Here is a 105,592-nt window from a genome sequence, read left to right on the forward strand (position 1 = left end):
GATGTATCATATGTTCCAAACTCTCCCGGTTTGATGACAAGAGCTAAAATGATGGCAATGGTAATCGCCACTGCAGTTGTGACGAGAAAATAAGAAATCGCCTTTACACCGATTCTGCCAAGCTTCTTAGGATCGCCCAGTCCAGCTACTCCCAGTGTCAGTGAGAAAAAGACAATCGGAACGACAAGCATTTTGATAAGGTTTAAAAAGATCGTACCAAGCGGACCGAATACAAACTTATTCAAATTTTCAAATAATTCAGGTGATGTCAGGTTAAGAATAATTCCCGTCACCGCACCCAGCACCAATGCAATGATTATCTTTGTAGCCAGCTTCATCTGCATTCCTCCCTTTTTTGAAAAAAAGCCCGCGAGAGACTCCCGTGGGCTTTGGCTATAACATCAAACCACTGGATTCTCTCTTCACGCTGATGAGGTTAGCTGACGGGTTCGGACGAAGAGATGTCCGTTTTTCTGACGAAAAATTAACCCCAAAAGATCGGGTCCCCCACTCCTTAGTTAAAAGGATTAAGCGTGTGGCTTACTATTGTATGATAGTTTATTTATACAGAAAAGAACCAATTTTGTAAACTATTTTTTGTTACTTTTTTCTTGGAATCTTTTGGGTCCATCTTCCTTATTGGTCACATCAAGGATATCAAGGAGAAACACAAAGATCGGAATCCCGATAATTAAACCCCAAATGCCTAAAAAGTGCTCAGAGAAAATGAGTACTATGAAAGTGAAAAAGATCGGCAGTTCTGTTTTCGCAGACATCAGCTTCGGATTTAAGAAATAGGTTTCGATCGCATGTATGGCGAATATGACAAGCACAATGTAGAGCACATACATTCCGCCGCCTGTGCTGTATGCGATAATACTGAGCGGAATCAAAGAAATGACAACGCCTGCTACAGGAATTAATCCAAGGAAAAACACCATAATAGAAAGCCCAAACAGCTGCGGGAAATGCATAATCCAAAGCGCGATAAACGTCAGAACACAGTTGACGAGCGCAATGATAAATTGAGCCTCAAGCACTTTTCCGAACGTTCTTGCAAATTTTCTTCCGAAGAAAGCAATTTCCTCATAAAAGACCGCCAGTTTGCTCGTTTTAAATTTCCCCATAAATTCTGAAAGCCGTTTTTTCTCAAATAAGAAAAACATGCTGAGAACGAGCGCCATTACGACCTGCAAGCCAAATGTGCTGATATCGGCCAGATACGTATACACCACATTGAAACCCTCTTTGACATATGAACTGATATTAATATCTCCGAAAACACTGGTGATCTCATCAAAGAAAGGGATGGTGTCCGGGTGATACGCAATATGTTTAATCTGCTTAGCCAGCTGCTGAATCTGCGCCGCGACGATCGGATAAAAAACAAATCCCCCAACTGTAAGCAAAACAGCCAGCAACACGTAAAGAAACGTAATGACAACCCGCTGGCTCACGCGGAAGAATCGACTTGCGAACTGCCGTACGACAAACTCCAAACGATCCATTAGAAAGGTGAAAATGAAAGTAAGCAAGATTAAGTTGATCATGCTCTTAAATAGATATAACACACCAGTTAACACGACAAAGACGGAAAAACGCCTTACTCCCGGGTGCTGAAAAAATTTAACTAAAGCGGCCATTTATACACCCCTGTTAGGACAAACGTCCTTAATTCAATATAGTATCCATCTGTAAATTATATAACAAAAAAATGCTGAGGTCTCTGTCATTACCTTAATAATTCTTAAACAATTAAAAAAACGGCCCCATGGATGAGCCGCTCATTTCTTAAACTGCTGTTTTCATTTTTTTCATGTCTTCAACAGCCTCTATGCTTTTTGCTTCATCGAATTCATTTTCGCTTTTTGCAACAATGATCGTGGCGATTCCGTTTCCGATCAGGTTCACAATCGCTCTTCCTTCACTCATGAAACGGTCAACCCCAAGCAGGAGTGCAAGACCCTCCAGCGGAATGACCTGAAGCGCTGACAGTGTTGAGGCAAGGACGATAAATCCGCTTCCCGTCACACCGGCCGCTCCCTTCGATGTCAGCATCAGAACGAGGATAATTGTAATTTGCTGGCCAATGCTGAGGTCCACTCCAAACACCTGTGCCAGAAAAACCGTCGCCATTGATAAATAAATCGATGTGCCGTCAAGGTTAAATGAATAGCCCGTCGGAATGACAAGCCCGACAACGGATTTTGAACAGCCGTAACGCTCCATTTTATCCATCATACGCGGAAGCACCGATTCTGAAGAGCTTGTGCCAAGCACGATCAGAAGCTCATCTTTAATAAAGCGCAGGTAATTCCACAGACTGAATCCGTAAAGCTTGCAGATGATATTTAAAGCTACAAATACGAACAGGAACATCGTAATATAAACAGACATCATTAAACTTGCCAGCGGCTTGATGGAATCGAGACCGAAGTGCCCGATCGTATACGCCATCGCCCCGAATGCCCCGATTGGCGCCGCGCGCATGATATAGCCGATGATTTTGAAAAAGACGTGAGAAATCTTGTCGAAGAAATCAATGACGCTTTTCCCTTTTTCACCTAATGCCGCAAGACCGACTCCGAAAAGAATCGAAAAGAATAAGACCTGCAAAATGTCCCCTTTTGCGAAGGCATCAACCATGTTGGACGGAACAATGTGTGTGACAAATTCAATCCAGTCGATTCCCTGACCGCCATTTTGCGTGTATTGTGATACATCACCCTTTTCAAGCTTGCTGTAATCAAGCCCCGATCCCGGCTTTATAATATTAACGACGAACAAACCGATAATGAGTGCGAGAGTTGTGACAACCTCGAAATAAATAAACGCTTTTCCCCCTACTTTTCCAACCTTCTTCATATCGCCCATTTTTGCAATCCCGAGAACGATAGTGAAAAAAATGATTGGGGCGATCACCATTTTAACAGCGTTGATAAATGTATCGCCAAGCGGTTTCATTTCTTTTCCGATATCAGGCCAGACCAGCCCGACAATGACCCCGATGATGACCGCAGTTATGACCTGAACTGTTAAATTTTTAAACAGTTTCATATTCTGCATCCCCCTGTCCTATTCGCCTTTGTGTCTTTCTTACTAGAATGATAGCGTTTTCATATAAGGTGGGGAAGTTTATGATCATAACGGACATTTTGGTCTTTTTGGTCTCAGGTTTATCCTTTAAACACGTAGCGGTTGACAGGACGGCCGATTCCGCCGTATTGAACGTCCAGCTTAATGGTTCCGTTTTTTTCTAGATAATCAAGGTATCGCCTCGCTGTCACTCTGGCGATACCGAGCGCCTTGGCGACCTCTTCTGCAGAAAGAGATGCGGTTTGCCGCTTCAAAATAGCAGTGACTTCATTCATCGTAAAATGATTCAATCCTTTTGGCAGATCCTGTACGGCCTGCTGCGGAATATTCAGGATCGCATCGAGCTGTTCCTGGGACAGCGTATCGTTCGCTTCTATTTTTTGTTTATATTGCTTGTACTTTTCAAGTGCCTGTCTCATTCGCTCAAGCTTAAATGGTTTTAAGATATAGTCAGCCGCTCCATTTTGCAGCATAAGGGAGATCGTTTCTTTGTCTTTTGCAGCGGAAACGACAATGATATCCACTTCAAGCTTTTGCTTTCTGATCTCCTGCAACGTTTTGATCCCGTCTTTTTTCGGCATGTACACATCGAGAATGACGAGGTCGGGCTGTTTTTCTTTAATTAGCTTGATGCCTTCTTCTCCGTTTCCCGCTGTTGCACAGACAATAAAGCCGCTGACAGTTGTGATGAAATCCTTGTTTACCTCTTGAACCATCGGATCATCTTCAATGAGCAGAACCTTCCATTCTTTAAGAGCCATGCTGTGCTTCCTCCCCCTTCATTGGAAAAACGATAGAAAAAGCTGATCCTTGCCCTGCGTGTGAATCCACTTCTACCGTGCCCGATCCTTTGTCTGTTATTTGTTTGACTAGATACAGGCCATAGCCTGTGCCGCCTGTTTTATTGACTGTAAATCCTTTGTCGTAAAGGTGCGGCATATATGCCGATTCAATCCCGCAGCCGTTATCTTCTATTAAAATTGCCAGGATATCATCCGTTTGTTCGATGCTGATGTCAATCCGTTTGTCATTAGATTGAACCGTTTCAAATGAACCGAAGGCATTTTCAATCAGGTTGCCAAGAAGCACAACGATATCATGCTGATCAACATGCTCGGGAAATTGCTGAAGGCTGCTGTTTTCATCAATATGAACAGCAATGCCCAGCTCCCTTCCTCTTCTGATTTTACTTAATAGAAGGCCAGCCGCAGCGTCATTTTGAATCGAGCGATGAAGAAATTCAGTCACATTTTCCTGCTCAGTTGACGCCCGGAATGCAAGCTGCAAGGCTTTTTCAGATTTCCCCAGCTGGATGAGGCCGGCGATCGTATGCAGCTTATTCATATGCTCATGGTTTTGGACGCGGAGCGCCTCTACAAAGTTTTTGACGCCGGTCAACTCCTCCGCCATCTTAGCCGCTTCCGTTCTGTCCTGAAAAATCGCGACGGCGCCGATGACTTTTTTCTTCATGACGATCGGAATTCTGCTGCTCATAATCACTTTTCCGCTGACGCGAATTTCTTCATTATAAACCGCTTTGTTCCGCTCCACGATTTCGGGCAGGCGCGAATCCTTAAGAACCTCCCAGATCACCTTTCCGACCAGATCCCCCTTCACCTCAAAGATCTGTTTCGCTTTTTCATTAAAAATCGTAATGATAAGCCGGTTGTCGATGGCAATCACGCCTTCGTTCATGGAGTGAAACGTCGCAGTCCGTTCTTCATACATTCGGACAATCTCATGAGGCTCAAGCTGAAACATTTGTTTTTTGATATGGCGGGCCAGCAGAAAGGAACCTGCAAGGCCGAAGCCGAGTGTCAGTACAACGATGAATGTGATATCGTGTTTTAACTGAAGCAATATGTCGGTAATCCCCGGCAGTGTTTTCCCGACAAGCACCACGCCGATCTGGTTCAGCTCGTGATCCTTCACCGGATAAAAAGCGCGGACCGCCGTGCCGATCTCTCCCTTTGCTTCTGAGAAATAAATATGCTCCGCAAACGCCGCCTCTTCGTCTGCACCCTTGGATTTCTTGCCGATACTTGTACTGACAGGATGCGTGTAGCGGATGTGATTCATATCCATGATGACAATATAGTCTGCTTCATTAATCATCCTGATCTCTTCAACCGCATGGCGAACAGCTTCTGTTTGTTTTTTTCGCGCCAAGGCCTCTTTTACTTCTGTCATCTCCGACACCGTCCGGGCCGTATTCATCAAACGTTTTTTCAGCTCCCGCTCCTCTGTATGCTGGATATTGCCGATGAGCACAATGCCGCCGATCAAAAAGGAGAAAATGACGAGTATATAGGATAAGATCGTGATTTTCCAACGGATTGAGAGCTTCTTTTTGTTCATCATCTTCTCCTTTCAGGTCTTTACGAATGGCATGGGCCCCATTATCCTTAAAACATAGGGGAGGGCTTTTCATGAAGAGTTTGCTTGCATGTCTCGCACTGATGATCGCCGGAATTGCAACCGCTTTATTTATCGGATTCCATGATCGTTCCAGCAGTGAAGAAATCGTTTATGATGACGACCAGGAAGGCTTACAGGATCAAATCGTGTTTACATTCAGCCATGTGGTTGCCGAAAACACACCGAAAGGGCTGGCCGCCAATAAATTCGCCGAGCTGGTAAACGAGAAATCAGGCGGAAAAATAAAAATTGAAGTGTTTCCGAATGGAAGCCTCTATTCGGACATTGAAGAAATTGAAGCATTGCAAAACGGCGATGTTCAGTTTATCGCCCCCTCCACATCGAAGCTCGGCATGCTCTCGCCTGAATGGGGCGTGCTGGATCTGCCGTATGCATTTACAGATTACAATGCCGTCAAAAAAGGGCTGCACGGCAGCATCGGCACACAGCTGTTTGATTCCCTAAAGAAAAACCAATTAAAAGGCCTCGCCTATTGGACAAACGGCTTTAAACAAATCACGACAAATGAAGGGCCGGTCAAAACCCCGGATGATTTAAAAGGTCAAGATCTCCGCATTATGCAAAGCGATGTGATAGAGGATCAGTTCAAGCTGCTTGGTGCAACGCCTCATCAGGAATCCTTCAATTCTACCTTTCAGCTGTTAGAAAACAATACAGTCGATGGCGAAGAAAATACCATCTCAAACATCTATTCTAAAAAATTTTATAATGTTCAGGACCATTTGACAATAAGCAGCCACGGTTATCTCGGCTACGCTGTCATGACGGATGAGCACTTCTGGAACGCGCAAACACCGGAAACACGGCGCGTTTTAACGGAAGCGATGAAGGAAACGACAGAGTGGAATGAAATGCATGCCGAGCAAATGAACAAGGAGCAGCTGGAAGTCATCAAAATGAGTTCTTCTATTCACATCTACGAGCTGTCAGATAAAGAGAAAAAAGAATGGATGAAGCGCCTCGATCCTGTTTACCGGCAGTACGAGCCTATCTTCGGCCGGAAGCTGATTCAGGAGCTTTTGGAGCTGCGAGGTGATTCGTAGTCCCCAACTCGATACGCTGTTTTTCGTTTATCTTTCAATTGATCGGAAATATAAAAAGGGATAAACGAAAAAGGAGATGGGAACATGTTTAAGCACACGAAAATGCTGCAGCATCCTGCTAAACCAGATCGTCCAGATCCATTATTCGCGAAAAAAATGCAAGAAATTTTAGGCGGGCAATTTGGAGAAATTTCTGTTGCCATGCAGTACTTATTTCAAGGCTGGAATACAAGAGGAAATGAAAAATACAAGGATTTGCTGATGGATACGGCAACTGAGGAACTCGGGCATGTTGAAATGATCGCCACGATGATCGCCAGACTTCTTGAGGATGCCCCGCTCGATCAGCAGGAAAAAGCCGCTGAAGATCCGGTCATCGGCTCCATTCTGGGCGGCATGAACCCTCACCACGCGATTGTATCAGGACTTGGCGCCATGCCGGAAAACAGTACAGGCGTCCCTTGGAGCGGCGGCTATATCGTTGCAAGCGGAAACCTGCTGGCAGACTTCCGCGCCAATCTGAATGCGGAATCACAAGGCCGTCTGCAGGTCGCACGCCTGTTTGAAATGACAGATGACAAAGGCGTTAAAGATATGCTCAGCTTCCTGCTGGCGCGTGACACGATGCACCAAAATCAATGGCTCGCCGCCATTAAAGAATTAGAAGCACAAGAAGGCCCGATTGTGCCGGGAACATTTCCGAAAGCACTCGAAAAGCAAGAGTTCTCGCATCAGCTTATTAATTTCTCTGAAGGCGAAGAAAGCGCCGAGCAAACTTGGCTGAACGAAAAAGCGCCGGATGGAGAAGCCTTTGAATACGTGAAAGAAGCGAAAGCGTTTGGAGAAAAACCGGAGTTAAAACCAGCACCGCCTTTTGTTCATGATACACTTCCGGGACGCGAGTAAGATACAAGCCCAAAACATAATGTTTTGGGCTATGATTATGCCCTCAGAACCCTCCATTCTGGTTCGTACCGAATGGCAGGACTATGTAACAGATCGTGAATGAACGATTCATCCTCTTCGTACAGCGTCACTTCTATCGAATGAATCACAGCCTTCTGTTCGTTTTCTTCGAATATGCTATCGTGTTCGTTCTCCATAAAAGCCTCATAAACTTCTCTGTCCTCCCAAACGCTGATGATCTCTGCGGTAAGCGGCCTGTCTGCTGATGTTCGCCAGCCGCCGGCCTGTTTGACAAAGCCGGCCACATGTGACAATGCCCCCCACTGTGACTGCGCTTTTGAAAATGCTTCGGCGTTTGCAGCATCTACTTCACATACAATCTTTTTGATTAGCATGGCAATTCCTCTATGATGACTGTTTTCGCCTGTGTATGCTCGACACAGAGATTCACCGTTCTGACGTAAGAGCGCGTGCGGTGAACCGTTCCTTTCGTGATGAGCAGGCTGTCATTCGCTTTGAGTACCGCAGTTTCTTTGTCCTTAAAATCAATCAGCAGCTCACCTTCAAGAACAATGAACAATTCATCTGAGTCAGGATGATGATGCCAGTCATATTCTCCTGTAAACACAGCGAGCCGTATACAATGGTCGTTGACCTCTGAAATGGAGAAATTAGCGTGTTTTTCTTTGACTTCATTAGCGATGGCGAGCAGGTTTTGCACCTTGGACATTAGCGAAAACTCCTTTTTCACTTATTGTATCGCAGCACCGGCTTAGATCAAGTTATTTCCAAAATAAAAAAGCGATCCAGCTGTTTCGCTGGATCGCTTTTTATCTTCTACAGGTTGTCTGCCTTCATGCTTTTGATTAGTCGTTGTTGCGGGCGTTTCCGCCTTTTGAACCAATTTCTTGGTAGAATTCTTTATCATGATTTTTGCTTGTTGCCTCTCCGCCTTTACGGCCGATTTCTTGATAGAATTCTTTGTCATGATTTTCACTAGTGGCTTCTCCGCCTTTTTCGCCGATTTCTTGATAGAATTCTTTGTCATGGTTTTGGCTAGTGGCTTCTCCGCCTTTTTCACCGATTTCTTGGTAGAATTCTTTGTCATGGTTTTCGCTAGTGGCTTCTCCGCCTTTTTGACCAATCTCTTGATAGAATTCTTTATCATGGTTTTTGCTTGTTGTTTCTCCGCCTTTTCTACCTGCTTCTTCTCTGCTCATTTTGTTATCGTCTGCCATTTTGAATTCCTCCTTTAATTGGTGTTGGTTGTTGTATTCCCGCTATCCATCCTTTTAAACAAACAAAACACATTGGGTGTGTTTCCACTAAAAAAAGCAGGCGGAGCGCGGTGTCCGTCTGCTTTGTTTGTTATTCCATCTCTCGTTCTGTTTCTTGCAGCCGCTCAAGAATGCGGCGCTTTTTATACAACATCATGCCCGTTTCGGTAATGTCGTTTAATGTCGAGCGATTGGCTGACGCGCCAAAGACCATTCCCGCGACCGGCACCAGTTGAAAAAGCTTTTTCCAGCCAAACGTGTCGCGATAGCCTAAAACAACTTCACGCCAGCCTTGGATTTGAGAAGCGACATTCTTATATGTACGATCTTGATCGTAGTCTTTTAATTCATTCAAAATCGATTTTTTGCCGACAACATCAGCTGAAGTCAGCTGCATACATTTTACGATGAAGACCCGCTCCTTTTTCTCCTTTGGGTCAAAGCCGTAAGCAACCGCGATATCCTGCAACGTTTTTAACGACAGGCCAAGCACGGCCGGAATGTCTGCCGCCAGCGTAAACACGCCGCCCACACCCGTTGTCGCGCCTTGAACAGTTGCGGCGTTAATTCTGTTTTTGCCCATTCCTTCCGCAATTTCATCCATGATAGGAAGAGGGACTTGTTGTACGTCTTCGAGTGATTCGAAGGTCTCCTCCGGCAGTTTCTTTTGAAACATCTTGATAATCTGTTTTTCAGATGTCAGATACTGCCCTCCTGTTTGGACAAAGCTGCCGAGCTCATCCAAGAGCTTGCCGATCTTTTTCTGGATGAATTCCGGTGTCAGCTTGTCCAGCAGCTGAAACGGGAGACGGCTGAGTTTTTCCCAAAACCAGACTTTTTGCTGATCTTTTTCCCATTTCTCTATTTCTTTTAATTGCTGATGCAAGTCTTCTTTTCGTTCTGTTGTCACCCAACCCGCACTTCCCTTCTGTTTTTTCTACTGTATAGTATACCTTCATTTTCCGGAAACGTTTTTATTTTTCACCTGCGGGTACCATTTTTATAAAAGGAAAAGGAGTGATGGACATGCCTTGGTCGATGAAGGATTATCCCGCTTCATTGAAAAATCTTGAGAACCCGGTGAAGAAAAAAGCGATTGACATTGCAAATGCGATGATCGATGAGGGCTACGAGGACAGCCGCGCCATTCCGATTGCGACAAGCAAGGCAAAGGAATGGGCGGAAAACGCCTCGAAAAAAGAAATTGATGATTTCCTCAAGAATGGTGATGAGACAGAACACGATGAAGATCCAAGCAGCGGCAAAGGTTCTGAGCTCATGGATAAAGCAGAACATGTCATCAAGCATAAAAACGGCTGGGCGGTCAAAGCCGAGGATGCTAAACGTGTATCTGAGATCAAAGGTACAAAGAAAGAAGCAATTGAACGGGCAAAGGAGATCGCAGCGCATAAAGGCACTGAAGTGATTGTTCATTTAGCTGATGGCAGCGTGCAGAGAAAGATCAAAACAGGATCATAAAGCGATATGCTATTCGGTGTTTCGGGTTTGGCATGAGCGGTTATTGATTGATAAATCATTTATGAGGGGTGAACATGATGCTTAGCTTTTTGGTTTCATTAGTTGTAGCTATCCTAATCGGCTTAATCGGAAGCGCCATTGTGGGGAACCGGATGCCGGGAGGAATTTTCGGCTCTATGATTGCCGGGCTGGCCGGCGCCTGGATCGGACACGGACTCTTTGGCACTTGGGGACCTAGCCTCGGCGGCTTTGCCATTATCCCGGCAATTATCGGGGCTGCCATCCTCGTGTTCTTGCTGAGCCTCGTATTCCGCGGGCTGCGGAAGGAAGCCTAGACTCATTTTGATACAGGAGGCATCGTTTCGAACTGAAACGATGTCTTTTTATGTGGGACCTTATTTGAATCTTTACATATCATGTGACATAACAGGGGAAAATTTGAAAGTGGATGAACATTTTCGGTTGACAAGAAACCGGGATGGTCATATGATGTAGATAAAATAATTTGCGTTAAGGAAACTCTTTGTTGCGTGGCAAAAAACAATCAGAATTCAGGTGAGACATGATGAACAAGGACATCACAGCACAATCTCCCCGTTCCAAAGCAGTCCAAGAGGCGCTTGACGGGAAAATCAAAGGGTTCAGAGGGCTGCTCCCTTTTCTGGGCCCTGCATTTATAGCAGCCATCGCCTATATTGATCCCGGCAACTTCGCCACGAATATATCAGCGGGTTCTAAATACGGATATATGCTGCTATGGGTGATTTTATTTTCTAATATTATGGCGCTTTTAATCCAATCACTCTCCGCTAAACTCGGCATCGCGACAGGCAAAAACCTGCCAGAGATTGCCCGAGAAGAATTCCCTAAGCCTGTTTCCATCGGTTTATGGATTCAGGGCGAGCTGGTCATTATCGCAACTGATCTGGCGGAATTTATCGGAGCGGCACTGGGACTGTATTTGCTGTTCGGCATCCCGATGCTTGAAGCGTCTATTATAGCGGCGATCGGCTCTTTCGCGATATTAGAGCTTCAGCGCCGCGGATATCGCTCACTTGAAGCCGGCATTACCGGCATGCTGTTTGTGGTGGTGATCGCCTTTGCGCTGCAGACCTTTTTCGCCAAGCCTGATGCCGTGTCAGTGATGAAGGGCCTTTTTGTTCCGGCATTTCAAGGCACTGATAGTGTGCTTCTCGCAGCTGGTATTCTCGGCGCAACCGTTATGCCGCACGCCATTTATTTACACTCAGCCCTTACACAACGGCGGGTGGTTGGCAAAACTGATGCTGAGCGAAAAAAAATCTTCAGATTTGAATTTATTGATATTTTAATAGCGATGCTAATCGCAGGTGCGATTAATGCGAGTATGCTCATCGTGGCAGCCGCATTATTCTTTAAAAACGGGCTGTTTGTCGAGGATCTTGATGTCGCCTTTCAGCAATTCGGACATCTTGTCAGCCCAATGTCAGCCGTTTTATTCGGGATCGGACTGCTCGTTGCCGGACTGTCCAGTTCGTCAGTCGGCACGCTTTCAGGCGACGTGATTATGCAGGGATTTATCAACTACCGCATTCCGCTGTATGTGCGGCGTTTTATCACAATCATTCCGCCGATCTTGATTATCGCATCAGGCGTCAACCCGACAACAGCTCTCGTCATGAGCCAGGTCGTGCTGTCCTTCGGGATCGCCTTCGCCTTAATCCCGCTTATTATGTTTACAAGCAATAAACGGATTATGGGCGCCCTGATCAACGCCAAATGGGTCACAGTGGTTTCTTGGCTGATCGCTGTGTTGATCGTCGCTTTGAACGTGTTTTTAATTGTTGATACGTTTCGTTAGAAAAAACCGGCTGCTAAGCCGGTTTTCATATTGCGCAAAAGCTCATTGATACCCTTTTTGCCAGAAATTTGTTATGATAGAAGAAAAAATCGGAGTTTTGATGATGTCATTATTTATTCTGTTTTATTTATGGATTGTTCCTATTGTAATCGGCATTTTATGTTCTGCTGTTGCCTATAAATCCAAGGGGAAAATGAGAGTCGCGCCCGGCATCGCCATGATCGTGCTCAGTATCATTTCCTTGGTCACCGCGTTTACGGCCGGACACACCAATTTCCACGTGTTTATCGGCGGAATGTTTTTATTCGGAACGTTATTGGTTGGTTCTGCTTTTCCTTTCTTTTTTGGGCTTAAGAAGAAAGAGAAATAAACTCATAGAGACATGAACGCTGTAAGATTTGATAAAAATAAACATATGAAACATACAAGGACAAATGCGCTGATCTTTTTGTTTTGAAAGAAGATGCATTTGTCCTTTTGTCCGTTTTGAGCATGGCGAATATCGTGACAGGCTGCATAGATCATTCCTAGAGATCCCAATAAGTACACCGCTAATTTTATGGATTCAAACATGCTTTCCTCCTATCATTCAATATAATGCTATGATAACTTACAATCCATTTGTTTCCAACACCTAAAAAACAGGGGTCTCACGAGGCCCCTGTTTTTTTAGAATAACCGTTTTAAACTTTTCTTCAGTGACGGCATTTCGATTTTTTGGTTTTCGAAGAAATTTTTCAGCATGTATTTGCTGAAGCCTTTTGCCTGCCCATAGGTGATTTTGCCAGGCAGCGGCGGTTCGTTTCCGATCATGACGTCCACTACGACCGGCTGGTCAGCGTGTAACGCTTCATGGAAAGCGGGCGCAAGCTCTTCCGCTTTAGCCACCTTGATGCCCTTTGCTCCGCAGCTTTCTGCAAATGCGGCATAGTCGACATTTTGAAGTTTTGTGACATAGTCGATGTTGCCCTTCACCTGCTGCTCGTACTCGATCATGCCGAGATTTTCGTTGTTTAAAATGACAACGGTGAGCGGGAGTTTGTATTTGACGGCGGTCGGGAGATCCTGCATGACCATGGAAAAGCCCCCGTCCCCGCAAACGGCGATCGCCTGCCGCTCCGGTTCTGACAAACTTGACGCGATTGCTCCCGGCAGGCCGCAGCCCATTGTCGCAAGCCAGCTGGAAACGATGAAATCCTGATTTGCTTTCATTTTGAAATGACGCGCCATCCAGACTGTCACAGTGCCGACATCTACAGATAGCACCGCATCATCGGCTGCCGCTTCCTCAAGACGCGCCACGACCTGCTGGGGTTTGAGCGGTGTTGCCGCCTCTGTCTCATCTTTTTCGATTTCGTTCCACCAATGCTGCATATGTTCAGTGCAGGCTTCCAGAAACCTTCTGTCTTCCTTCCGTTCAATAAACTCTGTCAATTCGCGCAGGCCGTGAGCCGAATCACAAACAAGACCCGCTGTCACCGGATAGCGTTTTCCGATTTTCGCCGGATCTGAATCAAGCTGGATCGCCGGCGTGTCATCAGGCAAATAATCGCGATATGGGAATGAGGTCCCGAGCATGATTAATAAATCACATTCCTCCATTGCCTCGTAAGCCGGCTTTGTGCCGATCTGCCCGAGATTGCCGAGAAAATGCGGGTGCTTATCAGGAACAACGCCTTTTGCCGGGAGCGTGACAACAATCGGAGCCGCGGCTTTGTCCGCGAATTCCAGCAGCTCACGTTTCGCCTTTTTCATTCCCTGCCCCGCCAAAATAATCGGCTTCTTGGCGTTATTTATATATTGCGCGCAAGTGATGAGCTGTTCTTTTTTCGGTTCAAGGTTCCCTTCAATATACACTGGTGACGTGTATACGGGCTCGCGTTTGATTTTCTCCGCGAACAAATCATCTGACACGCTCAATACCGCAACGCCTTTTTTGCTGCAGGCGGTGCGGATCGCCTGATTCAAGAGATCCGGCAGTGATTCCGCGCTATGTACCTCTCTGTTGAATACTGCCACGTCTTCAAACATTTGCTCAAGCTTGATCTCCTGAAAATAATCCCGTCCGACTTCGCCTGATGAAACCTGTCCTGCAATCGCCAGCACAGGGGCGCCGTCCGCTTTGGCATCATATAAACCATTTAATAAGTGCACCGCCCCCGGCCCTGCGATCGACAGGCAGACGCCGATTTTGCCGGTGAGTTTTGCTTCAGCCGCGGCAGCCAGCGCAGCCACCTCTTCATGGCGGGTTTGAATGAATTTCAATTGATTTCTTTCGTGCCTTAATTCTTCAATAAACTCATTGATACTGTCTCCGGGGATGCCGTATACATGATCAACTCCCCATTTTTCAAGCAGTTCTGTCATTGCTTGTCCTGCAGTTTTGTGTGCCATGCCGTATCCTCCTTTTTCCTATTTTCAATACCACAGGAGAGCTTCTTTAAAACCCGGAGACCTTTATCACTTGCCCAGTCTTCTTTTCAACAGGCCAATCGCCGCAAGCATGCCGCTGTCCTTGAGAGTGACAGCTACGTCCAGAGAGCCTCTCATAAAATCTTTGATTTGCCTTTTTCGGTTCGGCACTATAAATAGCGGCAAACGCTGCGGAGAAAACCACTTCAAATCCGCTGTCTCCATGCCGCTCGTTATCGCTTGTCCGCCTGTTATGTGTCCGGCAAACACGTGCTGTTCATCTTGAAACTTCGGCCTTTGGTAGACACCTATTTTCGCAGAAAGCGCTGCGTTGTATCCGGTTTCTTCCAACACCTCCCGGACTGCCGCTGCCTCAGCCGTTTCCCCGGGATCGACCCTGCCGCCCGGCAGATCCCATAAAGGGACGTCCTTTCGTTTCACCAGCAGAATCTGATGTTTTTCATTCGATACAATGACAAACGAACCTTGCGTATACATTACCAATTCTCCTTTTCACGCAAAAAAGACCAAGGTCGTTTTCCCCTTGGTCATAGTTGCTTTCCTTTTTAAAATGATACGGCAGTGCGGCAATCATTATGTCCTTTTTTCACAACAGCGGACTCTGAGAAAGAAGGCCGATTGGCTGTAAAGGATGGTATGCCAGCCCGTTTTTCCAATCATCACGTTAGCAATAACCAGCTGCCAAGACATGGTTGGCAGCCAATGATGTTTCGTTAATGTTCCAGCAATGATGCGCCGTCGGCCGGCATTGTGCCGTGAACGTACGGAGGCGCCGGCTTGAGCACTGGTTTTTGGCCCATAGCCTCAGGCTCCCCAACATATTCGAAATTCCCTTTTCCATCCATACTAGTCCCTGACGCCCAGCGCCCGCTTTGGCTTTCAGTTCCTTTAGAGCAGTCCATGAATGAATAGGAAACTTCTTGTTTTTCGTATTCACGATTAAATGTACTTGGGACAACTACGCCTTCACGTTCCTCTAATTCTTGAATGGCCGCCAGCCATTGATTTTGATGCATCGTGTCCCTCGCTATCAAGAAGGACAGCATATCCCTCACACCTTTATCATCTGTCATTTCATATAGACGGACAGCTTGCAGCCTGCCTTGCGATTCAGCATTAAGGTTTGCACGGAAATCGGCGAGCAGATTTCCGCTTGCAATCGTATATCGGGCTGTCCAAGGGTATCCCACACTATCATCTGGTTTAGCCCCCAGACCTCCTACGATGGCATGCTGAGGATTCATCCCTCCCATTACAGCTCCAATGACAGGATCTTTAGCCATTTGCTCTTGTTCTTCAATTGGCGCTTTATCAAGCAGCTGAGCTATCATCGTTGCCAGCATTTCCACATGGGCAATTTCTTCTGTGCCGATATCAAGAAGCATGTCACGATATTTTTGATCAGCTCTGCAGTTCCAGCCTTGAAATAAATACTGCATCATGACAGAAATTTCACCGAACTGTCCGCCTAATATTTCTTGCAATTTTTTCGCGTAAACGGGGTCTGACCGGTCAGGTTTGGCATTATATTGTAACTCTTTCACATGGAAAAACATCTATATCCCTCCAATTCATCTATACGCTTTAGGATGGCTTTGTTTTCTGTTTTCATGTATAAGCTCTAAAAAAATACAACACTCTGTATGAGTGTTGTACCAAATCAATGGAGAACGATAGATACATCATTCTCAAGTGCTATCCCCTGTCTGCCTTTCTTTTTCTGCGTCTTACGGCAATCCAAATGAACACTGCCGCAATCACCATAATGAGTACCAGCACACCAATATACAGCCATTTCTGGCCATTATCTTGTGATGGCTGCTCTTCACTGGAACTGTTTGCTTCTGATTTGAGCTGCTGGTGGTTTGTAAACACCTGCTGGCTGTTTGTTTCATTAACGACGGTTGCCGAGTCATCGGTGCTGTTGAGATAGTTGATGATTTCTTTCGTGACGGCCGCGCCTTTTCCTTTTGACGGTGCAAAGACAGCCATTGTGTAGCTTGTATCCCAAAGAGATGCTTGGGTAAACGCCACTTGTTTTGTTGTCTCATTCAGCATCTCAAAACCTGATACATCAAACGAGCCGTTCTTCGCTTGCGGCACAAGCAGTTCTGATGATTGCTCCTTCAAAAGAGAAAATTGATTGATGCCCCCTAAGAAAATGAGGTCTCGTCCTTTGGCATCATTTGCTGTTACATCAGATGATTTCTTCACCGTATATGAATGCTGCGCTTCGCTGCCAAAGGACTCCGTAACAAGAGAAAGCTCCTCAAGCTTCGATTGGTTTACGGTGTCAGGAATCACGATCAGCGTTGCCTGTTCCTGATTTCCGGCGTAAGGAAGCGGCCACTCTTGAAAATCCGCTGACGGAGACATGCCTTTGACGGTGTAAGACAATGTACTGTTTTTATCGATAAAGACCCACTTTTCTTCGTCAGCGGTGTTGCAAGGATTGTTTTCCTTTAGCCCAGTTGTGACGAATTGAATATCAATGTAGCGGTTTTTCTGCAGCAGCTTAGGATCCACTTTTACCATGGCATGATAGAATCCGTTTTTATCTTCTTTTCCTAAATCATCAAGCCGGACCGAATGCGGCTGGCCGTTGATCATGACCTTCAGTTCTGCAGCCTGAGCAGCCGATTCGTTTTCGGCCGTTGAAGCTTGAATCGTTTCGGACTTTTTCAGCTTAAGCGACAGCTTCGCTGATTGGTTTTCATCTAAAACCGCCGATGCAGGATAAAAGTAATGTGCTGAAGATGTTTTGTCAGCTCCAATTGTGATATCATCCGCTCCAAAATTCTTGAGGGTCAGCCTATTGCTTTCTTTTTTTTCAGCCTGCTTAAGCTTGCTGATTGAGAGTGTATCGCCGCTGAGCTGGCCTGTATAAGTCTGATCCGTAATGACACTGATTTTTTCAGTGAGCACGTCATCGGATGCGGCTTGCGCAAACAGAACCGGCTGCTGCTTGCTCTCTGCTTTCAGCACCCGCTCCGCAAGCAGGAGTTTTTCTCCTTTTGCCTGTAAGCCGGCTTGTTTCATCAGCTTTTTCACCTTTCCGTTCCAATGCTTGTCCACTCCGATGAAAATCGTCGGCTTGTCGATTTTCTTCAGTTCAGATTCCGTGACATACGAAATGGTGACACTGCTGTCGGCCGTTTTCAAATAGCCTTCTGTTTTCACTGCTGCTTCAATTTCCGCCGAACTTGGGTCGTCCGGAATGACGATGGCGGTTTCCTCGGCTGTATTTCCCGATTGGGCGAAAGGATATGGATAATGGTCCAGCGTCGTTCCCTTCGCTTCACTGCTGTCCGCCAGCGTCAGGCGGCTGTCCGGGTAAATTTTGATCCAGTTTCCGGACGTATCCTGTCTGACGCAGACGCCCTCTTTCATTACACCGTAAAATTTCAGCGATACGTTGTGATAGCCTTGGGCAGACTGGCTTTTAGTCAGGTTCAGCTTCAATGTTTTCCGTTTTGAATCACCATTAAGCTTTACCGTTTTGACTGGTTCGTCGTCAATGACAGCCGTTAACGATGATGGAGAAATTAAAAGATTTGAAGCCTCGTATTCAATCACCAATTGCTGATTGCCGGAAGAGGCGCCTGCCGGAATCTGATACGTCAGCTCCGCGCTGTCTTTTGATCCGTACAGTGTCATCAGGTCGCTTGTCAGCACCTGCTGTTTGGCTTGTTCTTGGCTGCTTTTTCCGAGAAGCGAACCGCTGACCTGCACCTCTTTGGCTAAAGCCGCTTGTCCGGTCATCGCCAGAAGCATGAAGCTTGTGAGAAAAATCATTATTTGTTTCAAAAAGGTCACCCGCTTTTATGTTGATTGTATCGTTCTGTTTTGTACCATTTGACCTCCTGCTTGAATAAACGGTGCTTGATTTCTACGAATAAAGAATAGATAACGAGCACAATCCATGCCTGCGAGTATGTAAAGTACATGAGAAATACGATAAAAAAGTTTTGCCTGTTCATTTCTGTTTTTTCAATGCTCAACGTAATCATGACCTCTGTCATAAATAAGAAGAACGCCAAGATCCAGAGGACCATTGCCAAAAACCCGACCGATAAATGCAAATCATAAAACAAATTGACGACAAATATCGTATTTGACATGATCACGCCAAAGAAAAACAGGAAGTACGTAAAGAAAAAATAAAACAAATCAAAGATAATCCGTTTTCGTTTCAGTTTGAAAAACTGCGCCAAAAATTTCAGTACGACATATTGATTGCCGCGTGCCCATCTGGTGCGCTGGCGCCACCACACCTTCCACGTTTCCGGCTCCTGCTCCCAAGTGATGGCGGCAGGGAAAAAGCGGATGTGATAGCCGAGATTATACACCCGGATGGTCAGCTCGGTATCCTCAGCAAGCGCTTTGTCATCCCAGCCCCCGAGCTTTTCGATAATGCTTCTGCGGATCGCGAAGTTGGTGCCCGGGATCGTGGCGATTTTGAACCACTTCCATCTGCCTCCTTGGGCCATCCACTGAAAACAGATCGTTTCGATATTAATAAACTTCGTCAGCAGCGTTTTTGCCGCGTTAATGACGCGGAATTTCCCAACCACGGCGCCTGCCTTTTCGTCATTCATCAGGCCGAGAACGAGGTAATACACGGCCATTTTCTCAGGCGTGTTGTCGGCGTCATATACACAGATCACATCGCCGTTCGATTCGGCAAAACCAGAGTTAAGCGCGGAGGATTTGCCTTTTCCTGCGTTTGGCGGCTTCGTGATCACCATTTTAATGAAATCGTATGTCTCGGAAAATTCATTGACGATATCACCCGTCCGGTCTGATGAATTGTCATTAACGACGATGATCTCCAGCCGGTCTTTCGGATAATAAAGGTTGACCATCGCCTTCAACGTCTGCCGAATCACAACCTCTTCGTTATGCGCCGGGATAAGGACACTGACCTTTGGCAGCTCCTTCATGTTTTCTCTCCACTTCGGGATATTCCGTTCGAAGTTCATATAGTGGCGGAACCCGCCCTGCATGAGAAACATGTGGTAGAGAAGCATGACCCAAATTAAACTTAGTGAGATAAAGAACAGCGTATTACCCAAGGCTTCTTCTCTCCTTAAAAATTCGTTTTTTCAATGTGGCTCTCAAGTAAAACGTATAACTGAAAAACATGACGACAAATAAGAGCACGATCGCGGAGAGAATCCATAACGCCTTTTCCAGAGGAGTTTGCCGATGATGATCGAAAAACTCGTCAATGGCGCTTACGCCGTTTTTCACCTGAATCGTTCCGTCACCGCTTGTATGAATTTCAACTTTGCCTGTTTTGACGGTTTGTTTCGTTTTCTTTAAATCCAGCCATTCACTGTCTGGAATGCGTTCCATCTGATCAACCAGCTCCGGCAGATATTTCATTCCAAGATACGGGTGATAAAACCCGCCGGCTACTCCGCCTTCAAAATCAATCATCTGGGCGATGTGCTCCTCCATATCGCCGAGCGGGTTTTGTTTTGATGTATCGACAAAGCCGATCGTTTCCGGATACAGCGTCATTCCATCCAGCATTGAAGGAGTTGTCACATATGGAGACGCACCGGATGTTTTCCACGTTGTGCCGCTGAGCTGGACCTGCCCGAAAATGCTTGTAAAATACTGCGAGGCGATTTGATAGCCATATTCGGACATCGTGTAATGCGGCGCTTCAAACGCCAGCGGGTAGAGACCCGATGATGTCAAATCCTCAATCGCACGCGTCAGTTTTTGCTTTGTATACGTTTCTTCCTTTTCACGAAATGGTTTTAAATAGCTGTTATAAGCTTGTTCGTTCGGAAAGTCCCGTTCTTTTTCCAGAATGGATGGGGTGGCTTCGGCATTTCCAGATGTAATCGGCTGATCCGCCTTTGCATCCCAGAATTCAAAGCCCTCTCCCGTTTCACTGTAGCGGTAGGCGTGTGTATAGCCGTGGACAATGATACTGCCGCCCATGCTTTGCAGCTTTTTCAGCACCTTGACCATCTCCGGTTTATCAGACAAATACACTTTGTCGCCAGTTTCCGGATTCAAGTAAACCGGAATCACTGCCAGGATAAAAGGAACATGCCTCTTATGCAGATATGTACCGGCTTGAAGCAGCAATTTTTCATCAGACATCGGGCTGATATCCTCGAGGCGCAAATACAATAACGTTGTCCCCGCCTCCTCTCCGAAAGCTTCTCTGAGCTGTTTCGCCACGATCAAATTGTCATTTAACAAATTCGTTAATCCAATGTACACATTCGCTTTTTTTGTTTTCCATATAAAAGAATGCGTTTTGCCGTCATCGGCTTTAAAGGTATAAAGCGACTTTCCTTTCAGGCCTGATACGCTCAGCACGTTAAGCCCGCTCTCCAGAGACACATCGGCCTTTTCCGACCTGTTGTGAACCTGATATACATGTTCTTTGCTGATTAATGAAAGCCCGGAAAATTGGCTGATTTGGCCTGCGTTATAGCCGATGGCGACAACAGGTGTTTTAACGCTGCTGATCAGAGACACCAGTTTTTTGCTGAGCTTTCTTTTCGTTTGGCCGTAATACATCACATGGTCTTTGCCTTTGAAATCGGACGCTTCCACATCCGAATCTTTTTTGACTGTCACATGGGATGTAAAGTGGCCCGCAAGCAAATCAAGCATTTTGACTTGAGATGACTCTTTGCCGTCCAAGGTTGAATAGATGATGAGAATGCCGGCATCCCGCTCCTTCGCTTGTGCGGAAACTGGAAAGGACGCAATAGCTGTAAGCAGAAGCATTGTGATGCAGAGCAGCGTGATTCCTTTATAGTTCATTCATCATCATCTCGTTTTCCAGTTCTTCTAAAAAGTGATCGGCTGTTTTGATATCTTTGCGGTAAGGCAAATGACAGACATGGAACGTGAGCGACACATACTTCCCATTTTCCAGCTGATACGTGTCCAATTGTTTTTTCAGCTTTATCAGGACGGCCGGCATATGTTCAGCGGGCGTGTGCGTCAGCACAATCCCTATACGCTCGTCAGAGGGGCGGAACTTCTTATCCGTTTCCCGGACGCTTGCCCTAATTTGCTGACTGACATATTGGAAAAGACGGTCCGTTTCTTTTTCACCGTACAAAGACTTAAACTCTTTGAAGTAATGCATATGAAGCAGCAAAAACACGAAAGAATTTCCGTAGCGTTCCGCCCGCTTGATTTCTTCTGAAAGTTCCAGCTTCATCCTCTGCTTGTTATCAAATCCGGTCACTCTGTCAACAGCGACAAAGCTTTTGATTTCGGATTGCAGCCGTGCAACTGAATGCCTTAGCTCTGCAGCAATATCATGAATTCTTCCCGCTATAAAAGAAAACAACAAAAGCGCGATTCCCCACACGACAAGTATTCGCAGCCCTTCCTCAGCCGGAAACAGCGCAGCCTGTCCAGTCTGGAAAAACATCATTAAGGTGCCGAGAACAAAGAGTACGATTAAAGTCACCGCCAGCGCGTAAATCGGGCCGAACCATACGCCTGCGGCGATGACGACAAACGTGATGCAAAGGATCAGAGCGCCTTCCGATTGCTGGGCTGACACATAATAAATAAACAGAGACAGGGCTGCGATGAGCCCTGAAAAATAAGCAAATAATTTTTGTGATTCATTGAATGATATTTTCATTAAAAAGCTTCCTTTCGGCTAACAGCGGCAGCAGATTGTCAAAAGAATGCGTCTGAGCGCCGCTCATATAGCCTCCATAATACGATTTCACCGGATCAAGAATTTCAAAGTCATTCATTCTGTCATATATGGCTTTGGTGACTGAACTGTCTTCATATTGTTTTGTTAAAAACAATACGGCTAATGCGTATACGGATGGCGACTCATATTTGACGGCAGGCTCCTTCGTATCTGCCGAATATCGTCCGTACAGCTTTCCGTGTGTCTGAAATTCCTGCTTGATCCAGTCCGCTAAAACAGCGGCTTTTTCATCCCCTTCCGGCAAGTGCCAAGCAGCGTACAGCTGATCTATCAGATTGATCTCACTATCATATGTGTATCCCTTTGTCTCCGAGCTGTATACCTTTGGCAGAAAGCCATTTTTTAAAGGAGCCGAATAGAGAACATTGGCATTCCGTTGTTCTGTTTCCTCGTCTATAATTCCATTCTTCTTTAAGACAGCTAACGCATCGGGCATGACGTATGAAAGCGTCACATCCTTTGAAGCGGCCTGTGAGTCGTAAAAGTCTGTAAATAACCCGTTGTTCATATTGTATGCCTTCAAAGCCGTGCCGATATCCCGGGCCGTTTGCGCGTAGTCGCTGCGGCCCCATTTGGCGGCGGCTTGGTCAAGGGACAGCATAATTCTCATATCATCTATCAGTGCATTCGTTCCGCTCGCTTGGCCGTTTTGAATCTTCCACGTCACCAAGTGATTGCTCATCAGAAATGAATCAGTCAGATGCTGATATTGCTCCTGAAAATGCGGGGCGTCATTTTTGCTGACCAGAAACTCCATCCATAGGCCAAGAGATTCTGATAAATACGAAGGCTGGTCAGACATATCAGTTTTGATTAACCCTTGGCCATTCATTAGATTGTGATAAATGAAATACTCCGCCGGCTGAAGCGGGCTGGCGTTCACTTCTGACACCGACTGATTTTGGACCTTATTTCCAGCTTCAACACACCCTGCGGAAAGTCCGATAGATAAAAAGAATAAGATGACAGCTATTAACAAATGCCTCACAGGCAAATCCCCCTTTGTCGCCTGAAGCGAATCAGACGCTCACAAATATATATAGACGAAAGTATGACTGCCATGTTACAAATTACATTTACTATAAAAGAAAAAAATGCAGATTGCTAGCTTTTTTTTCCCTTTTTGAACATTGAAAAAACGGGTCCTAAGTCCAATAAAAAACCTGTGCGGTATGCACAGGTTTTTCGGTTATTTATCCAAACCGAGTTTCTTCAGCTGTTCTGCCAGCGCGTTGTTAATCGGCTCATCTTTATTATTTTGTTTTTTCATATAAGAGGAAACGTCCCGTTTGGAAGCGCGCCCTTTATCTTTGTTTTTTCGTTTTTCGAATACGGACAGTTTCTCACGGTGACCGCAGACACACGCGAAGGTCTGACCCTCGCCTTGGCCGCGAAGCTCCATTTTTTTATGGCAGTTCGGGCAACGCGCGTTTGTTTTTCGGGCAACCGTTTTTCTGCTTCCGCATTCACGGTCTTGGCACACAAGCATCGTGCCGCGTTTGCCGTTTACTTTCAGCATCATTTTGCCGCATTCCGGACATGCGGTTCCCGTGATGTTGTCGTGTCTGAAAGTCTGGCTGCTGTTTTTGATATCTTTTACCGTTTGGTTAGCGTAAGCTTTCATGTCTTTAATAAAGACAGCCGATTTCAATTTACCGGCGGCGATCACTGACAGCTTTTGCTCCCATTCCCCCGTTAAGGCAGGTGATTTCAAATCCTCCGGAACAAGCTGCAGGAGCTGTTTTCCTTTAGAAGTAATAAAAATATCTTTGTCTTTTTTCTCTATTAAAAAGCTGTTGAACAGTTTTTCAATAATATCGGCCCGTGTTGCCACCGTACCGAGGCCGCCTGTTTCACCAAGCGTTTTGACGAGGCCTTTTTCTTCTCCCTGCATAAAGGCGCTTGGGTTTTCCATCGCTGACAGCAGGGTCCCTTCGTTAAAGCGGGCGGGCGGCTTCGTTTGGCCGCTTGTTTCAGTTAAGGCGCGCACGGCAAGAGAATCGCCTTTTTGAAGTGCAGGGAGTGTCTGATCTCTGTCATCGTCCTGCTCGTCATCTTCATCCGCCATATCATAAACGGCTTTCCACCCTTGCGACTGTATGGTTTTGCCTTTCGCCGTAAAGGTTTCTCCGCCGATTTCTGCGATGACCTTTGTTTCCTCATATTCGAATGCCGGCATTAACACAGCAAGGAAACGTTTCGCAATCAGGTCATATAGCTTTCGTTCTTTATCGCTTAGACTGCTGAGAACGAGCGGCTCTTCGGTCGGGATAATCGCGTGATGGTCTGACACCTTCGCGTCATTGACGTAGCCTTTGTGGGATTTGATGCCGCGTTTTTTAATTTGATTGACATATTGGGCATACGGTTTTACTTCCATACCTTCCAGACGGTCTTTTAATGTCGGGACGATATCACTGGATAAAAATCTTGAGTCTGTCCGCGGATATGTGACGAGCTTATGCTGCTCATACAGCTTTTGCAGCACAGAAAGCGTTTCTTTGGCGGAAAATCCGAAGCGTTTGTGTGCGTCGCGCTGCAGCTCCGTTAAATCATAGAGCGCAGGCGCGAAGCTTTTTTTCGCTGTTTTTTTCAGCTCGGCGATGACCGCTTGCTTTCCGTCGAGGTCTTTTAGCAACCGGCTTGTTACGTCTTGATTGAACGTTCTCGTCTGCTTTGTTTTTTGATCCTGCCAGGTCAGCGTCATGCCATCAACCGCCGCGCGGATGCCATAATACGGAACCGGCGTAAACGCTTGAATGTCGGCTTCACGCTTTGCAATCATGGCAAGCGTCGGTGTCTGCACACGGCCGCAGGAGAGCTGGGCATTGAATTTTGTGGTGAGCGCACGGGTCGCGTTAATTCCCACAATCCAATCCGCTTCCGCTCTGGCGACGGCAGAATGATACAGATTTTCATATTCTTTGCCGTTGCGCAGCTTTTGAAAGCCTTCCTTGATCGCTTTATCTGTCACAGATGAAATCCACAGCCGCTTGATCGGCTTTTTGACATTCGCTTTTTCAATGATCCAGCGCGCAACAAGCTCCCCTTCCCGGCCTGCATCAGTCGCGATGACAATCTGATTGACGTCTTTACGGATAAGCTGGGATTTGACCGCATTGAACTGTTTTCCGGTTTTTTTGATCACCACAAGCTTTAAGGGCTCAGGGATAATCGGCAGATCCTCCAGACGCCATGATTGAAATTCTTTTCCATAGCCTTCCGGATCAGCAAGTGTCACCAAATGGCCTAAAGCCCATGTAACAATATATTGATCACCTTCAAGATAACCATTTCCTTTTTTATGGCACTTCAGCACCCGGGCCAAATCCCGGCCGACTGAAGGTTTTTCAGCTAATACAACTGTTTTTGACATGCTTGATCACTTCTCTTTCTTTCACGCTCATCCTTTTATTATAACAGACTTGAACAAGCACTCTCTAACCGCGCCCGTTTTTCGTGTCAATTTCCGAGAAAATCACGTGAGTGACGGTTTGCGCGTATGGCGAAGTTTTGTTAATGAAATCTTCTACCGCTTCAAGGCTTTCTGCGTTGATTTTCAGCATATAACAAGCCGCGCCGGCAATCCGGTAACAAAATTCGATATGCGGCAATGTTTGAATATAGCTTTTGAACCGCTCGTAATCCGCGTTTTTGACGGTTGCTTCCACAATGCAGGAAACAGGCAGCCCCAGTTTTTTCTGATCGACCTCCAGTGTGTATTGCTTAATGACGCCGAACGATTCAAGCTGCCTCACCCGTTCTGTCACGGATGGCGGCGATAGCTTAATTTTTCTGCCTAATTCCCTCATCGACAAACGGCTGTCCTTTTTCAGCTCCTCAATGATTTTCAGATCAACCTGATCAAGTTTCATGTCAACATCCTTCTTTTATGATTTTGTTCACATTATCTCGGGTATTTTTGTAAATGACAAGACCAGTTCCCAAGAAAAAGCATATAAAAATGAAAGTTTTCCGAACATTTTCTGAAAGCTGTCATACGGCTCTCCGGATTGTTTATCATATAGTATGAAAACGTGTCCACAAGGAGGGCGATTTATGCTGCAAACACCGATCGGAAGACTTCGCACGATGGGTTTTATTGAAGGAATGTCACTCTTAATCCTGCTGTTCATCGCCATGCCGCTGAAATATTGGGCAGGCCTTCCGCTTGCGGTGACCATTGTCGGTTCGGTTCACGGCGGATTGTTCATTTTGTATTTGCTTGTCTTGGCGTATGCGGCCTTCTCTGTCAAATGGCCGCTGAAATGGTCAGCCGCCGGCTTTATCGCCGCTTTTGTCCCATTCGGAAACTTTTTGTACGACCGCGGGTTAAGGAAATATAAATAATTTAAGGCTGGATCTTTATGATCCAGCCTTTCTTATTACAACCACTTTGTCAGCCACGCGATATAGTAGGCGCCCGGAATAAACATCAGCTGGGCGAGGAGTGTCCCCGCCACTCTTGATGTGACCATCGTGACAGAGGTCCATTTTAAATACGTATAGCTTCGTTTTCCTTTTGCCACATCATCGGCAAGAACGGATACCTTTGGGTCAACAAAAATCGCCAGCAACATCGTCGCAATTCCGTTGATTAAACCCGATGCCATGACGGCTGTCGTGCTGCGTTCCGGAGCCAGAAGGCCTGCGTACAAAGCCGAAAGCACACCGATCGTATAAATGGATGTGATCAGCATGTTGATGACAAACAAACGCTTCGGTATCAAGCGGATATGAAATCCTTTTACATACGAAAGAGACGGCAGACGCAAATAGGAAAGGGCATTTTTGAAACCTTGCTTCGAGAATCCCTTTTGGAACACTTGTAAAACAGAGCCGCCGCCGCTCGCCAAGTGAATAATCGCCCGTGAAAATAAAGCGACAAAAGACGGGAGCAGGATAATGCCCAGAAGGGTGCCGACTGTCGATCCGAATATCAAGAAGCGGAACTGCCCGGCGACAATCGCCAGTGCGTTTTTTCCCGCATCATCAATTAAATGTCCGGTAAAGGGCTGCTGCACCATGTTCGACATTCTGGACACGATGACCATGACATTAAAAAGGGAAAGCGCGGACGCAATAAATCCAACGCGGGCTCCGGAAAGCCTGGTGGCGTAGGCTAAGGTTTCTATCGAGTGAATCAGTAATAAAAAACAGAAAATAAAAAGCACTTGTGTTGTCATGACATGCACGTTATTCTTCCTCCAATTTCATCCTAGAGATAAGACTGGAAAGAAGACAAGCAGGTTTCAATGCGATGTGCTTTTTACAATAAAAAAACCGCCGGCATACGCCGAGCGGTTTGTCTTATTCTTTTCTATAGGCAAATAAAGATTATATGATCCGCCAAATCGGGCGGTTAGATTCATGAAGCATTGTTCCGTAGAATCATTCTGGAAAGTAAACACCATGGAATTTTCTTGAACACAAGACAACGAAAGCCCTACCTCTCAATCGTCACTGCGGCTCCGAAGCCGCGCCGGTGTGAATTGTAAAACAAAAAAGTCTTTTTTCCATCTCATCGTTAGGGGCGATTTGTTATGAAGGAAAAGAATAAGGGCAGCTGGTTTGCTGCTTGCGAAGCGGTAAAGCTTCTCTCTCAAACAGAAAAAAGAAGTTTACTTTCTTTTTTATTTGCTTATTATTCTTGCTTAGCAATTCATGATAACATATCGCCCCTGCAATTACAACCTTTTTATAATTCGAGTGAAACTGGCGTCTTCTCTCCGGCATTCATTAATCTAATAGCCTCTGGTTCAATTTCAAGAATCACCAGGTTCGGGTCATCCTTGCCGTCAAACCAGCGCTCTAATTTAGGATTCCAAATTTTATCCTTCAGTTCTGCTGAATTGTTGATCTTGGCTTTCCCGGAAACCTCGACATACGCGTCGCCAAAGCCTTCACAATCATAGCCTAATAAAATATGGACATTGGGGTTGTTCTCAATTTCTTCCGCTTTATGTGTTTCCTTGCTTGTGGGTGTGTAAATCTTCAGCCCATCATGAAAAAAAGTCATGTAGCGGGAATGCGGCTTGCCCTTTTGAACCGTTGCGAGCGAGCCTACTTTGTGATGATCTAGAACATCAAGCACCTTTTGTTTAATGTCTTGCTGATTCATCGTGAATCACTCCTTTTTAACGTCTCCGCTGTTACTTTTCCACATCCGGGGAAGATTTAAACAAGAAAATGCGCCTTTATTTTAATCCTTTCCATTCACGCTTCAGCAAGCTGTAATAGACAAGGTCATGATACCTGCCTTCAATGAATAAGCCATCCCGTGCCGTTCCTTCCTCTTGAAAGCCGAGCCGCTTAGGGACCGCTCTGCTTTTTTGGTTTCCGACAGCCGCACAGAGAGCAACGCGATTCAGCTCAAGCTCATCAAAAGCGTACGTGATGAGTGTTCGGCAAGCAGCGGTAACAATGCCTTTGCCTTCATATTCTTTGGCAATCCAGTATCCGATTTCCGCTTTTCGATTTACTTGATCAAGGTTATGCAGGCCGATCATGCCGCATAGGCTGCCGTCGTATAGAAGCCCCGCTTCGAGGCTGTTCAGGTCAGCATATTCCCGCCGCCAATCTGGAATGATCGTTTCTTTGTACGTTTCAACGCTGCTTGGGTTTTCCGCCCAAAATAGCCACTGGCCGAGCCGCTGTTGATTTTCGATAACGAGTTCGGCAAGCCGCTCCGCATCCTTTGGCTCCAATAATCGGATGGTGATGCGCTCATTTACCTTGCAGGTGAACATTCCCTCGCCCTCTTTCCTTTTTTACCCATTATAACGATGATTCCGTTTTTTTCAATACAAAAAAGGATGGGCTGTTAAGCCTCATCCTTATATTCTTGGATCGGTAAAGATATCATGTTTATCTGTGCTCGTCGAAGACATTTCCGTCACCACGGCACCTTCTTCCCCGGCTTGGAACCAATGCTTTGTGTTCGGCGGAATCGTGTATTGCCCGCCCGGTTCAAGTTCAATTTCGTGCCAGACCGTATAGTGTTCACTGTCCTCATGCGGCGGAAGAACCTTTGGAAGCTGCGTTTTTTCTCCTTCTACGTAAAGATACACTTTTCCGTAGCGGCAGCGGAATGTCTCCTGCTTGCCTTCTTGGCCGTCGACCGGCGGATGGCGGTGTTCCGGGCAAGTCTGTTCAGGAAACAGCACCAGTTCCTTTGAGCAATAACGGTCTGTATTGACGTAGACGAAGAGCTGGAGTCCGACTTTTCTTTCTTTTCCTAAGCCGTAGTCCATTAGCTGGATTTGGTCTACTTCCTCATCCGTTAATACAATACCGGCTTTTTGATAATAGCTGTTTACTTCCTCTTTCGTGATGCTCATGTGTCTCACTCCCTCTTACGTCGTCACAAAATCTCCGCCGTTGACATGCAGCGTCTGGCCTGTCATGTAAGATGACTCATCTGAAGCCAGCAGCACATAACAGCCGACATGCTCAACAGGCTGACCCGGACGGCCCATCGGCGTATTTTGCCCAAATTGAGCGACTTTATCTTCAGAGAACGTAGACGGGATTAACGGTGTCCAGATTGGACCCGGTGCGACTGCGTTGACGCGGATGCCGTCTTTGACAAGCGCCTGCGCCATTGTTCTTGTAAAGGCATTGATCGCCCCTTTTGTCGCTGTGTAATCAATCAGCGACGGGTTCCCCCGATATGGGTTGATGGATGTCGTGTTGATGATAGCGCTGCCTGGTTTCAGGTAATCAATTGCTTTTTTAGTCAAATAAAATTGAGAATAAAAGTTTGTTTTGAATGTGCGGTGAAGCTGTTCGCTCGTAATATCTTTGATGCTTTCCTTCGGATGCTGTTCACCGGCATTGTTTACAAGGATGTCAAAGCCGCCAAGTTCTTTGACCGTTTTTTCAACCGCTTCATTGCAGAAATCCTCTTCGCCTACATCACCAGCGATCAGCAGGCATTTTACGCCTTCTTGCTCTACACGCTTCTTCGTCTCTTCGGCATCCCCATGCTCATCCTTATACACAATGGCGATATTAGCGCCTTCCTTTGCGTATGCGACGGATACCGCGCGTCCGATCCCGCTGTCGCCGCCTGTAATGAGCGCTGTTTTTCCTTTTAATTTATCCGCTCCTTTATAATTCTCGTACTCATACATCGGACTTGGATTCATTTCGCTTTCGATTCCCGGCTGGCGATTTTGGGTTTGGGCCGGCAGTTCTTTTGGATAATTGGCCATGATGATTCTCCTCCTTTGTTTTCATGTGTCTATTTGTTGTGTACCTCACACGTACTCTGGATAAACATGGATTAGCACCTTCACATTGCTTTATCAGAAAAATGTTTCACATGAAACGCAAGGAGGAAATAACTTGCAAAGGAGGTTACTGAATGATGAACATGCTTTCTAAAACATTCAGCAGGCCAAAGGGCGTAATCGGTATGATTGCCGGGTACATCATGGCTGCTGAAAATCAGACACTGAATCAGTGGACAATAGATCAGCTGGGAATCACACGGGGGGACAGTATTTTAGAAGTCGGATTCGGACCGGGATACTGCTTGCAACAGATGCTGAAACGCGAAAAGGACGTTCAGCTCCATGGGATTGATGTGTCAGAGGCGATGCTGAAGCTGGCCGCCCGCAGAGTAAAATCGAAAGGTGTGCGCTTAATGCAGGGAAGCATCGAGACATTTCCTCTCACCGCCTCGTTCTATGATAAAGTGATTTCTGTTAACAACTACACCATTTGGAATGACCAGACAAAAGGCGTGAAACAGATTTATCGGGCGCTAAAGCCCGGGGGCAGAGCAGCGATTACGATGCAGCCGCGGGAAGCGGACGCCAGCCCTGAGAGAACCAAATCATTTGCAAAACAGATGATTGCTGACTTCAAAGCAGCCGGCTTCGAAGACATTGAGTTGCAATTTAAACACATTAAGCCTGAGCTTTCTGTCTGTGCAACAGCAAAGAAGCCCGCCACATAAGTGACGGGCATTTTTTTACGAATGCACAGCCTGCTTGCGCAAGACGTCTTTTTTCACCTTGCCGAGGTTATTTTTCGGCAGTTCGTTAACGAACTCAACTTCGGGTATTTTGTAAGCGGACAGGCGTTCTTTACAATATGCGATGACTTCCTCTTCCGTTAGACGCTGGCCGCCGTTTGTCACAATAAACGCTTTTGGTTTTTCCCCGTACAGCGGGTCTGGTATACCGACCACCGCTGTTTCAAGGATTCCCGGGACCTGCTGGATGACTTCTTCAACCTGATCCGGATAGACGTTGTCTCCTCCGAAAATAATGACATCCTTGTAGCGTCCAGTAATGAAAATAAAACCATCTTCATCTACATAGCCTGAATCTCCGGTTTTGAACCAGCCGTTTTGCAGCACTTTCGCCGTCGCTTCAGGATTGTCTTCATAGCCTTTAAATAAAAATGGCGTGTGAACAACGATTTCGCCGATTTCCCCTTGAGGGAGTTCTTCTCCCGTCTGAGGATCTTCCACTTTGACTTTAACACCTTCCACAGGTTTCCCCGCAGATGCGGCTTTATCCATTCCCATTTCAGGCATCCATGTGCTGATTCCCCAAGCCTCAGTGCTTCCATAGCCGTGGGCGAGCGGGATGCCGATATCAAGATAGCGGCGAATCAGGCTGCTCGGCACTTTTGTTCCGCCAGTCATTAAAATAACAAGCGAAGATAGGTCGGTTTGGTGTGTTTCCCATGCTTCAAGCAAATACGTGTAAAACACGGGAAGAGCCATCACGGTTTGAACCTTTTCTTCTTCAATGATTTTCAGCATATCAACAGGATCTTGATCCTTTGTAAAAATAAAGGTTGTTTCTGCAAAAGTTCCCAGCATGATGCAAATGAGCGCACTCGTATGATAAATCGGATGGCACGCAAGAAAACGCAGGCCCTTCATACGTGTTGTTGAACTTTTGGACCCTGTTACGTATCTATATATGCCGCCATGTGTGATCATGCATCTTTTCGGGTTTCCGGTTGTGCCGGACGTAAACATCAGAAGCGCTGTATCATCAGGGGAAACCATTTCAGTTTCAGGCAAATGATCAGGACCGGCAAACAGAGCTTCAAATTCAGCAGACGTTTCGTAAGCTGTTCCAGTTGCCATCGTTACAGACAATGAGGACAGTTCAGGAAGAACTTCGTCCAGCTTCTCTTTAAACTCCGCTCCGTAAAACAGCGCTTTCGGTTCACTAGCTTTTAAAATACCTGTCATTTCATATGGTTTGAGCTGCCAGCTGACAGGTACGACAACAGCGCCTATTTCAAGCGCGGCGAACATAATAGTTGAGGCGGGATGTCCGTTTTTACAAAGCAATGCAACACGGTCGCCTTTTTGAATTCCTTTTTGCAGCAGGGCATTCGCCAGCTGATTAATCCGTTTGCGGTAACCTGCATATGTCAGTGTATGGCCTCCGCTTTTTACAGCCTCTATTTCTTCGCTATTCGGCATGTCATGCAGAATCAGATGCTGTAATGTTTCCATATTGTCATCTCCTATATTCTCTTGAATCTTCAATAATTTGTTAGGTTTTCTTCCTCACCTCACCCATTTTAACCCAAAAAAGATAACTTGTAAAACTATTTCATTTTGGAACTATTCCATTAATGAATGATAAAATAGTCCCGCATTTTGTCATTTTGCACACCATCCACATAAAAACACACGCCAATTTTTTGACGTGTGCCATGCGGGATTACAATATGTTTTTTTCTTTCATCCATGTGAAGAATATGCGGTTTAATCGTTGATACAGTCCTTGTTCTCCCTCTCCCTGAAACCCTGCCATGCTTTCTCCGCTTTCGATAATGGCGGAGCTGATCGCGCTTAAAATCTCCGATCCTTCAGCAGATAATGAGCCAGGCGCCATCATTACGAGAATGCGTGTCATGCTGAGGGTATTTCCGTCCATGCCATTCACTTCATAAGAGGTGCTGAGATCATACATTTTGAAAAAAGGCAGGACGATTTCATCATTTTTGAGATGATAAAGCGCCATGTTGGTCCCCGGAATTCCCAATCCCCCTTGTTTCTCCCGCTCCGCCAGGCAAACCGCAGCTTTTTTCGGATCACGGATCAAGCCATCCTCCTTCAGCTGTTGAAAAAGCTCTGACAGAAGCTTGCTATGATCCGAGTTTGTTTGGAGTTGATTAAGTGTAAAGTGGCGCAGAACATCTTGAATGACGGCCATGTACCGCCCCATGCTTTCCGATGCTGCCAGCATGTCAGGCACGTCAGCTTGCTGCGCCTCTTCCTTAGGCGTTCTTTTTTTCTCAAGAATGAGCGGAATTTTCCGCTTGATATACTGTTTTACCTGATTTGCGTCTTCCTCATTTAAAAGCGGACTAACCATAATGTAATCGATGTTTTCGTAAGGAATCGGCACGGTGGAAACAATCATATCATAGGCTTGAACTTTCCTGCCCTTCAGCTCGATCAAGGATGACATATCAAACGATTCAATTTCCGGCAGCTCTTTCTTCAGTCTGGAAGCAAGCATTTTCGAAGACCCGATCCCGCTTGAGCAGACAACAAGCGCTTTCACTTTGGCTTCTTCTTTTTTGATTTCAAGGGCCGAGCCGAAGTGAAGGACGATAAAAGCGATCTCATCATCAGAAAAGGACATGCCCGGAAAATACTTTTCCACGCCTTCTTCGATCGCCATATAAAGCAGAAAATAATCGCGTTTGATCTGTTCCTTCATCGGATTGTATATTTCGATATTTTCTTTTATGCGGCTGACAGCCGGCTCCAAATGGGCAATCAGTCCTTCATATAAAGAATAGTTTTTCGTAAGATCCATTCTGATTTTGTCTGAAATAAAAGCAATGAGCCGCTTTGTATGCAGGGCTGTTTCCAGTTCGATTTCCTGCGCTTTGTATTCTGTTTTGTACTTTCGATTGGCGCTTCGAAGGTGGATTGTAATATAGCCCACCTCCGCCTCCGGAATCGTCACGCCGAAGGCATGTTCAAGTTCGCCCGCGATTTCAAGAGCTGAGCTGTATTCCTTCGCATTCTTCAGTTCCTCAAGCTCATTTTGCTCCATAGCAATGGTTTCCCCAAGCTTGATCCGCTCGATTGCATACGTCAGATGGACGACGAGTGCTATATAAGAGCTGTCGGACAATGAAAAGGCGATTTCTTCTTTCAGCTGAAATAGGATACGCTCCATTTTTAACAGCTCGCCTTTGCTGACTACGCCGAACATTTTCTCTGAAGAATCAGCTTTACCTTTGATGTTTAATTCTACCGCTTCCAAAAACATTTGGATGTCGAGGCGGTTCACAATCAGGTTGCCGACAATTTTACGTTTCGCATTCTCCGGCCCTATGAGCTGGATGCCAATACCTCTTTTACGAATCAGTGTCAATCTAAAGGGAGAAATCCATTTCTCCAGCTCGTCTAAATCATAGCTGACCGTGGCATTCGTCACCTGCAGGTCATGGGCAAGCGTGTACAGCTTGACGGGCTCCTGAGACTCTAATAGCGAACAGAGAATGAGCAGCTTTCGTTCATCCGCGCTGTATTCATGCTGTTCATATGTTAAGTCGGTAAGCAGCTTTTGTTTATTCTCGGGACTTCCCACTGCCTTCAACCCTTTGCCAGGCTGTTTATCGAGCGTAAGCCCGACGGGTTCCATCAGCGGCTTAATTGATTTGAGCTCCCTGTGAATGGTTCTCGTGCTGACTTCCATCAGCTCAGCAAGCTCAGTTACGGTTACATACCGGTTTTGTAATAATAAGTGCTTTAAAAGCTTTTGTTCTCTGGCAGTCATATACATCAAAAAGGCCTCCTAGACAGTCGTGATGTGCGGATGAAGTTGCAAGGAGATACAGGAGAGGAATAAGAGAGGTTTTCTTTATAATATAAAACGCTTTCAAACGAGATTCAATCACTTATAAATGGGAATTTGGCATCAAGCGGTGTGACAATATTGAAAAAGCACCAGCTGCTAAGCTGATGCTTTTTGTTAAGGTATATCGCAACCCTGTGCGGCTGTAAAAATGCGGAACCACTGATCCTGATCAAACTTGTATGCCAGCGTGTTTACCGCGAAGGGTATTTTAATTCGATTGAAATTGCTTTTTCGCTTTCTCAACAACATAGTGGCTGCCGCCGCGGTCCTTCACATTTTGGATCATCATGGCGACAAGCAGGTCTTTGTTTTCGTAATCGTAGCCGACGAACCAGCCATTTTCCGTGCCGTCTTTATCATCTTTTGATGTTTTCAGCTCGGCTGTTCCTGTTTTTCCGGCAACGGTGATTCCTTTCACGACCGGCTGATACGCTGATCCGCGCGCGTCTTCCACAACGCCTTTCAGACCTTTCGTAATGTCTGCCGCTCCTTCCTTCGTGACCACTTGCTTGTGCCAGACATCAGCTGTTTGCGAGTCTTTTTTGATCAGCGTCGGTTTGACGAGATCTCCGTTGTCGACAAATGGCGTGTAAGCAGCTGCCAAGTGAAGCGGAGACATTTGCATTTGTCCTTGTCCGTATCCTGTATCCGCAAGCAAAATGTCTGAATCGAGCTTGTCATTTGCGATAGACGATTGCTGGATCGGGAATTCATACGGAATGTCCTCTGAAAAGCCGAACGTTTTCAACCCTTTTGTAAAGTTGTCTGCTCCCAAATCAAGCGCATTCTGCGCAAAATAAATATTGTCTGACGTAATGAGGGCATTTTCCAGATCGACTTGCTGAAGGCGCTCAGACACACGTGTCACTGAATAGCCGCCCCAGCTTGAATCTTTTTGCCACTCTTTTCCTTTGATTGTTTTCTTCTCATCCGCTTTTAGGGTGCCGTTTTTAATTCCGATGGCAGCCGCAATCGGTTTAATTGTCGAGCCCGGTGCGTATGTCTTGTTGAATTTCGCTGAAAACGGATTGTTCTTATCTTCGTTTAGTTTTTTCCATTCCTTATCGCTCCAGCCGAAAATAAATCCGTTTGGATCGTAAGAAGGCGCGCTGACAAGCGCGAGTGTTTCGCCTGTCTTCGGCTGAAGCGCAACTGCCGCCCCGCTGTCGTCCTTCAATTCATCATATAGCTTCGTTTGCGTCTTGATATCAATGGTGAGGTGAAGATCCTCGCCGTCCTTCGCTTTCTTTTCAGCGATGACTTCTCCGGTTTGCGGAACGTAGATTTTCCATCCAGTTGTGCCCCTTAGTTTGTCTTCATACACATTTTCAAGTCCGGTGATGCCGATGTTTGACGTATCGCTGTATACTCCGTCTTTCTTTTTCTTCAGCTCTTCCGCAGTAATGGCGCGGACATAGCCTGTCAAATGGGCTGTCTTTTCGCCATACGGATAATAGCGGGAGCTGACATTCGTTCTCGTTACACCTTTTAATGACGTCGCCTCAGACACTAACTTTTCTTGGTCCGGCTTGACCTTTTTGACCGGCACAAACGAATCGTCTTTCACCCAGCCTTGATCCAGCTTTTTCTTGATGTCGTCTTCAGTCAAATCAAGTTTTTTCGCGAGTTCTTTTATGACTTTTTCTTTTTTGTCGCCAAGCTCTCCGGGAACAATGCCGATTTCCGGCACATCTGTATTGATGGCTAAACCTTTCCCGTTTTTATCGTAGATTTGGCCGCGTTTTGGTTCAACGCTGGCGATTTGCACTGTTTTATCATCAGCCAGCTGCTTGAAAATAAACGATGGGTTCCAATCTATATTCCATGACTCCTCGTCATCAGTTTTTTCTTTTTTCAGCACTGCGGTATTTTTGAAGCTGACTTTGCCCGCATTTGTGTCCATGCTGACTTTATACGGGATGTGCTTCATCGTCTTGTTATCTTTGTCGCCCTCATCCACTTCTCCCGCAGTGACTTTCAGATTTTTTACGCCTGCCTGCTCATAGATGGTTTTATATCTGCTGACGAAATCTTTTTTGGAGATTTCTTTTTTGACATCTTTGGTCAGGCTCTGATACATGTCATCGAATTGCTGATCGTTCCACTGTTTCACGAATGCTTCCATGCGATCCTCTGGTGAATCTGTCTTGGAGCATCCGATTAACCCAATCAATCCGACGCATAGAAATACTAGTAGAATACACTTTTTTAACATGACTTTCCCCTGCCTTCCACTTGTTATTTTCTCTTATATGAATTGGTGCACGCAAGATTTTTTTGAAAATGAAGGAAAAGGTTCACCGATTTTGCAGAAATCTCCTGTCGTTTGCTGTAGACTATTTGAAAAGAAGGAAAGAAGGGATGACATGGTCAGAGAGGCAGCGATACTTCACATTAAAGAGGGGCTTGAACAAGAGTTTGAGGAGGCGTTCCGGCAAGCGGCGCCGATTATTTCCGGCATGAAGGGCTATATCACGCACTCGTTATCAAAATGCATGGAAGAAACACATAAATACCTGCTGCTTGTGGAGTGGGAAACACTTGAGGACCACACGGAAGGCTTTCGCGGTTCTTCAGAGTATCAAGAGTGGAAAGCCTTGCTTCATCGGTTCTATACCCCGTTCCCGACAGTCGAGCATTTTCAGGATGTGTAATAGACTTATATAATATGAAGAGTAAAACCGATGAGAGAGACAGACCATACGAAAACGGCGGTATAAATATTAAACGCACCTGAGCCGTCGTTTTCTTTTTTACGCTCTTCAAGCCCCTGCATAAACATGACTGCGCCAAGAAAGACAAGCATGACCGATTGGATAACAGAGGTGTGTTCCGTATAGTTAAAAGCAACGAGCGCCAGAATAATAATGATAACCGCAAAAGACATTTTAAAAATCCGAAACAAAAGGACCATCCTTCCTTATATACGAAATATTGAACGTTATGGCTATATTTGCCTACGTCCTCCATTATTCTAGCGCACTTTTTTTGTCTGTAGAACAGGAGACAGGGAATTTTAAGTTTCTTTTAATGTTTCAATCACATATAAAAAAACGCGCTCTGTCATAAGGCGCGTTTCTATGAAACAGGCAATTCTTTATAACCCAGCTTGTGAACGGCTTGAGCCATTGCTTGATAGCCTTTGCTGTTCGGATGGACACCGTCAAAGGACAGATATTCCTGCTCTTTTCCTTTGAAAATGCTATAGGCATCCGCGATTTTGACATGGGGCGCCGCCGCAAGTGTTTCTAAATGCGAATTAAAAGATGTGATCCATTTGCCAGCGATGTCAATGCCGGGAAACGGATTGTATAAGTTGAACACACGGATGGCGTACGGAGACGGGTTTTCTCCTTTGATTTCGGCGATTTCGGCAATCATCTTTTCAAAATTCTCATGGCAATGAGCGGATGCTCGGCTGAATGTCGTTTCATCTTTAGACGTTTGGTAAGCAAAGACTGAATCAAAAAGATCATTTCCGCACCCTGTGATCGTTATCATGCCAGCAGCTTGAATGCATTTTTGCACATGGGGATGTGACAGGAGCCCCAGAATTTCTTCTGTATTTAAGCCTGATTTAGCAAAGATGGAGATGGCCGTTTTTGTTTTCAAGTCAGCTTCCATCATGTCTCCCAGACGTTGGACGAATCCGGGGGAAAACAGCCCGGCTCCTCTCCCTGTCGTCAAAGAATCCCCCAGTGCTGTATATTGAAGCACCATGTTTTTTCCTCCACTCCTGAACGTCGATACGTTAATGTACGCAGGAGGGAAAAGATCGGCTACTCAAGAATACCCTATTTTTGTAGAAATCTGCATAGCGGCATCCTTCACCTTTTCTGTTAAATAAGGAAGCCTGTCTTCTGTAAACCTTGCTTCAAAGCCTGCAATGCTGATGCCGGCTGCCACTTGCCGCTTATGGTTAAAGATCGGGGCGCCGATGGCCGCCGTATAGTTTTCGAGCTCTGAATAGCTGACGGTATAGCCATTCTGCACGGAGGCATCAATCTCCTCCAGCAGCTTTTCCGGATCGGTAATCGTCCCGGCACCAATTGAAATGAGCTCTGTTTGTTTGATGTATGTTTCGATTTCTTCACGGGGAAGAAAGGACAAAATGCTTCTCGCACACGCTCCCGCATACAGAGGAGAACGCCTGCCGATCGCCGTGTACAGCCGGACAGTCTGTGTTCCTTCGATTTTCTCAACGTATATCGCATCATTGCCGTCCCTCATGATCAATTGCACGGCTTCATCCACTTCCCGGCACAGCTCTTCCATCACCGGTTTCGCTATTTTTCTGATATCGAGCCTGTCAGCGACAAGCTGTCCAAATTCAAGAAACACCAGTCCTAGCGAATAAGCGCCGGACGAATCCCGATTGAGGAACCCCATTGCCTCCAAAGAGCTGACCATCCGGTGAACAGAGGTTTTCGGCATTTTTGACAGCGACACCAGTTCACTTAAGGTAAGGCTTGGTTCATGCAAAAACAAATTAAGCAGAGCCATAGATTTGACTACGGTTTTGTTTTTATTTTGCATCATTGATCTCCTTTATTACGTCAGCCATTCCATCTTCATTCTCGTTTTCAGTTCTTTTATATGCTGTTCCCGTTCAATCGCAAGCGCTTCCGCTTCTTGAAGGGATACAGGCTCAAACTGGACGTGCTCGCCCGGCATGATTTGGGAGACAATCGGAAGATCAGCGGATATGATATGCGCGATCCTCGGATAGCCGCCGGTCGTTTGCCGGTCTGCAAGCAGGATAATCGGGTTGCCGTCAGGCGGCACCTGAACAGTTCCAAACGAAACCGCTTCCGACACCATCTCAAGCGGCGCCTTCAGTTCGAGCGGTTCTCCTTTGAGCCTGTAACCCATACGGTCGGACTGCGGCGTGACCCGAAACGTTTCTGCATAAAAACGCGTTTTCGATTCTTCTGTAAAAAAGCCGAATTGTTTTCCTTCAAGTACACGGATAATGGGATTCTTTTTTAATGGCAGAAACCTGCCGCGGCTAACCGACCATTTCGGTGCCGCAAATTCCCGCTTTCCAAGCTGGAGGTTTAATTGGGAAAGGATGGTTTGCGAAAGAGATGATATTTCTCCAATGGACAGTTCATCTTCCTTCTGAAGCGCTCTGCCATGAAGTCCGCCGATGCCTGCTCTAACGTACGTGCTTTTGCTTTCCATGACGTCAGGCACATCGAAACCGCCGGCCGCCGCTAAATAAGCACGGCTGCCAAGTTTACAGGGACCAAAACTGACTGTGCTGTTTCCCTTGACGAGCACAGGCTTCCATAAAGGTGCTTCCTCGTCATTAATACGTAGCGTGAAGTTCGCCCCTGTCACCGCAATCAGCGTCTTTTTTGTAAAATAAAACGACGGACCGGGCCCCATCAGCGTAATTTCAAGACCGGCTTCATTTTCGCTGTTGCCGATCAGCAGATTGGCTATGCGCAGCGAAATTGTGTCCATGGCTCCGCTTGCCAGTACACCGTATTTTTGATAACCCGTTCTGCCTATATCCTGAACCGTTGTGAGCAGTCCGGGCTTTAACACTTTCATGCTCAATTGGACTCCTCCTTATAGGCGTGATAGTCTTCTTCTGAGATGCGCACGAATTTCACAGTGTCTCCCGCCCGCAGTAATGTCGGCGGGTTTTCCTGCGGCCGGAAAAGAGCCAGCGGCGTTTTGCCGATCAGCTGCCATCCGCCCGGCGTCGAAATCGGGTAAACGCCTGTCTGCAATCCCGCAATTCCTACCGAACCTGCGGGAATGGAAGGTCTTGGCGATGATTTTCTTGGAGCGGCAATGCGTTTGGACATCCCGCCTAAAAAAGGAAAACCAGGAGCAAAACCAAGCATATACACCACATATTCGCCGCTTGTATGAATCTCAATGACTTCCTCCGGAGAAAGCTGATTGATCTTCGCCACCTCTTCTAAATCGGGCCCGAATTCACCGCCATAGCATACGGGAACTTCTACAATACGGCGGCTATTTTCATAGTCTTTAGCTATTTCCTTCAGCCCCTCTTCGACATCAAGTTTTACCTTCTCAAAAGGTGAGCTCATGCCTTTAGGCAAATGCTTGTACACTTCATACATATCATAAAATACCGTTAGACTTGTAAAAGCCGGAATACACTCAATGAACCCCGGAAATGGCTGTTCTTCTATATAAGCGGCCGCGGCATGGACAAGACCGTTGACCTGTTCGTTTATTTCTTCTCCGAATCGGATCATCATTGCAGAATCACCGAGCTGTTCGATTTGACATCGTACAGTCATCTTTCTCACCTCTTTTATTTCTCGTTCATCAGGAGGACGAGAGGTTACAGCACCGCAAGCGACTCGTCTCGAATATCTGTGATGAGCATATGCCCCGGCGCATGTGTGATGACCATTTCAGGTTTTACATTCATAGCCACGGCTTGCGGGGTCACACCGCATGCCCAAAAAACAGGAACCTCGCCTTCACGAATGGAAACGGCATCTCCGAAATCCGGTTTGTCCGCATCAACAATGCCGATTGCTCCCGGATTGCCGATATGAACCGGCCCTCCGTGCACTGCCGGAAAACGCGAGGTCACTTGTGCAGCGCGTACAGCCAGCCGTTCTGGAACGGGTCTCATGCTGACAACCATCTTTCCTTGAAACATCCCCGCTGAAACACAATCGATATTCGTTTTATACATCGGAACGTTCGTCCTCTCATCAATATGCCGGACAGCTATTCCATTATTGATCAGCGCCTGTTCAAAGGAGAAACTGCATCCGATCAGAAAGCCGACAAAGTCATCTTCCCAGTATGGCGTGATATCAGATACTTCTTCCGTCAAGATACCATGCCTGTAAATACGGTATTTCGGAAAGTCCGTTCTGATATCGGCATCGGGCGCTGCCAGAAACGGCACAGGCGAACCCGCTTCTGTCACATCCAGCACAGGGCATGGCTTTTGATTCCGTTGGCAAAACAGCAGGAAGTCAAACGCTAGGTCTTTCTTCAAGATCACAAGATTCGCTTGGGCATAGCCGCCGGACATTCCTGCGGTCGGCCCGTTTATTTTTCCTTCTCGTATCAGGGCGCGCACATCCTGCGGCGCCATTTTGTTTAATTGCTCCACCTTTATCAGCTCCACAATTGAGGAAGTTGTGTAAATAACATGTAGACACCCATCACAGCCATTACGACCACCACAAGTGAACCTGAAACGGTCAGCCAAAGCGGATGCTTATAATCACCGATAATCTTTTTCTTATATGCGGCAATCAGCAGCGTTCCGAGCGCAATCGGCAGAATTAAGCCATTCAGCGAACCGACAAGCACGAGGATTTTCGCAGGTTGTCCGATTGTGACAAAAGCTAACGTGGAAATCACGATAAACCCGATAATAATGCCGCGTGAATTTTTTTCAATTTTCGGAGAAAAGGTTTTAAAGAACGAAACAGACGTGTAAGCTGCTCCGATGACAGAGGTAATGGCCGCAGACCACATGATCAATCCGAAAATTTTATAACCGACATTTCCAGCAGCCAGCTTGAAAACAGAAGCCGCCGGGTTGCTTTCATCGATATGCAGGCCTTTTGAAACAACGCCAAGCACCGCGAGGAAAAGAGCAATACGCATGACAGATGTAATTAAAATGCCGACAACCGAACTTTTTGTCACCTGCGGGATGGATTCCTTTCCTTTAATTCCGGCATCCAGCAAGCGGTGTCCTCCGGCAAATGTGATATAACCGCCGACGGTTCCGCCCACTAGCGTGACAATAGCAAAAATGCTGATTTGCTCCGGCGCAATCGTATTCGCCACAGCCTCGCCAACAGGCGGAGCTGTCGTAATCGCGACATACAAAGTTAAAAGGATCATGACAAAACCGGCAATTTGCGTAAACCGGTCCATCGCTTTTCCCGCTTCTTTAATTAAAAAGATTAAAATGGCAACGGCAGCACTGATCAAAGCGCCTGTTGTTGGTGTAATGCCAAACAATACCTGAAGCCCCAGTCCGGCACCTCCGATATTCCCGATATTAAAAGCCAATCCGCCAAGCACGACGAGAATGGCGATGAAATAACCCAATCCCGGAAGCACCATATTCGCAATTTCCTGACCGCGTTTTCCAGAAACCGCTATGATGCGCCATACGTTGGTTTGGGCGAAAATATCCAAAATAATAGATATGATAATGACAAAACCAAAGCTTGCCGCGAGTGTGTTTGTGAATGTTGCGGTTTGTGTCAGGAATCCCGGGCCGACCGCTGATGTCGCCATTAAAAAGGCGGCCCCCATCAGCAATGACCAGCTGCCCGCCTTTTTTCCTGCTGTTTTTTTCTGCTGCTCCATCTATTGTTCCTCCTTTATGTTGACTTCTGTGCTGAAATAGCGGCCACTTCAATTCCCGCCTCTTTGAGCTCTTTTCTGATTTTCTGCGCAAATGTCAGCGCATGGGCTCCGTCTCCATGAATGCAAACCGTGTCCGCTTTTAATGACACATCATGGCCTTGCTGAGATTTGACCGCCCCTTCTTTCACCATTTTGATCACCTGGGTGACGGCGGCATCATCGCTTTCAATGAGTGCGTCCGGCTGGGATCGCGGCGTCAGTGTGCCGTCCGCTTGGTATGTTCTGTCGGCGAACACTTCACTTGCTGTTTGCAGTCCGATCCGTTCTCCCGCTTTTACGAGCTCGCTCTCAGCAAGACCGAAAAGAACCAGGCCGGGATCAACTTTACAGACAGCTTTCGCGATGGCGTCAGACAGCTTTTGATCGACTGCCGCCATATTGTATAAAGCGCCATGCGGTTTGACGTGCTGCATGCGAAGTCCTTCTGCTTTTAAAAAACCAGAGAGCGCGCCAATTTGATAGACGACAAGATCATACGCTTCCTGAGGTGAAATTGCCATATTGCGGCGGCCGAAACCGAGTAAATCCGGCAAACCCGGATGCGCGCCGATTTTTACGCCTTTTTCTGCCGCAAGCGCGACGGTTTTCCGCATGACACCGGGGTCTCCTGCATGAAATCCGCATGCGATGTTCGCTGATGTGACATACTCTAAGATATCTTGGTCAAGGCCAATCGTGTAGGCTCCGAAGCTTTCTCCTAAATCACAGTTCAAATCAATCTGAAACACAGAATCCCTCCAGCCAAAGCAAACAATATGCTTTATATTATCATCGTTCCGAAATTCGGAACGACTATTCCGAATTTTTGAACTTTGCTTTATTATAATTCAAACCTATTAGTTTGTGAAATCCTTTTGTCAGAAAACCTCCCATGGTCCCAGAAGAAAACCTCCCAAACTAAAAAAGAGTCCATCTTAGGACTCCTTTTTTTATAGTACCCAATGGCGAATCGCTTTAGCGACACCATCCTCAATATTTGTATCCGTGGTCCAATCAGCCGTTTCTTTCACGACGTCTTGCGCATTTCCCATCGCAACACCCAGACCCGCTTCTTTGATCATCGCGATGTCATTGAGGCTGTCACCCATCGCCATCACATTCTCCATCGTAAAGCCGAGTTTTTCAGAAACCTTCGCAAGAGCCGCGGCTTTGTTGATGCCAAGCGCGTTGACCTCAATGTTTGTCGGGCTTGAATTGGTGATTTCAAGCTCTTTGTTTTTCCTCAGCTCCTCCAGCACTTCGTTTCGGATGTCGTCATCCTCAATGTCAAAGCCGAATTTGAGCCATTCGTGATCCGTAATGTTTTCCGGAAACTCGCCTCTCCATACTTTATTTACGGTAGAAGCCCAGAAATTAGTGTTGTGCTTATTCCGCAAATCCCACATCATTTGAATGTGATCCGTATGGAGCAGCTTGCGTTCCACCAAATTAAAATTCGAATCCCAAATTTCACTGCCGTTTGCCGTGATTAAAAAGGATGACAGCTTCAGGGATTCCGCCAGCTCCCGGCACGTCATCAGCGTCCGGCCCGTGCTGATCACCACGTACACGCCTTTATCCTCGGCTTCACGAATGGCTTTACGGTTTTCATCGGAGATCAGCTGCTCGTCATTCAGCAGCGTTCCATCCATATCGATTGCGATCAGCTTGATATCTACATTTTCTCTTTGAACAGACATATATGTACCTCTCTTTATCTTTTAATTGTGCATCTTTCTATTCTAATACATTATACCCATCGGAACAAAAAAGCGATTTCACATGTTTGAGGCGTCCTGATAAAAGGAAAACAAACGGTGAGGTGATCAAAGATGACAGAAAGAAAACAGCAAAACAAACCAAATGAAAATCCTGAACACAATGACTTAACCGATCCGATTCCGAATGAAGAGCTGAAGGAAAACATGAAGGATGAAAAACACAAACGGCAGCAAAGAGATGACTCACAAAGCGAACGGGATTACGATACGAAATAATAGAACCCCTCACAAAACGTTGTGAAGGGTTTTTTTCATTTTTCGATATAGATGCCGATTTCAGCTTCAGCAACAGGCTGTCCGCCAACTGACGCCTTGGCATGCCCGAACACAAACCCGCGTCGGTTGCGCGTAACTTCAAATGTAAGATCAAGCCGGTCACCAGGCGCGGCCGCTCCGAGTTTTTCCGCTTTCTTCACGGAAGACAATAAACCCAAGCTGTTCTGATCTGTAACTCCTGTAAAAGCCGCTGTTTGCGCAAGTGCTTCAATCACAAGTGAAAACGGCATTTCTGTTTGCTTATCATTGATAAACCAGTCGTTCTCACTGATCAGCTTATACGCTGCCGCATGTTTGCCGGGCTCGCTTTCCGTCACGCCATCAATAAACAAAAACGGATAGCGATGAGGCAAAAGTAATGAGTTCATTCTATTTCTCCTTTTTTGACTATTATATATCAGCCAAAAGCTGAACGATAGGATATAATGGAAAAAACGCAAAGGAGACCGTTATGCCCCCAAAACCGCTTGTCATTCTCGCACACGAAATATACGGTGTTAACAGCCATATGAAAAAGATGGCCCGGCTGATAAAAATGGCTGGATATGATGTGGTGACGCCTAACCTGCTCGGGGATGGTGAAGTCTACACATTGCAAGAGGAAAAAACCGCATACGATCAATTTACAAAACACGAACGGCTGAAAACAGGAGAAACCATCATTCAGAGCTTAATCAGGCAAAACGCCGGACGGCGCATCTTTGTGGTTGGATTCAGCGCGGGCGCAACGATCGCATGGAAATGCAGCAGTATGCCTGAGGTGAGCGGAGCTGTTTGCTATTACGGTTCCCGGATACGCGATTCTCTTCATCACGTGCCAGTCTGCCCGGTCCTATTGTTTTTCCCTTCATTTGAACCGTCGTTTGATGTTGCGCTTCTCATCAAAAAACTGCGGGAAAAACAGCATCCCGATTTGGAGATTTATCAATTTGAAGCTCTTCACGGCTTTGCCAACCCTGACTCTGATACTTTCGACAGGGCACTCTTCTTCAAAGCGCTTTCCATCATAAAAAACGAAGCAGAAAAACCGCCCCGCCCTGTTTCATCAGGTTGTTCTTAAACGCGCACAAATGGTCGTCAGTGACCACATCCGTGACTCGTTCCATAAAATTTTTATTTTGCTTGTCTCATCTCACTGAACGGATAAAAGACGAGAGATTCCGTACCGACGATTTCTTCATCAGAAGGCATACCCATTCCGTTTCTGCTATCCATCGAATTCAGGCGGTTATCTCCCATTACGAAATATTTGCCGGAAGGAACCTCAGCTTCGAAGTCACCCGTTAAGCTTACACCTATTTCTTTGGCTTCTTGTTGATGTTCCTTTAGGTACGGTTCTTCCACCTTTTTATCGTTTATGTATAGCTGATCATCCTTCACTTTTACGCTGTCACCAGGCAAACCGATTAAACGTTTGACGGATGAACGGCCGCTCGTTTTGTCATGAATGACGATAATGTCGCCTCTGTAAAAACCGCCTGTATATTTGGCTGCTTTGTCAACCAAAATTCTTTCTGAGTCTTGAAGCGTTGGAGCCATTGAAGAGCCTTCAACAATAAAGGGTTTGTAAAACGCCATTCTGATGGTAAAAATGAGCACTGCGATCAATACGATACTGAGTACAATGATCCATTTGGTTTTTCTTTTTTTCTTTAATGTGATTTTTTTTGCATTCAACTTCCTTCACCCGATACCTTCCTAAGAATTCCAAATCATTATACAGCATTTGGATCTTCTTGGTTAGTTTTTTATGGATATTTTCGTAAGGAAATTGATTGGCCGGGGCAACCATCGGCCCCGCCCTGTGTCATCAAAGTTTTCTCAAACGCGCACAGATTTCATCCGTGACCTCTGCCGTTGTGTTTTGTCCGCCAATGTCGCGTGTTTTGACGCCGTCTGCCGTTACTTGTTCCATCACATCGAGGATCTTCGCCCCCAGTTCTTCCTCTCCGAAATGATCAAGCATCAGCTTTGCTGTCCAAATCTGGCCGATTGGGTTCGCGAGGCCTTTGCCGGCGATATCGGGAGCTGATCCGTGGACCGGTTCGAACATGGATGGATACTTGCCGGACGGGTTGATGTTTGCAGAGGGGGCAATGCCGATGCTCCCCATGAGACTGGAGCTGATATCTGTTAAAATGTCACCGAATAAGTTGCTCGCTACAATGACGTCAAAGGTTTCAGGACGTGTGACAAAGAAAGCGGCCAACGCATCAATGTGCTGGGATGACGTGTCAATTCCTCTGTAATCAGCCGCAGTCTGCTGAAAGACTTCATCCCAGAACGGCATCGCGTGATAAATGCCATTGGACTTTGTTGCGCTCGTCACATGGCCGCGCCGCTTTTTCGCCAATTCGAAGGCAAAACGCATGACACGCTCTGTCGCTTTTCTCGTGAACACGGTATTCTGGATGGCAATTTCATCATCACCCCTGTGAATGCGACCGCCGACCTCACTGTATTCGCCTTCACTGTTTTCACGAATCACCACGAGGTCAAAATCATTTGGATGCAAAAGCGGTGACATAATGCCCGCCATTTGTTTAGCAGGTCTCATATTAATGGAAAGCTCAAGCTCCCTCCGGATTTTCAGCAGCAGCCCCCATAATGACATATGATCGGGAACCAGCTTCGGATTTCCGACCGCTCCTAAAAAAACCGCTTCAAATTGAGTGAGCGTATGTATTCCGTCTTCAGGCATCATTTCGCCGTGTTCCATATAATAATCACAGCTCCATGGAAAAGGCGTAAATGAGAATGACAAACCTCCGTGAACTTCGGCTGCTGTATAAAGCACTTTTTCCGCAGCCGCCACAACCTCTATTCCTACTCCGTCTCCGGGTATTGCCGCAATCCGAATTGTTTCATTGTGTCATTCTCCTCCCCCTATTATCGAAAACGCTTACTATTATACTAGATTGCGAGATGGCAAAAAAAGCCCGTGACATGCTGTCACGGGTCGGTTATTGGTTGAGTTTCTTTAAAACAATGGCATGAAGCGGTTCATGGGACTGAATGCCGCACACCTCTTGAAGCACGCCGCTGTATCCTTTTTCTTGGATCAGCTCTTGCAGTTCCACCGCTTCAGGGTCACCGGTGAAATTGAAGCGCAGTGCTGCGGCAATCCCTTCCGCCAGTGCATTCGGCTCTTTTATTTTCTTTGCAGGGCCTACGAGTCTATCATGCTCTCCCAGCTTTCTGAGAGGCGATCTCGCCACGCGGGTCACATCGTCCGTAATGAATGGATTTTCAAAGCGTCCAATGATTTTTTTGATATATTGTTCGTGTTCGGTTTGCTTAAAGCCATACGTTTTGATGAGATAGTCACCGGTTTCAAGCAGCGCTGAATGAACGACACGGCGGATTTCCGGGTGATCGATTGCTTCTTTTACGGTTTTTAATCCGCGCTGATAGCCGACATAAGCGGTCACTGCGTGGCCGGTATTGACGGTAAACAGTTTGCGTTCGATATACGGCGTTAAATCATCAACAAACAGCGCGCCGTTTATGATCGGTGTATCCCCTTTAAAGCCTGATTCATCAATGACCCATTCAAAAAACGGTTCAACCGATACTTTGAGCGGATCTTCATGATGCTGAACCGGCACGATCCGGTCAACAGCCGAGTTCGGAAAACCGACCGCTTCACTGATGGATTCTTGCTCCGCTTCCGTTAAATGGCTGTATATCTCTTTCTTCAGGAAGCTGCTGCCGCCGATCATATTTTCGCACGCAATGATATTCAGTATGTTTGCAGCTTTTCTTCGTCTTAAACCTTCTGCGATAGACGGAGCAATCAGCTTTAACACGTTCGGGCCGACCGCCGTTGTGATGAGCGCCGCCTCATTAATCAGCCGATACAGCTCCTCCGGATGGCTGCCGCTATTAATGGCGCTGACCGGGCCAATGACCTCTGATGAGTGGCCCGCTTCTGCCAGCTCCACTGTGTATTCCCGTTTTTCATTAAGGAGACTGACCATCGTATCGTTCACATCCGCAAACACCACATCATAACCGGAGTGGTGAAGCAGCGCGCCGATAAACCCTCTTCCGATATTTCCCGCACCGAAATGTAAGGCGATCATGTCAGTTCACCTCGTTGAAAATGGCGATCAAATCTTCTTCGCTTTTAGCAGATATCAGGCGTTCAATGTTTTCTTCTTCTGAGCAAATGATGGCGATGTTAGACAGAATGTCTAAATGCTCATTATTTTTGCCCGCAATGCCGAATACCACTTTTGCCGTGTTGCCTGCGCCGTAATCGACACCGTCTGGAATCTGTATGATTGAGATTCCAGAGTGAAGCACCTCGCTTTTCGCCTCTTCTGTGCCGTGTGGTATGGCGATGAAATTCCCCATAAAAGTAGATGATGTTTCTTCACGTTCAAACATTTTGCCAATGTAATCTTCTGTCACATAGCCGTTGTCAATTAGCGTCTGGCCTGCCATTTTGATGGCTTCTTCCTTTGATGATGCCGTTTGATTGAGTTTAATATTTTCCTTTGCGAGTACTTGCATGGGTATCACTCTCTTTCTATGAGATTACTTTTTAAGCTTTTCAAGAAGCTCGTCATATTTCGGACTGTTTAAGAAGTTATCCACTGATATGTGTGTCGCGTTCGGCAGCTTCGCTTTCGCGCGATCTGTTAAATCTTTGTGGGTGATGACAATGTCCGCATCGCTTGGCAGATTGTTAATGGCCGTGTTGGCCACACTGATATCAAGCGCCGCTTTTTTCACTTTGTTTCTTAAAATCGATGCTCCCATCGCGCTTGATCCCATTCCCGCATCACATGCGAAGATGATTTTGTTTACGCTTTCAGAAGACAGCTCAGACGCTTCCTCAGCTTTCGTTTGCTCCGCTTCTAAAACAGAGGCTGCTTGGCTTTTCTTCCCCTTCATGGACTGCATTTTTTCTGTTGCGGCAGCGAGGTCTTCTTCGCTTGCTTTTGAAGATTTCAGGATCACTGCTGATACGATGAACGAAACAGCTGCAGCTACTAATACACCCGCCAATACGCCGAAGTAGCCGCCTCTTGGCGTCATCGCCATCAATGCGATAATGCTGCCCGGTGACGCTGCTGCGACAAGTCCGGCATTAAAGATCGTGAATGTTAACAGTCCGCTTGCTCCGCCGGCAATGGCCGCCAGAATCAGGGCCGGTTTCATCAAAATGTATGGGAAGTAAATCTCGTGAATCCCGCCGAAGAAATGAATGATCGCCGCTCCGGGAGCCGTTGATTTTGAAGAACCTTTTCCAAAGAACATGTATGCCAGCAAAATGCCGAGCCCTGGCCCAGGGTTTGCTTCTACTAAAAACAGAATCGATTTTCCCGTTTGGGCTGCTTGCTCGATTCCGATTGGACTTAAGATTCCATGGTTAATGGCGTTGTTTAGGAACAACACTTTCGCCGGTTCCACAAAAACGCTGGCTACAGGCAGTAAATTAGCGTGTACAATGACTTCCACACCTGCCGCCAGCAATTTATTTAACGTCAGGACAACCGGACCGATGGCGTAAAACGCGAGAATCGTTAAAGCCGCGCCGACAATCCCCGCCGTAAAGTTGTTGATCAGCATTTCAAAGCCTTGTTTGACTTTATCCTTGAACAATTTATCAGTCTGTTTAATGAGGTATCCGCCAAGCGGCCCCATGATCATTGCACCTAAAAACATTGGTATATCCGACCCGACAATCACCCCGATTGCCGCTGTCGCCCCGACGACTCCGCCGCGGTGGTCGTAAATCATTTTTCCGCCTGTATACGCTATCAAAAGCGGCAGTAAATATGTGATCATCGGGCTGACAAGTGTATTCAGCTGTTCATTCGGAGTCCATCCCGCCGGAATAAACAGCGCAGTAATGATGCCCCACGCGATAAACGCGCCGATATTCGGCATAATCATTCCGCTCAAATAACTGCCGAAGCGCTGCACTTTCACTTTCATGCCGCCTTGCTGTTCTTGCTGCATATATAAACCCTCCTTGTTGGTTGTCGCTGTAAGCTATAAAAATAGATCAGAGAATTTTGCTTCCCTTTGACTCTATGTTAAAACGCTTACAGTCCCTATACAATTGAAAGTAAAGAGGACTTTGGCACATGAGTGTGACATTTTTTTAAAAATAAAAAGGCTCCTGGTATCAGGAGCCTTTTCTCTTACCTCTATAAATAATGTTGCCGTTTTGAATCACGTACTTTGCGATCATCCGTTCACTTACAATAAAAACAGGATACGCGCACACAAGCGCAAAAACAGCCATCGGGACGTGCTGTACGGCCGGCAGCATTGACCCTGCCGCATTGCGGAGGAGCAGCAACAGATAAATGAGCAGCACGATGACCGCTAGTGACACCAGCATCATCGGAGCTGATACTTTATATTCATAAAGCCGTTCCCGGCAGTGTCCGCAGCGAAATTGGCAAGGCACATTGGATGATCTGACCATGTCGCCTGTCAAAGGTTTGCCGCAATTGGGGCATAGAGTTTCTTTCATAGGGTATTCCTCACTTTCCATTCCATATGTCTATTATACCAGAGTCCCTTCTGTTTCGTTTTGTTGCTGTTCAACACATTTTCACATTTTTTATCATCAGCTTACTTGTCTCTGTCTCTAAAATCCTCTACGCTTAAATAGATCTTAATGGAGGGGATGTATGAATGCTTCCGATTAATAGACAGCAACACATACTGAAGTGGCTGAAAGAAGAAGGCGCGCTCAAAATTACTGATATCAGCGCACGGTTCGGCGTTTCGGAAATGACGGTATACAGAGATGTCAATCAGCTCGTTCAGTCAAACCAGGTCATCAAAACGGCCGGCGGCGTCACGCTCCCAGCCCGAACACCTCAAGCGGATCATATGTGCAGCTATTGCCTAAAACCGGTCAATCAAGTCCATTCGGTTCAGCTGATTACGGTAAACCAAGACATTGAACAGCTGTGCTGCGCACATTGTGCGTTTTTGCGTTACGCAGATAAAACGGAAGAGATTTCACACTTAATTTGCCGAGATTTTCTGTTACACACAACCGTCAGTGCCGGTTCGGCTTATTTTGTGGTAAATGCTGAATTAAACCTGCACTGCTGCCAGCCGCAGGCGATTCCGTTTGCGACACTCGATCATGCCGAACGGTTTCAAAAAGGATTCGGCGGAGCCGTCCGCACCTTTGATCAGGCGCTGGAAGATATGCTTCAGGACAGAAAAAAGCGCTGCACCTGCACCAAGAATTAAACACAACATATACAGCGGAAGGTGGTGTCTGAGTGATGAAGCGAAACAGATGGTGGATCATCTTTCTGCTTTTTCTTGTTTTCCTGCCGAAAACAAGCTTTGCTCACGCCTATATCGTCAAATCTTCACCTAGTGAAAACAGCGAATTAAAAAGCGCACCTGCACATGCAGAAATCGAATTTAATGAACCGGTAGAAGAAGGGTTTCATTACATTAAAGTCTATAATTCAAACGGCGAACGGGTAGATAACGGCAAGACTGAAATCAAAAAAGATAACAATCACATCATGACAGTGAAGCTGAAAAAGAATCTGCCGCATGATGTGTACAGAGCGGAATGGAATGCCGTGTCCGCGGACGGGCATCCGGTCTCCGGCGTCATACCGTTCAGCATCGGGAAAGCGGAAGGCGGATTCAGCAGCCAAAAAGCAGCAGGTTCACCTCTGAACCCGGAAACAGCCGCAGACCGAGCGATGCTGTATACAGCCTTATCTTTGTTTATCGGGACGGTTTTCTTCCATCTCTTCTGGTATAAAGGGGATTCAGAACAACTCGCCAAACGGACGAGACGCATCTTGATCGTCTCGATTACCGCATTGGGCCTGGCCCTTTTACTTCAGCTTCCGATTCAGACAAAAGCAAACGCGGGCGGCTGGGACAGCGCCTTCCAGCCGATCTATATCAGAGAGACACTGTTTGAGACAGCAGGCGGCACCATTTGGATCATACAGGCCGCGCTGTTCGTGCTGCTAGCACTGTCTGTGATCCCTGCGATACGCAAAAACCGCTATTCGTCCTTTGGCTATTGGACAGCGCCGCTCATTTTCTTTTTCGGTCTCCTGCTTGCCAAAGCGTTTACCGGCCATGCTGCTGTCGTTGAAGAAAAAGCGGTCGGGATTTTGATGGATTTCCTTCATTTATCATCCGCTTCCATCTGGGTCGGCGGAATAGCGGCACTCGTTTTGCTGCTCGCAAACGAATGGAAGCAGCCTGACAAAACGCTCGCATGGGAAACGGTAAGCCGCTTCTCGCCGTGGGCGCTTACTGCAGTCGGCGTCATTTTATTTTCAGGTTTGCTTAATGGATTTTTCATCATTCGTTCGATGGATTCACTGTTCCGCACAGCGTATGGGCAAGCTCTTTTAGTTAAAAGCGGATTGTTTGTGTTGATGCTGGCCTTAGGCGCGGTTCATTTTCTGCTCACCAGAAAACAGCGCCGCGCAGGAATCAGCCGGACCGTGAAAGCGGAATGGGCAATCGGCATCGCTGTATTGATCACAGCGGCCGTGTTTACCAGCCTGCCGAGCCCGCCTGAGCCGGTGCCGGAACCGTTCTACCAAACCAAAGCGATTGAGAACGGGCAAAGCGTTTCTCTCAGCATCAGCCCGAACCAGCCTGGCAAAAACGTATTTGAGCTGCGAGTCACCGACCATAACGGCGACCCGGTAAAAAACATCCAGCAAATCACGTTAACCGTTTATAAAACAGGTCTGTCAGGCAGCGAGAACAAAAACACCTTCCAATTAAAAGAGAAAGCAAAGGGCGTCTTCCAGGATGAAAACCTATCCATTAATGAAAAAGGAAACTGGAAGATCAAAGTCCACGGTTTGACCGGTGACTTTAACGAAATCAATATGATGTTTACAAAAACCAATTAGAGGAGTGTTTTACGTTGTTAAAAAAAATCGCATTCACACTATGTCCAGCTATTGTCGGCTCACTTTTATTCTTTACGGCCCCTGCCAGCGCGCACGTTACTGTAAAGCCCGCTGAATCCGCTGCAGGTTCATGGGAAACCTATACAATGAAGGTTCCTTCTGAAAAAAACCTGCCGACAACAAAGGTTGTCCTCAAAATGCCGAAGGATGTTGAGTTCCAGCAGTACGAGCCGATTCCGGGCTGGAAGATATCCACCCAGAAACACGATGATCAATCAGTTTCCGTCACATGGGAGGCGACTGACGGCGGCATTCAGGAAGGACAGTTCCAGCGGTTTACCTTTGTTGCCAAAAACCCTGACAAAGCGGAGGAAGCCGCTTGGGACGCATACCAATATTACAAGGACGGCAGCATTGTCGAATGGACAGGTGACGAGGATGCGGATACGCCTCATTCCATTACAAACATCACTGCTGCAAAACAAGTGACAGATGAGCACGGCGCCACGAAAACGGAAGACGATTCCGAAGACACAGGCTCTTCAGCTCTCAACATCACAGCGATTGTGCTGTCTGCCGCAGCCATCATTTTGTCTGTAGCAGCGCTTGTAAAGAAAAAGCGCGCCTAATGAAAAAAGCGATCCAGAAGACATATCTGGGTCGCTTTTTTGATTTATCCGCGTCCTGCCTGGAAGGAAGGGTATTGTGTCATACCGCCGTCCGCGAATAACGTGATACCTGTAACGTAGCTTGATTCCTTCGAAGCAAGCCATACCGCTACCGCGGCGATTTCCTCCGGTTCGCCGATATATCCCATCGGAATCATGCTTTCAACATCTGCTTTCTGTTTAGGATCAGCGAATTTTTCGGCATTGATTGGCGTGTTGATCGCGCCTGGCCCAATATTATTGACACGAATGCCCTTAGGCGCGTACTCCAGCGCTAATGTTTCCGTCATCAGTTTAATCCCGCCTTTACTAGCCGCATAGTGGACAAATAACGGCCACGGAATCACTTCATGCACACTGGACATGTTGATGACATTTCCCTTGATATCGTGTTCTACGAAATATTTAATCGCTTCCCGGCTTCCTAAAAAAGCGCCGGTTAAGTTCGTGCTGATGACTTTATCCCAATCCTTCAGCGGCATTTCGTGAGACGCCACAGGATTTTCAAGTCCGGCGTTATTTATCATAATATCGAGTGTGCCGAACTCTTTAATCGCAGTTTGTACAATGTTTTTCACATCTTCCTCTTTCGTAACATCTCCTTGGACGATAACGGCTTCACCGCCCGCCTTGATGACCGCTTCTTTGACCTCGTTCGGATTCTGTTTTTCGCTAAAGTAGTTGATCACCACTTTCGCCTGCTCCTTGCCGAAGCGAATGGCCATGGCTTTCCCAAGGCCTGATGCGGCTCCTGTAATGGCGACGACTTTTCCTTTTAAATCCGGATACATATATATCCTCCTCCAATTGTTATGAATTTGTTTTGGCGATTCCTAAAAATATGGCTGCCGCGATAATCAGCGCAATCCCAATCCCAATCCCAATAAGCTGGCGTTTTGATTTCTTTTCACGCAGGATGAATATGCCGCCGAGCGTAGAAATGACAATTCCCATTTGCGAGAGGGAAAAGCTTGTTGCGACGCCGACCTTCGGCTGAGAAATAAACAGAAACATATTTCCTCCTGCCCAGATTAAGCCGGGGAGGATATTTCTGATTGCATATTTGTTAAAGGGTTTGTGTTTATAGGTTAAAGCAAGTCCCCCGATTACCATCCCGATCGCCTGCGGCAAAAGAGCCGACCAGCCAGACACATTAAACAATCTGGCAACGACGACATACACCAAATAACCGAGCGTCGAGACAAGAAGAATCAATATGCCTTTTTTAAAGTTGCTTGGCTCACCCTCTTTCTTATCTTTCTTATCTTCCAATGATGCGAGAATGATTCCCACGATGATAAAGATCAGAGCGAGAATGCCAAGCGTAATCGCAATCGGTGTAGACCATTCACGAAACACAATCACACCGAACAGTGAGGTTGACACGAGCTGCATTCCAGTGGAAATCGGCATTGTTTTGGACACACCCATCAATTCAATGCTTTTCAGCTGGTTGCTCTGTCCAAGGGACCAAAATAAGCCGGATACGATGCCGACAATAAAAATGCGCAGTGACAGAGCGGGCTGAACAAAAAAATAAATCACGATAGACACAATGAGCGCCCCGATCGTCGTTCCGAGTGTCTGGCTGTACGGTCCACCGCCTAATTTCACATTGAAGAGAACAATGCTCCCCCAAAACAAAGCCGGGAGAAGAGCCAATAATAAATCCATTGTTGGGGAACCTTCTTTCAAAATGTATTTGCTGTTATTTTGGCTGGAATGGTTGGGTTTATTCGCCGGAAACACAAAAAGAGCTGCCGGAAGATCCGGCAGCTCTTTAGGAGCTTGCATTCTTTTACAAACCAATGGACATATATTTCGTTTCAAGGTACGGCTCAATGCCTTCCGAACCGCCTTCGCGGCCGACGCCGCTTTCTTTCATTCCGCCGAATGGCGCTTGAACCGCTGACGGTCCTCCGTCATTCCAGCCGATAATGCCGTACTCGAGATTCTCGGAAATATAGATGCCGCGGCGGTAGTTTTCTGTGAAGAAGTAAGCAGCCAAGCCGTACGGCGTATCGTTGGCAAGCTGAATCGCTTCATCAATATCAGAAAACGTGATGATCGGTGCAACCGGGCCGAAAGTTTCCTCGTGCATGATATTCATGGACGTATCGACATCGGCGAGCACTGTCGGATTGACAAAGTAGCAGCCTTTGTCATCGTTTCGGTCATACGTGCCCCCTGCAAGAACCTTCGCGCCTTTTTCAACGGCATCATCGATTTGGCTGACGATTTTTTCGAAGCCTCTTTTATTGATAATCGGGCCGACATTGACGCCATCTTCAAGCCCATTTCCGACTTTGAGCTTAGACACTTGCTCGCTTAGTTTCGCGGCAAATTCGTCTTTAATCGACTCGTGAACGATGAGACGGTTTGCACAAACACAAGTCTGTCCGGCGTTTCTGTATTTAGACAGCATCGCCTGTTCGACGGCAAGATCGATGTTGGCATCCTCATCCACAATCAGCGGGGCATGGCCACCGAGCTCCATGGAGACATGTTTCACGGTGTCCGCACTGTTTTTCATGAGGATTTTCCCTACCGGCGTTGATCCTGTGAAGGTGATTTTGCGGATTTTCGGACTGCTTGTGAAGACATTTCCGATCTCTTCGCCGTCGCCGATCACAACCTGAAGGACGTCCTTCGGAATGCCCGCTTCATATGCGAGGCGCGCAAGCTCATAGGCAGACAGCGGTGTGTCCGGTGCCGGCTTGATAATAAACGTGCAGCCGGCAGCAAGAGCAGGCGCCGCTTTACGTGTAATCATCGCATTCGGGAAATTCCAAGGCGTGATGGCAGCAACAGGGCCGACTGGCTGGCGTGTGACGACAATTCGTTTGCCGGTTGTCGGAGCAGGGACCGTTCTTCCGTACACACGCTTCGCTTCCTCTGCGAACCATTCGATATAGCCTGCGCCGTATAGTACCTCACCGACCGCTTCCTGATACGGTTTTCCGTTTTCCTTTGTAATTAAATCTGCAAGTTCTTCTTTATGTTCAACAATCAGCTCATACCATTTTTTTAAGAGAGACGCTCTTTCATTCGCTGATGTTTTAGACCACGTTTTAAACGCCTGATGTGAACGTTCAATGGCTTCTTCTACTTCTTTGGCTGATTGCTGAGGAATCGTTTTGATCTCCTCGCCCGTAGCCGGGTTGCAGACCGTTAATTGATCTGGCATATTGAACATTCCTTTCTGTTTTATGATTACTTAAAATGATAGCAGACCCAGCTATTTTCTTTCCAATGATTACGCTCGCAGGCCCGCCTCCAATATGCTGAGCCCTTCATTCAGAAGGCTGTCTGAGATGACGAGCGGCGTCAGAAAACGAATGATATTGCCGTTGATTCCCGCTGTCAGCAAAAGCAAGCCGTTTTGATTCGCATACGCCGCAATCGCTGCCGCTTTCGCCTTATCAGGCTCTCGCGTGTCGGGGTCCTTGACAATTTCGATGGCCGCCATTGCCCCGAGTCTGCGGATGTCACCGATGAACGGGAATTCTTGTTTCCACTCATACGCCTTCTCTTCAATGATTTTTCCAATTTCTTCAGAACGGTCATTCAATCCTTCTTCTTCAATGATATCCAAGACAGCCAAAGCCGCAGCGCACCCGAGCGGGCTGCCTGCATACGTGCCCCCCAGCTCCCCGGGCGCCGCCGCATCAAGCAGTTCCGCACGGCCGATCACACCGCTTAACGGCAAGCCCGCCGCAAGTGATTTAGAAACCGTGATCAGGTCAGGCACTACATCAAAATGCTCAATCGCGAAATAAGCGCCAGTTCTGGCAAAACCCGTTTGGATTTCATCAGCGACAAAGACAATGCCGTGTTCTTTGCAAAATGACGCAACGTGCTGCACAAACCTTTTCGATGGGATAATGAAGCCGCCTTCTCCCTGCACCGGCTCCATCACGACACACGCCACCGTTTCCGGCGCGACGGAAGCGATGAAGAAATCATTAAACGCTTGGATGATCATGTCGTCATAGCTTTCATCACTCATGCCCGCCGGCTTTTGATAATAATAGGGGAACGGTGCTTGATAAACCTCTGAAGCAAAAGGTCCGAAGCCGAATTTATAAGGTTTTACCTTGCTCGTCATACTCATCGTCATATTCGTCCGCCCGTGAAACCCGCGTGTAAACGAAACAACCCCTGGGCGCTTTGTATATTTTCTGGCGATTTTCACAGCGTTTTCAACCGCTTCCGCCCCCGAGTTCAGAAAGATCGCTTTTTTCTCATAGCTGCCCGGTGCAATGCCGCACAGTTTTTCGGCTAATTCGATATAAGATGGGTACATCATGACATTGAACCCCGGGTGAATGAGCTCCTCAGCCTGCCGCTTTACAGCCTCAACCACCTTCGGATGTGAGTGTCCGACGTTTACCGTTCCGATGGCGCCTGCAAAATCAATAAACCTCCGGCCGTCCAAATCGTACAGCTCAGCCCCTTCCCCTTTGGCCGCCAGACTGCGGTTGCCGTTGCTCACACCTTTTGACACGAATTGATCCCGTTTTTGCTGCCACTGGGCAGTCGTGATGCTTGCTGTTGTTTCACTCATGTGAATGTCCCCCTGTCGCTATTTTCTTATCATTCTGACTTCTTTTTGGTATGATGAAAAGTACCAATTATAACTTTTTGATGGTATCAGAAGGAGACACCGCAAATGGATATCACAATCACACTCGACCGCTCAGAACAAGCCGATTATATCTATCAGCAAATTTATCAAAAGCTAAAAAAAGAAATCCTCAGCCGCAATCTGCTGCCCCACTCGAAGGTTCCCTCCAAACGGGAGCTGGCAGAGAAGCTGAAGGTCAGCGTAAACTCAGTGAATGCAGCCTATCAGCAGCTGCTGGCTGAGGGATATTTATACGCCATTGAGCGAAAGGGTTTTTTCGTGGAGAAGCTGGACATGTTTTCAGCCGAGGAGCACCCTCCGTTTGTACTGCCGGATGATCTGAAAGAGGTTCACCAAGATCAGAGCGATTGGATCTCGTTTTCACACATGAGTGCCGATACAGACCATTTTCCGATCAAAAGCTGGTTTCGCTGCGAGCAAAAAGCGGCCTCCCGCTCATACCGCACGCTCGGTGATATGTCGCATCCGCAAGGAATATATGAAGTGAGAGCGGCCGTTGCCAGGCTCATTTCTTTGACGCGGGGTGTAAAATGCCGGCCGGAACAAATCGTTATAGGGGCAGGCACACAGGTGCTCATGCAGCTATTGACTGAGCTGTTGCCCAAGGAAGCGGTGTATGCGATGGAGGAGCCCGGTTACAGGCGCATGTACCAGCTTTTAAAACATGCCGGAAAACAGGTGAAGACCATTATGCTTGATGACAAAGGCATGTCGATTGCTGAAATCAATAGACAGCAGCCTGATGTGCTGGTGACGACCCCATCGCATCAATTTCCGGCCGGAACGATTATGCCTGTATCCAGAAGAATTCAGCTGCTGAACTGGGCAGCCGAGGAACCGCATCGCTATATTATTGAAGACGATTATGATAGTGAATTTACATACGATGTCGATAGCATTCCGGCGCTTCAAAGCCTCGGCCATTTTCAAAATGTCATCTATATGGGCACCTTTTCAAAATCCCTTCTCCCAGGCTTGCGGATCAGCTATATGGTTTTGCCGCCGGAGCTGCTCCGGACATACAAACAGCGGGGCTATGATTTGCAGACATGCTCGTCGCTTACCCAGCTCACCCTGCAGGCATTTATCGAGTCCGGAGAATATCAGAAGCATATTAAAAAAATGAAGCAGCATTATAAAGAAAAGAGAGAGCGCCTGATCACCGCTTTAGAAACAAAGTTCAGAGGAGAGATTTCCGTAAAAGGGGCGAATGCGGGACTGCATTTTGTCACCGAATTTCATACAAGCCGCACCGAACAAGACATTCTGGCACACGCCGCCGGCCAGCAGCTCGAAATCTTCGGAATGAGCCGATTTGACTTAGAGGAAAAAAACAAGCGGCAAACAGGCCGGCCCGCTCTCATTATCGGCTTCGCGCGGCTGAAGGAAGAAGACATTCAGGAGGGTGTCGAGAGGCTTTTCCGTGCTGTTTACGGACATAAAAAAATCCCCGGTACAGGGGATTAATTCACCAGCGATCCTGGTCAACATTCAGTATGGCTTCAAGCAGGCCGGGAAACGCCTTTTCAAGGTCTTCAGCGCGAAGCGAATAATACCGGCGCTTTCCTTCTATCCGAACTTGAGCGATGCCTGATTCTCTCAGTACTTTAAAATGATGCGACAAGGTCGATTTGGCAACCTGTACATCCGCACAGGTGCCGCACGTTTTTTCTTTCGCTTCAGCTAATTGCTTTACCAGCTCTAAACGAAGCGGATCACTAAGTGCGTGAAGAACCTTTGTCAGCTGCAACGTTTCTGTTTCTGGATGGTTTGGAATGTTCATGACACAAATGTATCACACAACAATTAGAATGACAATTTTACTATTTGAGGGTTTTTCCTTTACCTCATTTTGAATACATGATACAGTTAGTTCGATTAAATTCGAACAATAAAATCAGCATAACGATGGAGGAGATTGACATGATCGTATTACAAGCTTACATCAAAGTAAAACCAGAAAAACGCGAGGAATTTCTGAGCGAGGCACAATCGCTTGTTCAGCACTCAAGAGCTGAGGAAGGCAACGCGCAATACGACCTATTTGAAAAAGTGGGTGAAGAAAATACATTTGTGATGCTTGAGCAATGGAAAGATGAAGCGGCGATGAAATCACACAATGAAACTGCGCATTTCCAAGGATTTGTCGCAAAAGGAAAAGAACTGCTGAGCGCCCCTCTTGATGTTGTCCGCACAGAGCTTAGCGAGTAAGGAAAGGGTGTCCCATATGAATGAAGTCATCAAATCATTAACAGACCACCGCTCGATTCGCAGCTATACGGATCAACCTGTAGCACAGGAACAATTGGACCACATCATTCAAGCGGTGCAAGCAGCCCCCACTTCTATCAACGGGCAGCAAGTGACTGTGATCACAGTGCAGGATAAAGAGCGCAAAAAGAAAATCTCCGAGCTGGCAGGCGGTCAGCCTTGGATTGATCAGGCTCCTGTTTTCTTGCTATTCTGCGCAGACTTCAACCGGGCCAAAATCGCGCTTGAAGATCTGCATGATTTCAATATGGAAATCACAAACGGATTGGAGTCCGTTCTTGTCGGCGCCGTAGACGCCGGTATCGCCCTCGGCACAGCGACAGCAGCGGCCGAATCCCTCGGACTGGGAACGGTTCCTATCGGGGCGGTTCGCGGAAACCCTCAAGAGTTGATCGAACTGCTTGAGCTTCCGAAATATGTGTTCCCTGTTTCCGGCCTTGTCATCGGGCATCCAGCTGACCGTTCAGCGAAAAAACCGCGTCTTCCGCAGGAAGCAGTCAATCATCAGGAAACCTATTTGAATCAAGATGAGCTGACGTCCCACATTCAGTCATATGACGAGACAATGTCTGAATACATGAGTAAACGGACAAACGGACAAGAAACAAGAAACTGGTCACAGAGTATCGCTTCCTATTATGAGCGCCTATACTATCCGCATATCCGTGAAATGCTTGAGAAACAAGGATTTAAAGTTGAAAAATAAGCCTCACCCGGCCTGTCGGATTTTCCGGCGGGCCTTTCGATTGTCCGGTTAAAATCCATTGACTTCTATTTAGTTTATTTGGTAAAATTTTTTCATTGTTACTCATTGGTTTTCTGTGAACCAATGGGTTTTCTAATGTTCAAGAAAGAAGGAAGCCATGAGATGCATGATAAAAAAACAGATATCTTGTTAACTGCGAGAAAGCTTTTTTCAGAAAAGGATTTTACGTCGGTTTCTATGCAGGCGATCGCAGAAGAATGTAAGATGTCAAAAGCTTCGATATATAAGCTGTTTCAGTCTAAGGAAGATCTGCTTTTAGAGCTGCTGTCATTTAACCAGAAGCAAATGGTGGCCGCGGCCTCAAGACTTCAGGAAAATACCTCGCTGACACCGGAGGAGCGTTTGATGCAAAAGGTCAAAATGGAGCTGGAAGGCTTCAGGCGGAACCAGCAGTTTTTCAATATGCTGACCTACGGGAACCCTAAGCTGCATAATAACCGGGTCAAACAGCATATCCATCAGACCAGATCAACGATTATTTGCTGGCACCGCGATTCGCTGATCCAGGCGTATGGAGAAACCATTCTCCCGTTTGTGTGGGATTTAGTCATCATTCTTCACGGCATGATGCGCGAGTTTGTCATGCTGATCAAAATCGAGGAAAAACCGCTTGAGCTTGACCCCATCGCAGCGTTTATCATCAGCACCCTCAATCAGCTTGTCAAAAACAAGGAAACCCGGCAGTCTCTCCTTCCTCCTGAAGCCATCGAGCTTTATATTCATTCAGCATCCTCCTACAAGCCAAAGGATAAATCAGCCCTGTTGTCGGAAAGCCTGAAGGAATTACACCAAGGCATCTCTTCCCTGCCCCCCGCGGACTTTGACGTAGATGAACTGACATCCGCAGCCGCTATGCTGGAGGAAGAAGCGAAGAAGAAAGAACCCCGCGCTTTTTTGCTCAAATCACTGATTGGCTATCTGGAACAAACCGGTGTTTTAACACAGCCCGTTTCGATGTTAAAAACACTGTTAATTACTTAGAGAAAAGAAGGGATATGTATTGGATAAAAGTATTGCACCAAAACCTTTTAATCGTTCTGTCATTGTCGGCATTTTATTAGCCGGGGCGTTTGTCGCGATTTTGAATCAGACGCTGTTAATTACCGCGCTTCCCCATATTATGAGGGATTTCAATGTAGATGCCAACCAAGCGCAATGGCTGACAACTTCATTTATGTTAACCAACGGGATTTTAATTCCGATTACGGCGTTTTTAATTGAGAAATTCACGAGCAGGACGCTGCTCATCATAGCAATGAGTATTTTCACTGCCGGAACAGTCGTCGGAGCATTCGCGCCGAACTTCCCGGTTTTGCTGACAGCGCGTATCATTCAAGCAGCAGGTGCAGGTATTATGATGCCGCTCATGCAGACCGTATTCCTGACGATCTTTCCGATTGAAAAGCGTGGCCAGGCTATGGGTATGGTTGGATTGGTCATCTCATTCGCGCCTGCAATCGGGCCGACTCTTTCCGGATGGGCAGTCGAAGCTTTCTCTTGGAGATCTCTGTTTTATATTATTCTTCCGTTTGCTGTGATTGATTTAATTCTTGCCAGCATCCTGATGAAGAACGTGACGACTTTAAGAAAAACACAGATTGATATTTTATCAGTGATCCTTTCGACATTTGGATTCGGCGGGCTTCTGTACGGCTTCTCAAGCGTTGGATCTTATGGCTGGACCAGTTCAACCGTCTTGATTTCACTGCTGGTGGGTGCCGTCGCACTTATTTTATTTATTACTAGACAAATGAAACTTGAAAAACCGATGCTGGAATTCCGCGTCTTTACGTTTGGCGTTTTCAGCTTAACAACACTGCTTGGAACGCTTGTCTTCGCACTATTGATCGGTACGGAAACCATCCTGCCGCTTTATACACAAAACGTCAGAGACGTCACAGCTTTTGATACAGGACTCATGCTTCTTCCGGGAGCCATTCTGATGGGCTTCATGTCACCGATCATCGGCAGAATCTTTGACCGTGTCGGCGGAAGAGGGCTGGCAATCGCCGGTTTCTGCATCATCTTCCTGACATCGCTGCCGTTTATGCAGCTGACCGACCATACGTCACTCGCTTGGATTGTCGTTTTATACACTGTTCGCCTTTTAGGTACCGCCATGATCATGATGCCGGTGACGACAGCCGGAATCAACGCGTTGCCGCGCCACCTGATTCCGCATGGAACAGCGATGAACAACACCATCCGCCAGGTCGGCGGCTCGATCGGAACCGCACTTTTGGTGTCCGTCATGAGCAACCAGGCGGCACACGCAGGCACGACAAATGTGAAACACGCAGCCTTGCACGGCATGAACGCCGCATTTCTCGTGGCAGCCTGCATCGCACTTGCCGGCTTCCTTCTATCATTTACATTAAAGAAACCTCAGCGCCCTGCCGAACAGCAGGCGGCACGCTGATCACATAAAAAGGCCCCGCTTTTAAGCGGAGGCCCTTTTGTTTACTTCTCTAAACCGTCTTTTACTTCTTTAATCATTTGCGTCATAGACTCAAGTCCGCCTCCTGATAAGTACCAAGTAGCAGAATCAAGGTAAACGACGTGATCATTTTTCACTGCGTTTACGTTTTTCACATAATCGTTTTCAACGACTTGTTTTGTAGATGATGTTTCTCCGATTGCTGTACCGCGGTCAATGACAAACAGGTAATCCGGGTTTGTTTTTGAAATGTACTCGTAAGAAACACTTTGTCCATGAGTAGAGGCTTTGATGTTTTTATCAGCCGGTGTCACGCCGAATACGTCATGGATCAGGCCGTATCTTGATTTAGAACCGAACGCGCTGATTTTTCCGTCGTTCGCCATGATGACAAGACCGTTTTTGTTAAGCTTTTCAGCTGTTTTCTTAAGGTCTGCAATTGAGCTATCAATTGTTGCAAGTTCATCTTTTACTTCATCTTCTTTATCAAAGATCTTACCGATTGTTTCCGCGTCTGACTTAAATGACTCCATGTATTTCGCTGTGTCCACGCCAAGGTAAATCGTCGGCGCGATATCAGAGAATTCTTTGTATGACTCAGATTGTCTTCCTGAAATAATGATCAGATCAGGGTCTATTTCAGCCACTTTTTCAAAATCCGGCTCTTTTAAGCTTCCGACATCCGCATATTTGTCATCTTTGAATTGGGACAGATATTTAGGAAGGGCTTGTTTCGGGAGGCCTGCCACTTTATCATCAAGGCCGAGTTTATCTAACGTATCTAAGCTTCCAAAATCAAACACGACTACTTTTTCAGGGTTCTTTGGCACTTTTGTGCCGTCTTTGTCAAGCAGGTGTTTCACTGTGATTTGTTCATTCTTTGAATCAGAACCTTTGCTGCTGCTTGTACTTTGGTTTCCGCATGCAGAAATGACAACTGCCGTTACCAAAGCGATGAATAGTAATGCAAACTTTTTCATGCTCTTCACCTCTTCTATAGATTAAGAAAAATAAACACCTATTCTTTGATGATCAATCGTCTGAATCGGGATGGTCATATCGTAGATTTCTTCAAGCACAGAGGTTTCAATAATCTCCTCGGGCGGCCCCTCTTTTACGATTCGGCCGTTTTTCAAGGCAACGATATGATCGGAGTAGACGGATGCGAAGTTGATATCATGAATAACGATCACGATTGTTTTTCCAAGCTCCTCCACCAGCCGTTTCAGCAGTTTCATAATTTCAACTGAATGTTTCATATCCAGATTGTTCAGCGGCTCATCCAGAAAAATATAATCGGTGTCCTGGGCAATGACCATTGCGATAAATGCCCTTTGGCACTGTCCGCCGCTCAGCTGATCTAGGTATTTGTCCTGAATGTCTTCCAGTTTCATATAGCCGAGCGCCTGGTTGATATGACCCCAGTCTTCCTCTGTCAGCCGGCCTTGTGAGTAAGGAAATCTGCCGAAGCTGACGAGATCTTTGATGGTGAGCCTGATATTGATTTGGTTCGCCTGCTTCAAAATGCTCATTTTTTTAGCAAGCTCTTTGCTGTCGCATGATCCAATCTCTTGGCCGTCTATGAAAATCTCGCCGGAATCTTTTTTGATCAGGCGGCTCATTATAGACAGCAGCGTGCTTTTGCCGGCGCCGTTTGGACCGATAAACGAGGTAATTTTGCCCTTTTGAATCGTGACTGATGTCTCTTCAAGGACCACTTTCCCGCCATATTGTTTGCTTACATTTTTGACCTCTACCATGATTTATTCTCCTTTAACAGCAAGTAGATAAAATAAATCCCGCCGGCAAAATTGATAATGACGCTCAGCGTCGTTGAAAAGGTAAACACTTTCTCAACCACAAACTGTCCTCCCACCAACGCAATGATGCTGATGAAGACGGAGCCTGCGATTAAGTATGAATGCTTATACGTTTTCAGGAATTCTCTCGCCAGGTTGACGACAAGAAGGCCTAAAAACATAATCGGCCCGACTAGCGCTGTTGAAACAGAAACAAGGATCGCAACCACGACCAGCATCTGCTTCACCACTTTGTCGTAGTCAATGCCCAAATTCACGGCGTGCTCGCGCCCGAGCGACAGCACGTCAAAAAACTTCGTAAAACGCCAGACGTAAACGCCTGTCAGCAGGAAGATGATGAACGCGAGCCATGACAAATCCGTATTGATGTTGTTAAAGCTGGCAAACATCTTGTCCTGCACCACTTGAAACTCATTCGGATCAATCAGCATCTGCATAAAGGAAGACAGGCTGCTGAACAGTGTGCCAAACACGATTCCAACGAGCAGAAGGAAAAAGATATTTCTCCCCTCTCCCTTAAACATGAGATGATAAAGAACAAGGGAAAACAGTATCATCAGCAGAACAGAGATGATAAAGTTCATGTTTTTATTCATGATGACCATATTTGCAGAACCGAATAAAAAGATAATGCCGGTCTGAATCAGCATGTAGAGAGAATCAAGGCCCAAGATGCTCGGCGTCAGGATGCGGTTGTTCGTAATCGTTTGAAAGATCATCGTCGAAAACGCAATCGCTCCTCCCGTCAGCACAATGGCAGCGACCTTTTTGATTCTTCTCGGCAGGGTGTAATCCCAATTGCCTACGTCATAAAACAAAAACAAGCCAATACAAACAATGGCTAAACCAACGAGCATCGCAATTTTCATCTGGTTACGCATAAGCTTTTCTCCTTAACAGCATAAACAGGAAAATGCCGCTGCCGATGATTCCGACCATCAGGCCAATCGAGATTTCATAAGGGAAGATAATGATTCTGCCCAATATATCGCAAAACAGCACAAAAACCGCTCCCAATAGCGCCGTGTGCGGCAGGCTGTTCTTTAGATTGTCTCCTCTGTAAATCGATACAATATTCGGGATAATCAAACCGAGAAACGGAAGCATACCGACAGTCAAAATGACAAGAGACGTGATCAGGGACACGATCATGAGCCCGATGTTCACAACCCGCTTGTACTTCAGGCCGAGGTTGACAGAAAAGCTTTCTCCCATACCGGCCACTGTAAATTTATCCGCATACAAATAGGCAATGATGACGAGCGGAATACTCAGATAAAGAAGCTCGTATCTTCCTTTCACGACTAAAGAGAAGTCTCCCTGAAGCCATGATGACACATTCTGAATCAAGTCATATTTATATGCGATAAATGTCGCGATTGAACTGACGATATTCCCAAGCATTAAACCGACAAGCGGAATAAAGATGGTGTCGTTAAACTTGATTCTTTCAAGGATTTTCATAAACAGAAAATTTCCTGCAAGGGCAAAGACAAACGCGATCAGCATTTTGATTAAAGGACTGGCGGATGTAAACAGCAGCAAAGAAATTAAAATGCCGAGCCTCGCCCAATCCACTGTGCCCGCGGTTGTCGGTGACACGAATTTGTTTCTGGTGATCTGCTGCATAATCAAACCGCAGATGCTCATGCTTAAACCCGCGATAATGATGCTGATCAATCGCGGCAAACGGCTTGCAAACAGCGTTGACGCCTCTTGTTTGCTTAAATCAAAGAGATCAAGCGGCGACAGATCTTCTACGCCGATAAATACAGATGTGACTGCTAATATGATAAGTAGAATAAATAAGTAACGTAGCTTCATGCTGCCTCCTCACATCCTTACAGCAAAAAGAACGTATCTCCTACTCCGCAAGGACTCAAAACAATATGGCCATATAGTAATTGATTATCATTATCATTTACATATTACCATTTTTCTAGTGTTAGTCAATATTCTTTCAAAATATTAATCTGATCATATAATCAATTTTACTCATCGTTATCATCATTTTCAAATCCCAAATCGTTAGGCTGTTTACCATATTTATCTTCACAACGCATGTATACGGTCAACAAACCTGACATCGTTCCTCGTGGAAAATACAAATGTTCATTCCAGAAAGAAATTACCCCTTGATTTACAGGACTGAAAGAGAGATAATAAATACTAAATTTGTGAGAAAATTTTAAACATTAGGAGATGTAAACATGAAGGTCGTTAAATTCGGAGGCAGCTCACTCGCTTCAGGCGCTCAGCTTGAAAAGGTGTTTCACATCGTAACCTCAGATCCGGCACGGAAAGCTGTAGTCGTTTCAGCTCCGGGAAAACGCTATGCTGAGGATACGAAAGTGACTGATCTCTTAATCGCATGTGCAGAACAATATTTGGCATCAGGCAGCGCCCCTGAATTGGCGGAAGCTGTTATGGAACGGTATGCCCTCATCGCCAATGAGCTTCAGCTGGAGCAAAGCATTATCGAAAAAATCCGCGATGATCTGTTTACGCTTTTAGAAGGAGATAAAAACGATCCCGAGCAGTATCTTGACGCAGTCAAAGCCAGCGGGGAGGATAACAACGCCAAGCTGATCGCCGCCTATTTCCGCCATAAAGGCGTCAAAGCGGAATATGTCAACCCGAAGGACGCCGGCCTTTTTGTGACACATGAACCCGGCAACGCGCAAGTTCTTCCTGAATCCTATCAAAACCTCTATCGTCTTCGGGAACGTGACAGCCTCATTATTTTTCCCGGTTTTTTCGGATTCAGCAAGGATGGCGATGTGATCACATTCTCACGGAGCGGTTCTGATATTACCGGTTCCATTCTCGCCAACGGACTTCAAGCTGATTTGTACGAAAACTTTACAGACGTGGACGCTGTGTACTCTGTCAATCCGTCCTTCGTTGAGAATCCAAAGGAAATCAGCGAACTGACATACAGAGAGATGCGGGAGCTGTCCTATGCGGGCTTTTCAGTTTTTCATGATGAAGCGCTCATTCCGGCGTTCAGAGCGGGGATTCCCGTACAAATCAAAAATACGAACAACCCGTCAGCCCAAGGCACACGCGTCGTGAGCAAGCGGGATAACACAAACGGCCCTGTCGTCGGCATTGCCAGCGATACCGGCTTTTGCAGCATTTATATCAGCAAATATTTAATGAACAGAGAAATCGGATTTGGGCGCAAAGCCCTTCAAATCTTGGAGGAGCACGGATTGACGTATGAGCATGTTCCATCGGGAATTGATGACATGACCATCATCTTACGGGAGGGTCAAATGGATGCCGTCACTGAACGCAGTGTGATCAAACAGATTCAAGAGGAGCTGCACGCCGACGAAGTGATTGTCGAGCATCATCTCGCACTGATTATGGTTGTTGGAGAAGCGATGCGCCACAATGTCGGCACAACGGCGAGAGCGGCCAAGGCATTATCAGAGGCAAAAGTGAATATCGAAATGATCAATCAGGGATCTTCTGAAGTGAGCATGATGTTCGGCGTAAAAGAAGCCGAAGAAAGAAAAGCCGTTCAAGCGTTATATCAGGAATTTTTCGCGGGCGTGCTGATCTCTTAATTACATAAATAGCGGGCGCAAACGCCCGCTATTTTTTTATGCCCATCTGGCTCATAGCTGTGTCCATTTTTTCTCTTGTCCTCTAATGGCCCTGACAAACGGACCTGTTCTGCATACCTTATAGTATCCATTATAGGGAGGTGAAGCCTTATGTCAGGATACACTGGCGGCGGCGGTTACAATAATTCATTCGCTTTAATCGTTGTATTGTTTATTCTTTTGATTATTGTTGGAGCCGCTTATGTAGGCGGCGGCTTCTACTAAACCTTTTTCACTTACCTCGTATGGCGCCGTAAGACAAATTAATCTTACGGCGTTTTTGTTTTTTATATGGTCCATACCCAATCCTCTGTGATCATTCAGCATATGATAATGTAATCTCACAAGGAGGTGGCACAAGATGTCAGGTTATGGAGGAAGCTCATTTACTTTGATCGTTGTGTTATTTATCCTCTTGATTATTGTGGGTACTGCATTTTATAACGGGGGATACTAAGAAAAATATTCTCCGGTGAAGAGCAGCGCCGTGACATACATGTCTTGCGGCGCTGTTTCTGTAAAAAACCCCTTCTCACTAATGAGAAGGGGCTGGTTCTTACGTCATTCCTCTTTCCGCCACATGAAAGTCGAGTGCTTCCGCGTTAGCTGAGACGCCAGCCGCTGTAAAAATTGCAGCCGCGGCTAAACAAATAACAAACAACTTAGATTTCAATTTCATACAAACCTTCACTCCTTTGTATTTGTTTTCTTGCCTCTTCAACTTTTAGAAAGTAGGAAGCAGACAGTTTAAACCATTTCTGTTCATAGTAATATTTTGCTACTTCTAGGGCTAAATCCTCTATATCAGCGTACATATTTTTATTTTTTAAGTATTGGAAACATCGTTCGATTCCTATTTCATTGGGCTGATCCTGATATAGGGATTTCAAAAACTCGAATTTTACCGCGTAATCTGCATCGTCTGTTTCTTTAGCATATTCATAGCCCCGCTTGTGATATGCCGAAGCTTTATCATGTTTTCCCCGTTTATAATAAATCAGGGTGATTAAAAAATAGGCTTGCGGCAGTGAATTGATAATCCGGCTGCTTTCAAACGTGGAGACCGCTTTTTCAAAGTAGTCAATAGCAGGGTCGAGAATGTCTTGATTGTAATAGCATAGTCCGAGATTGTAGTATGCTCTTCCGACCAGCTGGGCTTTTTGTTCTGCTTCGGCCATATCGAGCGCCAATTTAAAATGGCTTGCGGCTTGTTCAAAATTCCTTTCATCCATCAGGTTAACCCCGTAGACGAAATGGCATTGAATGATTCTCACATTATAGGTTTCCTGCTCCACATAAATTTCATAGGCGTTTTTTATATTGATCAGTGAAAAGTACGTTTGCTTCATATAATAATAAGCTTCCGCGATTTTAAAATAGAATTCAGCCCGTTCAATATGGTCTGCGACAAAGGAGAGCTTCTTTTCCGCCTGTTTATAGTATGTAATGGCAGAAATAAATTCCCGCTTATCAAATTCATACATCCCGCGGAAAAAATTCACATAGTAGTCGAGCAGCCCTTTGAGATCCGCCTGGTTGCTGTCAATGTTTCTTGATAATTCAGACAGGCTTGGCTGGTCCTCGATATTTAATTTCTCTAACGGCTCAAGATAATCAAGCATAAGCTGGTGGCGAAATTCCATTAGTGAATAATAGAGCAGCAAGTTGGAATCATGCTGCATGTGTTTCAGTTCCTGCTGGATTTCAGCTTTTAACACTTCGGCATCCGGCACGCTGAATGTGCGGATATATTTGTACCACTCGTTAATTTTTTGACCGACCGCTGAAGAAGGAATCACCCCGCTCTTCATTCCTTCACCCTCTCCCATCAAAAACTGTTTATGTCATATTTTATCATGTTTACAGACCGTCCCAACCCGAAAAACACGCAATCTTTGTTTCGGGAGCACGCAATAAACCGAAGTGATACGCAAAAAAGGCGGTTGCACCTCATGATGCCGCCGCCCTGTATGTTATGGCTGTTTTGCCGTTAAAGGAAGGCGGATGATGAATGTTGTGCCTTTTCCTTCTTCACTCTTGATTTCTACTGTGCCCTGATGCATTTCAACGAGCTGCTTGACGATGGAGAGACCGAGTCCGTATTCCCCGTATGCCGTGTTCGTTCTTGAAATATCAGCTTTGTAGAACCGCTCCCAAATATGCTCAATATCCTCTTTTGAGATGCCGACTCCCGTATCTTCAATTTCGATAATCGTCTCTTTATATCCTTCTATTCCGCGCAGCCAAATGTTACCGTTTTGCGTAAATTGGATACTGTTTTTTGTCATGTTGACGAGGATTTGAATGAGCCGGTCGTAATCGGCGTGAACGATGACGTGATCCTCTACCTGAATCGTCAGCTTGTTTTGCTTTTCTTCCGCCTGCTGTTCCAAGTGCTCTTTCACAATTTCAAAAACCTCAATCAGCGGAACATCGAGCTTGTTCAAGGTAATTTGCTGGGATCTGATTTTTTCATAATCTAGATTTTCTTTGACGAGCCGCAGCATGCGCTTTGTTTCCTCACTGATGAGCGAGAAGCATTTTTCCTTCTTATCATCAGGAATCGTATGGCTGTTCAGTCCTTCAACCAAGCCGTTAATCGTCGTCAGCGGTGTTTTTAATTCGTGTGATACATCAGCGATAAACTGTCTTCTCCGCTTCTCAAGGCGGTCGATTTCATCCCTTGATTGCTTTAATTTTTTCGCCATGATCGTAAAATCAGACGCCAGCACGCCGATTTCGTCCCCGTAGCTGCTTTCCAAGTGAATGTCATAATCACCGGAAGCCACTTTATCCGTCGCTTCTCTTAGCTTTTCAATCCGTTTCACATGGAATTTCGATAGCAGCCAGCTAACGAGAATGGAAATGGCAAGCGTGCTGATCACGGCATAAAACATGTAGAGATTAACTTGATTGACCATCTGTTCAACACCGCTGATCGGAGAAATCAGTAGAACGGCCCCTTTAAATTCGTTCTGGACATAAATAGGCTGCGCCACAAGAGAGACTTCATCATCGAAACGGCCATCCGCTCTGATCATGACAGTCTGCCCTTTCTTCAGCTTACTCCACTCTGATTTCTTAAGCTTTTCTCTTGGCGGAAAACCTTCGGGCATGAAGTAAGGGCGTTGCTTTTCATCAAAGAGCATGAATTGTGTCTTTCTCGTGCTCAGCAAGTCCTGATACGGGTACAGCCTGTGCATGTCAATCTGGCCGCCTTGGAATTCGTTTGCGATCTGCACAGCGTATGACGTCAATTCCTCTACTTTGTTTTGATAGGCAAACTCTTTCACAAAGTGGGAAAAGAGAGAAATGATAATGACAAACGCTAAAATCAAAATACTGATATGGCTCAGCAGCAGCTGATATAAATATTTAATCTTCATCAAATTTATACCCTACTCCCCACACCGTATATAGGAAAGGCTTGTCCTCGCTGGCAAGCTTTTTCCGCAGCCGTTTAATATGAACGTCGACCGTTCGCTCATCTCCGTAGAACTGATAGCCCCATACCTGCTCAAGCAGCTGTTCTCTGGAGAACACCTGCCGCGGATTTTGGACCAGGTAATAAAGCAGATCGAATTCCTTCGGCGTGAGGTTTTCCACAGGCTCTCCGTTTAAGAATACTTCTCTCGTCTTCTTATTAATTGTAAAACATTCAGATTCGATCATATCATCATCCATAACCGCCTTGCCTGTCGCCTGATATCTTCTGATAACGGCTTTGATGCGGGCAACCAACGTCAGCGGACTGAACGGCTTCGTGACATAATCGTCCGCTCCCATCTCAAAACCGATAACCTGATCTGATTCAGTGTCTTTGGCAGTCAGCATGATAATCGGAACCGTGCTTGTCTCTCTTATTTTTCTGCAGATGGTCATGCCGTCCATAGAGGGAAGCATAATGTCCAAAATGATCAGATCCCAATTATCCTCCGTAAAACGCTGGTACCCCTCTAACCCGTCATGAACGAATTCCGCTTCAAAACCTTCCTTAAAAAAGAACATCTCCGTCATCGTACATACACTAACGTTATCTTCTATCATTAATATTTTCATTAGATCCTCCGGTTGTTTTGATGCTTTTCTATATCATAGCACCATTTTGCACAGGAGGTTTTGTGTTTCACAATTGTTAGTTTTTATTTAATCAACTAGCAATACATTGTTCATAGTTTTTTCATACCTTAGGACTACTATTAATTTATCAGCAAGCGGGCCCGCTCCACAGGCGGCCTTATCAATAAAACTACCTATACGGAGGAACATACATGAACTTTATCAAACGGGCCTTTTGGAATATGAAGGCGAAAAAGGGAAAAACGTTATTGCAATTATTTGTGTTTACAGTCATATGTGTCTTTGTTCTGTCAGGCCTCACCATTCAGTCGGCAGCACAAAAATCAAGCGAACTGGCCAGACAGGAGCTAGGCGGAAGCGTGACGCTCCAGGTGGACCGCCAAAAGCAAATGGAAAAACAGCAGGACAGCGGAGAAAAGCGCAGCTTCGAATCAACACCGATCAAAGTATCTGATGCGAATAAACTTGCAGCACTTGATCATGTGAAGAGCTACAACTACACCACATCAGCTTCAGCCAACGCGGGAAATTTTGATGCGATTGAAAGCTCTAGTTCAAGTGATTCCAGTTCAAGCAGTTCAAGCACAAATACGAAAAACAGCCAAGGCGGCGGACAAGGCGGACCGCAAATGGTTCAAGCCGATCTTTCGATTGAAGGTGTCATCAGCACAGCGTTAGTCGATGATTTCTCTGACGGAGATTCAAAAATCACAGACGGACGCGCGATTACAAAATCAGACGTCGGCAAAAAAATAACAGTGATTAATGAAACATTAGCGGAAGAAAATGATTTAAGCGTAGGTGATTCGATCACAATTGAATCAGCCACGGATGAAGATACAACGGTGACGCTGAAGATTGTCGGTATCTATAAAACAACGTCTTCAGGCGACGACCAAGCCCAGAATTTCTCTTTTTTAAATCCTTACAACAAGCTGTACACACCTTACACAGCAACAGCGGCGCTGAAAGGTGACGACTATAAAAACACAATCGACTCAGCTGTTTACTATATGGACGATGCGAAAAATATGGATGCTTTCGTAAAAGCAGCGAAGAAAACATCAATTGATTTTGATACGTACACACTGAATACAAACGACCAGCTTTACCAGCAAATGGTCGGTCCGATTGAAAATGTGGCTTCATTCTCTAAAAACGTCGTGTACCTTGTATCAGCGGCGGGCGCGGTCATTCTCGGCCTGATTGTTATGATGTCGATCAGAGAACGAAAATATGAGATGGGCGTATTAATGGCCATCGGTGAAAAACGCTGGAAATTGATCGGACAGTTCTTAGCTGAGATTTTGATCGTGGCCGTTATCGCCATCGGTCTTGCATCAGTGACGGGAAATCTAGTCGCAAACCAGCTCGGAAATCAGCTTTTATCCCAGCAGGTCAGTTCATCAACTGATTCAACGCAAAACGCAAGCGCACAAAACGGACAAATGCCTGGCGGCGGAATGGGCGGCGGAATGTTCGGCCACAGCTCAGCAAACACGAATGTCATTGATTCACTGAACGTCGCGGTTTCTATGAACGACATGCTTGTTCTTGGCGGAATCGGCATCTTAATCGCCATCATCGCAACATTGCTGCCGTCTATTTCAGTACTGCGGCTCCATCCGAAAATGATATTGACAAAACAGGAATAGAAAGAGGCGAAACCTATGAGCTTATTAGAATTTCAACAAGTCGGCTACTGGTATAAAGACAAGAGCCAACCATTGTTTCAGGATATCAACATCAGCTTTCAAAAAGGAAAATTCTACACGATCGTCGGCACATCAGGGACAGGAAAAACCACTTTCCTGTCTCTGGCAGGCGGACTTGACGCACCAAAAGAAGGAACGATTCTTTACGGCGGAAAAGCTGTTTCCAAAATCGGCTTAACAAATTTCAGAAATCAATATGTATCCATTGTCTTTCAGGCGTACAACCTGCTCCCATATATGACAGCTCTTCAAAACGTCACAACCGCAATGGAAATCACAGGTTCTAAAGAAAAGAACAAAGAAGCGTACGCGCTGGAAATGCTCCAGAAGGTCGACATCAATGAAAAACAAGCCCGGCAAAAAGTGCTGACACTGAGCGGCGGACAGCAGCAGCGGGTTTCAATTACAAGGGCTTTCTGCTGTGACACGGATCTCATCGCAGCCGATGAACCGACAGGGAACCTTGATGAGGATACATCAAAAGAAATAGTGCGGCTCTTTCAAGATCTGGCGCACAAGGAAAATAAATGCGTCATCATGGTGACACACGATGAGCAAATTGCGAAAGTCTCGGACATCAACATCAGGCTTTCAAGAGGAAGCTTTACTGTGAAGGAAAACGTCGCAGTCGTATAACAAAACGCGCCTCTGCCAGTGCAGACAGGGGCGCAACCTATATCCCCCTTTTATATAGAAGTGAACGTAAAAAGAGCGGCGGCTGCATCCCCCCGCTCTTTTTATTGTTTCTTTTCTTCCGACGGCTTTAATTTCTCTCTTCTCTTCTTTTTCCAAACGGCTAAGATAAACAAGAAAAGCGGAAACAAAAACTGAAAAGGCAAATGAATATAGAGCGGCACCACATTCAGGCCTTCGTTCAAATGCTCCGAAAAGTTGGTCGCAATCGTAATGGAAAGGACTAAGATGCCAAATCCCATCGGATAAGCCAGTTGAGAAGGGTTCTTTTCCTTAAAAAGCGTGGACGCGCCCACCACCACCGCGTATAAATAAAGGCTGACCTTAAAGAAACCGCCGATAATCAGCGCCAGCATAAAAAGGACGTCGAGACGGTCTAAAAATTCTTCAACCTTGATCGTCTGAATTGTGCTTAATAGCGGAAACTGAGATCTCAATGTCAAATCAACATCAAGCACACTGATATTAATCGCCACGGTAAGCGTCACAACCAATCCGCTGATGATCATGGCAAGCATCCCCGTTTTTTTTACACCTTTACGATCACTGAGATAAGGAAAAATCATCACAAATAAAACAACCTCACCGAACGGTACATACATCGTTTGCGTAAAAACCGAGTGAACGATAGGATAAACGCCGTCTGCTAAAACCGGTTTTAAATTTTGCGGTTCTACAGAGCCTGATACAATAAGCAGTACGAGACCGAGCGCACCTAATAAATACATGGCCCCAAAAAGAAGTTCCGCTGACCGGGCCAGCACTTCAATCCCTTTTCTGACTGCATAAATGCTTACAAATATTAATAGCGCATTGACAATAATGATAGGTGTATCATGATATGCAAACGTCAGCAGCATTTCTCCGAAATCACGCAGCACCCGGGCGGCAATATAGGCAAAGTATAAGATATAGAGAAATGAAAAAATCCAGCTGAGCGTGGTGCCGAGCATATCATCCATATATTCTTTCGGGGAAAAGTCCGGGTAGCATTGGTATATGCCCTGATACAAATAAAACAGAAACAAACCGCCCGCACAGCCCAAAAGCACTGCTATCCAAGCATCACGGCCCGCAATCGTCCCCGGGGTAATCAATAAGGAGCTGCCCAGCTCAAAAATGATAATCATGACAAACAGCTGCCTTATGCTGATTTGGGCTTTTTCCATCTGTCACTTCCCCTTTCTCTAAGGCCTATTCATAGTCAAGCTGGTGCCTGAGCGGATTATTACGCAATCCCGTTCTTCTGATATACGTCTCCGCCTTTACATCGACAGGCAGTTCAGGCAAATACTCTTTGTCCCATGTGCGTTTCATTTTTTCCCACTGCTTTGGATACTTTCTGTAGATCGTCTCTCCAAATCCGATAAAATCTATTTTATTCTTTTTAATGGTTTTAACAGTTCTGCTGATTTCATGTTCCAATTCTTTGTTTAGCGCTTTTTCGATGCTTGCCAGCACCTTTGGATCAGACAATTGAAACGGGTATTTGACCGCGTCTATGATGCCTTCGACAGTGACATGAACATGAATTCGCGGGCGGCCGTTACGCATCTCGGGGCTTAGCTTTGTGACTTGATGCGTGATCTGTAAGCTTACCGCATCCTTTGTCTTGCCCCAATCGGTATTAATATACGTGTGCTGAATTTGATTCTTAAGCCAAACCACACCGGAGCTTACCGTATCATCTTCAATCCAATATTTTAAATGGCCGGTTTTATCGAAGACCGCTAAACCGTTCGCCTGAAGAATCGCTTTCGGATCAGTCGCCTGTGTATTTTCCAGGCTGATCCCTTTTTCGCTGTCACCGATCATCAAATACCCGGGTATGACCGGCGCTTGTGTCGAAGCAGCAAGAGTTTTTATGACGTCCTGAATATTTGTTTTAATGACCCGCCCATATTGGGCCTGTGTAAAGTCGAGTGTTTTATTGACTTTATTTGACGGAATTTTGTCAATCGGGGTCAGGGTTTTCACAATGTTTTCCGCTTTCGTTTTATGAGCGATGACCACTGTGGCTGTTGTTCTGAATTCTGTGTCGCGGTCAAGATTATCTAACACAAAATCCAACCCTTCCTCTTTCGCCAGCTTTTCACTGATCACGATCAGATTCGTATGGGCAAAGTAAAGCCGCCTTGATACTTTCATCGAGGCTTTTCTAAGCGCTTCCGTCATGTTGTCACCTTCAATCGAATAAACGGATACAGGCGGCCTGTCTCCCGCGCCGCCTCCCTGAAGCCCGCCGGCTACATTTCCGGGATTGATAATTTGAAAATGCAGTACATAGTTTCCTTCATTTGTTCTATCAATGCCAATTGCCGAAATAATCGCCAGGTCCGTCAGTTCCCGCTTATCCCAGCAGCCGGGCAGCACAATGATGCTTAAAAGCATGATAACGGCTAATACACGATTACGTATCATCCTTATCCCCTTCTTCCAGTTCTTTGTTCACCATTCCCCGTGAAGCGTCAGGCAAAGGCCGCTGATGTTTTGACTGGCGCACTTTATCTTTCTTGCTGATTGATTCCGGCCGTTTTTCATCGGCCCACCACGGCACCCTAAACAGCGTGTCCTTTACACCTTGAGAAGAATAGGGAGCAAGCGGCGACATATAAGGAACGCCAAAGGAACGAAGGCTGCATAAATGGACAATCATGATAATAATCCCTAAAATCAGCCCGTAAAATCCTATAATAGCTGATGCAATAATAAAGATGAACCGAATGAGCCGGGCTGAAATCGCCATCGCAAACGCCGGTGTTGCAAAGCTGGCAATAGCCGTGAGGGCAACGATGATGACCATAGCCGGAGAGACGATGCCAGCCTGTACGGCGGCCTGGCCGATAACAAGCGCACCTACGATAGACACCGCCGAGCCGACGACACGCGGAAGCCTGACTCCCGCTTCTCTGAGAATCTCAAACGCAATCTCCATCGTGAGTGCTTCGACAACAGCCGGAAATGGGACAATTTCCCGCTGGGCGGCAATGACAACCAAAAGCTGTGTGGGAATCATTTCCTGATGAAACGTCGTGGCCGCCACGTAAACAGCCGGCGCCACAAGTGAAATAAAAAAGACTAAAACCCGCAGTATCCTTATGCTTGTCGCAATGTCAAAGCGCGAATAATAATCTTCAACAGACTGAAAGAATTGAACAAATAAGGCCGGGGCAATCAGAACAAACGGCGTTCCGTCCACAAGGATCGCAAATCTTCCTTCCAGCAGATTTCCCGCTACAACATCAGGGCGTTCTGTATGATACATGGTCGGAAACGTTGTAAATGTTTCATCTTCAATCAGCTGCTCGATATATCCCGACTCTAAAATACTGTCAATATCTATTCTTTTCAGGCGTGAGCGAACTTCCTTCAGCACCTTTTCCTCACAAATGCCATGAATGTACATCAGCGCGACATCCGTGTGTGTTACAGATCCGATTTTCATTTTCTCTACCCATACATTCGGATTTTTGATGTATCGTCGGACCATGGAAATATTGGTTTGAAGAGACTCTGTAAACCCTTGGCGCGGGCCGCGAAAGGACACCTGGGTGCTCGGCTCTTGGATGGAGCGCTTTTCTCCGCCCTGTGTGCTGCAGATCAGCGCCTCTTCTGAATCGTCTGCAAAAACCAGCGCATTGCCGAGCATTAATTCAGAAAAAAGCTTGTCCCAATCCTTATCCGCTTTCACCCCGCCCAGCGGAAGCGTTTTTTCTAGAATCTGCTGGATCGCATGAGAATTTTGAATGGACTGGTCTTCAACCAAAGGCTCAATTAAGGATTCATGAAGCGTGTTATTATCGACCAGACCCGCAATATAAATAACGGCGAGGCGGACACGCTCCTGTTCCCCGATTTTGATCTCGCGAATGATGACATCAGCGCTGCTTCCGACTTCCTTCTTCATTTCCGCTATGTTTTTTTCCAAACTTGGGGAAATGAGAACCGGCCTTTCTTTTTCTTTCTGCTGTTCGTGATTCTTTTCTTCTGTATTCTGCTTGTCTTTTGCATCGGTATTGTTCTTTCGCTTTGAAAATAAAGGCATACACAAATACCTTTCTTTGTCGTTTTCTCATATTCTCCCTTTAGGCGTTAAGATTATGCATGTGTCCGGCGAGCGGTATAACTCTCTGATAAAGATAGAAACTAAAAGGCGGAGGGTGATCAATCATGAAGATATTAGGCGTGACCGCGCTTTTATTGTTTTGTCTGTTAGTTATTTCTGTTTTCATGGACACGCTGCAAGGGTTCAGCTTGATAAAAGCCATATACAACAATATGTCCAGCTTCAAAATGACAACGTTTGCTGAGTGGATCGTGTTTTTATTTTTTATGTTGGAATTGAGCAGAGAAATATTCTTGATGTATAAATCGAAAAAAAAGAACCCCTAGAAGGGGCGGTTTTCAGACGATTATATTGCCGTCTGCTGTATCGCTGCTATGTTTGCTGATGGTTCCTTTGAAGATGCGATTGCCGATGATTTTCGAATTGGTTGAGGTGTTTGTTTGAATGGCTGTCGCCGTGCCTGCGGAGAGGTTATTGATGGTGTTTCCAGAAATGATAGAGCCCGTAGAACCGTTGATATACATGACGATCGGATTTCCGGCTGTTCTGTTGACTGAAATGGTATTATCCAAAATCTCATGCACACCGGCGTTGATATAGATGGTGACCAAAAGCGGAGATCTTTCGAAGTGGTTGCCGATAATTGAGGTTTTCGCACTTGTGGAACAGTAAATCGGGTAATTTTTAAACTCTTTACATGTGTTGTTTTTGATGATAGCGCTCGCATTGTTTGTAACAGAAACAGTATATGATTCAGGGACTGCTTCAAACGCGTCAGGATTCAGTGTATTTCCTTCAATCACCGCGTTTCCTTGAGCGATCCAAATCCCCCGGCTGAATTTTCTCAGCACATTATCTTTAATGATCATATCGCCCCCGGAAATATTCACGCCGTCAATGACTTGAATGAGGCAGTTATTCAAAAATGCGGCATCATCTGACAGCACTGCGCGAATGCCGGTACTGCGCCTTGTTTCAGACAGTCCGTTTTGAATCTGGTTGCCGTCTACCTTTACGTCGGATGACTGATAAACCAATATCCCTGTGTTTTCAAAGTTGCTGATTTTGTTGTTCGTAACAAGCACGCTCTTTCCCCTGACATCAATCCCGGATGAAAACCCGGTAATGAGATTGCCGGCGATCACCGCATCACTGCTCTCTTTTCCTTGTGACACACCGAGTCCCGTAATCCCGACTCTAGGCGCAGGAGCCGCGTCTTTCTCCCGTCTGAGAATATTTCCTTTGATCACAGTCTGCGCTCCATACCCATAGCTGATGGTATTGTCTGAGTGGTTTCCTTCTATTGAAATGCCGTACCCGTTAAAATTGGTCACAGAACTTGAAACATTCCCTATAAAATGGTTATTGCGAATGGATACATTGATCGGTTCTTCATAGTCAACATCGCCTTCGCCATATCCTTCTATGTCAATTCCGAATTTCGGCGCTGTTCCATTCCCCGTTCCGGCGCCTTCAATCACGCATTCCTCCACCGTAACCCTGTCACATCCGGTAATAGAAATGTTATTTCTCCTCGACCGCCGAACCTCACAGCGGCGGATGGTAATATGCTCTGACGTTCGATAATCATTATTTGTCTTTAATCCCCTTGGACTGACAATGATCCCGTCGCCGGTAAAATCCGAAATTTTGACATCATCAATGACAACATTCGAACAGCCTTCAATACATATGCCGAAGCCCCATTCATGGGTTGACCTTACCCCCGCGGACGCGTACGTATGCTCATCGCGTTCGCCGATAATTTGTCCTCCGGAAATGGTGATATTTTCTTGCTTGCCTACATAAAATGCGGAATAACCCCACGAACTGTTCGGGATGACTTTGATGATACACTCGGGGTCCATCACAATCTCAAGGTTGGCGGGAACCTTAATCCCCGCATGTCGAAACTTCTGATTAGGATCTGCTCCAAGCGTTCCGTCTATTAAATAGGTTCCCTTTGGAAACCAGACCGTATGATATCCTTTCGAAACAGCCATACTGAGGCACTGATTAATCAGTTCTGTTGAATCCGTTTTACCATCTCCTGAAATACCGAAATCCGCCGCATTTAATATGAATTCAGCCAATTGCGAGCCTCCTTCTCCATGATTACTATCATGATACTCACAAAGGCCCGATCCGCTTGCACATCTCTCTAAAATTTTATCAAAAAAATATAAAGGAATAGTTTTGTAAGAAAATCTTACGAAAAAGGACTTAATAATTAGGATAAAACCACTATTTTCATACATTTATAATTTTTCCATTATGGAACTATTTGAAATGCGTATAAATTATATTGACACAAGTATTATATAAGAATATGATTTTTATAATACACTTTTTTAAGAAAGGGTTTGGCTGACATGGCTTCGATTGATAACGAAAGTATCATCAAAAGCGTCCCGCAAAAAGGGTTCTTTGGTCACCCGCGGGGACTATTTACGCTATTTTTCACCGAATTTTGGGAGCGTTTCTCTTACTATGGAATGAGAGCAATCTTACTTTACTATTTGTATACAGAGACGGTAAACGGAGGGCTTGGCTTTGACAAAGGCACAGCGGTTGCCATTATGTCAATTTACGGATCACTCGTATACATGTCCACTATTATCGGCGGATGGCTCGCTGACCGGGTATTCGGAACCGCAAACACCGTGTTTTACGGCGGCATATTCATTATGTTCGGCCACATTGCACTCGCCTATCCGGGCAGCGCGACAGCATTCTATATCAGCATGGCACTTATCATTATCGGAACAGGCTTATTAAAACCAAACGTTTCAAGTGTGGTTGGAGATCTTTACACGAAAGAAGACCCGCGCCGCGACTCAGGTTTTAGTATTTTCTACATGGGGATTAACCTTGGCGGTTTACTTGCGCCGTTAATTGTCGGAACACTCGGACAGAAGTACAACTATCATCTTGGCTTCGGAGCTGCCGCAGTCGGAATGCTTCTCGGACTTATCGTATATGCTCTGACAAGAAAGAAAAACCTCGGGCTTGCAGGCTCAAATGTGCCGAATCCGCTGTCTAAAAAATCTGCGATTGGTACTGGAATCGGTGTTATCATTGTGGCGATCGCAGTGATTATTTCTGTACAAACAGGCGTGCTGACGGTCAATGGTTTCATCGACCTTGTCAGTATTCTCGGTATTTTGATTCCTATTGTTTATTTCATCATCATGTTTACAAGCAAAAAAGCGGACAAAACAGAAAAATCTCGTCTTGCCGCTTACATTCCTTTGTTTATCGGTGCTGTCATGTTCTGGGCCATTCAGGAACAGGGAGCGACCATTCTTGCGGTATACGCTGATGAACGCACAAGGCTTTCATTGGGCGGATTAGAACTTCAGTCATCTTGGTTCCAATCATTAAACCCATTGTTTGTCGTCATTTTCGCGCCAATTTTCGCGTGGCTATGGATGAAGCTTGGCAAACGCCAGCCGTCCACGCCAGTTAAATTCTCAATCGGAATTATTCTAGCCGGATTGTCATTTATCATTATGGTATTCCCGGCTATGCAAGGAAAAGAAGCACTCGTAAGCCCGCTTTGGCTCGTTCTCAGCTTCCTGCTTGTCGTGCTTGGAGAGCTGTGCCTGTCTCCAGTCGGTTTATCCGTGACAACGAAACTGGCGCCAGCTGCATTCTCTGCACAGACAATGAGTATGTGGTTTCTGACTAACGCAGCAGCCCAAGCGATCAATGCCCAAGTAGCCGGATTATTTGATAAAATTCCTGAAACAACTTACTTCGGCACCATCGGCTTGATTTCTATCGTACTTGGCGGCATTCTTCTGCTGCTTTCGCCGATTATCAAGCGTGCGATGAAAGGGGTCTTATAATAAGAAACAGCCCTCGGATTTTAGCCTGCGGGCTGTTTCTTATTTGTCCATCCTTTTGCTGAAGCTTTCCTAGGGCTTGCGGTTCTTCTAGCATCGGCTGATGGCCGCTACCCTCAAAAATAACCTTCTCCACATGGGAATATAAACCGTCAACAATATCCCACAGCGCAACAGGAGCGACCAGGTATTCATATCTTCTCCCTAATCCAATGTACACTGCATTTGAACATCTGCTCACCGCTGAATAAGACAAACCCGGCAAATGTATGGCCCCATCATTCATCAATGATCGGCATATTCGTGAAATCACCATTCCATAGAGCAGCATGCGGTCGCTCTTGATAAAAGCTTTTCGCCTCAGCGCTTCGTACACATGTGTACGAAGCGTCTCTCAGGATCTTTTTTGATGTCTTGCTGCAAATTCGCGATGTCTATTTCAAAGCGTTTCTTTCTCTCTAGACCGGCTGTTTCTAAGAAAACGATTCACTTTTTCGAGCTGTCTATATTACTGTTTTAATTCCTCAAGCGTCTTTTCCCATCTGTTCAGCACCTCATCAGGGCTGTGAAGCCGGATACGGACACCGGAAGTCAAATCAGCATATTTCCAACGTCTTCCTTCACAGAAACGACGCGGCAGGCAAAACGTTCTCTGTCATATTCGGCTTCTTTCAAAGGCGGCAAAAGCTCACATTGCAGCTTTACATAATGGGCTGATCCCTTCCACCATGCCGTGAACTGCGCTTTTCCTGTCCGAAGAATGTTGGCGGCAGTCACTGTGTTTTTCCACAAAGCGATTCGGATATCTGTCCGGCTTAGAGCGATGATTTCTCCCACGCTGATCATAGCGGCGTGCGGCCAGCCATCCTCCGATACCGTTTGCAGAACGAAAGCCTCCTGCTGCTTCTCCTTCAGGCGATTCCCGTCAAGCAGCTCAAAGAGACGGTCTGATATACAACTCACGCTGATCAGGCCTTTCGTTCCGGCACAGCCGGAACTTCAATTGCTGTTTCAGTTTCCTTCGGATTAATTTTAAACGCCGGATTGTATTTCGCGGGATTTGTCATGCTTTCCGGCTCACAGGATCTCCATGTAAAAAAGCATGTTTGGCACTGATAAACTTCCCAGGCGCCTTCTACAGGCGATTTGCTCATGATTTCTCCCTTTTTTGAATCGCATCGAGGACATGTATGCATGTCGATCATCCTTTCCTTATTTATTCATCAAGTCCATTAGTTTTTGTTCCCATTCTTTCGTTGTTAATGGTGAATCAAGCGGCTGTGAATAGTGGCCTCTTGTTTCTGGCGCAGTAGGTGTAGTGGCGTCCAGAATCATTTTATGAGTGATTCCTGATGGGTTAGATCCCGGGTCAAGCGGCAGGACAGATAATTCCGGGATGATGACCGCATCGTGTTTCGGATGCATTTTGGTCGAAAGCGCCCACATGACCTGCGGAAGGTTGAATGGATCGACATCCTCGTCAACGACAATGACCATTTTGCAGTAGCCAAGTCCGTGCGGTGTTGTGAGTGCGCGCATGCCGACCGCTTTCGCAAATCCGCCATAGCGGGTTTTTGTGGAAACAATCGCGATTAAACCGTGTGTGTACATGGCGTTCACAGCCACAATTTCATTCGGATATGCTTCTTTTAACTGCTGATAAAGCGGCACACAAGTGTTAATGCCAATCATGTAATCGCATTCTGTCCAAGGCATGCCTAAGTATAAATGTTCAAAAATCGGATTGTTTCTGTGATATACGCGTTTAATTTTGATAATCGGCATGCTGCGGCCGCCGGAATAATGGCCTGTGAACTCACCGAACGGGCCTTCATACTCACGTTCTCCGGCAATGATTTCACCTTCAAGCACCACTTCGGCGCCCCCTGGAACATCTAGATCGGACAGCTTTGATTTCACAATGCGATAAGGTTCGCCTTGAATCGCGCCCGCCATTTCGTATTCTGATTGATCATAAAGAAGCGGAGTCGATGCCGCCGTTGTAATGACCGGCTCACAGCCGAGTGCAATGGTGACTGGAAGATTGACCCCGCGTTCTTCAGCTTGGCGCAGATGGACCGCAATATCGTGCTGCGGTACAGGCTGAATGCCGAGGCGGTCTTTTCCTTTGACCTGCATTCTGTAAATGCCGACGTTTTGTTTGCCGAAGTTGTCTGGGTCTTCGAGATCGCGGGAAATGACACACGCTTTGTCTAAATAGTAGCCGCCGTCTCCTTGGTTAATTCTGAAAAGAGGCAGTATATCGAACAAATTGATGTCTTCGGTGATTTCATTTTCATGAAACGGCGCTGTTTCCTCACGTTTGACCGGCATCGGAAACTGTTCATAACGCTTTGCGAATTCAAAAAACTGTTCTTTAACCGGCGTGTCTTTCGGCATGCCGAGCATCATCGCATGGTTCGGCCAGGAACCGATCACATTCATCGCAATTTGCGCGTTATTGTAGCCGTAAATGTTATTGAATAAAAGCGCCGGGCTTTTATCGCCAAGATTGCTGGCTGCTCGTGCCGCGGCCCCTAAATCCGGCTCCGGCTTTACCTCTTCATTCACTGTCAGCAGCTGTCCTTCTTTGTCAAGGGCAGCGAGAAATTCTCTGAAATCTTGATAAGCCATGGTCAAGCTCCTCCTTTTTGTTTTTCAATCCCATTCCAGCGTTTCGCTTCAGGAAGGCGAATGCCAAATTGGTCCAACGTTCTGAAGACAATATGGTCGACCATTTCCTCTAAGCTGCCCGGCTGATTATAAAATGCCGGCATCGGAGGAAGAATGATGGCGCCCATTTTCGTAAGCGCTAGCATATTTTCGAGATGAATCTGGTTTAAAGGCGTCTCTCTCGTTAAGAGGACGAGTTTTTTTCTCTCCTTGAGCATGACATCCGCCGCACGTGTCAGCAGATTATCCGCCATCCCGGTGCGAATGCTTGCGAGTGATTTCATGCTGCATGGCGCAACAATCATTCCATCGGTATCAAACGACCCGCTTGAAATGGCTGCCGCCTGGTCCTTATGCGAATAAGTGTATGTAGCCAGTTGTTCCACTTCTTTTAATGTACAGCCTGTTTCGTGTTTGATCGTGACGTTCGCCCAAGGAGACACAACGAGATGGGTTTCCACTTCGGCGGCCTTCAGCCACTCCAGCAGCCTGACTCCGAAAATGGCCCCTGTTGCCCCTGTCATTCCGACAACGAGTTTCACTTTGCCCCCTCCTTTACGCTTGAATTGTGCTTTCATTTCCATCATACTCCTGATATATCCATATGATAAATATCTGTTAAATCTATATTTAATACCCAAAAGGTATAAGTGAGGAGGCGCTATTTTTTTGGACATTCGACAGCTTCGATATTTCATTACCATCGCCCAAGAAAAGAAAATCACATCCGCCGCCAAAAAGCTTCACATGGCGCAGCCGCCTTTAAGCAGACAGCTGAAGCAGCTGGAGGATGAGCTTGGTGTCGTTCTCTTTGATCGGAATAAGAAAAAACAAATGTCGCTAACATATGAAGGAACTGTTTTCCTGAAAAGAGCCAAGGAGATTCTGCACAGGTTTGAAGATGCAGTCATCGAGGTACAAGAGCTGAAGGAGGAGGTAGCCGGCACGCTGGCCGTGGGTTCAACGATCTATTGCGCAGCTCTGATGCTTGAAAAAGTAACACAGATCAAAGAGAGATACCCTCACCTCACCTTTAATATCTGGGAGAATGAGCCCGCGACGCTGCTAGAGCTGCTGGAAAGCCGTCAAATCGATGCGGCGGTCACGACGACAATGATCAAAAGCGACACGGTTCAATTCAAACAGCTTGATGACATTCCATGTGTGCTCGTGCTTTCCGATGAAGCCGGATATACGTGCGGGGACACCATTAAAATGGAAGATATCCCTTCCTTTCCGCTGATTCTGCTGCGGCCTGTCAACGGAAAAGGCGTCTATAATCAGGTCATGAATGAATTTCATCGTTTGAATCTGGAGCCGCGCATTGTTTGCGAATGCCACGATTCCGCAACTTTGCTCAGTCTCGTCTCATCCGGATTCGGCGCTTCCATTCTGCCCGTTACGATGATTCCCGTTCATATGAGGAATCACGTTCATACCGTTCATATCGAAGACAATCCCTTTATTATGACACCGGCTGTCATGTGGAGAACGGACAGTTATTTGCCAAAACCGGCACATCAATTTTTGGGTTTATTTTAAAAGATTTTGCCTTATGAAAACCAAATACTTGACTCATACTAAAAAAAAGTTATCCTTTAGATTTGTAAGCTAATTTTTTATTTCAATAAAATCAACCAGAAAAGTGGGGAATAAGATGAAAAAAGCATTAATGGCTTTATTCATGGTCGTAAGCATTGCAGTTCTCGCAGCTTGCGGAGCAGGAAATGACAATCAGTCAAAAGATAACGCCAAAGACGGCGATCTTTGGGCTTCAATTAAGAAAAAAGGTGTGCTGACAGTCGGTACGGAAGGAACATATGAACCGTTCACTTTCCACGACAAAGACACGGACAAGCTGACTGGCTATGATGTGGAAGTCATCACAGAAGCCGCAAAACGCCTAGGGCTGAAAGTCGATTTTAAGGAAACACAATGGGACAGTATGTTTGCCGGCCTGAATTCCAAACGGTTTGACGTTATTGCCAACCAAGTCGGAAAAACAGACCGTGAAGACAAATACGATTTCTCTGATAAATACACAACATCAAGAGCTGTTGTCGTGACAAAAAAAGACAACAACGACATTAAGTCTGAAGCAGATGTAAAAGGAAAAACATCAGCTCAATCACTGACAAGCAACTACAACAAATTAGCTACAGATGCCGGCGCGAAAGTTGAAGGCGTTGAAGGCTTGGCACAATCCCTTCAGCTCATCCAGCAAGGCCGCGTCGATATGACATACAACGATAAACTTGCTGTATTGAACTACTTAAAAACATCAGACAACAAAAACGTGAAAATCGCGTTTGAAACAGGTGATCCGCAGTCAACCTATTTCGCGTTCCGCAAAGGAAGCGGCGAGGTTGTGGATCAAGTCAACAAAGCATTAAAAGAAATGAAAGAGGACGGGACTCTTTCTAACATTTCTAAAAAATGGTTCGGCGAAGATGTTTCTAAATAATCTGCCGGCATTGACGCTTGGCACGGCGATCCCGTGGGATCTGGTGCAGCAGTCATTCTGGCCGATACTTTCAGGGGGAATCTACTATACGATTCCCCTTACCATTCTTTCCTTTATATTTGGAATGATCATCGCGCTGGTTACAGCGCTTGCCAGAATGTCGAAAGTGAGACCTTTGAGATGGGTGTTCAGCGTATACGTATCCGCGATACGCGGCACTCCTCTTCTCGTTCAATTGTTCATCATTTTCTATCTGTTCCCGGCTTTTAACATCACATTAGATCCATTTCCAAGCGCAGTGATCGCTTTTTCATTAAACGTCGGCGCCTATGCATCTGAAATTATCCGGGCATCTATTTTATCCGTGCCGAAAGGGCAATGGGAAGCCGGCTACACGATCGGCATGACACATCAGAAAACGCTGTTCCGCGTCATTTTGCCGCAGGCGTTTCGGGTGTCGATCCCGCCATTATCCAATACCTTTATCAGCCTGATCAAAGATACATCCCTCGCCTCTCAGATTCTGGTCGCTGAGCTGTTCAGAAAAGCCCAGGAAATCGGCGCGCGGAATCTTGATCAAATTTTAGTGATCTATATTGAAGCAGCCTTTATTTATTGGATGATCTGCTTCCTGCTTTCACTCGTCCAGCATGTCATCGAACGGCGTCTTGACCGCTACGTGGCCAAATAAGGAGGTTCCGAGTATGCTTACCGTTACAGGATTAAACAAATCATTCGGTGAAAATGAAATTTTAAAAAAGATAGATATGAAGATTGAAAAAGGGAAAGTCATCGCTATACTTGGGCCTTCAGGTTCTGGGAAAACAACGCTGCTCCGCTGCCTGAACGCGCTGGAGATCCCCAATCGCGGGGAACTTGCATTTGAAGATTTCTCTATCGATTTCTCCAAAAAGGTGAAACAGGCGGATATCCTTCGGCTTCGCCGGAAATCCGGAATGGTGTTTCAGGCGTATCACCTGTTCCCGCACCGCACAGCTCTTGAGAACGTGATGGAGGGCCCTGTTCAGGTGCAAAAACGGAACAAAGAGGAAGTCAGAAAAGAAGCGATTCAGCTACTTGATAAAGTCGGATTGAAGGACAAAATGGATTTATATCCGTTCCAGCTTTCCGGAGGACAGCAGCAGCGCGTCGGCATCGCCCGCGCTCTGGCGATTCAGCCTGAGCTCATGCTGTTTGACGAACCGACCTCAGCGCTTGACCCCGAACTTGTCGGAGAGGTGCTGAAGGTGATCAAGGATTTGGCCAATGAAGGGTGGACCATGGCTGTCGTGACCCACGAAATCAAGTTCGCCCAGGATGTGGCCGACGAAGTCGTCTTCATCGACGGCGGCGTCATCGTGGAACAGGGACCGCCGGAGCAAATCTTCTCCGCACCAAAAGAAGAACGGACGCAGCGGTTCTTGAACCGGATTTTGAACCCGTTGTAAAAAGAAAAACAGGGCGTCAGCGCCCTGTTTCAGATTGTTGACAAAATCCTAAAACGATTTTCGTTTTAGGATTTTGTCATTTTCAGCGTGATTGAAAACCTTTGAAGTCTAGGAAGGGCGAGCATTGGAGCACAGCGAATTTTAAATTCGTGAGCACCGAAGCGCAGGCCTGACAACGAATGCAAGGGTTTGCCAACACGCTGAAACAGGGCGCCTGCGGCGGCCCTGTTTTTTTGTTGATCCCCATTCGCCTATTCCGCCCTTTTGTCAGATGTGCTACAATGACACTCGACTGATTTTTACGAAAGAAGGGACCTCACGTGAAGCGAGAACTTGTGCTGCGCTGGACATTTTATTTTGCCGGTTTGATCATTTTGGCTTTTGGTATATCCTTGACGATAAAAGGAAAAGCACTCGGCATAAGTCCATGGGATGCATTTCATTACGGCCTGTTTCAACACTTCGGGCTTACCGTCGGCCAGTGGTCCATCATTATTGGAGCGCTCATCGTCGGATTAACGTCATTGTTTACGAGGGTTTGGCCAAAAATTGGCGCAATCCTGAACATGGTGCTCATTGGTGTTTTTATAGATTTTTTCAATTTTCTCCTGCCTGCCCCCTCCACTTATACGGGCTCCGTCATTGTCTTCTCTCTCGGCGTTTTGCTGATCGGCTACGGCGTCGGTGTTTATGTATCAGCAGGCCTTGGCGCGGGGCCGCGTGATTCACTGATGATGCTGATTACAGAAAAAACCGGCTGGAATGTGCAATGGGTGCGGAACGGCATGGAAATAACAATCTTGTTTGCGGCTTGGGGCATGGGCGGCCCGATCGGAGTAGGTACTATTTTGACCGCTATCCTCACCGGTATCATTTTGCGCTTTTCATTGCCGCAGTCAATTCAGCTTCTGAATTATGCTGTGGCAAGGCGGACAGCCGCTGTTAAAGCATCTCCGCCTCTGCATTAATCTTTAAACGGACCAGTTCAATGGCCCGTTTTTTTGTTTTCACTCATGTTTTGCAGGCTTGTCTCATAGATTGATACTATCTCTGATGAAAGAGAAATACTAGAGACGGAAGGTATCATGATGGAAGCTCTCCAACACTTTGCAAGACGCTCCTTCAGCATATTGCTCTTTTTCTTTTTACTGTACTGTTTTATTCTGCTTGAACCTAATAAGCTGTCTTTTTCTATTCCGGTTTCACTGCTGAATGTGAATACCATTTTCCTGAGTATTTTGCTAGAATCCATTCCATTTATCATGCTCGGCATCTTTTTTTCTTCTTGCATTGAATTCTTTGCCTCAGATGAATGGATGACCAAATGGATCGTCAAAAACCCGTATGGCGCTATAGGGTCCGCTGTCGTCATCAGTATTCTTTCCCCTGTATGTGAGTGTGCTGTCATTCCGGTGGTGCGCCGGCTCATTCAAAAAGGGCTTCCGCTTCACGTCGGCGCTGTTATCTTAGTTGGAGCCCCTATATTAAATCCGATTGTCATCCTCTCCACCTACTATGCCTTCAGCAAGCATTTGGAAATTGTGTACGCGAGGATTGGGCTCGCCGTCGTCATTTGTATCATCATCGGGCTCATGATGTATTGGATATTCGGAAACAAGAACATGCTAAAAACCCATAAAACAGCAGCCTTGCCGGAACACAGTCATCAGCAGCAAGGAAAACGCTTGAAACCTATCGTCACCCATGCTGTTGAAGAGTTTTTCGATATGGGCCGCTATTTGATCATGGGCGCATTTATCGCCAGTCTGTTTCAAACGTTTTTAAACCGCGGATCTCTCGCTGAGCTGGGGACAAGCGATCTGTCTGGTTCCGCTGTCATGATGGGATTGGCATTTGTCCTGTCACTTTGCTCACATGCGGATGCGTTTGTCGCATCTACTTTTTCAGGCACCTATTCTCACGCTTCCCTCCTCTCCTTCATGCTGTACGGCCCGATGTTAGATTTAAAAAATACGTTTGTGTATGCTTCATTTTTCAAAAAACGCTTTGTGCTTGTATTTTTTGTTGTCATTTCAGCTTCAGTTCTTGCAATAGCCTGGCTTTATGGTTTGATTACCTCATAAAGGATGAGTAAGATGAGACAAAATAAACCGTATTCTTTTGATGCTGTTGTGCGTGGGCTTCTATTAATCGGCTTTGCTTTAATGGCATTTAAACTTTATCTGACAGGACATATTTTGCATTTCATTTCTCCGCGTATGCTTTGGTTTACGAAGTTCTTTATTGTAGCTGCTTTTGCGCTTGGCATACTGTCATTGATCTGGAGAAAACAAGATAGTCCGCACGTGTGCTGCGCATGTGCAAGCAGTCAAACACATTCTCCGTCTCACCCATGGCTGTACAGCTTTTTTCTGATCCCTATCATGACCGGTTTCCTTTTTCCTAACCATGTGCTGACAAAGGAAGTCGCACAGAACAGAATCTTCTCAGCAAACAGTGCCAAGAGCCCGGAAGAGATGAAATCTGATGCTCAAACGCAATCCACTGATGAAGCAGGGACGGCTGCGGTACTGCCAAGCGGGTATGAAAAAGAACTGGCGCGGGAGCTGGAGGGGAAGAATGTCATTCCGATTTCAGATAAGTATTATGTTCCAATCGTCAATCTATTGCTGGAGAATGCAGAAGCGTATGCAGGAAAAGAGATCAGCATGAAAGGATTTGTCTATTATGATGAACAGCTGAATCACTATATCGTTGGACGTTACGGGATATCCTGCTGCATTGCGGATGCCGCGGTTTACGGACTGCCGGCTTCTTTCTCAGAAAATAAAGAGATAAAGGAAGGCGACTGGGTTCAGATCACTGGAAGGCTTGATCTATTCCATAAAAACGGCGAACAGCTTCCCATCGTTTCTGTCACACAAGCGGAAACGATCGATACGCCCAAAAACCCCTATGTATATGAGATCATCGAGGATCTTACTCCGAAGTAAAACAAAATATGATAGGATAGTTTTGACAATCTTTTGCAGACGGAGGATCTAGAATGAAGATTTACGGAATTTATATGGACCGCCCGCTTTCACAGGAAGAGACTGAACGGTTCATGTCATTCGTATCACCTGAAAAACGGGAGAAATGCCGGAGATTTTATCATAAAGAAGATGCTCACCGCACCCTGCTGGGAGATGTGCTCGTTCGCTCAGTCATCAGCGGACAGTATCAGCTGGACAAATCCGGTATCCGCTTCAGCGCGCAGGAATATGGGAAGCCCTGCATCCCTGATCTTCCTGACGCCCATTTCAACATTTCGCACTCCGGCCGCTGGATCATTTGCGCGTTTGATTCACAGCCGATCGGCATCGATATTGAAAAAACGAAACCGATCAGCCTCGACATCGCCAAACGTTTCTTTTCAAAAACGGAGTACAGCGATCTTTCAGCCAAAAATAAAGACGAGCAGACAGACTATTTTTATCATCTATGGTCAATGAAAGAAAGCTTTATTAAACAGGAAGGCAAAGGCTTATCGCTTCCGCTTGATTCCTTCTCGGTGCGCCTGCATCAGGATGGACGGGTATCCATTGAGCTTCCGGACAGCCATTCACCATGCTATATCAAAACCTATGAGGTGGATCCCGGCTACAAAATGGCCGTATGCGCCGCGCACTGTGATTTCCCTGAGGATATCACAATGGTCTCGTACGAAGCGCTTTTATAGATGGCTCATCAGCAGCTTGACGCCGCGTTCAATTTCTTCCGTTTTGACATTGGAAATATTGATTTTTAATAGATTTTCTTTTGGATAATCTGATAAATAATGACGATCTATCGCCTCAAGGAGAACCCCTTGTTGTTTCAGCCTTTGCATCACCCTTGAGGCCGGCAGATCGGGAGGAAGCACCAGATGGGTATGCATGCAGGGCGCCTGCCCGCTGGAAAACGCAAAGCGTCCGCTTCCCAGCTGTCTGTGCGTTTGAATGGCTTGATGAAGCCTCATTGATCGTTCCTTATAGGATTCTCGGATTTTGTCTTTATGCCGGCTGAACATTCCGCTTTTGATATAAATTTCTAACGCTGCTTGAGAAATCACAGAGCTGTCGATGTCGTTCAGCTTTTTATACGTGTGAAACGTGTTAGTCAGCGCATCCGGCAAAACAGCGGCCCCTACGCGAAGGCCTGGAAACATCATTTTTGAGAAACTTTTTAGATAGATGACACGCGAGGACAGATCATATGCGTACAGCGGATCTGCCTTTTTGTTTTCCTCCAGATCACCGAGATAATCATCCTCAACGAGATAGACATCATACGTTTCCGCCAGTCTTACAAGCTCTTGTTTATCACGCTCTGACAAAGAGCAGCCAAGCGGGTTATGGAAGCGCGGCATCGTATAAAACAATTTGATCGATTCTGTCTGAAACAGCCGCTCAATCTCGGTGATATCAAGCCCCTCTTCCGTTCGTTTCACACCGATGGCGGGTATCCCAAGCGCCTCAAGCTGTTCAACCATCAAATGATAGCCAGGCTGTTCAATGGCAATCTTCTCTTTCCCATTTGGAAATGGCATGGCGCAAAGCAGGGATAATGCCTGCTGGACACCTGATGTAATGAAAATGTGCCGTTCGTCCGCAAATACCTGCTGATTGGCCAACAGTTTTTGGAGTACACGAATAAGCGACGGAAGCCCCTTTGGCGTCCCATAAATAAACAAATCGTTTTTGTATGTATCAATCGCTTTGTTGATACAGTGCTGAAAATCAAGATACGGAAACACATCGGGGTCCGGCGCAGATGTGGCAAAGTCGATGGGCCCCGGCTTTCCGCTTTTTAATGTGCCCGTCTTTTTCACAATATAATAGCCGCTTTTCGGAACGGAGTAGATGAGATGGCGCTTTTCGAGCTCCTGAAGTGCGCGGATCACTGTGCTGTTGCTGACTTGATAGCGGGCGGACAGCTGTCGGATGGACGGAAGCCTGTCTCCTTCTTGATAGGCGCTGCTTTGCATCATCTCCTCTATCCTCGTCAATAGAGTCATATATTTCTCCATGCATTCTCCCCCTGTTTTTGTACCGGTACAGTTCATTGTTTTTCTCATTGTACCCTTCTGCTCACAGCCATACAATAAAAGGAGCGACCGGCGCTGCAAATCAGGTAAAGGAGCACCTTCCATTATGTTTAAAAATCAGCAAACCTCCGCTTATATGGCGGCTATCTTATATTCGTTCATTATCGGTTTATCCTTTTTATTCGTAAAAATCGCACTGCAAACAGCCGAACCGTTTGATATTCTCGCGCACCGGTTCACCATTGCGTTTGCCGCGGCCACTGTACCCGTCTTATTCGGCTGGGTAAAGCTATCAATCCGTGTAAAAGACGTCATTGCCATTTTGCCGCTCGCCCTGCTGTACCCGGCGTTGTTTTTCAGCTTTCAGGCATTCGGCCTTGTGCACTCGTCCTCCTCTGAAGCGGGAATTATTCAGGCAGCCATTCCGATTTTCACAATGGTCTTAGCCAGTTATCTATTAAAAGAACGCTCCACGTGGATGCAGAAGGGTTTCACGGTTTTATCCGTTGCCGGCGTTATGTTTATTTTTGTGATGAAAGGCGTCGATGTGGAATCAGCGAGCTTAAAAGGATCTTTGCTGATCCTTTTGTCAGCTTTGTCCTCCGCGATGTATAATACCGCCGCCAGAAAAATGACGCAGCGGTTCAAGCTGACCGAGCTCACCTACATCATGTCAGCCATCGGCTTTGTCGTCTTCAACGCCATCGCCCTTGTTCGCCACGGCGCGGCTGGAACTGTCAGCACTTATTTTCAGCCATTCCAGGAGCCCGGCTTTGTTCTCGCCATTGTGTATTTGGGCGTGCTGTCTTCACTCGTCACTTCGTTTCTGTCCAACTATACACTTTCGAGGATTGAGGCGTTTAAAATGAGCGCTTTTAGTCATGTGTCCACCATCGTGACGATGATTGCGGGCGTGGTGATTCTAAACGAAACTCTTGCCTGGTATCATCTTGTTGGAGCCGTTTGTATTATGATTGGCGTGGTGGGGAGCAATACGAATCTGCAGAAAAAGACAAATCACCATAGGGCCCCTGCAAAAAAATGAGAAATTATGCTAGACTGAAAGGAAAAACATGGTTTGAGGTGTAAGTGTACTGTATGATTCAATATGCTAGTGAAAGTATTAATCTTCCAGGAGAAATTACTTTTAAAGACGTAAGAGAAATCTTTTTTTATCAACTCGGAAAAATCTCATTCTTTTACTTTCTGTTGTTTTGCGCCATTTTTGCTGCAGTTCATTTCATTAACGGATGGCCCCGTATTGTTTATGGCAGCGAAGCGCTTAACTTGTTTGTGAATAGTATTTTGATTATCGTGATGTCAGTTCTGTTTACACTACTGCTCCTCCTTCTTCTATATGTAAAGTTTTCTAGAGCATACAAGAAGAACGAACGGATTAAATCCAAAAGAACGTATACCCTCAATCAAGAAGGAATCCGTATATGTTCTAAAAAGTATGACCTCATTTTTCATTGGAATGAAATCACGGCTGTTTTCGAATATAAGAATATCTTCCGGATCAATACATCCAGCAGCCAATATATTGCGATACCAAAACATTTTTTTCATTCCAAAGAGGAGCTGAACAGATTCCGAGGAATTATCCTTAATCATACCGAAACAAAAAAAGTAAAATTCAAAAAGGATCAGCGCTGATAGTGCTGATCCCTTTATATTGATTGATGCGTTTCTTTTGCCTTCTGTTTATCTAAAAACGGCATCAGCTCTATTCCAGCCGATACACCTACAAACACGATGCACACAACAACAATCAGCAGATAATCATGGGCCATGTCAAAAAACACCCCGCCCGCATACACGCTGAGAGCCCCGGCGATCTGATGAATAAAGAAATTGATGCCTAACAGCGAGCCGATCAATCCTGCTTGATAGCTTTCTGAAATAGACGCCGCGGTCAGCGGGATTACACCTGTGTAACTGAGCCCGAATAACAGGATAAAACTGAAGTACCAAAGTTCGCTGTGATGGATTCCGAGAATGGGAATGAGCAAACAAATCAGACTGAGCAGCCGAATGAAAAATAAGATGGATAACATCATGCTTCTGCTGCCGAGGAGATCTGACAGCCAGCCCGCCAGTAATCCGCCAATGATAATAAACGCCCCGAACGCGGCCATCATTCCGTTGACATGAGAGACATGCGCATCCTTCAGCATCGGAACGAGATGAGCATCAATGATTCCCATTGTAAATCCGCATGTAAACACGCCGAAGTACAGGACATGAATGAGACGGGACTGCTTTACCACGTCCCAAAATCCCCGCCAGTCATAAGATTTTTTCACTGACGGCGCTTGCACATGTGGCGGGTGCTTCATCCCGAAGGCAAGGAGCGGCAGCAGAACAGCAGCCATGACGATGCCCAATATCGTATAGGTGTTTTGCCAGCCGGCATGATACGGAGCCGCGGCCCAAATGGGCGAGAGCAGCAGCAGGCCCGCTGAGTTGGCATTGGTCAAAATAGCGAGCGCCAGGCTTGTGTGTGTCAAACCAGCGACTGATGAAATACTGGGTCGTCACGCCAACCGCACACGAATAGCCGATTCCGCCGAGCACTCCGTAAATGGCAGAAAACACATGAACATTCGGTGAATACGGAAGCACCAAAAAACTTACGCTGACGCAAACAGCTCCTAGCGCCATAATTTTTCTGACGCTGAACCGGTCAATAAAAAAACCGACAAAAAACTGAACGATGCCCGTTGTAATCATAAAAATGCTGACTGAAACCGAGATCAGCGACCTGTCGGCATGGAAGGTATCCGCCATTGGCAGCATAAAAAATTGAAAGGAATTTCTGAATGAGTTCATTCCGATGGCGAAAACAAACGTAAACAGCAATACAAACCATTTCATCTTGGGAGACGCGTGCATGCTTCGACCTTCCTTTGTTTGAGTATTGCGCCTATTATATCATGTAAAAATTGACATTACATGCAAAAAAAGCGGAACAGCCAGCGCTGTCCGCTTTTGATCATGATTGAATGATCGGATGCTGATTCAAGATCGCAAAAATCCGTTCTGCCACTTCTTCCGTATGTGACAGCAGAAACATGTGCCCGCCGCCAAATTCATGGAATGTGATGTCTTTCGCCCACTTCTTCCAGCCTTCCGCATCCCTAATGCATTTTTCATCATCAAGCCCGTTAAAGACATGAACAGGTGATTGGATTGGGGCGACATCGTGAAGCTCAAATTGCTCAAGAGCCCGGTAATCTGATCTGAAGGAAGGCAGAAAAAAGGACATGACTTCCTTGTTTTCAACGAGCTCCGCGGGCATCCCGCCTAATTTGATAATATGATCGAGAAATTGATCATCAGGCAGATGCGACACTTTCTTCCGCTGAATATGCGGCGGCTGTATCGCAGAAATGATCACCGCCTGAGGAAAGATGCCTTCACGCTCCAGCTTTTGCGCTAGCCTGAAGGTGATCATTCCGCCCATACTGTGTCCGAACAGCACAAACGGCCGATCAGGACGAAGGTTTAATTCTTGCTTGTACAAATCGGTCAGCTTTTCGAGATCCTCAACGGCTGACGTTTGATTCGTGCCGTGTCCCGGCGGCTCGGCAGCGAGCATCTCACACTCCCCTTGCAAAAAAGCATGGAGAGGGCGAAATGATGCCGAGTAGCCGCCGGCAAACGGAAAACAGATGAGCTGCGTTTTTTCCGACGCATCAAATGATTTGAAGAGCTGGCTCATTGGCCGTCTCCTCCTTTCACACTTCATTTAAGAAACCGTTATGGTTTGTGTATTAAGAAATTCGAGCAAAATTCCGGCATTCCTGTCTAGCGTTTCCCCCTGCAGCATTTCAGCGTGTGTTCCAAAACCTCTTTTCACACGGTAAGCACCTGTTGTGGCCTCTTCCCACGATGCAAGCCATTCCGGCATGTCAAAATCAACGCCGGAAGTCAGCAGATCAATATCCGCTTTCACCTGTCCTGTGCTGATCAGGTTCACGTAGTACGAGTAAAAAGCGTGTGTTTTTTGCTTGAGGCCTTGTTTGACGGCTTCGCTGTTGAGCGCTTCATTGTCCCGGTTGACATTCATCAGGACTTCGACATCACTTTCAACCGTGCGCCCGTCCAGATCGCTGACACCTTGTTTTTTATAGGAATCCACCATGATGATCCGCTGAACTATACGGCCTTGTTCCTCAAGCCTTTTGGCAGCTTCAAACGCCAGGCTGCACCCCGCTGAATACCCGAACAGTGTCAAAGGCCCTTCCGGCTGAAGCTTCTGGATCAAATCCGCATAGCGGTCAAGCCGGTTTTCCTCCTCAATGAAATCAAAGGCGCACAGTTTATATGACGGCAGGCGGCTGGCCAGGTTTTGGTACATGAGGCCATAGCCCAATACCGGCGGGAATGCGAAAATGATCTGATCTTCCTGATCGGGATTCATGACCGTTACATCCTGCAATCCATCTGAGCCCCCGTTTTTCAAATATGCTGAGATGCCGGCGATCGTCGGTGCATCAAACAAAAGCTTCACCGGTAGATCAATCCCGAGCTCTTTCTTAATGCGGGAAGCGGCGGTCATTGCCTTTAAGGAGTGCCCGCCGAGCGCAAAGAAATCGTCATGAATGCCGATCTGCTGTCTGCTGAGAACTTCAGACCAGATTTGCGCGATCGTTTCTTCCGTCTCGTCTCGGGGCCCGATCCATTCTTCCGCCAGCTGATCCTGATCCGGTTTTGGCAGCAGCCGTTTATTGACCTTTCCATTTGTTGTTAAAGGAAGCTCGTCCAAGAACGTAAAGGTTTGCGGCACCATGTAAGCAGGAAGCTGTTTTTTCAGATTCGCCTTTACGTCCCTAACTGAAAGCTGCGTTCGGTTCACGAGGTAAGCGTTGATTGACGCATCGCCAGACTCATGGCGGTCCGCCACAACGACCGCATCTTTCACACCCGGGTATTCCTGCAGGTGTTTTTCGATTTCTTCAAGTTCAATCCGGTGTCCGCGTATTTTGATCTGGTCGTCAATACGGCCGGCGTATTCAATCGTTCCATCCGGCAGCCAGCGTGCTAAGTCCCCTGTGCGGTAAAGTGTTTCTCCCGGCTTAAACGGGTTCGTGATAAACTTTTGCTTCGTCAGGTCATGACGGTTTAGATACCCTTTTGATACGCCCATTCCGCTGATGCACAGTTCACCAACCGCTCCGAATGGCTGGAGCTGATTTTGCTCATTGAGAATATAAACACTGGCATTGCTGATCGGCTTTCCGATCGGCAATGAGGAAATGGAATCCGGTATATCATGTACAACGTGAGCTGTCGCAAATACCGTGCCCTCAGTAGGCCCGTAGCAGTTAATCAGCTTGCCCGGCCCCATGATCCGCAGCGCTTTTCTGACGTGAGGCACTGACGCCCGCTCCCCGCCGAATAACACGCAGCGAAGCCCCTTCATCCAATCCTCTCCCGCATCGGTGAGTAGGTTAAATAGTGCGGTTGTCGCAAACATGACATTGACATTCTCTTGATGAATCAGATTGGTTAGACGTTCTGTATCAAGCAGCGTTTGTTCATCTGCGATCATCAGCCGTGCCGCATTCAGTATTGAAGCGTAGAAATCAAAGGTAAATGCGTCAAAGGCGTAATTCGAAACAGATAAGAACGTATCTTTTTCAGAAAATGCCATGTAGTCTACATGCTTGATCAATCCTTGAATATTGGCATGAGTGGTGATATTGCCCTTCGGCTTTCCAGTTGTGCCGGACGTGTACATGATATATGCCGGGTCATCGGGTTCAATCGCGATTGCAGGGTCGCTTGCCTGTTCCTCAAACCGAGTTTGATCGTCGATGAAGAGCGTTGTTCCTGTATACGGCAGCTGAGCCGCTTTTTCTTTCATCTCCTGATGTGTCAGCAGGCAGGCTGCCGCGCTGTCAGTCAGCATATACGAAATTCGGTCCTCCGGCAGCTTCGGATCAACCGGCAGATAAGCCGCTCCCGCTTTTAATACGCCGAGAATGCCGATCACCAGTTCAAGCGAACGCTTCGTATACAACGCTACAACGGAGCCTTTGCCCGCGCCTTGCTTTTGCAAACGGCGTGCAAGGCGGTTCGCTTCCTCATCTAATTCGCGATAGGACAGCGTCTGGCCGGAATACGTAAGCGCCGGTGCATCCGGATTGACGTTCACCGCTTCCTTGAACCAATCCGTCAGAGGCTTTGCATCATGAGTTTGAGCCGGCGGGTTTAAGCCGGTTAGTAAAAACGCTCTCTCCTTTTCGTCAACAAGGCTGATCGTGCTGACTGGCTGATCCGGCTTCTCGATCAGCTGCTGAATCGCGGTGAGAAGCTGAGATTTCAAGCGCAGGATAAACGCCTCATCAAACACATTCTCATTATAGGCAAGCTTTATCAGCATCTCATCCCCCGGAGAAGCCATCAGATTGAGATCATAATTCGACTTCTCAAAAACATGTACATCCTCCATCTCAAAGCCGTTTTCACTGTTTTCTTCATTTTTCGCATCCTGAAGCGGATAATTTTCAAAGACAATGATGTGGTCAATCAGTTTTGGCTGATCGGCCTGAGTTTGGATGTCATAAAGCGGCACATATTGATGCGGCTCGGACTGAAGCGATTGCTCCTGCAGCTGCTTGAGCAAACCGTTAAATGTGAGATCCTCAGACAATTTCACACGTCTCGGGACAACGTTGATAAACAGCCCGACCATATGTTCAACGCCTTTGATTTCCGCGGGGCGCCCGGAAACGACTGTGCCGAAGGTCAAATCGCCAGACTGCTGATAGCGGCTGATCAACACGCTCCAAACTGCCTGCAACGCCGTACTTAAAGTGGTATGCTGCGATTTCGCAAGCTCGGCAAAGGCCTTTGTTTCCGCCTCCGGCAGCGAGAAGAGCAGTTCTTTCGGCTCGTATTCGCCCCCTTGTTTCTTTCTTTGCTCCGCAAACGTCGTCTGCCCTTCAAAGTCCTCTAAGTACTCGCGCCAATAACGGAGTGACGCTTGTTTATCCTGTTTTTCGAGCCACTTGACATAGTCCTTATACGGTTTGACAGGCGACAGATTGTACGGCTTTTGTTCGCGCAGGGCATTGTATACCTTAAATAGGTCCTGCACGACGATGCCGAAGCACCAGCCGTCCAAAATGATGTGGTGGTAGGTCCACACCCATTCAAAGCTTTCTTCAGCTTTTTTGAAAATGGCTGCCCGCATGGGGATATCCCGGGTCAAATCAAAGCCCTTGATCTTATCCTGTTCTTTGTATTCATTGATTTTTGCTGTTTGCTCGCTGTCCGTTAAGTGCGTCAGGTCGATTTCTTCTATATGAAACTGGCGTTTTTTCAATACGACTTGGACAGGTCTTTTTACTTTTTCGTGAATGAACACGGTACGAAATACATCGTACCGGCCCATGATCACATTCATGCTTTCTTCAAGGCATTTGATATTCAAGCTGCCTTTCACTTTCATCGTAATTTGTTCAAGGTAAAAGCTCTGGCCGGGATTCAGGATGGTATGAAACAGCATCCCTTCCTGCATCGGCGATAGGTAATACATATCTTGAACCTGATCCTTGCTAAATTGACTCATATGCTTCGCTCCCGCCTCCTGTAATTCCCTTGCGTCTTATTTTAAATTCTCCTCAAGCATGTCAAAGATATCGCCCATTTCGTCCATTTCAAGATCATCGGCGCTGAAGTCGCTTGGCGTGAACTCCTTGTCCTCTTTTTCCGTGCAATGGCGGATCAGCATCAGGAGGTTTTCTTTAAACCGTTCCATTTGCTCCTCGACTGTAGCTCTTTCAAACTCCTTCTCATTGTAGGAGCAGGAAAGCACAAACCGGCCGTTTCTGATCATGCCGCTGAAGCTTAAAGCGTACAGCGCTTCTGATTCTTCGCTTACCTGACGCCCCATATCGAAAACGGACGGCTCAAAAAAGTCGGTTTTTACATCACTGTCGAATTGGCCTAAATAGTTAAAGCTGATCTCTGGCGTAAAGCCCTTGGTTTCCGCTGTTTCTGTGACATAACGGAGAATGCCGTAGCCAACACCTTTGTCCGGAATGCGGCGCAGGTTTTCTTTGACTGATTTGATCACGGCTGAGGCGTCTGCTTCAGATATGTCGAGCACAACAGGATATTGTGCGGTAAACCAGCCGACCGTCCTGGAGATATTCACATTCGGGATGATGTCCTCCCGTCCGTGTCCCTCCAGGTTTATGCCGATTTTGGCATCTTCTGTCCATTCTTTCATCGTTAAACCGAGCGCGCTGAGAAGAATATCATTGATTTCGGTTCCATATGGCTGATGAACATCTGTTAAGAGATGTTTGGTGTCTTCTTCCGTTAATTCACAGAGGACGGATGAGGTATGTTTGACAATCCGCCGCTCTGTTTCGTAGTCCTTCGGCACAGGAGAAACTTGTTCAGCGTCCATTTGCGCCCAGTAATCAGCCTGTTGTAAAAGATCTGCTGATTGGCTGAATGCCGCCAGTTCTTCCGCCCAGTCCTTGAAGGAGTTTGTTTTTTGCGGGAAGACAATGTTCTCTTCTTTCTCAGCCTGCACGTAGCCTGAAGCAAAATCTTCAAGTAAAATCCGCCATGATACGCCGTCGACCACGAGATGGTGTACAGCGATGAGCAGGTGATCGCCAGCTTCCGTACGGTATTGCTCGGCTTTCAGAAGCGGTCCGTTTTGCAGATCGAGACTGCTTTGCAGCCTGTCCGCGAGAATCTTGATCTGGCTTTTCAGCATCTCTTCATCAGTGCCGTACAAATCAACGATCTCGAAGCTGACCTTGCTTTCACTGATCGGTTTATATGCTTGAATGATGTCCCCGTTTTCCTCACGATAGACCATGCGGAGCGCGTCATGATGTTCGATCAGCGCCTGCAGCGTTTTCTCCACCCGTTCAGGGTCAAAGCCCTTCGCGGCGTA

Annotated in this window: 102 protein-coding genes, 5 pseudogenes and 1 riboswitch (1 of these 108 only partly in view); of the genes and pseudogenes, 36 read left to right on the top strand and 71 right to left on the bottom strand. The window is 46.3% G+C overall.

Translation table 11 applies throughout. From position 1 onward, the window contains the following. The 5 genes from V6D44_RS17505 to dctS form a co-directional block, all read right to left on the bottom strand. Positions 1-338 carry the 5' end (the start) of a dicarboxylate/amino acid:cation symporter gene (locus V6D44_RS17505; protein WP_087992974.1) on the bottom strand. The gene continues 901 nt to the left of window position 1, outside the view, so the window shows 338 of its 1,239 coding nt (coding positions 1-338); its start codon is at positions 336-338; its stop codon lies beyond the left edge, outside the window. A 73-nt stretch (positions 339-411) separates the two neighbouring features. Next, positions 412-544, bottom strand: a riboswitch (cyclic di-AMP (ydaO/yuaA leader). A gap of 46 nt (positions 545-590) precedes the next feature. After that, positions 591-1,643, bottom strand: a complete 1,053-nt coding sequence (locus tag V6D44_RS17510) for an AI-2E family transporter (protein WP_087992975.1) — start codon at positions 1,641-1,643, stop codon at positions 591-593. A 148-nt stretch (positions 1,644-1,791) separates the two neighbouring features. Next, positions 1,792-3,057: a C4-dicarboxylate transporter DctP gene (gene dctP, locus V6D44_RS17515; RefSeq protein WP_087992976.1), complete on the bottom strand. Its 1,266-nt coding sequence runs from the start codon at positions 3,055-3,057 to the stop codon at positions 1,792-1,794. A 119-nt stretch (positions 3,058-3,176) separates the two neighbouring features. Next, a complete protein-coding gene (locus V6D44_RS17520; RefSeq protein WP_087992977.1) occupies positions 3,177-3,857 on the bottom strand; it encodes a response regulator in 681 nt (226 codons plus the stop codon). After that, the gene (gene dctS / locus V6D44_RS17525; protein WP_253269148.1) at positions 3,847-5,454 is read right to left on the bottom strand and encodes a two-component system sensor histidine kinase DctS; all 1,608 of its coding nucleotides are present in this window, start codon (positions 5,452-5,454) and stop codon (positions 3,847-3,849) included. The genes V6D44_RS17520 and dctS overlap by 11 nt, the downstream gene beginning before the upstream one ends. A gap of 71 nt (positions 5,455-5,525) precedes the next feature. Between dctS and V6D44_RS17530 the strand changes: the two genes are divergently transcribed. Together V6D44_RS17530 and V6D44_RS17535 are read left to right on the top strand one after the other, a co-directional pair. Next, positions 5,526-6,578 carry a TRAP transporter substrate-binding protein gene (locus V6D44_RS17530; protein WP_087992979.1) on the top strand — a complete coding sequence of 351 codons (1,053 nt, stop codon included), beginning with the start codon at positions 5,526-5,528 and terminating at the stop codon, positions 6,576-6,578. An 84-nt stretch (positions 6,579-6,662) separates the two neighbouring features. Then, entirely contained in the window at positions 6,663-7,484 is an 822-nt protein-coding gene (locus tag V6D44_RS17535) for a manganese catalase family protein (RefSeq protein WP_087992980.1), read from the top strand. A gap of 35 nt (positions 7,485-7,519) precedes the next feature. Here the strand turns inward: V6D44_RS17535 and V6D44_RS17540 are convergent, their stop codons facing one another. The 4 genes from V6D44_RS17540 to V6D44_RS17555 all read right to left on the bottom strand — a co-directional run bounded on the left by V6D44_RS17540 (position 7,520) and on the right by V6D44_RS17555 (position 9,671). Further along, the gene (locus tag V6D44_RS17540) at positions 7,520-7,879 is read right to left on the bottom strand and encodes a YdbC family protein (RefSeq protein ID WP_087992981.1); all 360 of its coding nucleotides are present in this window, start codon (positions 7,877-7,879) and stop codon (positions 7,520-7,522) included. Further along, the gene (locus V6D44_RS17545; protein ID WP_087992982.1) at positions 7,873-8,214 is read right to left on the bottom strand and encodes a cupin domain-containing protein; all 342 of its coding nucleotides are present in this window, start codon (positions 8,212-8,214) and stop codon (positions 7,873-7,875) included. The genes V6D44_RS17540 and V6D44_RS17545 overlap by 7 nt, the downstream gene beginning before the upstream one ends. 136 nt (positions 8,215-8,350) lie before the next feature. Next, positions 8,351-8,722: a glucose starvation-inducible protein GsiB gene (gsiB, locus tag V6D44_RS17550; protein ID WP_252687358.1), complete on the bottom strand. Its 372-nt coding sequence runs from the start codon at positions 8,720-8,722 to the stop codon at positions 8,351-8,353. A gap of 130 nt (positions 8,723-8,852) precedes the next feature. Next, positions 8,853-9,671 carry an EcsC family protein gene (locus tag V6D44_RS17555; protein ID WP_202328949.1) on the bottom strand — a complete coding sequence of 273 codons (819 nt, stop codon included), beginning with the start codon at positions 9,669-9,671 and terminating at the stop codon, positions 8,853-8,855. A gap of 116 nt (positions 9,672-9,787) precedes the next feature. On the opposite strand from V6D44_RS17555, the gene V6D44_RS17560 reads away from it, so the two are divergent. The 4 genes from V6D44_RS17560 to V6D44_RS17575 all read left to right on the top strand — a co-directional run bounded on the left by V6D44_RS17560 (position 9,788) and on the right by V6D44_RS17575 (position 12,450). Then, positions 9,788-10,240, top strand: coding sequence for a DUF2188 domain-containing protein (locus V6D44_RS17560; protein ID WP_253268833.1), 453 nt, complete (start codon positions 9,788-9,790; stop codon positions 10,238-10,240). Between the two features lie 77 nt (positions 10,241-10,317). Continuing rightward, a complete protein-coding gene (locus tag V6D44_RS17565) occupies positions 10,318-10,575 on the top strand; it encodes a GlsB/YeaQ/YmgE family stress response membrane protein (protein WP_087993071.1) in 258 nt (85 codons plus the stop codon). Between the two features lie 227 nt (positions 10,576-10,802). Next, complete coding sequence (locus V6D44_RS17570; protein ID WP_087992986.1) at positions 10,803-12,080, top strand: Nramp family divalent metal transporter; 1,278 nt, start codon at positions 10,803-10,805, stop codon at positions 12,078-12,080. 103 nt (positions 12,081-12,183) lie between these two features. After that, complete coding sequence (locus tag V6D44_RS17575; RefSeq protein WP_087993072.1) at positions 12,184-12,450, top strand: hypothetical protein; 267 nt, start codon at positions 12,184-12,186, stop codon at positions 12,448-12,450. 299 nt (positions 12,451-12,749) lie between these two features. Here V6D44_RS17575 and V6D44_RS17580 read toward each other — a convergent pair whose 3' ends face one another. From V6D44_RS17580 to lrpC, 10 genes are all read right to left on the bottom strand, one after another. Further along, the gene (locus V6D44_RS17580; protein ID WP_087992988.1) at positions 12,750-14,474 is read right to left on the bottom strand and encodes a pyruvate oxidase; all 1,725 of its coding nucleotides are present in this window, start codon (positions 14,472-14,474) and stop codon (positions 12,750-12,752) included. A gap of 66 nt (positions 14,475-14,540) precedes the next feature. Further along, positions 14,541-14,990 (bottom strand): NUDIX hydrolase, encoded by a 450-nt coding sequence (locus V6D44_RS17585; protein ID WP_087992989.1) that lies wholly within the window; start codon positions 14,988-14,990, stop codon positions 14,541-14,543. A 236-nt stretch (positions 14,991-15,226) separates the two neighbouring features. Further along, positions 15,227-16,069, bottom strand: coding sequence for a manganese catalase family protein (locus tag V6D44_RS17590; protein WP_087992990.1), 843 nt, complete (start codon positions 16,067-16,069; stop codon positions 15,227-15,229). Positions 16,070-16,208: 139 nt separating this feature from the next. Next, positions 16,209-18,320 (bottom strand): cellulose biosynthesis cyclic di-GMP-binding regulatory protein BcsB, encoded by a 2,112-nt coding sequence (locus V6D44_RS17595; protein WP_202328943.1) that lies wholly within the window; start codon positions 18,318-18,320, stop codon positions 16,209-16,211. A gap of 5 nt (positions 18,321-18,325) precedes the next feature. Further along, positions 18,326-19,588, bottom strand: coding sequence for a glycosyltransferase family 2 protein (locus V6D44_RS17600; RefSeq protein ID WP_253268832.1), 1,263 nt, complete (start codon positions 19,586-19,588; stop codon positions 18,326-18,328). After that, positions 19,581-21,290 (bottom strand): DUF2334 domain-containing protein, encoded by a 1,710-nt coding sequence (locus tag V6D44_RS17605; RefSeq protein WP_333516785.1) that lies wholly within the window; start codon positions 21,288-21,290, stop codon positions 19,581-19,583. The genes V6D44_RS17600 and V6D44_RS17605 overlap by 8 nt, the downstream gene beginning before the upstream one ends. Positions 21,291-21,300: 10 nt before the next feature. Then, complete coding sequence (locus tag V6D44_RS17610) at positions 21,301-22,152, bottom strand: diguanylate cyclase domain-containing protein (RefSeq protein WP_333516769.1); 852 nt, start codon at positions 22,150-22,152, stop codon at positions 21,301-21,303. Continuing rightward, positions 22,133-23,221 carry a glycosyl hydrolase family 8 gene (locus tag V6D44_RS17615; RefSeq protein WP_087992994.1) on the bottom strand — a complete coding sequence of 363 codons (1,089 nt, stop codon included), beginning with the start codon at positions 23,219-23,221 and terminating at the stop codon, positions 22,133-22,135. Before V6D44_RS17615 ends, V6D44_RS17610 begins: the two co-directional genes overlap by 20 nt. A gap of 201 nt (positions 23,222-23,422) precedes the next feature. After that, positions 23,423-25,609, bottom strand: a complete 2,187-nt coding sequence (locus V6D44_RS17620) for a DNA topoisomerase III (protein WP_333516770.1) — start codon at positions 25,607-25,609, stop codon at positions 23,423-23,425. Between the two features lie 64 nt (positions 25,610-25,673). Next, complete coding sequence (gene lrpC, locus V6D44_RS17625) at positions 25,674-26,108, bottom strand: transcriptional regulator LrpC (RefSeq protein WP_087992996.1); 435 nt, start codon at positions 26,106-26,108, stop codon at positions 25,674-25,676. Between the two features lie 184 nt (positions 26,109-26,292). On the opposite strand from lrpC, the gene V6D44_RS17630 reads away from it, so the two are divergent. After that, positions 26,293-26,583, top strand: coding sequence for a DUF3817 domain-containing protein (locus V6D44_RS17630; RefSeq protein WP_019257503.1), 291 nt, complete (start codon positions 26,293-26,295; stop codon positions 26,581-26,583). A gap of 35 nt (positions 26,584-26,618) precedes the next feature. Here V6D44_RS17630 and amj read toward each other — a convergent pair whose 3' ends face one another. From amj to V6D44_RS17655, 5 genes are all read right to left on the bottom strand, one after another. After that, positions 26,619-27,428, bottom strand: coding sequence for a lipid II flippase Amj (gene amj, locus V6D44_RS17635; RefSeq protein ID WP_087992997.1), 810 nt, complete (start codon positions 27,426-27,428; stop codon positions 26,619-26,621). A 503-nt stretch (positions 27,429-27,931) separates the two neighbouring features. Then, complete coding sequence (locus V6D44_RS17640; protein ID WP_087992998.1) at positions 27,932-28,354, bottom strand: pyridoxamine 5'-phosphate oxidase family protein; 423 nt, start codon at positions 28,352-28,354, stop codon at positions 27,932-27,934. A gap of 76 nt (positions 28,355-28,430) precedes the next feature. After that, a complete protein-coding gene (locus V6D44_RS17645) occupies positions 28,431-28,982 on the bottom strand; it encodes a GNAT family N-acetyltransferase (protein ID WP_253268830.1) in 552 nt (183 codons plus the stop codon). 87 nt (positions 28,983-29,069) lie between these two features. Further along, the gene (gene lyxE, locus V6D44_RS17650; RefSeq protein WP_087993000.1) at positions 29,070-29,573 is read right to left on the bottom strand and encodes a D-lyxose ketol-isomerase; all 504 of its coding nucleotides are present in this window, start codon (positions 29,571-29,573) and stop codon (positions 29,070-29,072) included. Positions 29,574-29,588: 15 nt separating this feature from the next. Further along, on the bottom strand, positions 29,589-30,449 hold the full coding sequence (locus tag V6D44_RS17655) for an SDR family oxidoreductase (RefSeq protein WP_333516771.1): 861 nt from the start codon (positions 30,447-30,449) through the stop codon (positions 29,589-29,591). A 152-nt stretch (positions 30,450-30,601) separates the two neighbouring features. On the opposite strand from V6D44_RS17655, the gene V6D44_RS17660 reads away from it, so the two are divergent. Further along, positions 30,602-31,198: a class I SAM-dependent methyltransferase gene (locus V6D44_RS17660; protein WP_176365301.1), complete on the top strand. Its 597-nt coding sequence runs from the start codon at positions 30,602-30,604 to the stop codon at positions 31,196-31,198. Positions 31,199-31,213: 15 nt separating this feature from the next. On the opposite strand, the gene V6D44_RS17665 is transcribed toward V6D44_RS17660, so the two are convergent. The 4 genes and pseudogenes from V6D44_RS17665 to pbpC form a co-directional block, all read right to left on the bottom strand. After that, on the bottom strand, positions 31,214-32,725 hold the full coding sequence (locus V6D44_RS17665) for a class I adenylate-forming enzyme family protein (protein ID WP_087993002.1): 1,512 nt from the start codon (positions 32,723-32,725) through the stop codon (positions 31,214-31,216). 211 nt (positions 32,726-32,936) lie between these two features. Continuing rightward, complete coding sequence (mtlR, locus tag V6D44_RS17670; RefSeq protein ID WP_253268828.1) at positions 32,937-35,021, bottom strand: mannitol operon transcriptional activator MtlR; 2,085 nt, start codon at positions 35,019-35,021, stop codon at positions 32,937-32,939. A 189-nt stretch (positions 35,022-35,210) separates the two neighbouring features. Further along, positions 35,211-35,312: pseudogene (locus V6D44_RS17675) on the bottom strand (aldo/keto reductase); the annotation flags it as partial. Continuing rightward, positions 35,305-37,311, bottom strand: a complete 2,007-nt coding sequence (pbpC, locus tag V6D44_RS17680) for a penicillin-binding protein 3 (RefSeq protein ID WP_333516772.1) — start codon at positions 37,309-37,311, stop codon at positions 35,305-35,307. The pseudogene V6D44_RS17675 and the gene pbpC, both read right to left, overlap by 8 nt. A 151-nt stretch (positions 37,312-37,462) precedes the next feature. Here pbpC and V6D44_RS17685 point away from each other — a divergent pair, with 151 nt between their 5' ends. Beyond that, positions 37,463-37,750 (top strand): antibiotic biosynthesis monooxygenase family protein, encoded by a 288-nt coding sequence (locus V6D44_RS17685; RefSeq protein WP_087993005.1) that lies wholly within the window; start codon positions 37,463-37,465, stop codon positions 37,748-37,750. Between the two features lie 5 nt (positions 37,751-37,755). On the opposite strand, the gene V6D44_RS17690 is transcribed toward V6D44_RS17685, so the two are convergent. The 9 genes from V6D44_RS17690 to V6D44_RS17730 all read right to left on the bottom strand — a co-directional run bounded on the left by V6D44_RS17690 (position 37,756) and on the right by V6D44_RS17730 (position 45,175). Next, the gene (locus tag V6D44_RS17690; RefSeq protein ID WP_087993006.1) at positions 37,756-38,001 is read right to left on the bottom strand and encodes a YczI family protein; all 246 of its coding nucleotides are present in this window, start codon (positions 37,999-38,001) and stop codon (positions 37,756-37,758) included. A 173-nt stretch (positions 38,002-38,174) separates the two neighbouring features. After that, positions 38,175-38,816 (bottom strand): GDSL-type esterase/lipase family protein, encoded by a 642-nt coding sequence (locus tag V6D44_RS17695; protein ID WP_087993007.1) that lies wholly within the window; start codon positions 38,814-38,816, stop codon positions 38,175-38,177. A 63-nt stretch (positions 38,817-38,879) separates the two neighbouring features. Beyond that, a complete protein-coding gene (locus V6D44_RS17700; protein ID WP_333516786.1) occupies positions 38,880-39,632 on the bottom strand; it encodes an IclR family transcriptional regulator in 753 nt (250 codons plus the stop codon). 15 nt (positions 39,633-39,647) lie between these two features. Continuing rightward, a complete protein-coding gene (locus V6D44_RS17705; RefSeq protein WP_202329056.1) occupies positions 39,648-40,655 on the bottom strand; it encodes a biotin-dependent carboxyltransferase family protein in 1,008 nt (335 codons plus the stop codon). 2 nt (positions 40,656-40,657) lie between these two features. Then, positions 40,658-41,380 carry a 5-oxoprolinase subunit PxpB gene (gene pxpB, locus V6D44_RS17710; RefSeq protein WP_333516773.1) on the bottom strand — a complete coding sequence of 241 codons (723 nt, stop codon included), beginning with the start codon at positions 41,378-41,380 and terminating at the stop codon, positions 40,658-40,660. Positions 41,381-41,424: 44 nt separating this feature from the next. Continuing rightward, positions 41,425-42,216, bottom strand: a complete 792-nt coding sequence (locus tag V6D44_RS17715; RefSeq protein WP_333516774.1) for a putative hydro-lyase — start codon at positions 42,214-42,216, stop codon at positions 41,425-41,427. A 5-nt stretch (positions 42,217-42,221) separates the two neighbouring features. Beyond that, positions 42,222-43,436 (bottom strand): NRAMP family divalent metal transporter, encoded by a 1,215-nt coding sequence (locus V6D44_RS17720; RefSeq protein ID WP_087993010.1) that lies wholly within the window; start codon positions 43,434-43,436, stop codon positions 42,222-42,224. A 14-nt stretch (positions 43,437-43,450) separates the two neighbouring features. After that, positions 43,451-44,224: a 5-oxoprolinase subunit PpxA gene (gene pxpA, locus V6D44_RS17725; RefSeq protein ID WP_087993011.1), complete on the bottom strand. Its 774-nt coding sequence runs from the start codon at positions 44,222-44,224 to the stop codon at positions 43,451-43,453. 201 nt (positions 44,225-44,425) lie between these two features. After that, positions 44,426-45,175 (bottom strand): Cof-type HAD-IIB family hydrolase, encoded by a 750-nt coding sequence (locus V6D44_RS17730; protein ID WP_087993012.1) that lies wholly within the window; start codon positions 45,173-45,175, stop codon positions 44,426-44,428. Positions 45,176-45,307: 132 nt separating this feature from the next. On the opposite strand from V6D44_RS17730, the gene V6D44_RS17735 reads away from it, so the two are divergent. Further along, positions 45,308-45,472: a hypothetical protein gene (locus V6D44_RS17735; RefSeq protein WP_087993013.1), complete on the top strand. Its 165-nt coding sequence runs from the start codon at positions 45,308-45,310 to the stop codon at positions 45,470-45,472. Between the two features lie 35 nt (positions 45,473-45,507). Here the strand turns inward: V6D44_RS17735 and V6D44_RS17740 are convergent, their stop codons facing one another. After that, positions 45,508-45,900, bottom strand: coding sequence for a 3-hydroxyacyl-ACP dehydratase FabZ family protein (locus V6D44_RS17740; protein WP_087993014.1), 393 nt, complete (start codon positions 45,898-45,900; stop codon positions 45,508-45,510). A gap of 83 nt (positions 45,901-45,983) precedes the next feature. Here V6D44_RS17740 and V6D44_RS17745 point away from each other — a divergent pair, with 83 nt between their 5' ends. After that, complete coding sequence (locus V6D44_RS17745) at positions 45,984-46,592, top strand: dienelactone hydrolase family protein (RefSeq protein ID WP_202328906.1); 609 nt, start codon at positions 45,984-45,986, stop codon at positions 46,590-46,592. 53 nt (positions 46,593-46,645) lie between these two features. Here the strand turns inward: V6D44_RS17745 and sipU are convergent, their stop codons facing one another. The 6 genes and pseudogenes from sipU to V6D44_RS17775 form a co-directional block, all read right to left on the bottom strand. Further along, positions 46,646-47,209 (bottom strand): signal peptidase I sipU, encoded by a 564-nt coding sequence (gene sipU, locus V6D44_RS17750; RefSeq protein WP_087993016.1) that lies wholly within the window; start codon positions 47,207-47,209, stop codon positions 46,646-46,648. A 133-nt stretch (positions 47,210-47,342) separates the two neighbouring features. Further along, positions 47,343-48,400: pseudogene (locus V6D44_RS17755) on the bottom strand (tartrate dehydrogenase). 95 nt (positions 48,401-48,495) lie between these two features. Continuing rightward, positions 48,496-49,617, bottom strand: coding sequence for a mannitol-1-phosphate 5-dehydrogenase (locus V6D44_RS17760; RefSeq protein ID WP_087993018.1), 1,122 nt, complete (start codon positions 49,615-49,617; stop codon positions 48,496-48,498). A gap of 1 nt (position 49,618) precedes the next feature. Continuing rightward, on the bottom strand, positions 49,619-50,050 hold the full coding sequence (locus V6D44_RS17765; protein ID WP_087993019.1) for a PTS sugar transporter subunit IIA: 432 nt from the start codon (positions 50,048-50,050) through the stop codon (positions 49,619-49,621). 24 nt (positions 50,051-50,074) lie between these two features. Then, positions 50,075-51,505, bottom strand: a complete 1,431-nt coding sequence (locus V6D44_RS17770; RefSeq protein ID WP_253268823.1) for a PTS mannitol transporter subunit IICB — start codon at positions 51,503-51,505, stop codon at positions 50,075-50,077. Between the two features lie 169 nt (positions 51,506-51,674). Then, positions 51,675-52,028 carry a hypothetical protein gene (locus V6D44_RS17775; RefSeq protein WP_289346471.1) on the bottom strand — a complete coding sequence of 118 codons (354 nt, stop codon included), beginning with the start codon at positions 52,026-52,028 and terminating at the stop codon, positions 51,675-51,677. 164 nt (positions 52,029-52,192) lie between these two features. Between V6D44_RS17775 and ycnK the strand changes: the two genes are divergently transcribed. The 3 genes from ycnK to V6D44_RS17790 are packed head-to-tail and all read left to right on the top strand — an operon-like array spanning position 52,193 to position 55,052. Next, positions 52,193-52,765, top strand: a complete 573-nt coding sequence (gene ycnK, locus V6D44_RS17780) for a copper uptake transcriptional regulator YcnK (protein WP_333516775.1) — start codon at positions 52,193-52,195, stop codon at positions 52,763-52,765. A 35-nt stretch (positions 52,766-52,800) separates the two neighbouring features. Continuing rightward, the gene (locus V6D44_RS17785) at positions 52,801-54,423 is read left to right on the top strand and encodes a copper resistance CopC/CopD family protein (RefSeq protein ID WP_202329052.1); all 1,623 of its coding nucleotides are present in this window, start codon (positions 52,801-52,803) and stop codon (positions 54,421-54,423) included. A gap of 14 nt (positions 54,424-54,437) precedes the next feature. Next, the gene (locus V6D44_RS17790) at positions 54,438-55,052 is read left to right on the top strand and encodes a YcnI family copper-binding membrane protein (RefSeq protein ID WP_202328900.1); all 615 of its coding nucleotides are present in this window, start codon (positions 54,438-54,440) and stop codon (positions 55,050-55,052) included. A gap of 44 nt (positions 55,053-55,096) precedes the next feature. Here V6D44_RS17790 and gdh read toward each other — a convergent pair whose 3' ends face one another. The 4 genes from gdh to gabT all read right to left on the bottom strand — a co-directional run bounded on the left by gdh (position 55,097) and on the right by gabT (position 59,658). Then, on the bottom strand, positions 55,097-55,882 hold the full coding sequence (gdh, locus tag V6D44_RS17795) for a glucose 1-dehydrogenase (protein WP_087993024.1): 786 nt from the start codon (positions 55,880-55,882) through the stop codon (positions 55,097-55,099). Positions 55,883-55,901: 19 nt separating this feature from the next. Beyond that, positions 55,902-56,765 carry a glucose uptake protein GlcU gene (glcU, locus tag V6D44_RS17800; RefSeq protein ID WP_087993078.1) on the bottom strand — a complete coding sequence of 288 codons (864 nt, stop codon included), beginning with the start codon at positions 56,763-56,765 and terminating at the stop codon, positions 55,902-55,904. Positions 56,766-56,889: 124 nt separating this feature from the next. After that, entirely contained in the window at positions 56,890-58,278 is a 1,389-nt protein-coding gene (gene gabD, locus V6D44_RS17805; RefSeq protein WP_087993025.1) for a succinate-semialdehyde dehydrogenase, read from the bottom strand. A gap of 69 nt (positions 58,279-58,347) precedes the next feature. Then, complete coding sequence (gene gabT, locus V6D44_RS17810; RefSeq protein ID WP_202328896.1) at positions 58,348-59,658, bottom strand: 4-aminobutyrate--2-oxoglutarate transaminase; 1,311 nt, start codon at positions 59,656-59,658, stop codon at positions 58,348-58,350. A 105-nt stretch (positions 59,659-59,763) separates the two neighbouring features. On the opposite strand from gabT, the gene gabR reads away from it, so the two are divergent. Next, a complete protein-coding gene (gene gabR, locus V6D44_RS17815) occupies positions 59,764-61,206 on the top strand; it encodes a MocR-like transcriptional regulator GabR (protein WP_333516776.1) in 1,443 nt (480 codons plus the stop codon). A gap of 1 nt (position 61,207) precedes the next feature. On the opposite strand, the gene V6D44_RS17820 is transcribed toward gabR, so the two are convergent. Then, entirely contained in the window at positions 61,208-61,522 is a 315-nt protein-coding gene (locus tag V6D44_RS17820) for an ArsR/SmtB family transcription factor (protein ID WP_087993028.1), read from the bottom strand. A 140-nt stretch (positions 61,523-61,662) separates the two neighbouring features. Here V6D44_RS17820 and V6D44_RS17825 point away from each other — a divergent pair, with 140 nt between their 5' ends. From V6D44_RS17825 to V6D44_RS17840, 4 genes are all read left to right on the top strand, one after another. After that, positions 61,663-61,950 carry a putative quinol monooxygenase gene (locus tag V6D44_RS17825; RefSeq protein WP_003225015.1) on the top strand — a complete coding sequence of 96 codons (288 nt, stop codon included), beginning with the start codon at positions 61,663-61,665 and terminating at the stop codon, positions 61,948-61,950. A gap of 16 nt (positions 61,951-61,966) precedes the next feature. Continuing rightward, a complete protein-coding gene (locus V6D44_RS17830) occupies positions 61,967-62,716 on the top strand; it encodes an NADPH-dependent oxidoreductase (RefSeq protein ID WP_087993029.1) in 750 nt (249 codons plus the stop codon). 162 nt (positions 62,717-62,878) lie between these two features. Continuing rightward, the gene (locus V6D44_RS17835; protein WP_087993030.1) at positions 62,879-63,757 is read left to right on the top strand and encodes a TetR/AcrR family transcriptional regulator; all 879 of its coding nucleotides are present in this window, start codon (positions 62,879-62,881) and stop codon (positions 63,755-63,757) included. Positions 63,758-63,776: 19 nt separating this feature from the next. Further along, positions 63,777-65,195 (top strand): MDR family MFS transporter, encoded by a 1,419-nt coding sequence (locus V6D44_RS17840; RefSeq protein WP_087993031.1) that lies wholly within the window; start codon positions 63,777-63,779, stop codon positions 65,193-65,195. Positions 65,196-65,236: 41 nt separating this feature from the next. Here V6D44_RS17840 and V6D44_RS17845 read toward each other — a convergent pair whose 3' ends face one another. From V6D44_RS17845 to yclN, 4 genes are read right to left on the bottom strand one after another with little or no spacing between them, the layout of a single operon-like run. Then, on the bottom strand, positions 65,237-66,193 hold the full coding sequence (locus V6D44_RS17845; protein WP_087993032.1) for a siderophore ABC transporter substrate-binding protein: 957 nt from the start codon (positions 66,191-66,193) through the stop codon (positions 65,237-65,239). 21 nt (positions 66,194-66,214) lie between these two features. After that, positions 66,215-66,973 carry a petrobactin ABC transporter ATP-binding protein YclP gene (yclP, locus tag V6D44_RS17850; RefSeq protein ID WP_087993033.1) on the bottom strand — a complete coding sequence of 253 codons (759 nt, stop codon included), beginning with the start codon at positions 66,971-66,973 and terminating at the stop codon, positions 66,215-66,217. Continuing rightward, complete coding sequence (gene yclO, locus V6D44_RS17855) at positions 66,967-67,914, bottom strand: petrobactin ABC transporter permease YclO (protein WP_333516777.1); 948 nt, start codon at positions 67,912-67,914, stop codon at positions 66,967-66,969. The genes yclP and yclO overlap by 7 nt, the downstream gene beginning before the upstream one ends. Continuing rightward, a complete protein-coding gene (gene yclN / locus V6D44_RS17860; RefSeq protein ID WP_087993035.1) occupies positions 67,907-68,857 on the bottom strand; it encodes a petrobactin ABC transporter permease YclN in 951 nt (316 codons plus the stop codon). The genes yclO and yclN overlap by 8 nt, the downstream gene beginning before the upstream one ends. A 386-nt stretch (positions 68,858-69,243) precedes the next feature. Here yclN and V6D44_RS17865 point away from each other — a divergent pair, with 386 nt between their 5' ends. From V6D44_RS17865 to V6D44_RS17875, 3 genes are all read left to right on the top strand, one after another. Further along, positions 69,244-70,608 carry an aspartate kinase gene (locus V6D44_RS17865; protein WP_087993036.1) on the top strand — a complete coding sequence of 455 codons (1,365 nt, stop codon included), beginning with the start codon at positions 69,244-69,246 and terminating at the stop codon, positions 70,606-70,608. Between the two features lie 150 nt (positions 70,609-70,758). After that, entirely contained in the window at positions 70,759-70,872 is a 114-nt protein-coding gene (locus V6D44_RS17870) for a YjcZ family sporulation protein (RefSeq protein ID WP_039075856.1), read from the top strand. A gap of 136 nt (positions 70,873-71,008) precedes the next feature. Further along, positions 71,009-71,104: a YjcZ family sporulation protein gene (locus V6D44_RS17875; RefSeq protein WP_087993037.1), complete on the top strand. Its 96-nt coding sequence runs from the start codon at positions 71,009-71,011 to the stop codon at positions 71,102-71,104. 99 nt (positions 71,105-71,203) lie between these two features. Here V6D44_RS17875 and phrC read toward each other — a convergent pair whose 3' ends face one another. The 4 genes from phrC to yclJ all read right to left on the bottom strand — a co-directional run bounded on the left by phrC (position 71,204) and on the right by yclJ (position 74,706). Then, a complete protein-coding gene (gene phrC / locus V6D44_RS17880) occupies positions 71,204-71,326 on the bottom strand; it encodes a phosphatase RapC inhibitor PhrC (protein ID WP_087993038.1) in 123 nt (40 codons plus the stop codon). Further along, positions 71,310-72,458 (bottom strand): response regulator aspartate phosphatase RapC, encoded by a 1,149-nt coding sequence (rapC, locus tag V6D44_RS17885; RefSeq protein ID WP_087993039.1) that lies wholly within the window; start codon positions 72,456-72,458, stop codon positions 71,310-71,312. The genes phrC and rapC overlap by 17 nt, the downstream gene beginning before the upstream one ends. A 162-nt stretch (positions 72,459-72,620) precedes the next feature. Beyond that, positions 72,621-74,036 (bottom strand): sensor histidine kinase, encoded by a 1,416-nt coding sequence (locus tag V6D44_RS17890; RefSeq protein WP_087993040.1) that lies wholly within the window; start codon positions 74,034-74,036, stop codon positions 72,621-72,623. Continuing rightward, a complete protein-coding gene (yclJ, locus tag V6D44_RS17895) occupies positions 74,023-74,706 on the bottom strand; it encodes a two-component system response regulator YclJ (RefSeq protein ID WP_087993041.1) in 684 nt (227 codons plus the stop codon). The genes V6D44_RS17890 and yclJ overlap by 14 nt, the downstream gene beginning before the upstream one ends. A 212-nt stretch (positions 74,707-74,918) precedes the next feature. On the opposite strand from yclJ, the gene V6D44_RS17900 reads away from it, so the two are divergent. Both V6D44_RS17900 and V6D44_RS17905 read left to right on the top strand, forming a co-directional pair. Further along, entirely contained in the window at positions 74,919-76,382 is a 1,464-nt protein-coding gene (locus V6D44_RS17900) for an ABC transporter permease (protein ID WP_333516778.1), read from the top strand. Positions 76,383-76,397: 15 nt separating this feature from the next. Next, positions 76,398-77,078 (top strand): ABC transporter ATP-binding protein, encoded by a 681-nt coding sequence (locus tag V6D44_RS17905; RefSeq protein WP_333516779.1) that lies wholly within the window; start codon positions 76,398-76,400, stop codon positions 77,076-77,078. Between the two features lie 101 nt (positions 77,079-77,179). On the opposite strand, the gene V6D44_RS17910 is transcribed toward V6D44_RS17905, so the two are convergent. From V6D44_RS17910 to gerKA, 3 genes are read right to left on the bottom strand one after another with little or no spacing between them, the layout of a single operon-like run. Beyond that, a complete protein-coding gene (locus V6D44_RS17910; RefSeq protein ID WP_333516780.1) occupies positions 77,180-78,304 on the bottom strand; it encodes a spore germination protein in 1,125 nt (374 codons plus the stop codon). A gap of 25 nt (positions 78,305-78,329) precedes the next feature. Further along, positions 78,330-79,556, bottom strand: a complete 1,227-nt coding sequence (locus V6D44_RS17915) for a Ger(x)C family spore germination protein (RefSeq protein WP_202328874.1) — start codon at positions 79,554-79,556, stop codon at positions 78,330-78,332. After that, the gene (gerKA, locus tag V6D44_RS17920; RefSeq protein ID WP_333516781.1) at positions 79,546-81,180 is read right to left on the bottom strand and encodes a spore germination protein GerKA; all 1,635 of its coding nucleotides are present in this window, start codon (positions 81,178-81,180) and stop codon (positions 79,546-79,548) included. The genes V6D44_RS17915 and gerKA overlap by 11 nt, the downstream gene beginning before the upstream one ends. A 125-nt stretch (positions 81,181-81,305) precedes the next feature. Between gerKA and V6D44_RS17925 the strand changes: the two genes are divergently transcribed. Next, complete coding sequence (locus V6D44_RS17925) at positions 81,306-81,527, top strand: hypothetical protein (RefSeq protein ID WP_087993047.1); 222 nt, start codon at positions 81,306-81,308, stop codon at positions 81,525-81,527. 12 nt (positions 81,528-81,539) lie between these two features. Here the strand turns inward: V6D44_RS17925 and V6D44_RS17930 are convergent, their stop codons facing one another. After that, complete coding sequence (locus V6D44_RS17930) at positions 81,540-83,294, bottom strand: right-handed parallel beta-helix repeat-containing protein (protein ID WP_202328873.1); 1,755 nt, start codon at positions 83,292-83,294, stop codon at positions 81,540-81,542. Between the two features lie 279 nt (positions 83,295-83,573). On the opposite strand from V6D44_RS17930, the gene V6D44_RS17935 reads away from it, so the two are divergent. Further along, the gene (locus V6D44_RS17935; protein ID WP_087993049.1) at positions 83,574-85,052 is read left to right on the top strand and encodes a peptide MFS transporter; all 1,479 of its coding nucleotides are present in this window, start codon (positions 83,574-83,576) and stop codon (positions 85,050-85,052) included. A 39-nt stretch (positions 85,053-85,091) separates the two neighbouring features. On the opposite strand, the pseudogene V6D44_RS17940 reads toward V6D44_RS17935, so the two are convergent. The 5 genes and pseudogenes from V6D44_RS17940 to V6D44_RS17960 form a co-directional block, all read right to left on the bottom strand. Then, a pseudogene (locus V6D44_RS17940) lies at positions 85,092-85,529 on the bottom strand (alpha/beta fold hydrolase); the annotation flags it as partial. A 28-nt stretch (positions 85,530-85,557) separates the two neighbouring features. Beyond that, a pseudogene (locus V6D44_RS17945) lies at positions 85,558-86,021 on the bottom strand (pyridoxamine 5'-phosphate oxidase family protein). Further along, on the bottom strand, positions 86,018-86,245 hold the full coding sequence (gene bsdD / locus V6D44_RS17950) for a phenolic acid decarboxylase subunit BsdD (RefSeq protein WP_087993051.1): 228 nt from the start codon (positions 86,243-86,245) through the stop codon (positions 86,018-86,020). Before bsdD ends, V6D44_RS17945 begins: the two are co-directional and overlap by 4 nt. Positions 86,246-86,261: 16 nt before the next feature. Beyond that, entirely contained in the window at positions 86,262-87,683 is a 1,422-nt protein-coding gene (gene bsdC, locus V6D44_RS17955; RefSeq protein ID WP_202328863.1) for a phenolic acid decarboxylase BsdC, read from the bottom strand. A 2-nt stretch (positions 87,684-87,685) separates the two neighbouring features. After that, a complete protein-coding gene (locus V6D44_RS17960) occupies positions 87,686-88,300 on the bottom strand; it encodes a non-oxidative hydroxyarylic acid decarboxylases subunit B (RefSeq protein WP_202328860.1) in 615 nt (204 codons plus the stop codon). 91 nt (positions 88,301-88,391) lie between these two features. On the opposite strand from V6D44_RS17960, the gene bsdA reads away from it, so the two are divergent. The 8 genes from bsdA to V6D44_RS18000 all read left to right on the top strand — a co-directional run bounded on the left by bsdA (position 88,392) and on the right by V6D44_RS18000 (position 95,316). Next, the gene (gene bsdA, locus V6D44_RS17965; protein ID WP_087993054.1) at positions 88,392-89,264 is read left to right on the top strand and encodes a transcriptional regulator BsdA; all 873 of its coding nucleotides are present in this window, start codon (positions 88,392-88,394) and stop codon (positions 89,262-89,264) included. A gap of 115 nt (positions 89,265-89,379) precedes the next feature. Next, complete coding sequence (tcyA, locus tag V6D44_RS17970) at positions 89,380-90,186, top strand: cystine ABC transporter substrate-binding lipoprotein TcyA (RefSeq protein WP_087993055.1); 807 nt, start codon at positions 89,380-89,382, stop codon at positions 90,184-90,186. Next, positions 90,173-90,877 carry a cystine ABC transporter permease TcyB gene (gene tcyB / locus V6D44_RS17975; protein WP_087993056.1) on the top strand — a complete coding sequence of 235 codons (705 nt, stop codon included), beginning with the start codon at positions 90,173-90,175 and terminating at the stop codon, positions 90,875-90,877. The genes tcyA and tcyB overlap by 14 nt, the downstream gene beginning before the upstream one ends. A 13-nt stretch (positions 90,878-90,890) precedes the next feature. Beyond that, the gene (tcyC, locus tag V6D44_RS17980) at positions 90,891-91,634 is read left to right on the top strand and encodes a cystine ABC transporter ATP-binding protein TcyC (RefSeq protein WP_087993057.1); all 744 of its coding nucleotides are present in this window, start codon (positions 90,891-90,893) and stop codon (positions 91,632-91,634) included. A gap of 320 nt (positions 91,635-91,954) precedes the next feature. After that, positions 91,955-92,602, top strand: a complete 648-nt coding sequence (locus V6D44_RS17985; RefSeq protein ID WP_202328858.1) for a YczE/YyaS/YitT family protein — start codon at positions 91,955-91,957, stop codon at positions 92,600-92,602. 120 nt (positions 92,603-92,722) lie between these two features. Next, positions 92,723-93,718 (top strand): permease, encoded by a 996-nt coding sequence (locus tag V6D44_RS17990; protein ID WP_087993059.1) that lies wholly within the window; start codon positions 92,723-92,725, stop codon positions 93,716-93,718. Positions 93,719-93,730: 12 nt separating this feature from the next. Continuing rightward, the gene (locus V6D44_RS17995) at positions 93,731-94,588 is read left to right on the top strand and encodes a TIGR03943 family putative permease subunit (protein ID WP_087993060.1); all 858 of its coding nucleotides are present in this window, start codon (positions 93,731-93,733) and stop codon (positions 94,586-94,588) included. A gap of 53 nt (positions 94,589-94,641) precedes the next feature. After that, complete coding sequence (locus tag V6D44_RS18000) at positions 94,642-95,316, top strand: 4'-phosphopantetheinyl transferase (protein WP_202328856.1); 675 nt, start codon at positions 94,642-94,644, stop codon at positions 95,314-95,316. Here V6D44_RS18000 and V6D44_RS18005 read toward each other — a convergent pair. After that, complete coding sequence (locus V6D44_RS18005; RefSeq protein WP_202328848.1) at positions 95,311-96,645, bottom strand: aminotransferase-like domain-containing protein; 1,335 nt, start codon at positions 96,643-96,645, stop codon at positions 95,311-95,313. The genes V6D44_RS18000 and V6D44_RS18005 overlap by 6 nt on opposite strands. A 124-nt stretch (positions 96,646-96,769) precedes the next feature. Between V6D44_RS18005 and V6D44_RS18010 the strand changes: the two genes are divergently transcribed. Continuing rightward, on the top strand, positions 96,770-97,708 hold the full coding sequence (locus V6D44_RS18010; protein ID WP_202328846.1) for a DMT family transporter: 939 nt from the start codon (positions 96,770-96,772) through the stop codon (positions 97,706-97,708). A gap of 53 nt (positions 97,709-97,761) precedes the next feature. Further along, positions 97,762-98,319, top strand: coding sequence for a YcxB family protein (locus V6D44_RS18015; protein ID WP_333516782.1), 558 nt, complete (start codon positions 97,762-97,764; stop codon positions 98,317-98,319). Positions 98,320-98,333: 14 nt separating this feature from the next. Here the strand turns inward: V6D44_RS18015 and V6D44_RS18020 are convergent. The 4 genes and pseudogenes from V6D44_RS18020 to V6D44_RS18035 form a co-directional block, all read right to left on the bottom strand. Further along, positions 98,334-99,558 (bottom strand): annotated as a pseudogene (locus V6D44_RS18020) (MFS transporter). Positions 99,559-99,658: 100 nt separating this feature from the next. Next, positions 99,659-100,387 (bottom strand): surfactin biosynthesis thioesterase SrfAD, encoded by a 729-nt coding sequence (gene srfAD / locus V6D44_RS18025; protein ID WP_087993067.1) that lies wholly within the window; start codon positions 100,385-100,387, stop codon positions 99,659-99,661. A 27-nt stretch (positions 100,388-100,414) separates the two neighbouring features. After that, on the bottom strand, positions 100,415-104,245 hold the full coding sequence (gene srfAC, locus V6D44_RS18030; RefSeq protein WP_087993068.1) for a surfactin non-ribosomal peptide synthetase SrfAC: 3,831 nt from the start codon (positions 104,243-104,245) through the stop codon (positions 100,415-100,417). A 36-nt stretch (positions 104,246-104,281) separates the two neighbouring features. Then, positions 104,282-105,592 (bottom strand): condensation domain-containing protein (locus V6D44_RS18035; protein ID WP_333516783.1); only part of this gene is annotated, 1,311 nt, incomplete at its 5' end.

Origin of the sequence: Bacillus sp. 0209A, from assembly GCF_036765095.1 — a bacterium.
Taxonomy (GTDB): domain Bacteria; phylum Bacillota; class Bacilli; order Bacillales; family Bacillaceae; genus Bacillus; species Bacillus subtilis_G.

Coding starts and splice junctions, on each gene's coding strand:
- V6D44_RS17640 (WP_087992998.1), bottom strand. CDS start 28,354: ATGAATCAGCAAGACATTAAACAAAAGGTGCTTGATGTTCTAGATCAT.
- V6D44_RS17545 (WP_087992982.1), bottom strand. CDS start 8,214: ATGTCCAAGGTGCAAAACCTGCTCGCCATCGCTAATGAAGTCAAAGAA.
- V6D44_RS17870 (WP_039075856.1), top strand. CDS start 70,759: ATGTCAGGATACACTGGCGGCGGCGGTTACAATAATTCATTCGCTTTA.
- V6D44_RS18000 (WP_202328856.1), top strand. CDS start 94,642: ATGAAGATTTACGGAATTTATATGGACCGCCCGCTTTCACAGGAAGAG.
- V6D44_RS17685 (WP_087993005.1), top strand. CDS start 37,463: ATGGTCAGAGAGGCAGCGATACTTCACATTAAAGAGGGGCTTGAACAA.
- V6D44_RS17575 (WP_087993072.1), top strand. CDS start 12,184: ATGTCATTATTTATTCTGTTTTATTTATGGATTGTTCCTATTGTAATC.
- V6D44_RS17765 (WP_087993019.1), bottom strand. CDS start 50,050: ATGCAAGTACTCGCAAAGGAAAATATTAAACTCAATCAAACGGCATCA.
- V6D44_RS17530 (WP_087992979.1), top strand. CDS start 5,526: ATGAAGAGTTTGCTTGCATGTCTCGCACTGATGATCGCCGGAATTGCA.
- V6D44_RS17520 (WP_087992977.1), bottom strand. CDS start 3,857: ATGGCTCTTAAAGAATGGAAGGTTCTGCTCATTGAAGATGATCCGATG.
- gerKA (WP_333516781.1), bottom strand. CDS start 81,180: ATGCCTTTATTTTCAAAGCGAAAGAACAATACCGATGCAAAAGACAAG.
- V6D44_RS17845 (WP_087993032.1), bottom strand. CDS start 66,193: ATGAAAAAGTTTGCATTACTATTCATCGCTTTGGTAACGGCAGTTGTC.
- tcyA (WP_087993055.1), top strand. CDS start 89,380: ATGAAAAAAGCATTAATGGCTTTATTCATGGTCGTAAGCATTGCAGTT.
- dctS (WP_253269148.1), bottom strand. CDS start 5,454: ATGAACAAAAAGAAGCTCTCAATCCGTTGGAAAATCACGATCTTATCC.
- V6D44_RS17830 (WP_087993029.1), top strand. CDS start 61,967: ATGAATGAAGTCATCAAATCATTAACAGACCACCGCTCGATTCGCAGC.
- V6D44_RS17915 (WP_202328874.1), bottom strand. CDS start 79,556: ATGATACGTAATCGTGTATTAGCCGTTATCATGCTTTTAAGCATCATT.
- V6D44_RS17910 (WP_333516780.1), bottom strand. CDS start 78,304: ATGGAAAAAGCCCAAATCAGCATAAGGCAGCTGTTTGTCATGATTATC.
- V6D44_RS17540 (WP_087992981.1), bottom strand. CDS start 7,879: ATGCTAATCAAAAAGATTGTATGTGAAGTAGATGCTGCAAACGCCGAA.
- V6D44_RS17720 (WP_087993010.1), bottom strand. CDS start 43,436: ATGGAGCAGCAGAAAAAAACAGCAGGAAAAAAGGCGGGCAGCTGGTCA.
- V6D44_RS17565 (WP_087993071.1), top strand. CDS start 10,318: ATGCTTAGCTTTTTGGTTTCATTAGTTGTAGCTATCCTAATCGGCTTA.
- tcyC (WP_087993057.1), top strand. CDS start 90,891: ATGCTTACCGTTACAGGATTAAACAAATCATTCGGTGAAAATGAAATT.
- V6D44_RS17645 (WP_253268830.1), bottom strand. CDS start 28,982: ATGTTCACCTGCAAGGTAAATGAGCGCATCACCATCCGATTATTGGAG.
- V6D44_RS17580 (WP_087992988.1), bottom strand. CDS start 14,474: ATGGCACACAAAACTGCAGGACAAGCAATGACAGAACTGCTTGAAAAA.
- pbpC (WP_333516772.1), bottom strand. CDS start 37,311: ATGTTAAAAAAGTGTATTCTACTAGTATTTCTATGCGTCGGATTGATT.
- V6D44_RS17585 (WP_087992989.1), bottom strand. CDS start 14,990: ATGTATACGCAAGGTTCGTTTGTCATTGTATCGAATGAAAAACATCAG.
- V6D44_RS17660 (WP_176365301.1), top strand. CDS start 30,602: ATGATGAACATGCTTTCTAAAACATTCAGCAGGCCAAAGGGCGTAATC.
- V6D44_RS17745 (WP_202328906.1), top strand. CDS start 45,984: ATGCCCCCAAAACCGCTTGTCATTCTCGCACACGAAATATACGGTGTT.
- ycnK (WP_333516775.1), top strand. CDS start 52,193: ATGCTTCCGATTAATAGACAGCAACACATACTGAAGTGGCTGAAAGAA.
- V6D44_RS17935 (WP_087993049.1), top strand. CDS start 83,574: ATGGCTTCGATTGATAACGAAAGTATCATCAAAAGCGTCCCGCAAAAA.
- yclN (WP_087993035.1), bottom strand. CDS start 68,857: ATGAAGCTACGTTACTTATTTATTCTACTTATCATATTAGCAGTCACA.
- V6D44_RS17630 (WP_019257503.1), top strand. CDS start 26,293: ATGCTGCAAACACCGATCGGAAGACTTCGCACGATGGGTTTTATTGAA.
- glcU (WP_087993078.1), bottom strand. CDS start 56,765: ATGGATTTATTATTGGCTCTTCTCCCGGCTTTGTTTTGGGGGAGCATT.
- V6D44_RS17695 (WP_087993007.1), bottom strand. CDS start 38,816: ATGGTGCTTCAATATACAGCACTGGGGGATTCTTTGACGACAGGGAGA.
- yclJ (WP_087993041.1), bottom strand. CDS start 74,706: ATGAAAATATTAATGATAGAAGATAACGTTAGTGTATGTACGATGACG.
- V6D44_RS17905 (WP_333516779.1), top strand. CDS start 76,398: ATGAGCTTATTAGAATTTCAACAAGTCGGCTACTGGTATAAAGACAAG.
- V6D44_RS17770 (WP_253268823.1), bottom strand. CDS start 51,505: ATGCAGCAAGAACAGCAAGGCGGCATGAAAGTGAAAGTGCAGCGCTTC.
- gabD (WP_087993025.1), bottom strand. CDS start 58,278: ATGCCAGATCAATTAACGGTCTGCAACCCGGCTACGGGCGAGGAGATC.
- V6D44_RS17785 (WP_202329052.1), top strand. CDS start 52,801: ATGAAGCGAAACAGATGGTGGATCATCTTTCTGCTTTTTCTTGTTTTC.
- V6D44_RS17825 (WP_003225015.1), top strand. CDS start 61,663: ATGATCGTATTACAAGCTTACATCAAAGTAAAACCAGAAAAACGCGAG.
- gabR (WP_333516776.1), top strand. CDS start 59,764: ATGGATATCACAATCACACTCGACCGCTCAGAACAAGCCGATTATATC.
- V6D44_RS17700 (WP_333516786.1), bottom strand. CDS start 39,632: ATGCAAAATAAAAACAAAACCGTAGTCAAATCTATGGCTCTGCTTAAT.
- srfAD (WP_087993067.1), bottom strand. CDS start 100,387: ATGAGCCAGCTCTTCAAATCATTTGATGCGTCGGAAAAAACGCAGCTC.
- V6D44_RS17620 (WP_333516770.1), bottom strand. CDS start 25,609: ATGTCAAAAACAGTTGTATTAGCTGAAAAACCTTCAGTCGGCCGGGAT.
- V6D44_RS18015 (WP_333516782.1), top strand. CDS start 97,762: ATGATTCAATATGCTAGTGAAAGTATTAATCTTCCAGGAGAAATTACT.
- V6D44_RS17590 (WP_087992990.1), bottom strand. CDS start 16,069: ATGTTTTTCCATGTGAAAGAGTTACAATATAATGCCAAACCTGACCGG.
- V6D44_RS17740 (WP_087993014.1), bottom strand. CDS start 45,900: ATGAACTCATTACTTTTGCCTCATCGCTATCCGTTTTTGTTTATTGAT.
- V6D44_RS18010 (WP_202328846.1), top strand. CDS start 96,770: ATGTTTAAAAATCAGCAAACCTCCGCTTATATGGCGGCTATCTTATAT.
- V6D44_RS17730 (WP_087993012.1), bottom strand. CDS start 45,175: ATGTCTGTTCAAAGAGAAAATGTAGATATCAAGCTGATCGCAATCGAT.
- V6D44_RS17960 (WP_202328860.1), bottom strand. CDS start 88,300: ATGAAAGCACAATTCAAGCGTAAAGGAGGGGGCAAAGTGAAACTCGTT.
- V6D44_RS17875 (WP_087993037.1), top strand. CDS start 71,009: ATGTCAGGTTATGGAGGAAGCTCATTTACTTTGATCGTTGTGTTATTT.
- V6D44_RS17665 (WP_087993002.1), bottom strand. CDS start 32,725: ATGGAAACATTACAGCATCTGATTCTGCATGACATGCCGAATAGCGAA.
- gdh (WP_087993024.1), bottom strand. CDS start 55,882: ATGTATCCGGATTTAAAAGGAAAAGTCGTCGCCATTACAGGAGCCGCA.
- V6D44_RS17865 (WP_087993036.1), top strand. CDS start 69,244: ATGAAGGTCGTTAAATTCGGAGGCAGCTCACTCGCTTCAGGCGCTCAG.
- V6D44_RS17820 (WP_087993028.1), bottom strand. CDS start 61,522: ATGAACATTCCAAACCATCCAGAAACAGAAACGTTGCAGCTGACAAAG.
- V6D44_RS17760 (WP_087993018.1), bottom strand. CDS start 49,617: ATGATCGCCTTACATTTCGGTGCGGGAAATATCGGAAGAGGGTTTATC.
- mtlR (WP_253268828.1), bottom strand. CDS start 35,021: ATGTATATGACTGCCAGAGAACAAAAGCTTTTAAAGCACTTATTATTA.
- V6D44_RS17535 (WP_087992980.1), top strand. CDS start 6,663: ATGTTTAAGCACACGAAAATGCTGCAGCATCCTGCTAAACCAGATCGT.
- srfAC (WP_087993068.1), bottom strand. CDS start 104,245: ATGAGTCAATTTAGCAAGGATCAGGTTCAAGATATGTATTACCTATCG.
- V6D44_RS17655 (WP_333516771.1), bottom strand. CDS start 30,449: ATGGCCAATTATCCAAAAGAACTGCCGGCCCAAACCCAAAATCGCCAG.
- V6D44_RS17735 (WP_087993013.1), top strand. CDS start 45,308: ATGACAGAAAGAAAACAGCAAAACAAACCAAATGAAAATCCTGAACAC.
- yclO (WP_333516777.1), bottom strand. CDS start 67,914: ATGCGTAACCAGATGAAAATTGCGATGCTCGTTGGTTTAGCCATTGTT.
- dctP (WP_087992976.1), bottom strand. CDS start 3,057: ATGAAACTGTTTAAAAATTTAACAGTTCAGGTCATAACTGCGGTCATC.
- V6D44_RS17610 (WP_333516769.1), bottom strand. CDS start 22,152: ATGAAAATATCATTCAATGAATCACAAAAATTATTTGCTTATTTTTCA.
- V6D44_RS17900 (WP_333516778.1), top strand. CDS start 74,919: ATGAACTTTATCAAACGGGCCTTTTGGAATATGAAGGCGAAAAAGGGA.
- V6D44_RS17560 (WP_253268833.1), top strand. CDS start 9,788: ATGCCTTGGTCGATGAAGGATTATCCCGCTTCATTGAAAAATCTTGAG.
- V6D44_RS17835 (WP_087993030.1), top strand. CDS start 62,879: ATGCATGATAAAAAAACAGATATCTTGTTAACTGCGAGAAAGCTTTTT.
- pxpB (WP_333516773.1), bottom strand. CDS start 41,380: ATGACTGTACGATGTCAAATCGAACAGCTCGGTGATTCTGCAATGATG.
- V6D44_RS17570 (WP_087992986.1), top strand. CDS start 10,803: ATGATGAACAAGGACATCACAGCACAATCTCCCCGTTCCAAAGCAGTC.
- V6D44_RS17990 (WP_087993059.1), top strand. CDS start 92,723: ATGGAAGCTCTCCAACACTTTGCAAGACGCTCCTTCAGCATATTGCTC.
- gabT (WP_202328896.1), bottom strand. CDS start 59,658: ATGAGTGAAACAACAGCAAGCATCACGACTGCCCAGTGGCAGCAAAAA.
- lrpC (WP_087992996.1), bottom strand. CDS start 26,108: ATGAAACTTGATCAGGTTGATCTGAAAATCATTGAGGAGCTGAAAAAG.
- bsdD (WP_087993051.1), bottom strand. CDS start 86,245: ATGCATACATGTCCTCGATGCGATTCAAAAAAGGGAGAAATCATGAGC.
- V6D44_RS17775 (WP_289346471.1), bottom strand. CDS start 52,028: ATGAAAGAAACTCTATGCCCCAATTGCGGCAAACCTTTGACAGGCGAC.
- V6D44_RS18005 (WP_202328848.1), bottom strand. CDS start 96,645: ATGGAGAAATATATGACTCTATTGACGAGGATAGAGGAGATGATGCAA.
- V6D44_RS17995 (WP_087993060.1), top strand. CDS start 93,731: ATGAGACAAAATAAACCGTATTCTTTTGATGCTGTTGTGCGTGGGCTT.
- gsiB (WP_252687358.1), bottom strand. CDS start 8,722: ATGGCAGACGATAACAAAATGAGCAGAGAAGAAGCAGGTAGAAAAGGC.
- V6D44_RS17510 (WP_087992975.1), bottom strand. CDS start 1,643: ATGGCCGCTTTAGTTAAATTTTTTCAGCACCCGGGAGTAAGGCGTTTT.
- lyxE (WP_087993000.1), bottom strand. CDS start 29,573: ATGAGCATCACGAAAGAGGAAGTAAACAGCTATTATCAAAAAGCCGGT.
- tcyB (WP_087993056.1), top strand. CDS start 90,173: ATGTTTCTAAATAATCTGCCGGCATTGACGCTTGGCACGGCGATCCCG.
- V6D44_RS17705 (WP_202329056.1), bottom strand. CDS start 40,655: ATGAAAGTGTTAAAGCCCGGACTGCTCACAACGGTTCAGGATATAGGC.
- V6D44_RS17925 (WP_087993047.1), top strand. CDS start 81,306: ATGAAGATATTAGGCGTGACCGCGCTTTTATTGTTTTGTCTGTTAGTT.
- rapC (WP_087993039.1), bottom strand. CDS start 72,458: ATGAAGAGCGGGGTGATTCCTTCTTCAGCGGTCGGTCAAAAAATTAAC.
- bsdC (WP_202328863.1), bottom strand. CDS start 87,683: ATGGCTTATCAAGATTTCAGAGAATTTCTCGCTGCCCTTGACAAAGAA.
- yclP (WP_087993033.1), bottom strand. CDS start 66,973: ATGGTAGAGGTCAAAAATGTAAGCAAACAATATGGCGGGAAAGTGGTC.
- phrC (WP_087993038.1), bottom strand. CDS start 71,326: ATGAAATTGAAATCTAAGTTGTTTGTTATTTGTTTAGCCGCGGCTGCA.